Origin of the sequence: Paraburkholderia sp. UCT70 (assembly GCF_050434085.1) — a bacterium.
Lineage (GTDB): Bacteria > Pseudomonadota > Gammaproteobacteria > Burkholderiales > Burkholderiaceae > Paraburkholderia > Paraburkholderia tuberum.
Map to the genome: position 1 here is coordinate 2,003,855 of NZ_JBNPVZ010000002.1, position 113,398 is coordinate 2,117,252.

A 113,398-nucleotide genomic window follows, 5' to 3' on the forward strand; every position below is an offset into this window, starting at 1 on the left:
ACGTCCCGCCCCCCCGCTTACGGGGTTAACAACTCGCTGGCGACCCCAACCACAAAGTCGCCAGGAGACCAATGAGAGCAATCAAGGCTGGCAACCGGGCGCAAATGAGCGCAAAGCGATCAGGCGGTTCAATTTCGTCGGGCGTAGCGTGACCGAATAGCCGCGACGGGCAACACAGGTCGCGACGGTAGAAAAAAGTTGGTGTGACTGGCCGGTCATGACGCGCCAGAAGGCCGAGTTCGCCCCAACGTGTCGGCCCTGATTGCCACGACGTCTCGATTGCAAAGCTACTGAACCAACCGGGGCATCATGATCGTCCCATAGTTGGGCCCGATGCCGTCCGTTTGGTTGTTTTTGCAGTAGTTGGGATCGTTGCCCATCTGAACGGTGATGACTGCGTTGGAGCCGTTGCCCGTCTCGTTCAGGATGTGCAGGCACCCGAATGCGACTATCGGCGGAGTACTCCCTTGTCCCCCCGTGACGTTACTCACTACAGCTACCGTCACCCAGGCACAACTCCCCGCCGAACCCGCCGGGATCTGACTACACGTTGCAACACTGTGGAACGCATTGCTATTTAGGCCCGTTTCAAGATCGATCGGTTCGCCGATAGACATCGGACTCGCGTTTCCGCTCGTCATCAACCCGACTATGTTGCTGGAACCAAGCTGGCTGTTCGCCGATGAGAGGGAAGTCCACTGCCCTGCGTTGCAATTGGCGGCCTGGTACGACGCTCTGATCGCAAAGATGTACGGTTGCCCGATCGTTTGCGGAATTGGCGTGCCGTTGTTCGCCGCTTGGGGGTCGGTTGTACTGGTAGCAAGATCGGGTGAATTGGTCGCCGAATTCCAGTAGGTGTCGTAGAGGCATCGCGACATCACGATCGGGAACAGTGCCCCAACTTCAGCGGTTCCCGGACTAGCCACGACCGCAGTCGCTGTCGCACTCGTTTTCAGCGATGCGATGTTCAGCACTTGTGCCAGATACACCGGAACGACCCCGTTAGAGTCGGTCCCGTCCTTGTGGACCGTCACCTGGACCGCAGGCACGATGTTTCCGCTTGCTACCGGCACGGTTGCCTGGGATACACCAGCCGCAACATCGGTGACATTCGCATAGCCGGTAGTGACATCCGACGGATGCAGTTGCACGGCGGCCCCTTGGACGTTGTTATTCGGTCCGAACGAAACAGCCTCGGTCTGCGAGTCGTTCCAATCCGGATTGGCGGCGTTCGCGTTGTTGCAGCCAGGGTTGTTGGCTTGGGCATATAGGCACTGTGCCCCTGCAAGCGCAGCAGCGTCGGCGGCAGTCTGTGCCTGAGTGCGGGCGAGCATCAGGTTGCCAATGTCAATCGCGAGCGCCGCGAAGCTCAGGAGCATAAGCAGCAGCAGCGCGACCATGATTGCCACCGCGCCCTTTTGCTTCTTCATCGATTTTGCGCGGCGCTGAGTACGCATGGTAAGGATGTTACGCATGATGTTCTTCTTATTCGTTGTTCATCGTGGCCGTGGAGCTCAAGGTGATCGGCCCGGTCAACGCTCGCCGGGATGCAGAAGCCCGTGAAGCTCCTGCCAGGCCGTCGCAGTGTCCGACACGACGGCTGCGAACGGGCGGAGCCGCACCCAGCATCCGGCGGAACTGCTCGGTGATGACTGGCTCGAGCAAGGCGACTGGAGGATCGAGGTCGACACGTCGGGCAAAACCGTCACGCCATGACGAGCCTGTGCGATTTGCCGACTATCAAGCACTTGCTGCGCCCCATCAAAAGACAATGAACTGGCGGTATCGATCAGATACGCTTGGTCGATCTCAGCCTGGCGCGCGCTTTCCCCGCGTAATCATTGGCCTTGTAATACCGACCGCCCCAGGAGCAGTAACTCGTTGAACTGGGTTACCAGTTCAAAACACAAGGCAAACAACAGGGTATAAAAGGGCCCGGGAAATCTGTGCATCCACCCCAGAATCGGCACTGAAAAACGCGTTCTAACGGCGTCCCGAGTCATGATCCAGGTGATGGTCGCTCCAATCGTCGCCCCCGCAAGTATGTCGGTCGGATAGTGCCAGCCGAGATAAACGCGCGGCAGACAAATGAAGATCGCGGTGTATAAAAGTGCGAGCACGCCGACGCCGCGCCAAACCAGAAAGATCCCCGTTGCGACCGAAATCCATAGCATTGCGTGGTCACTCGGAAAGGAGCTCCAGGCTGGCAGCACGGCCGCTTCCAGACCACCCGATGGAAAACTCAAGTGCAGTTCAGGATTAAAGAGAGGCCGCATACGGAATGGTAAATAATGCGCAACGAGCCTGAATATTGCGAGCGCAAGAAGGCCGCTCGCGATCGTCGCGACGACCATTTCACGCTCCCATTCGCCACGCTGGCTGGGTTTGAACCATATCCACCACAATACGGGCATGAGCACCAAACCTTTGAATGTGTATAGGTCCGCGATGATTCTTGTCGCGTGGTTCAACATGGCGCAACTCAAAGCAATGTGCGTCAGGAAAGTTTGGATTGCTGTATCGAAACGGTCCATTCTGCAATTTCTCCAAATTTTTTAGTTATAAAGTTTCAGCAGCGGGAGCGGGCACGGGGTTGTGTCGCGATCTGAAACCTGCCGTCGTCAAAACCAGAAACCATCAAGTCTCGCGCGACGTTGGATCGCGATTGGCAGTTGATTGGGGCGTGTCGTGGCGCCGTGTCAGGTGAGCGCAGGCATGCTATCGGAAACAGGCGTGGGGATGGCTTTGCCGAACCTCGGCAAAGCGGGATGGATCCTGTGTCCGCTGGTACGCTCATCTCTGCCAGATCTGCCTTCAAAAGAGTCTCGTCTCGGCGACAGGAGATTGGAAAGCCATCCAGACGCCGCCTCATTGGGTTGTCGACCAGTGTTACCCGGTTTATTGTTTCAGATGCCTCATGCTCAATGAGATCGACGTTACTGCATCGCGGTGGAAGAGAAAGTGGCTTGACCCGGCCGCAACGCCTCGACAACTCCGGCCGCGGCTGCTCTCGCGCAGTCAGACATAGCTGAGTTGCGTTTATCGCGCAGGCTTCGATTCAAGAAGACTCCGGCGAATGGGAGCGATAGTCATTCCACCAATCGCATCTGCCCGCGGGTTTCGAGTCGTTGCTGCGCAAGAACTTTAGCCTTGCGACGTTTTCGCGAACCCTCACGCAGGCACATGGCCCGACGAGTTCGTGCTTCGTCATCCACACACGCACAGCCATCTGGGCGCGTGACCGCGATTGTGTATTCGTCGTCAAGAGAAGCGGTCAACACGGGGCCTTTACCAGGCCGCTCGAAAAAGATCTTGGGCATGGGATCGTTTCCATTTGGTTTCTACGTCGCGCAGCCGAGCGACCAGCGGTGTGTTGTTGATTGAGTCCTTCATGCAGTCACTTGATCCATTGGCTCGGTGATTTGCACCGCCGCTTGAAAACGGCCACCGTCCCAGTATCCCCCCTAACTTTCGGACAATCGGTGCGATATCGAACGTTCGCGCTCACCGGTGCCGGTTGTGATCCAGCGCTGCCTCGATTACGACGCGGGGCCGGCGGTCTGGCTACCCGCGGCCAGCGAAGACGGTTACTCGCGGCGGGTTTCAACCTGCGCTGAAAGCCTCCCTCGTCAAAAGTAACCGTCCTCCATGACGACGTTGTGGGCGCATGCTTCTCACCGTCTAGCAGACACATCGTGGATGTCCGATCACTGATCTACGATCGAACCGAACCGCGGCAAATTCAGTGCGACGAGACATAAGTTGTATCAGCGAATACTGCCGGGATCGCGAAGCTCTCGCGCATACGCTTAGCCTCTGCGGCAGGCGTCAAGCCAAACAGACGCCTGAATTCCCTGCTGAACTGGGACGGGCTCGCATAACCCACAGCGTGTCCCGCCGCCTCCGCGGTTAGCTCATTGCGCACCATTAACAGGCGAGCCTGATGAAGGCGCGTCGACTTCACATATTGCATCGGCGACACCTGCGTAATTGCCTTGAAGTGGCTGTGGAAACTCGGAATGCTCATACCCGCTTCGTCGGCCAGTTGCCTTACGTCGAGGGGCTGCGCATAGCTTGCATGAATCAGGCGGAGTGAGCGGCCTATCTGGCCGAACTGTCCTCGCATCGCCAAAGCCTCGCGCAACGAGCCTCCCTGGGCTCCGGTGAGCACCCGGAAATACAGTTCACGCAGCAGCCCGGCGCCCAACACAGCAGATTCGAGTGGCCGATGCATCGCCTCGAGGAAGCGCAGCACGGACGCTTGCATTGCGTCATCCATCGGCGTCGACATCATGCTTTGAGGTGCTGGTGCGCACTCCCCCACGCCTTCGCGGTCGATCCGCTCCGCAAGTTCGGCGGCCAATGCGAAATCGAGGTGCAGATACAGCGCGAGCAGTGGGCGCTCCTCGGTTGCGTCGGTCTCCATGCTGAACGGCACGGGCACGGACACGGCCAGGTAGTGACGCTCGTCGTACAGGTAGAGCTGGTCGCCGAAATATCCTCGCTTGCGGCCCTGGCAGACGATCACGATACCGGGGTCGTACAGAACGGGCGTGCGCGATAGCGCCCGGTTCGACCGCAAGATGCGGACGCTCGGCAGTGCCGTCAGGTTGTAGCCCTCGTCGGGCGCCAACGCGCGTAGCAGGACAATCATGCGTTTCTGGCTTCGAGAGGATAGAGCTGAATGCTGGGCCAAAGCGCGTATCGTGTTCATAGTTTTATGCAAGAAAATCAGCGGAATTCGGCTTAATTTGCCTCTCTGGTCAGATTAGTATGCACTCTCCAATCGACATTCGGGAGAAGCTCTAATGGCAACCAGCAAAACTCTGCTCATCACCGGCGTCAGCAGCGGCTTTGGCCGCGCGCTCGCACAGGAAGCGCTGGCGGTGGGTCACAAGGTCGTCGGTACGGTGAGAAGTGCCCAGGCAAAGCGTGAATTCGAGTCCGCATCCGCGGATGCCGCTTGGGGACGTGTGCTCGACGTGACCGACTTCGACGCGATCGACGGCGTCGTGGCGGAAATCGAGGCTGGCGTCGGACCAATCGATGTGCTGGTCAACAATGCCGGCTACGGCCACGAGGGCATCATGGAGGAATCGCCGCTCTCGGATATGCGCCGACAGTTCGATGTGAATGTATTTGGTGCGGTCGCCATGATGAAGGCCGTCCTGCCGTTCATGCGTGAGCGCCGCCGCGGCCACATTCTGAATATCACATCGATGGGCGGCTACATCACGATGCCGGGAATCGCTTATTACTGCGGGAGCAAGTTTGCGTTGGAGGGCATCTCCGAGGCGCTTGGCAAAGAGGTCAAGCCCTTCGGTATTGCCGTGACGGCCGTGGCGCCGGGCTCATTTCGCACTGACTGGGCAGGTCGCTCGATGACGCGGACCCCCCGCTCGATTTCGGATTACGACGATATTTTCAATCCCATCCGCCGGGCCCGCGAGGAAAAAAGCGGCAAGCAATTGGGAGATCCCAGGAAAGCGGCGCGCGCAATGCTGGCCGCCATTGCAGGGGATCATCCGCCCACGCGTCTTTTGCTCGGTAGCGACGCACTCGGGCTCGTTCGAGACAAGTTGTCGGCATTGAACGTGGAAATCGATGCATGGGAGGCTACCACCGTTTCGACGGACGGCTGATGACCGCCGAGGCTGGGAATCTGTCGAGAACCGTATCCTGCGGCGTCGGGTGCGAACGAAGCGATGCTTGCCCGATCTGAAAGTCCGTTGGCAATGCGTAGCAGCCCTTTATTCGTGACACACCGAACGACGGCTCGGGGCCGTACTGAGCCGGACGCCTGTCGGACTCAGTACGGCCAGCCAGAGACGTTCAACCAGACCGTCACTCTGACGGTCGAACGTCCGCTCGGCCCGAAACGACGGACTTACGCGCGCGATCATGTCGATCGACATCCACCTACCTGGGTGGCCGTGATCATGTTAGTGGCGTCGATGTCCACCGGAATCTCACGCTCAAGCTTGAGCAGGCGAGTCTTGCGGCGCAGGCGCGAGAGTTCTTCGCGCTCGCTCGTGGTCAGGCTGTCGAGCCGCAGCCAGTGTCGCGATCAGCTTGCGAAGCGAGGATTTGTTGAGCCAGACGCGAAAGCTCATCGAAGGCGGCTCGATGCTCGAATGGATTATGGGGCGAAGGAGATGTATGACCAACGTCCCGAGGATCAGCAACATCGCGCCTGCAACGCTGTTGTTAGTGCGCAGCAATACATCGGCGACGTAAAGTGTCAACGAGGTCAACACCATGTGGCCGGCGATGCGTATCGACCGCGGGTTCATCATTTCACCTGGAATTCGTTGCGCAGGGTCCGAAGATTCGGACGCCACCGGTGAGGACGCCCCCAGACGATCCAGGCACGTGACCCGGATCGTCGGGGCGGTGTCGGGCGAGTAGAGTCGAGATGTGACGCGGTGGCGTTAGGCTGGGTTTGTCTGTTGCCGCCTCTTTCGTCTGGCGGTGCCCGAATAACCTCACCGTTGCTCCGTTTTCACACCCCGCTCATCGAACCGGACATGCAGATTTCCCGCATCCGGCTCTCGGACAAGACATCACGCCTTCGTACACGGCAAGTTACAGCCAAGGGCCCGTCAGGCGTACGAGACCGAAGTGCCCGTAGAGGTGCTGGAGTGGATAGCTCCCGCCCCGGCGACGCCTGACCTTATGCTTGTTCCGTAACCACCGGCGCAACCGCGCAGCGGTATAGCTGTCGAGCGCCCGGTACGCGCGTCTGAACGTCCCTACCTTAAAGTAGTTCGCCCAGCCGCGTAGCATGCGATTCAACTTGCCAACCAGCTCCGTGGTATCCAGCCACGTCATAGAAGCGGCGGTCAGCGCATGAACCTTCTCAACCATGCGCCGGATACTCTTCTTCGACGGACGCATGCCCATGCGGGCCTGACCAGTCGTCGCTGAGTACATCCGCCCAAACGTGTAACCCAGGAAATCGAATTCCCCTTCCGGAACCGCACAAAGTTGTGTCTTCTCCTCGTTGACCGTCAGCTTCAGCTTGCTCATGATCTCGCGCAGTCGAGACAACGCTTCTTCAGCTTTGCCTCGCTTGCACAGGATCACCAGATCGTCCGCGTAGGTCACGATTCGACTGCCAAGACTTCGCTCGAGCCCGAGCTTCTTCCATGCCAACACAAACCGGCGCATGTAGATATTCGCCAGCAGTGGTGAGATGGGTGAGCCTTGCGGAATGCCGCGCCTGCTGTCCTTGGCCTCGGTCGTACGTGTCTTCCGGCCTCGGTGATCGGTTTCTTCAACGGAGCACTCCAACCACATCCTGATCAGATGCAGCACGCGCCGATCCACGATGCGTCGCGCGAGCGACAACATCAAATCGGCGTGGGGAATACTTCCGAAGTAGTCCGCGAGGTCGGCGTCTACGACGTCCGTTTGCCCTCTATGCAGCCGCTCTTCCACCTCGATCACCGCTTGCTGGGCATTTCGCCCCGGGCGGTAAGCGTACTGCTCTGGTGGGAGGTCAGCTTCGAAGATCGGTTCGAGCACCAGCATCGCTGCTGTCATGCACACCCGATCTCGCAAGGTCGAGATGCCCAGTGGCCTCAGCTTGCCATTGGCCTTCGGGATAAACACTCGTCTGATAGGGTCCGGCCGGTAAGTCTCCTGCCTGAGCGCAAGCGCCAGTTCGCCAAGCCATTTCTGCACCCCATACGCTTCGACCTCCGTGAAGTCTTGCCGATCGACACCCGGGGCGCCCCTGTTCGAGCGGCACTGGGCGTACGCATGCGCCAGCACATCCTCACGATAGATCTTGTCGTACAGAGCATAGAAGCGGTACCCGGCTTCTGCCTTCGCTTTCGCGTGTAACGCCATCTGCAGCTTCTGAACACTGATCGGAGTTGATAGGTTTCCCAATCTCCAGGTCCCTCACTACGTGTTGCGTTTGTCTTGAACTGAGGCCCCTTTCCTCCACCGGCATTACCCGGCTTCAGCGGTACTACGGGCCTCTCCGTCACCCCAAGGCGCCCGGCCTGTCCCTCACGGGCGTCCGGTTGGTCATCCCTGACCACGCCAGGGGGCTTCCCGTGTTGCGTGCGCTTCCCTTGTGTGCATGCTGTCGCCACTACCCCGGCGCAGCGACTGGATGTCCTGCCTGCTCATTCACCCAGCCGTATCAGCCTTCCCCGTAATGGCAGTCGGGTCGGCCTGCGCATCGACCTTTTCGAGGCTTGCTCGGCGTTCACACGTGTTACGGCCTGCACACTCGCGCTGTCACCGTAATTTGTGACACGCTACACCGAAGGCTTCAGCCATTTCGTTACCTCCATAGCTGCTCCGGTTGCTTCCGGCTGGAGCGGTTGCCGGGTGGGGCTTACACCCACTGGGAAAACGCCGCCTTTACACGGCGCACGCCATCTGCGGTCAATTACCGAAGAAAAGGTTGCAGTAACTTGCGGGTCCGACGCACGACGATGGCGAGGGCTTTGACACATGCTGGACACTGCCGGAAGCTGCGGTGCCGTTGGTCGTCGTGCCGCCAACGTCACTGTTGCCCGGCTGCTGGCTGTCCTGTGCAGCGATCTTCGCTTCAGCAGCCTGAATTTGCTCGGGATACTTCGTTTGGTCGCCGTCGCCCATGTGATAGCCGGCCTGCTCGAGACGGATCAGTTCCGCACTCACCTGCGCACGGGTGACGGGCGTGGTGCTCTGAGCGAAGCTGACGACTGGGCTGCCAAGCGCACAGCTGGCGAGGACAAGGTATGCAAGGGTTTTCATCATGGAGCTCCTTGATTGATGGCTAACTTAACAATCGGGAAACCTAATGGCACACTGCAGCCAGTTCTGCAGACAAACTGGAAGTTGTGGTTGATATGGGGTGTGGAGTCGTCCGCGACTCAGCTGGCTTAACTCGGGGGCGTATTGCGGATCATGTCAATCTCCCTCAAAGTGAGGTGGAAAACGTCGCGCATGTACGCACTGCGTTTTCCGCATCGGCCGGTTATAGAGCCGTACTCGTAACTGGCATTCGACAAGAGAAGAACGCGGGCCATTGTGCGGTGATTGACGCCCTCCTTGTATCGAATTATGTTGCATTATTGCGCCGTGTAATCGTGTCACTTGTAGTTACGTCGATAATTTGATGTTCGGCATTAAATGTTCCTTTTCGGGAGAATAAATGTTCGGTGTCGCATTACGATTATTCGTTAGAGTGATTTCTTGAGAGTACGGCGCACGCCTGGTTACGGATGCAGTTCGACGCGGCACACACGGAGCGAGCACCCAATATCGCAATTGGCGAGCCGTGCTTGATCAGGACAACCGCGAGTTACTGATACTGCGCAGCGCGAGAGATCAGCCTCATACTTACCCTCGTTCAGCAGCTTTGACGGCCTTCCACCCAACGCTCGGCACAGCGGGCACAAATCTCCGGTAGGGACCACCTGCGTGGATCACGAACTTTTGTTCGGCAAAAAACAGAACACTTGTCCATCGACTTGCTGGCGGACCGCTAGCACAATGGCGTGTAGCTGCACCTGATTCCCGGAGGCCTGTTATGGCGTCCTGTACTCGAACACCACGTGATTCCGACGCGGGCGAAACGCCCGGGGCCAGAACATCAGTGTGCGCGGGTGAAACGGCTCACACAATCGAGCGCCGCAGATTCGCTGAATTTATGAATCTTTTTGTGGGACCGGTTGCAGCACTCAGTACTGAGCAGAATCTCCTCGTCAAACGCGAGTTATTGCAATCGCTGTCCCGCCGATCGGTATATTGGATCGCGCTACTGTTGGTCGGAAGCCCGTTCTGGTTCGTGTTTGGATCGTGGATCAAAACATCGGACATTTATCCCTTGTTCCGTGTCGTCTGGATCCTGGGACTGTGGGGGATAGCCGCTCCTTTGGCAGCATACTTGCTGAAAAAGACCATGACGCTCCCGAAGCACGCCAGCGTCAACGCGGTCGAGCAGATGCACTGGGCATGGGCTGCATTGGTCATGCTGACATCTTTCTGGTGGGCGGCGGCCAGCTTTGGGCTAATCCCACCAAAATTCGTGGTACTCCATGGTTATTACTTTAGATTCGGCCGGTATGGCTTTCTGGAACTGACGATGATCAGCCAGGCATTTACGTTGCTGCTGCTCGCACCCAGTCTTCGTGCGGCTTTAGGCGCACTCGTGATTGGCACTATCCCATTCGGATTTAACATGGCACCACTGTTCTTTGTTGCCCGGCCAGGAATGTTTGACTGGTATACGGCTCAAATAATTGGCTATTGTGTCGTCGCATGGTTCATTTGCAACGATCAGCAACGCACATGTGTGAAAGAGGTTGTTCTCGAGGAGGCGCGATCTCAGGCTGTAGCGGCAACGGCGGAGAAGAACCAATTTATCGCCGCAATAAGCCATGACCTGCGTCAACCGCTCACCACGCTCGGCCTGAAGTTAGATTTCATCGAGCGGAGCATTAAATCGACCAATCTGGTTGAAGACGTCTCGATTGCGCAAAGGCAAGTGGATGCGATGGAAGGAATGATCAACGGGGCACTGGATATCTGCCGCCTCGAGTCCGGCACCTGGAATGTAGAAGTTCGGGAGGTGGCGCTGCCTTCCCTTTTACGCGGCATAGTCGTGGATATGCAGCCGCTGGCTGCGGCGAAGGGGCTGAAGTTAAGACTCCATAGTCGCCCCTATCTGGTCCGTACGGATCGACATGCGTTGGACAGGATCGTCCGGAATATGGTGCTCAATGGGCTCCGTTACACGCCTTCCGAGCAGGGAGGCAAGAAGGGACATGTTCTGGTGAGTTGCCAGAGGCGAGGCAGCCGCATAAAGATAAGCGTCTGGGACAACGGGATCGGTATCTCTGAAGATAGACAGGCGGATATCTTCAAAAGCTATGTACAGGTCGATAATCCCGAGAGGAATCGGGAAAAAGGGTTCGGCCTGGGTCTGTCCATTGTCCAGGGGCTCGCGAACCTTCTTGGTCACAAACTGGACGTGGACTCGACACCCGGACGGGGATCGCGTTTTTCGGTTACGGTCCCGTTCATCGGACTCATACCGCCGGAGTTGCGCGAGGTTCAAACGGTTGAAGACGGCGACCCGGACCTGACCAATATGGTCGTGGCGATCATCGAGGACAACAGCGACTTAAGAATCGAAATATCGATGCGCCTGATCGAGCATGGCTGCTACGTCGTGGCGGGGGAATCATCATCCGACGTCATCGAGCAGTTGCGCATTGAGGCTTTGGCAAGCGGTCCGCACTTCATCCTCTCCGACTACCGGCTGGAAAACGAGGACGGAATTGCGGCGATTACGGCGGTCCGCGCTGCTACCGACGCTTCGATCCCTGCGATCCTGTGGTCGGGAGACACCTCGTCAGCTGTGCTCAAAAAAGTAGCCGTCAGTGGCATCAAGCTTTTGTCGGGACCGGATTCTGAACAGACCTTATTGACCATACTTGCAGAACATAAGCCAAAAACATTGACCGAAGGCGGGTGAAAGAGATGGCGAGGGAACACAAAGCTGGCACAACGGAGCGTAGCTGCACTTGATTCTCGGAGGCCTGCTATGGCGTCCCGTATTCAAACACGACGTGATTCTGACGCGGGCGAGAAGCCCGGGGCCAGAACATCATTGTGCACGGGTGAAACGGATCACACAATCGAGCGCCGCGTATTCGCTGAACTTGTGAATCCTTTTCTGGGACCGGTTGCGGCACTCAGTACCGAGCAGAATCTCTATGTCAAACGCGAGTTATTGAAATCTCTGTCCCGTCGAGCGGTATGTTGGACCGTGCTGGTGTCGGTCGGAGCCTCGCTGCTGTGCTTATATGGATCGTGGATCAAAACGTCGGATAGCTACCGTTGGTTCCGTGTCGTCTGGATCCTGGGACTGTGGGGGATAGCCACTCCCATGGCAGCATACTTGCTGAAAAAGACCATGGCGCTCCCGAAGCACGCCAGCGTCGACGCGGTCGAGCAGATGCACTGGACATGGGCTGCAGTCGTCACACTGACATCGTTCTGGTGGGCGGCGGGTAGCTTTGGGCTAACCCCACCCGATTTCTCGGGCCATGCTCCCTACGTCAAATTGGCCAGTTCTGGCTTCCTTGAGTACACGCTAATCAGCCATACGTTTACCTTGCTGCTGCTCGCACCGAGTCTTCGTGCGAATTTAGGTTCATTCGTGCTCGGCGCTATCCCGTTCGGATTTAGCTTGGGACCACCTCTATTTATTTACCGGCCAGCAATGCTGGGTTTCTATACGGCTCAACTGATTGGCTATTGTTTTCTCGCGTGGTTTATTTTTTACAGTCAGAAACGCGCATATGTTAAAGAGATTATTCTCGATGAGGCGCGAGAGCGGGCTGAAGCGGCAAAGGCGGAGAAGAACCTGCTTATCGCTGCGATAAGCCATGACTTGCGCCAACCGCTCACCACGCTCGGCCTGAAGTTAAATTTCATCGAGCGGAGCATTAAATCGACCAATCTGGTCGAAGACGTCTCGATTGCGCAAAGGCAAGTGGATGCGATGGAATGGATGATTAACGGGGCACTGGATATCTGCCGCCTCGAGTCCGGCACCTGGAATGTAGAAATTCAGGAGGTGGCGCTGCCTTCCCTTTTACGCGGCATAGTCGTGGATATGCAGCCGCTGGCTGCGACGAAGGGGCTGAAGTTAAGACTCCATAGTCGCCCCTATCTGGTCCGTACGGATCGACATGCGTTGGACAGGATCGTCCGGAATATGGTGCTCAATGGGCTCCGTTACACGCCTTCCGAGCAGGGAGGCAAGAAGGGACATGTTCTGGTGAGTTGCCAGAGGCGAGGCAGCCGCATAAAGATAAGCGTCTGGGACAACGGGATCGGTATCTCTGAAGATAGACAGGCGGATATCTTCAAAAGCTATGTACAGGTCGATAATCCCGAGAGGAATCGGGAAAAAGGGTTCGGCCTGGGTCTGTCCATTGTTCAGGGGCTCGCGAACCTTCTTGCTCACAAACTGGACGTGGACTCGACACCCGGACGTGGATCGCGTTTTTCGGTTACGGTCCCGTTCATCGGACTCATACCGCCGGAGTTGCGCGAGGTTCAAACGGTTGAAGACGGCGACCCGGACCTGACCAATATGGTCGTGGCAATCATCGAGGACAACAGCGACTTAAGAATCGAAATATCGATGCGCCTGATCGAGCACGGCTGCTACGTCGTGGCGGGGGAATCATCATCCGACGTTATCGAGCAGTTGCGCATTGAGGCTTTGGCAAGCGGTCCGCACTTCATCCTCTCCGACTACCGGCTGGAAAACGAGGACGGCATTGCGGCGATTACGGCGGTCCGCGCTGCTACCGACGCCTCGATCCCTGCGATCCTGTGGTCGGGAGACACCTCGTCAGCTGTGCTCAAAAAAGTAGCCGTCAGTGGCATCAAGCTTTTGTCGAAACCGGTTTCTGAACGAACCTTATTGACCATACTCGCAAAACATAAGCCAAAAACGTCGGCCGAAGGCGGTTAAAAGTGATGGCAGGGAAACAATGAAGAGCGGTGTAGCAGATATCTTCACGACAGTCGCGTATCTGCTGCCCCCCTTCCAAGGGTAAGCTCGGCACTGACTCGAAGTGCAGCTTCAACGCGGTTTCTGACTTGAAGTTTGTCGTAAATAACACAAGAAACCTGTCTGACATGTCCCTCGGAGACGCCAAGCTCTCTTGCGATCTGTTTACCTGAGAGGCCACGTGCAATGCAACGCGCCAAATCCCACTCTCGCGGAGAAAGCCCAAGATGATGCTGATTCCGGCTAGCTGAGGGCGCTTGTGTCGAGCAGGCAAAGCGGAGCAAGACTTCTTCCGGAATCCAGAGTTCACCTCCTAAGATCCTGCTCAGTCCAATGAACATTTTTTTGTGCGCGCCTCCTTTCAACAGGATTCCTCGAGCGGCGTAGTCACGCATGCACATTCGCAAAATTTCAACTTCATGATCGTTTCCAGGAGCAAGTCCTGTGCAGATGACCACGGGAACATTGGATGGATTTCCAGCCTGAAAATGCTCAAGTGTCGCGGCGCCACGATTCTCACCATCCAGATTAAGATCCAGGAATACCAGATCCGGGGCAGGTGTCTTGTTGACTTCTTCAAGCGCGCTGGCAAGCGTAAAGACGGGCGTGATGTCGATTGGGGCGGCGCTCAGCTCCGACGCGTGTGTTTGGACATATTCGGAAAGAGCAACGCAAAGAATTTCGTGGTCATCGACCCATAGGATTTTCATGGTCGCTTCTCCTCTTTACACATCCGAGAAAAGCAATCGATCGTGCGCTACGTTTGTGCGGAGCACTGCCTGACAGCTTAGCATATCGAGCGAGGCCGCAGATCCCTGAACTGCAGAGTGTTGCGGACCCGCGGTCTCTAGCGCACAGGGTGTGCCATGTTCGCGCCGTGTGCCGCGCCCCGGGCGGCACGCGGCTTTGCGCGATCGAATCGGTTTCCGCGGCAGCCGCGGGCATGAAGGCGATCCGCGAGTGGTGGTGGCGCACCGACAGCCTCGCGGCGAAATGTCTGCGGCGTGCCGACAGTTCGATGCTCCGAACATGTGCGAAGTGCGTCGACGTATGCCCCTATCATTTCGTCCAGGCGGTGTTGAACGACCGATGTACCTTGGAAACGGTCGTTGTCCTTGCACTAGCGCGTAAGGCCGCTTCACACCCTGAGTCAGTCCGTCAAGCGTTTCGAGGGGGAAGCGCGAGGCTTCCAGGAAGGGGCGAGCCCCGCTTCCTCAGTGCGTTCAGATCGATGCTTTCGTCGTAGCGTTACCTTGTCTGAGGTTCGCAGCACGCGCGCCTGTACTGAACAGGCGGACACGGTACCGCGCCGAACGAACAGAACACGCAGCAGTCGCCCGGCTTCGGACGCAGCAGCGCATGACAGGCCGGACACTCGTAGTAGAACTGGCATGCATCCGTGGGCATGATTTCCGGCGTAGCGGTCCCGCATTGCGGGCAGCTCAGCACAGATGCAAGAACGACATTGCTCACGGTGACGATCCTCCTGTCGAAATCAACCATCACCGCGCTGACGCCGGACGCCGTCCGACGAAGCAACGCTCCACCGTCGCTGACGTACCAGATGGTCGAGCGACAAGGCTCCGGCGCCCCGGCACAACAGGACCAGCAGCATGGCTGCCCACTGAATATGCGTCGGCCACGCCTGCGGGTACACAAACAGCTCTATCACGGAGGTCATCCCGAGCAGGACCAATGCGGCGGGCCTGACGCCCAGGCCGAGTACCAGCAACACCGGCATGCTCAGTTCTATCGATACGGTAATGTGTGCTGCCACATCCGGCGGCAACAACGGCAGCCTGTATTCGTCGCGAAACAGTTCGAGCGCCGCATCCCAGTTCGCGAGCTTGGTCATGGCCGAATTCCAGAAAATCGTTGCAACCGCGAGGCGCAACGGAATGGCCAGCAGCCAGTAAGGCACGTTGTCCAGCAACTGAACTGCGCACTGAAATACGCTACGGCCGTTTGCAGGGTTGGAGAGGCGAGTCATGTCGATGATCCCTGGTCGATCCGAATACGGCTGGCAATCTGCGGCGTCTGGGCGAAGCATCCGCGTGCAAGGTAGGCGCCAATGAGTGTAAGACCATCCGCTTCCGGCGCGCGTGCCAGCGCCGCGCCGAGCGCCTCGCCCGCAAAAAGCGCCTTGCTGATGCGCCACTCTCCAGCGCTCAAGCGCAGGGTATCGACGCCTTCATCGACACGTTGCACGAGCAGATGCACAGGCTCGTCCGCGAGGTCGATTGCGCGCAGCGCCGCGTCGTCCTGCTGGAGCACGGCGCGCCAGATCGCGTCGGCGGGAGCGTCGCAGCGCAGCAACCGCGTCGCCGGATGAGGCGATAACCGCAGCAAGCCGAGCGCGCCCTCGTCGAGCCGTGCGAGATGTACCGGATCGAGCGGCGCGATGTCGGGTGCGTGCAGCACGCCATTCACCTGCCATTCGAACCGCGCGACGTCGACCACATATCGTACCGATGAGAGTTGTGGCATCCGCGCTAGGAAGGTCGGAAACTGTGCGCCGTAGTCGTCGAGCCATGCGCTGTGTGGCGGCGAAGCATGCATGAACAGGCGCACTGCGCCCTCAAAGAAGTCCCCGCCGACCAGCCGCTGCACGGCGGGAAAGGCAAGCCGCAGCGCATTGACCAGCACACCTTCCGCTGTGTTCCGATAAATGTTCAGGCGTGCTTGGGGATCGACACCATCGGCCAGCACGGTGGCGGCGGCGCTTTCATTGGCGCCTTCGAGCAGGCTGCGGCGCATGGCCTGTTGAAGATCAGCCAGCGATGGCGTGTGCATGTTCATGGCGAACCGCCTCCAGTGCTGATTCCGCGATTGCGGCTTCCTCGATGAGAACGTCGAGCGGCGGCACGTCGGTGTCCCATTCGACCAGTGTCGGCACCGGCCCGAAGCGTTGCAGCGTAGCCGCATAGAGCGCCCACACCTGCGCCGCGACGCGTGAGCCGTGATCGTCGATTCGCAAGACCTGGCCGCCCTCTAGATGCCTCACGCTGTGGCCGGCAAGATGGATTTCGCCGATGGCCGCCGGCGGCAGCGCGTCGAGATACGTGTGCGGATCCCATCCGTGATTGCACGCGCTGACGTAGATGTTGTTGACGTCGCACAGGAGCCCGCATCCCGTGCGTTGTGCGAGATGCGCGAGGAACTCCCACTCCGGTATTGTCGAATGCGCGAAGCGAAGATAAGTGGACGGGTTCTCCACGAGAAGCCGCCTTCCGAGTGCCGTCTGCATCCGATCGACGTTCCGGCACACGACGTCGAGCGATTCTTCGGTCATCGGCAACGGCAGCAGGTCGGCGAGATACGTACCGCCCGTCACGCTCCACGCAAGGTGCTCGGAGACGAGGCCGGGCTGAACACGCGCGACGACCTCGCTCACGCGTGCAAGATGTGCGGCGTCGAGCCCATCGGCGCTGCCTAGCGAGAGGCCCACACCGTGCAGGGAGACCGGATAGTCGCGGCGAATCGCATCCAGATAGCGCGTAGCGGGCCCGCCGCCCATGTAGTTTTCAGTGTGCACCTCGAACCACGCCGCGGCCGGCCGTTCGTCGAGCACGGCACGATGATGGCGAAAACGCAGTCCCACGCCGGCCCTCGAAGGAATCGGGCTGGCCGGCGCGCGCGTGCGGGCGACGGTTGCGCTCATGGCCGCAGCGCCCCTCAGCCTGCCTTCGTCTGGCCGCCCGCGATCTTGCTGCAATCGCCCGCGGGCAACAGCACGAATGACTTCGGGTCGCGCCCCTGAGTGGCCTGGCCGGCGCACGAGTGCGCCCCTTCTGCACAGTCGTTCTTCGCTACTGCGTTGATGCCGTAGCACTTTTCGAGGTGGTTCTGTGCCATTCTGGCCATGTTGTCCTTCACGACCTGCGGCGGGTTGCCCATACCCTGCGCCTGCGCGGGCAACGCCTGCATTGCAAGCGCCATGCCGACCGCGGCGGACAGCGACGAAATGGTCAAAGCGGACTTGCTCATAGTATCTTCTCCGAGGGTTGGGATCGCGAAGCTGCGATCTCCTAAGCAGATTCGGTCCGGCGCGGCCAAAGGTTACGCCGCGCACCAATTATTTTTTTGCGCAGATCGCCTCTTCCACTGACTGCAACGATGTCCGACTATCGACACCGCAGCGTCGCGCGCATGCTGCCCGAGCGGTCCACACCGGCTGGCGGGGAACCGCGCAGCGCCACGCTGGATGACGCAACGCGGCCCGACGGCACGCCCGACTGGTCCGTTTTGATGGCGCGCGCGCAGCAAGGCGATCGCGACGCCTACCGCCGGCTGCTGCAGAGCATGACACCGTATCTGCGCAACCTCGCGGACCGTCATGGGGTCCGTCCCGACGCAGTCGAGGACGTCGTGCAGGACGTCCTCGCCACCGTGCATCGCGTGCGCCATACCTATGACCCCGCGCGACCGTTCGGCCCCTGGCTGCTGACCGTCGCCATGCGCCGCATCGTCGATACGTTGCGCCACGCTGGGAGTCTTGACGCCCGCGAGGTGCCGCTCGACGATGAACATGAAACCTTGGCCGACCCCACAGCGAATCTGATGGAAGAGGCCACCGATGCGCGCATGCTGCGCGAGACGATCGAGCGTTTGCCGCCCGGGCAGCGCGACGCGATACGTATGCTCAAACTCGAGGAAATGTCTTTGAAAGAGGCGGCTGTGGCGAGTGGAATGACTGTTGCCGCGTTGAAGGTCGCTGTGCATCGCGGGCTGAAAGGCCTGCACAAGCTCCTGACGCAGGGAGACCGCAAATGAGTCCGCAAATGAGTCCGACCTCCGATCTGATCGAGTCGCTGGTTGCCGATGCGAACCCGGTGCGCCCGCTGCGCCCGCCCGCCGTGCGGGCGGTCGGCTGGCTCCTGTTCGCAGCACTCGTGCTCACTCTGGTCGGCGTGGCGCACGGCATGCGGCCTGACCTCGCCGCGAAGCTCCATCAGCCGGTGTTCGTGATGGGCGTGGCGGCAGCCGCGTTGACGGGCATTCTCGCTGCCGTCGCGTCGTTCGTTGCCAGCGTGCCGGGAAGGTCGCTGCGCTGGCTACTGTTACCGCTGCCCGCGCTGGTGGCATGGGTTTCGACGATCGGCTACGGATGCTTGACAAACTGGGTGGAGATCGGCCCGGACGGCATGTCGCTGGGGGAAACCGCGCGCTGTTTTGCGACGCTCGGCCTCACGGGCATTCCGCTCTCGCTCGCCCTGCTGATCATGCTGCGTCACGTGGCGCGGCTCGCGCCAGCTCCCGTGGTGATGACGGGCAGCCTGGCCGTTGCCGCGCTCACGGCTGTGGCACTGTCGATGTTTCATCCGCTCGACGCGACGGTCATGATCCTGGTCTGGAATTTCGGCGTCGCGGCGATGCTGTTGCTGGTCAGCGCGCGGTACTCACATCGATTGTTCGCGTGGGTCACATCGCCTGTCCGATGACAGCCTTGTCGGACCTTGTTGCATCAAGCGCACGCGGATATGGTGAACCGTTCGAAAGACAGGTTTTGAGGCAGGGGCATTTGCATGCCCGAAGAATTATGCGCGGCAATCGCTCGACGTCAGGCACGCACGATATCTCGATGCAAAGGAGGCAGCCATGTATGTCACTTACAGAATCGCCATCCTCGCCGGTGTGATCGCACTCGGGATGACATCGCGTGCAAGCTGGGTAGAGCAAACCGTTAACGCGACATTGCTATCGAACTCGATCCAGCTCGGGACGCCGTAATCTATCGGAGCGTCCGGAAGATGGACAAAAAGAGTATGGCGCCCACGCCTGATGTTTCGGTGAGCGTCGATGCCTGCTTAAGTACGCTGTTGAAGCGCTTCCCGGAAATAGCCCTTTCGGTCGTGCAGAATCTGATGGCGCTCGCGGAAGCGGATACCAGTGGCGAGGCGCCGGTGGTGACGATTCCGGCGAATTGTCTACTGGGACGCACAAGCGACGAGTCAAACCGCAAGCGCCGGAACCGGCGCCCAGCTGCCCGCATCGAACGGCTTTGCGACCGCGCAAATGAGCACGCCGTCGAGCTTTGACGGATCGTGGGACTTCAGTCCGACGGGCGTGTGGGTGATGCTGCCCGGCCTGTCCCATCCGCTTCTGCGCTGGCAACTCGGCCGGTAGGCGCGACCGCGAAGCCGTCGCGTGCGCCCAGTTGACCGCGCCGCGTCAGTCGGCGCCATCTCTGGGGAGGCCGCTGACATGTCCGGCGTCGGGGCCGGGCTCCCCGGATTGTGGACGATCGGAGCCGGCGCGCCGAAATGATCGTTTGTGGACAATCCGTCTACAAGTTAACTCTTTGCTGCGCTCGGCGAATTTCGTCCGTCACCCCAGCGACGGTCTGTAAACTGTCCCTTCTGCTGCGGACAAGAGGTTGGAGTTGTGAGATCAGGATACGGGGCGATATTCATCGCCTTAATCGCCGCGGCGCTGTTCGGCGCCGCGACACCGTTGGCCAAGGCGCTGCTCGGCTCAGTCAGCCCCTTCATGCTCGCGGGACTGTTTTATCTCGGTAGCGGCCTGGGGCTTGGCGTCGGCATCGCGTGGCGTGCCTTCCGATCGCGCGGGCTTCAGTCCGCCGCGGACCACCGTATCACCAAAGACGAGTTGCCTTGGCTGATCGGGGCGATAGCGATGGGTGGCGTCGCCGGCCCCGCATTGCTGATGCTGGGCCTGTCCACCACACCAGCGGCAACGAGTTCGTTATTGCTCAACCTTGAGGGTGTGTTGACCGCAGTGATTGCCTGGGTGGTCTTCCAGGAAAATGTCGACATTCAGGTTTTTCTCGGCATGGTGGCGATCGTTGCCGGCGGCGTGCTTCTGTCGTGGCATCCGGGACAGTCGGGCGTGCCGATGGGTGCGTTACTGATCGTCGGCGCGTGTCTGTGCTGGGCAATCGACAACAACCTGACGCGCAAGGTCTCGGCGAACGACGCGATGGTGATCGCGTGTCTCAAAGGGATGGTGGCCGGTCCCGTGAATCTCGGCATTGCGATCGCGGCGGGCGCTTCGCTTCCGTCAGCAGGAACCATGGCGGCAGCGATGCTGACCGGGCTTGGCGGTTACGGCATCAGCCTCGTGCTGTTCGTTGTTGCACTTCGCCATCTCGGTACGGCGCGTACAGGCGCGTACTTTTCCGTTGCGCCGCTTTTCGGTGTCATGCTTTCGCTGATCATATGGCCCGCGCTACCCAATCTGTCTTTCTGGATTGCCGCCGCCCTGATGGCGCTGGGTATCTGGCTACATGTGCGCGAGCGGCACGAGCATGAGCACAGTCATGAGTTTCTTCAACACACGCACCGGCATCGCCATGACGAGCACCATCAGCACGCGCATGATTTTCCTTATGCCGGTGAGGAGCCGCACACGCACCCCCACGTGCATCTGCCTATTACACATTCGCACGCGCATTTTCCCGATATCCATCATCGGCATCAGCACTAGCTGTCCTCCGACGTCGTCATTTCCCCAGGGCGGCGCAGCATCTTGTCGACTTCGCCCGCGTGCATCTCCTCGACGTGGATCATCTGACGGGCGAACTCCTCGAGTGCAACCGAGCGGTCCTCGACGAGCGCCAGCAGGTCGCGATACAACTGCAACGCAAGATTCTCGGCTTGCAACGACTCGCGGAGGATCGAAGAGATATCGAAGGTGTGCGAGTCGAGCAGAGGACCGATCGCAAGCGACGGATAGGCACCCAGAGTCGTGATCCATTCGCCGGCCTGCTGTGCGTGCAACAACGATTCATCGGCCTGCGCGCGCAACCACGACCTGATCGGGATGCGTCCGAATCCGAAAACAAGGAACGAATAGTGCGTATATCGGACGACGCCGGCCAACTCGGATTCGAGAATCCGGTTCAGCACCGCAACAACGTCTTCCTTATTGATCTCGGCCATTTGAAGTCTCCTTTCATGGCGCGGCGAGGCGTCCGGCCTCGCGACCGCGTAGGCCGGCAAGCGGCCGCAAACCGTGGCCGCACGCCTGATCGAAACGGATAGATCCCGCCGGCCCACCGCTTTTCGCATCAAGCGTTCACGACGTCGTCGAGTGTCGCACGCTCAAGTGCCCTTCCCCTTCTTCACCCGCTCGATCTGCTGCTTCGCCGCCTGATACACGACTTCCGGCGTGAAACCGAATTTCTTCTTCAGATCCGCGATCGGCGCCGACGCGCCGAACGTATGCATGACGACCTGCGCACCGAGCCGTCCTGTATACCGATCCCAGCCGAGCGACGCAGCCTGCTCGACCGCGACGCGCGCCTCGACGTCCGCGGGCAGCACCGACTCCTGATACGCGCTGTCCTCGCGCTCGAAGATGTCCCACGACGGCATCGACACGACGCGCGCCGCGATGCCCTCGCTCTTCAGCTTCTCGTACACGTCGGCGCAGATCGATAGCTCGCTGCCGGTCGCCATCAGGATCACCTCTGGCTTCTTGCCAGCGGGGGCGTCGGCGAGCACATACGCACCGCGCCTGACGCCGCTCGCGGGCGCATAGCGGCTCCGGTCGAGCGTCGGCAGCGGCTGGCGCGACAAGACGATGCACGCCGGCCGATGCGGCTGCGTCAGCGCAACGCGCCAGGCCTCGGCCGCTTCGTTCGCGTCGCCGGGACGCAGTACCGTCAGTCCGGGCACGCCGCGCAACGACGCGAGTTGCTCGATCGGCTGATGCGTCGGACCGTCTTCGCCGAGGCCGATCGAATCGTGCGTGAACACAAAGATGGCCGGCACTTCCATGATCGCGGACAGGCGGATCGGCGGCTTCATGTAGTCGCTGAAGATCAGGAACGTCGAGCCGTACGCGCGCAGATTCGATAGCGCAAGACCGTTGACCACCGCGCCCATCGCATGCTCGCGAATGCCGAAGTGCAGATTGCGGCCGGCATAGTGATCCGCCTGGAAGCTGCCGGCGCCTTCGAACTTCAAGTTGGTTTTCGTCGACGGCGACAGGTCCGCCGCGCCGCCGATCATCCACGGCACACGCGCGGCAATCGCATTGAGCACCTTGCCCGACGATTCGCGTGTCGCGATGCCCTTCGGGTCCGCGTTGAAGCTCGGGATGTCGCTGTCCCAGCCCTGCGGCAATTCGTGCGCCTCGATCTGCGCGAATTCGCGCGCGAGCTCCGCATACTGCTTTTTGTAGCTGTCGAACTTCGCCTGCCATTGTTCGCGCGCCGCCTTGCCGCGCGCGCCGATGCCCTGCGCGAAGCGCTCGTGCACGCCCTCGGGCACGTAGAAGAACTTGTCCTCGGGCCAGCCGTAGAACTTCTTGGCCAGCGCGACTTCCTCGACGCCGAGCGCTTCGCCATGCGCGGACGCGGTGTCCTGCTTGTTCGGCGCCCCCCAACCGATGACGCTGTGAACCACGATCAGCGTCGGCCGGTCGGTCACGCTCTTTGCTTCGACCAGCGCCTTTTCCAGCGCGGCGGTGTCGTTCGCATCGCCGACGTGCAGCGTGTGCCAGTTGTAGCCGTGAAAGCGGCTTGCCACGTCGTCGCTATACGCGAGGTCCGTATGGCCTTCGATCGTCACGCGGTTGCTGTCGTAAATCCAGATCAGGTTCGACAGCTTCAGATGGCCCGCGAGCGAGGCCGCTTCGTGCGAGATGCCTTCCATCATGTCGCCGTCGCCGCAAATCGCGTACACGCGGTAGTCGAACAGCGGCGCGTCCGCACGATTGAAGTGGCTCTCGTACCAGCGCGCGGCCATCGCCATGCCGACGCTATTGCCGAGCCCTTGCCCAAGCGGTCCCGTGGTGGTCTCGACGCCGGTCGTCATCCGGTACTCGGGGTGGCCCGGCGTATTGCTGTCGATCTGGCGGAAATGCTCGATGTCGTCGAGCGATACGGCCGGTGCGCCGGTCGGCTTGCCGTGTTCGTCGACGGCTTTCACGTTGGCCAGATGCAGCAGCGAATACAGCAGCATCGACGCATGCCCGGCCGACAGCACGAAGCGGTCGCGATCCGGCCACAGCGGCTGGTCAGGGTCGTAACGCAGATGGTGTTGCCACAGGTGATACGCGACCGGCGCGAGCGCCATCGGCGTGCCGGGGTGGCCGGAATTGGCTTTCTGCACGGCGTCCATCGACAGCGTGCGGATCGTGTTGATGCACAACTGATCGAGGGCGGAATCGTTTTGCATGGGACGCTCCTTGTTCGGCAATTCGGAAGACGGCCGACGCGCGCCGCGGAGCGCGCGGACGGATCGGCGCATCGTGTCGACATGGAATCGCGCGCGTCCGGGCATGTCGATAAGGACGCGAAGCCGCACGTGGAACCACCCACGTGCCAGCGTCACCGCCGAAAGCGCGCGGGAAAATCGCGGCGAAGCCCACCGATGATGCGCCTAACCGCGCAACTCTGCACGCCACGCCGGCGCAGGTCGGTTGCATCGCGAACGACGAAGTTCAGGCCGACTGCAGCCAAAACTCGATGACGGGACCATGCTTGCCGTCGATCGGATCGAGCGGCGGAAACGGCAACGCCAGCATCTCGGTGAGTTCCTGCGGCGTCAGCGCTTCGCGGCGAATGTCCCATTGCTGCCCGAACGGATAGCCCGCCACCACCTGAAAATGCCGCTCGAACGATTGCAGACAATGGCCGGTGCCGGCCGGCAGCAGCAGCACGTCGCCCGCGTGCACCGTCACCACGCGTCCGCCCGGCCCGCCGACGATCACCTGGGCGCTCGCGTCTGTCACGCCGAGCACCTCGTGCGCGGTCGCGTGAAAGTGATGGAAGTCGAAGATGCTGTTGCGCCACTGCGCGGGCCATGCATTGCGCTCGAAGAGGATTTCGAACGCGGCGGGCAGATTGCCGCTGCCGGGCGACAGCGCGCGCCGGTACAGCACGACCGGCAGCTTGCTGTTGTTCGGCACCCAGTCGTGCGGCTCCAGCATGAACGCTTCGTATTCGGTCTGCGCGGCGTCGAAGCCGTGCCTGGACTCGTTGAACATGGTTGCTCCTGGCTTGTGATGCGGTTGCCGCTAACCTGCGGACGAGCAGCCGGCTAGCCTCCGCCGATGCCCTGCAGCACCTTGCCCGTGCCGCCGCACACCGCGCAGCGAGCGCCCTCGACCTTGCCCGTTCCGTGGCAGGCGGTGCACAGGTCTTCGCCAGCGCCCGGTGTGTTGGGCGGCGCTTCGTCGCCCGGGTTCATCGATTCGGTTGGATGGTCCGGTTGCATGCGCTTTCTCCGGTTGGATGTTGACGGATTCGAGGCGCGGGCTGGCACGCAACGCGCAGCGTCATTGCTCGCCCGGCTGCTTGTGATGCGATTCGCGCCCGCCGCCGCCCGGCGGCTCGGCGTGCTCGCCGGTGCCGAGCGGCACTTCGGCGCCGTGGCGCGGCCGCTCGCTCGACCGTGGCGGATTGGTCGCTTTGTCCACGCCGGTCTGCACGACCGGTTCGATGCCGAGCGGACTCGGCTCGACGTAGTGCGTGCCGCTCGGCTTGTTGCGGGCTTTGACTTCGTCGGACATCGTGGGCGCGGCGCGGTTATCTGGCCTCGCGGACTGCTCGCCGCCTGGCGTCGCGCTCTGCTGCGGGGTGTCGGTCGATTGGGGATCTTGCATCGCGCCCTCCTCGTTTGTTCTGCCGTCGATTCGCGTCATCACGCGCCATCTCGAACGGGCATCTGGTTCATGCAGCAACATTCGAGCCCTGCCGGAGAAGTCCGCGCGCAGCGCAACAGGCACGGCCATTGCGATCTCGAAGGCGGTAGCACGGCACGTTCGCTTTGTAAAAAAGGCGCCCCCGAAGGAGAACCTCATGAGCATTACGACAATTCGCGTATCCGAAACCGAGGTGCAGGTCGAGCGCACGCTGTACACGTTCGCGCAAAAGAGCGACGCCGATGCGTTCCAGAACTGCCTCGTCGACGGTTCGGTCGACACCTGCTATCGCGATCGTCCGCCGCTGTCGGCGCGCCCCACCGTGCCCGACGAACATCCGGACGGTCCCGCGCGCGGCAGCACGATTTCGCCGTCGCTCGGCGGTCTGCCTTGATGGCTCTGCGCCTCTCACGGAAGCACTGCCAAACCGGCTGCGCCCGCTCAGCCTTCGGGCGCGGCACGATCGGCCGCGACGAGCTTGCGGCCGTACGCAATCGCGGCGCGGCGTGCTTCGTCGGCGGTCGCATAGGGGCCGATCTGCGGTGCGCCCTCGAACGGGAACAGAATCCGCCTGTCCGCTTTCCTCACAACCTTCAGTCCACCTATGTATCGGCCGTCGCCTGTTCCGTGATAGCTGGCGAAAATCTCGAAGTCGTCGTCGGCAACGTCGGCCTTGTGTCGCGCCATATGCGCTCCTCGTCCTGTGCTTTGCGTGGGCGATGTCCAATGTGAGCCGGGCGCGCGCGGTCATCGCGATGCGGCGCGCGTGCCGGGTTCCAGCAATTGACGTTCCACGCGAACGACATCCGTCGACATGCGGCACGAGCATTGCGCGTCTAAACGAAGACTATGGGGAGAGGACTGATGGATTTACCTGATATGAGCCGGCAAGCGCCCAGTGCAATCGGCACATTCGACCCGAACGCGCCAACCCACGCGCAATTTTCGTTGCAGTCGCTGCCGCTGCCGCTGCATCCGCATGCGCCGATGCCGCCCGAAGTCGACCCCGACATCGCGCCGAACACGCCGCCGCCGAAGATCGACCCCGATCCGATCCCGGACGATCCGGTCGACGTTCCGCACGAACCACCCGAAGGCGATCCACCTGCGGCGCCGCCGCCACAGCATGCATGGCGCCGGCATGCGGCGCTAGCCCGCCGGCGGGCGCATCGTCGCAATCGGAATCAGGAATTCGGACACGCCGGTCAGAATGATCTGCACGCCGATGCATAGCAGCAGGAACGCCGACACCCGCAACGCGACCTTGGTGCCCTCGACGCCGAGATAGCGCGCGAGGATCGTTGCGCGGCTGTAGATCAGATACACGCAGACGGCCACCGCGAACGTGATGGCGACCGACGCGATGCCCGACATCACGAACGCCGACAGCTTGTGCGTGCGATTCGCCGACAGCGCGATCGCGGTCGCGATCGAGCCGGGCCCAGTGGTCAGCGGCACGGTTAGAGGAAAGAACGCGCGCGATTTCGCGGTTTCGGCGTCGACGCGCTTGACTTCCGTCTGCTCGACCGCCGGCGTGTCCGGCGCATTGAGCATTTGCCAGCCGCCCACGGCAAGCGCGAGCCCGCCGCCGATGCGTAGCGCCTCCATCGAGATACCAAAGAAATGCAGGATCGGCGTGCCGATGAAGAATGCCACCAGCAGCACAACGGCGGCGTTGATCGCGATCTTGCGGGCGAGTACGGTGCGCTCGTCGAGGGTCAACGACGCGGTCCGGTCCAGAAACACAAACGCGCCGCTGAACGGATTGATGATGCTGATTAAGCCGATAAAGCCAAACATGATGTCCGAGATCAGACTTTCGACCATGTGCGTGTCCGTGTGTCTGCGTGTGCTCGCGCGAGTTCGCGCCTGGGCGCGCTGCCGGTCATGAACCCGGGCGGAATCGCGCGGTCCGGAAAATGCTGCAATGCTCGCAGATCATATCGCGGCGCGCCAGTCGGCCTGCAGAAAAGCCGCGCGACACCTTGCGCGCCACGGCGCGTCCCGCTTTGCACTGCAGCAATCCGGGCTGGAAAGATGCAATTGCAACGGTCGAAACGCTGACATTTATTTTGACCTGCTTTACGGGACCGAAGTATCCGGCATACAGTCCTCAGCGAAGCCGGAATATCAACGACACATCCCTACTGGTTCGAGGAGTTGTCCACATGCTGCTTCGTGTACTTGCCGCGTTGCCGTTCGTCGGCATCCTGGTCGGCGTTTCGTTTGTCAATCGCGTCGAGCCGATCGTGCTCGGCATGCCGTTCGTGCTGGCCTGGATCGTCATGTGGGTGGTGTTGAGCGCGATCATCATGGCGATCATCTACAACCTCGATCCGTCCAACCGACACGTCGTCGCCGATGGCGAGGAGGTTCGCCCATGAGCGCACTCGTCATCATCGCCGCCGTTACGCTATTCGCGCTGTTCCTCGGCGTGCGCGCAAGGCGCGGCCACGACATGAGCCTCGAGCAGTGGAGCGTGGGCGGCCGCAGCTTCGGCACCGCGTTCGTGTTCCTGCTGATGGCCGGCGAAATCTATACGACCTTCACGTTCCTCGGCGGCAGCGGCTTCGCGTACGGCAAGGGGGCGCCGGTCTACTACATCCTCGCGTACGGCACGCTCGCGTACATCCTGTCGTACTGGATGCTGCCGCCGATCTGGCGCTACGCGAAGACGCACCGCCTGGTCTCGCAGCCGCACTTCTTGACGCGCAAATACGAGAGCCCGGCGCTCGGCACGCTGGTCGCGCTGGTCGGGGTGGCCGCGCTGATCCCGTACCTGGTGCTGCAATTGAAGGGCCTCGGCATCATCGTCGCGACCGCGTCGTACGGTGCGATCTCGTCGACGGCGGCGATCTGGATCGGCGCGATCGTCGTGACCTCTTACGTGATCGTGTCGGGCGTGCGCGGCTCCGCCTGGAACTCGGTGGCCAAGGATCTGCTGATTCTCGCGATCGTGCTGTTCCTCGGCATCTATCTGCCGCTGCATTACTACGGCGGCTTCGGCGAGATGTTCCGCACGATCGACGCCGCCCGTCCCGGCTTCCTGACTTTCCCGGCGCGCGGTTCGAGCGTCGTGTGGTTCCAGTCGACGGTGCTGCTGACCGCGCTCGGCTTCTTCATGTGGCCGCACACGTTCGGTTCGATCTTCACGGCGAGGGACGAGCGAATTTTCCGCCGCAATGCCGCGATTCTGCCGCTCTATCAGCTGATCCTGCTGTTCGTGTTCTTCGTCGGCTTCGCGGCGACGCTGCGCGTGCCGGGCCTGAAGGGCGCCGACATCGACCTGTCGTTGTTCCGCCTGTCGCTGCAGACGTTCGATCCGTGGTTCGTCGGCGTGATCGGCGCGGCCGGTATCCTGACCGCGCTGGTGCCGGGCTCGATGATCCTGACTTCGGCGTCGACGCTGCTCGCCAACGACGTGTATCGCGGCATGGTGAACCGCAACGCGTCGGATGCGTCGGTCGCGGTGATCGCGCGCTTCCTCGTACCGGTCGTGGCGCTGGTCGCGGTCGCCTTCACGCTGAACGGCGGCGAAACCATCGTCGCGCTTCTGCTGATGGGCTACAGCTTCGTCACGCAATTGTTCCCGGCCGTGCTCTGCAGCCTGTTCCCGCACAACCGCGCGACCAGGCAAGGCGCGTTCTGCGGCATCGTCGCGGGTGTCGCGGTGGTCACGCTGACCACGACGCTGCACTGGAGCGTCGGTCAACTGATGCCGTTCCTGCCCGATGCGCTAAAGGACGTCAACATCGGCTTCCTTGCGCTCGCGGTGAACGTGATCGTGTTCGTGATCGTCAGCGCGGTGACGCAGCCGAGCGCAGCCGAGCAGGAGAAGCACGCGTCGGCGCATTGAAAGAGCTGGCCGCGGGCGTGATTCGAGGCTTGCTGTTTCGACCGCCCGCATTTGCGTACGCTGGCGCCTGACGCATCTGAAGGGGCTGTTCGTTTCGGCGACAGCCCCTTATTCTTTCTGTTCACGGCTCGACCGCGCTCTCGACGATCCACGGAACCCCGAATGTCCTACGTTCTCTACTACTCGCCCGGCGCGGCCAGCATGCCCGTGCACTGGATGCTGCTCGAAATGGGCGTGCCGTTCGAAGCGCGCCTCGTCGATATCGACGCGGGCCAGCAGCGCGATCCCGAGTATCTGCGTCTGAATCCGGCCGGGCGCGTGCCCACGCTGGTCGTCGATGGCGTGCCGCGGCATGAATCGGCCGCGCTGCTGATGCTGCTCGCCGAGCGCCACGCCGAGGCCGACCTCGCGCCCGCGCCCGGCTCGGCCGGACGCGCGGAATGGCTGGAATGGATGATCTACCTCGCGAATACGCTGCTGCCCGCGATGCGCGACTGGTTCTACGCCGGCAGCGACGGCGACCCCGCGGGCGCCGAGGCGGTGCGCGCGCTCGCGCAACGCCGCATCGAAGAAGCGTGTGCGCGGCTCGACAGGCATTTCGCCGACGGCCACGCATACCTCGCGGGCGGCAAGCTCAGCACCGCCGATCTGCTCGCACTCGTGCTGATGCGCTGGACCCGCAACATGCCCCACCCCGCGACGGTGGGCTGGCCGCATCTCGCGAGCTATATCCGCAGGTTGCGCGCACGGCCGGCGTTCATCGAACTCAACGAGCGCGAAAAGCTGACGGAGTGGCGCAACGAAGGCCAGTGACGTTCAGGCGGTTCACAACGTCGCTTCCCTGCCCGTCTGCGCCGCGAACGCGAAGCCGTTCTTGCCGTCGCGCTTGACCTGATACATCGCGGCATCGGCGGCGGCGACCAGACGGCGGTGATCGTCGACGTCGTCGGGATAACTCGCGATGCCCACGCTCGCGCGCACGCCGCCGATTCCCATCTGTTCGTCGGTGTCGACCACGCAGGCCATCAGCCGGCGCGCGATCTCGGCGAGCTCGTCATCGCCCGCAAAGGTGCGCACCAACACCGCGAACTCGTCGCCGCCGATGCGCGCGACCAGATCGCCTTTGCGCACCGAGGCGCGAAACCGGGCGGATACCGCGGCGAGGAATTCGTCGCCGGTGCGATGCCCGAACGAATCGTTGACCTGCTTGAAGCCATCGAGATCGATATACAGCACCGCGAGGCGCTGCTCGTGGACCGCGATCCGCGCGGTCCTTGCGGCGGCGTCGAGCGCGGCCAGCAGCTTGCGGCGGTTCGACAGGCCGGTCAGCGAATCGTGCAGCGACGCCAGCTCGAACTCGTGCGACTGCCCCGCGAGCTGCCGGGTGCGCTTCGCGTACATGCCGAGCGCCGTGATCAGCATGCAGAACAGCAGCGCGGCGAGCGCGATCAACGTGCGCGCGACGTGCGCGACGCGCAGCCGCACGTCGGCGCTCGACGCGTCGCGTTGCGCGCGCCAGTAGGCCGACACGCTGCCGAGCGCCGCCGCGACGGCTTCGGGCGTTGGCTGCGCCGTGGACATCGCCGGAATGGGCGGCGCCGGCGACGGACTCGCGTTGACGAGCGCCGCAAGCGACGCGAAACGCCCCGCGAGTTCGGCGCGCGCCGCGTCATAGGCCGGCACGAACGACGCGTCGTGACTCGCCGGGGTGTCGGCCATACGCTGCCACGCGGCCAACTGCTCGCGCGCGCTGTCGACGCGCCCGGCGGCTTCGAGCACGAGGCCCGCGTACTCCTGCTTCAACTGATCGGAAAACACCGTGCGGATCTGCATCGCCACATACAGCAGGCCGAACAGCAGACACAACAGCGCGGCCACGCCGACGCTCGCAGGCCCCGGCCGGAAGCGCCACACCGGCACGCGCGCGCGTGCGGCGCCGCGCAGCCCTGCTCGCCCCGCTGGTCCGACGACCGCGTGCTCAGGGATGGGAGTAGGTATCTTGTTGCTGTCGGCCGTTGTCATGTTGACGATAGCTCACGCGTCGAAAGAACTGTCCGATCCGCGCAAACAGACCGCCCTTGTGCTGCGACGACGCGCGCCGCTCCTGCTGTGCGAGCCGCGTTTCTTTCGCGTCGTGACCGGCCGCGGGCTTCGCGGTGGAATTGGCGGCATTGGCGACGTGCCGCGTGTAGCCCGGCGGTGGCGTGGGAACGATGGGCGCTGTGGGTGGGTTGGCCGACATATCCGCCGACATATCCGCCGAGGTATCGACCGGCGTATCGGCCAGCGTGGCGGTGAGATTCGGGTCAGGCGTACTCGGGTGGATCTGCCCGGACCACACGGCCGGGTTGGTGTCCTCGAAGCCGCCGTTCGCGCCGGCCGCTTCGAGCGCGACCTCTGGCGTGGCGGGCGGCCTGGCTGAGGGCATGGCGAAGGGCGCGGCGGCCTCCTCCGGCGCGTGCGCGACGGCCACCGTCGGCACCCGGGCCGATGCCGATGAGCCGAGCGCCTGGCGCGCGCCCGCAATGGCATCCGCGTACGTCTGCTGATCCTGGTTGAACCAGACGCCGTAGGCGACGGTGCCCATCACACCGAAGGTCAGCGCGCCGGCCGCCGCGAGGCACAGGGCAAGGCGGCCGAAGCGCGGGGGCGGCACGCCCGATTCGTCCGGGCCGTCGGGTTCGAAGGAGGACCGGCCGTCCGTTGTGGAATGACGCAAGTCGATATCGTCGGGATCGGTAGCCATCGCAATACGCTCCGGGTATGCCACTTTCTGCTGACAAGCTGGCGCGCTGACGAGCCGGCGCGTAAACCGAGCTCGCGGGCTGCCGCTGCACGCAATGCTCAATGAATGTAATCCTGTCGCAGACGGCCGACAACACAGCAGCGTTGCGTTTCCGCCTCGCTTTGGTGGTGCCGCCAGATGCCCGGTGAGTTGGCAAAAAAGCGTGCAAAGCCGGTAAAAACTCCAACCCGGCAAAGAGCCCGACAGCCAGCCGTGCGCCTGCCGTAGGCCGCTACGCCCGATGCGACGCGGATTCTGCGAAACGCGCCAACGCGGTCGCCGTTTCGCATGCAACAACCGGGCCTGGCGGCGAACGCGCGCGCGACGCCGAAACCGCCGCTTGAAACCGCGTTGGACTGCGCGCGCCGCGCGCCTCGAGCAGCATTCCGCGAACTGCTACCGTGCGAATTCCCGAAGCCGTCCGCGCCGGATGGTAGGGTCACGTGCGCGCATGGCGCGAACGCCGCGCCGTGCCCGGCCCAACGGTGCCCGGCCCAACGTCATCGGTCAGCATAAAAATCATGTCGAACAGGTATCAGCACCAACCACTCACGCCGTTGAGCCGCGCGCTTGCGCGCTTTTCTCTGTCGGAAACCGCCAAGTACACGAAGCTGACGCTCGGCCTGTGGATCGGTTTCGGCATCCCATACCTGCTCGGCTTTCCCGACGCGGCCGTGCCGCTCGCGGGTTCGACGATGCTGACGCTGGCGCTCGGTAGCTCGATTTCGGCGGCTCGAAGCTACTTCTACAAGCGGGTGTTTTCGAACGTGGTGGCGATGCCGCTCGGCACGCTGCTGATCTGGCTGACCGCGCCGCACCTGTGGATGGGCGCGGCGCTGCTGCCGGTCGTGATCTTCAGCATCGTCGCGCTGCGGCCGTCGCTGTTCCAGATGACCAGCATCACGGTGCCGATCACGCTCGTGCTCTACACCGGCGAACATCTTCCGCTGCTCGAACAGCGCCTGATTGGCGTGGTACTCGGCATGTTGCTCGGCTTCGTCATCCAGCAGATCGCGTTTCCGCCCGATCACGGCTACTGGGCGAACACGCTCGTCAACGACGGCAATGAACAGGCCACCGATGTCGTCGCGCAACTGGCCGCGGGCCAGCTCGACAAAGCGCAGATCAAGCCGGCGGCCTCGAGGCTGCGCACGCTGAGCACGAACCTGAAGCAGGCGCACCTGCTGCTGAAGACCGACCTCGAGCAGGCGTGGGTGTCGCCACATCTGAAGCGCAACGCGGCACGGCTGCCGGTGTTCGCGAGCTATCAGGAGACCTTCGATTCGCTGGTCAATTTTCTTGAAACGATGGACACGTTTCACGATCAGTTCGCCGCGCTCGACGCCGCGTGGCGCGAAATGTTTCTCGCGCGGCTCGCGCGGCTCGTCAACGCGCACCGGCAACTGGCCGAGGCGGCGGACCTGCGCGTCGAGCGTCCGCCGCTCGACGCGCCGCCGCTGCATATGGAGGACCTGCGTCAGCTGACCGAGGACCTGCCCGCGTCGGACGTGTTTACGAGCGTGTACCTCGGGCATCTGACCGGCTATGGGATTCTGCTGTGCCGGTTGAGCGAGCTGCATACCGCGTAAGCGACGTTCCGCACGGAACTACCAGGACCGCAACACGATGCACGATGGACAACTTCCAGTCGCGCACTACCTGTGTTGACAGTTTTCCACGATGTTCCAGGGTGCAGGAATTCGTCGTGCGGTGCCTTCCCGTGCCGGCCAAGCCTTGTTGAGTTCGGAGCAAAATCCGAACTGCCCTTGCTGAGCAAGGGCTTGGCGGCAATTGGATCATTGCACGGTAATGGTCGCCTTCATGTTCGGATGGATGCCGCAAAAGATCTTGTACACGCCCGGTTTATCGAATTTGAACTGATAGGTGTCGTCCTGATCGAGCGCGCCCGAGCGGAACAGGCCCGCGTCGTTGACCACGGTGTGCGGCTCGCCGTCGAGATTCTTCCATGTGACCGTCGTGCCCGCCTTGATGGTCAGTTCCATCGGCGAGAACATGAAGTTCTTGATGACGATCGCGTTAGGCGTCGACGCGACGGTCTGTTTCTGCACCTGCATCGGCATCGTCGTTTGCGCAAAACCGAGCCCCGCCGACACCGCCAGAATCGCGACACTGCCGAGCAGAATCGCGAGCGCGCGGCCCATCATATTGGTTAGCATCATTGATCTCCTCGAGCGTAAAAGTAGCGCGTGTCGTCAGGCGAGCGTTGTGTCGTCGAGCGTCGCCTTCAGCGGATGACGCGCGATGCTGACGCTCGTCACGCCGAGCATCTTCGGCAGCTGGTCGCTCGCGACCTTCAGCGGCCCAGGGCCATCGCCCTGGCCGGCGGTCGGCTGCGGATAGGCGGTCGAGCGCGCGGTATGGAACGTCACGTTGCCCTCGACCTTCGTCACGATCTGATGAATGTGGCCGTTCAACACCGTCACGGAACCGAAGCGCTTCAGATAGCTCATCGCCTGTCCCGCGTCGCCCGTGCCCCAGCCCCACGGCTCGTAGATGGTCCACATCGGCATGTGCGCGAACACCACGACCGGGGTGCTCGAAGAGCGGCCTTTCAGATCGTTTTCGAGCCATTCGAGCTGCTCGTCGCCGAGACCGCCGAGGCCGTTCGGCTTGAAATGCATCACGTTGACGAGCCCGACGAAATGCACGCCCTGGTGATCGAAGCTGTAATAGCCACGGTTATCCGAAGCCTTGCCGAAGCGGCTGAAGTACTCCGTGCCGGGGCCGTCGGTGACGTCATGCTCGCCGGGGACCGTGTGCAGCTCGGTGATCTTCAGTCCCGACATCAGCTGCGCGGCCAGATCGAATTCCGCGGGCTTCGACAGATGCGTGATGTCGCCGGTGTGAATCGCGAGCGGCGGACGCGCCGGCATCGCGTTGATGTAATCGATCGTCTGTTTCAGCGTGCCCGCGACGTCGGGATTCGCCTCCTTGTTGAAGCCGATATGCGTGTCGCTGATCTGCAGGAAAAGCGGCGTGCCAGCCGCTGGCGTCGCGGTGTTCGCGTCGGCCGCGAGCGCAAGTTCGACCGGCGTCAGCACGCCGCCCGACAACATGAACACGGTGCCGAGGCCGCCGAACGCAAGACACTTCAGCGCGCCGCGACGCGCCGGATCGAATGAATGATGTGACGACATGATGACCTCACGATAGGGATTCGCCGAACCGAACCCGGTTCGTGAGGCATGACTGGCTTGTGGCGGGTTTTATTCCCGTGTCGTGCGGCGTTTGTGGGAGGCGGCACCTGTATGCGAATAGAAAGCGGCAAGTAGTCGCCGTGGCGGATTGCGCACCGGATTGCGCACTGGATTGCGCATCAGGTCAGCCGCCGACCGCCGCGATGATCCGCGCGCGCATCGCGTCGTCGGGTAGCGGTCCCGATCCCGCGCGCACGTTGTCCGCCATGTATTGCGGCCGCCCGGTGCCCGGAATCACGACCGTCACCGCCGGCTGCGCGAGCACGAATTTCAACAGAATCTGCGCCCAGCTCGTGCAGCCGATTTCGCCGGCCCATGCGGGCAACGGCATTTTCATCACGCGCGCGAGCAAACCGCCGCCGCCGAACGGTTGATTGATCACGACGCCGATGCCGAGATCGGCTGCGAGCGGCAGGATGCGCTGCTCGGCCGCACGATCGTCGGCGGCGTAGTTGATCTGCACGAAGTCGGGCTTCTCGCTGCGCATCACCGCCGCGACTTCGTCGAACGCGCTCGATGTGTAATGCGTGATGCCGAGATAGCGAATCCGGCCGCGCGCTTTCCAGTCGCGCAAGGTCGCGAGCTGCGTGCGCCAGTCGAGCAGATTGTGGATCTGCATCAGATCGACATGCGGCTGCTGAAAACGCCGCAGCGATTCCACCATCTGCGCGATGCCGGCCTCGCGTCCCTCGGTCCAGACCTTGGTGGCGACGAACGCCTTGCGATGCGCGTCGAGCTGCGTGAGCAGCGCGCCCGCGACCGCTTCCGACGAACCGTACATCGGCGAAGAATCGATCACCGAGCCGCCCGCTTCGAACAGGATGCGCAGCACCTCGGCGAGTTGGGCGCGGGCGGCGGCATCGTCGCCGACGTCGAAGGTGCGCCACGTGCCGCAGCCGATCACCGGCAGCGCTTCGCCGGTGGACGGGATCGCGCGGCGGCTCATGCGGGGTAAGGTGGTGCCGGATTGCGCGTGCGCCTCAGTTTGCGCGGACGTGACGCGCGACAGCGCAAGCGCTGCCGGCAGCCCGAGCGCCGTGCGCAGAAAGCGGCGGCGGTGATCGTGGTTCGACGAATGTGCCATAGCGTGTATGGTGCCCTCGTGCATGAAAGTTCGACCGTCATCGCAACTGCTATAACACACCGCGGCGCGCGAGTTCGATCGACAAGCTCGCCGCGTCGACGAACCGAAAGCCCTAAAAACCGGCCGCGAGCGCGCCGTCCACGCTGGCCTGGCTGTCGTCGATGAATAGCGTGTCCGTTGCGGCCGCGCCGAGGCGTTCGACGCAGCGCAGATAGGTTTGCGAGGCGGGCTTCGCCGCGCCGAACGCCGCCGAAATGACCACGGTCCACAGCTTTAGATCGGGATAAGCCGGTTTTGACAAACCTTGACGGTGATCATTTCGGGCATTTCATTTCTATTGCATATTCCTGCTGGCGCCGAATGAATAAAAAAGGCGGCATGAGCCACCTTCGCCGTTAGTGATCGACGCTGCCTAGCGCGCTTTCTGCCGCAACGGCCTGAAGAACTTTCGAATCTCGGCCGCGAGCAACGCGGGCTTTTCCATCGCCGCGAAGTGCCCGCCCGCTGGCATTTCGCTCCACTGCGCGACGTTGAAGGTTCGTTCGAGCCAGCTTCGCGGCGGATGATTGATCTCCTTCGGAAACAGCGCGAAGCCGACTGGTGTGTCAATGCGCTCGCCGTCGGAGAAACGCATCGGCTGCAGGCGGTTTTCCCAATACATCTGCATCGCCGGGCCGATGCACTGCGTGAACCAGTACAGCGAGATATTGGTCAGCAGATCGTCTTTCGAGAACACGCTTTCCACCTCGCCGCCGCAATCGCTCCACGCCCGAAACTTCTCGCCGATCCATGCGGCGAGTCCCACCGGCGAATCGTTCAGCGACGCGGCGACCGTCAGGGGTTTGGTGCCGTGCTGATGCGCGTAACCGCCTTCGAGTGCGGCCCAGTCGTTCTTCTCGCGCAGATAGTCCTGCTCGGCCGGCGTCAGCTCCCGCTGCGCCGCGCCGATCGCGGGCTCATAGGAACTCGGCAGGAAGTTCAGATGGATGCCGTCGACCACCCGCGGATGATGCGCGGCCAACGCGATCGACACGCCCGCGCCAAGATCGCCGCCCTGCGCGCCGAAGCGCCCGTAGCCGAGCCCGCGCATCAGTAACACCCACAGGTCCGCGACCTGGAACGCGGACATGCCGGCCTGCGCGGGCGCAGGCGAAAACGCGAAGCCCGGCAGCGACGGCGCGACGACGTCGAAGGCGTCGGCGGGATCGGCGCCGAACGCGACCGGATCGCACAACTGATCGAGCAGCGCGTGAAACTCGAAGAAGGAACCGGGCCAGCCGTGCGTGATCACCAGCGGATAAGCCTGAAAGCCGGGCGCGACACTGGCGGCGCGCCGATGCGCGAAGTGCACGGTCTGGCCGTTCACGTCGGCAAGAAATTGCGGCAGCTGGTTCAACCTGCGTTCGGCCGCGCGCCAGTCGAATTGTCCGGCCCAATAGGTCGCGAGTTCGCGCAGCCAGGCCGGGTCGGTGCCCTGCTGCCAGGCGGGCGCGGGCGTCGTGGGCGCCCAGCGGGTGGCGTGGATGCGGCGGCGCAAATCGTCGATGTCCTGATCGGCGATCGCAATCTCAAACGGGTCGATCTGCATAGGGGTCGTCCTGGGTCGTTGGCGGCTCACCGTCATCGTACGCGCGCCCGACGAAAGCTCGATAATGGGCGTCCCTTCCCTACGATTCATTCACCGAGCCACAGGAGATTGACGCGATGTCCGCTTACGAATCCAAGCTGCCGCGAGTGCTGCTGACGAACGACGACGGTATCGACGCGCCCGGCCTCGCCGTGCTCGAAGCCGTGGCCGCCGAGCTCGCGCACGAAGTCTGGGTGGTCGCGCCCGAGCACGACCAGAGCGGTACGTCGCATTCCATCAGCCTGCATTCGCCGCTGCGCGTGAGCCGCCAGGGCGAACGCCGTTTCGGCGTGACCGGCACGCCCGGCGATTGCGTCGTGATGGGCGTGCGTCATCTGATGCGCGAGGCGCCGCCGTCGCTGGTGCTGTCCGGCGTCAATCGCGGCGGCAACCTCGGCATCGAAACGATGTTCTCGGGCACGGTCGGCGCGGCGATGACGGGTCTGCTGCTCGGGCTGCCGTCGTTCGCGCTGAGCCAGGCGTTCAGCGATCGCGAGCGCGTGCGCTGGGACACCGCGCGCACGCTCGCACCCGGCGTGATCCGTCAGTTGCTCGCGATCGAGCATGCGGCGCCGACCTGCCTGAACATCAACTTCCCCGACGTCGATGCCGCCGACGCAGGTCCGCTGACGCCGACGCGCCAGGGCGTCGGGCTCGTCAGGGACATCGAGGTGCTGCCGGAAGTCGACCCGCGCGGCATCGCGTATCACTGGTTGCGCTTCGATCGTGGCCCGCGCGAGAACGATGCCGACAGCGAAACGGCAACCGTCGCGGCGGGGCGCGTATCGGTCACGCCGCTTGCGTTCGATCGCACCGACGAAGCCACCTTCGCGCGGCTCGCCGCGTCGTTGATCTAACGGTTGCCGGGGACGCGGCGCGAGGCCCGCTTCAGTGTGCCCCAGGTCCCGACGGCTCGGGTCTGCCGAACGCGGGCATCGTACCGTTCTCACGCGCGCGCACGAGTTCGGCCTCTACTTCGGCGCGGGTTTTGGGGCCGTTGCTGGTGACCGCCTGAGTTGCGGACTGGCTGGTCAGCCCCGCGCGCGGCATCGACCATGGCGACTCGACGCCTTGCGTTGCATATTGCGGCAACGGCCGCGCCTCTGGCACGACGCTGGCCGCTTTCTTCCCAGACCGCTCAGTAGTAGAACTTTTCCGGTGGCTGCCGCCCCGCGCATGACTACCCGATGTCGTCGCAACACTTTGCGGTGAGCGAGGTTTCGTCGTGGTACCCGACGCAACTCGGCTATGGTGTGCGTGCCCGGTCTTTGCCGTGGGTGGCGCCTGGGTCCGGTTCGACGTCACCGCAGGCTGCGGCGGCAAACTCGTCTGCTGCGGCTGCGGCTGCGGCTGCGGGTGCGGCTGCTGCTGTTGCTGCGCCTTGTTCGACTCCCGCGCGAACTGTAGCGCCGCGATGGCCAGAGCGTCGCCCGCCTGCGCTCCAATCGACGCGGCCGGCGGAGCCCGCAAGGCGGCCACGTCGTCGCGCAGCGCATGGCGGCGCGTTGCCGGCGCGACCGTCGCCGCGCCGGGCCGGCCTTCGCTCTGCCCCGCCGCCGCCCCCGTCGCGCTGACACCCCGTTCGCCGTCGGCGACGAGACTCACGTCCCGACCGGACGACCAGTCGTTGTCCAGCTGCGACACATAGGCCCCAATCGTCACCGCGCCGAAGACGAGGCCCATCAACACGATCATTCTCGGTTCGCTATACAAGGCACGCTCCCCATTCCAACCGATCGACCGACCCATTAGTCAAAGTGTGGGCGATACGAATGACAGTGTTTTCCTTTTTAGACCTAACAACCGACGAATCGGCGGATCTGGTCGGGGATGTGTCCGAAATCGACGGGTACTCTTCCGTTCAAACGCGCGCCTTGATCGGAGTCCCAAGCGATTCTTCCGGCGCCGCCTTCGACCCTGTTTTCAGCGACGCAAGCGCAGCTCAAACGAGCGGCCCTTCCTCGGGCTTGCGGCGCATCGCGACGGCGATCGAACTGCCGACGATCAACGCGATACCGAGCATCGATATTCCGCCGATCGTCTCGCCCCACACCAGGTAGCCGAACAGCGCGGCCCACACGATGCTCGTGTAGTTGTACGGCGCGAGCGCGCCGGCATCGGCATCGCGGAACGCCATCGTCATCAGCAACTGGCCCGCCGTCGCAAGCGCGCCGAGCAGCGCCATGATCGCGAGCGCATCGAACGACGGTGTGCGCCACGCGAAGACCAGCGACGCGCCCATGACGGCCGTGCCGACCAGCGTGAAGTACAGCACGGTCGTGCCCGAATCGTCGCTGGCTTTGATGCGCTTGATCTGGATGATCGACAGCGCGCCGCACAACGCACTCGCGATCAGCAGCGCAGGCCCGAGCCAGCTCGCATGCGAGCCGTCAGGGCGCACCACGAGCAGCATGCCGGCGAAACCGACCGCCGCGGCCAGCGCGTCGCGCGGCTTGAGCGTTTCGTGCAACAGCAGCGGCGCCAGCACGATCACGAGCAAGGTCTCCGAATAGACGATCGCGAACGCCTCGCAGAGCGGCATATACGGCAGCCCCGCAAAGAACAGGCCCGATGCGCCGAGCAGCGTCAGCGCGCGCAGGGTCTGCCCGCGCACGTCCAGTTGCCGCAAGCGCGTGGCGAGCGGCTTGCCGCGCAGGCACATCGCGACGGCCGGGAACAGACCGAACAGTGCCGTCGGATTCGCTGGTGACGTCGAGCTGGTAGAGGTGGTTGTGCCGGGCGGCGGGGTGGGATCGAAGCCGCGTCGCCGCGCCGGCCACCCCGAAAAAACAACGCGGCGCACCGAAAAAATCCGTTGCGCCGCGTTCGCTTTATGCAAGGCTTTTAGCAAGCCAAGGTGTTAATCCCTCAAACTAAAAACCCGCTTTGATGCCACTTCAACTCGCATAAATTTCCGGATTATCCGCAAGCGGCAGGAATTTACCGGTCTTGCCATCGAGCGCAAGCATTTCGGCGCTTTCGATATTGAAGATCCAGCCATGCAGCCGCAGCGTCTTGTTCACGAGTCCGACCGCCACCGACGGATGCGTGCGGATGTTGCTGAGCTGCGCGATCACGTTGTCCTTGACCAGCGCCTCGAGACGCTCCGCATCCGAGCCGTAGTGGCGCGACGCGTTGATTGCTTTCGCCGCATCCGCGTGACGCAGCCAGCTCGCGACCGCCGGCATGTGCTCCAGATTCGTGCAGCTCGAGATCGCCGTCATCGCGCCGCAGTTCGAATGGCCGCAGATCACGATGTCGGTCACGCCGAGCACGGCAATCGCATATTCGACGGTTGCCGATACGCCGCCCGGCTCCGGGCCGTACGACGGCACGATGTTGCCCGCGTTGCGGATCACGAAGAGCGACCCCGGTTCGGTCTGGGTCAGCAGTTCCGGCACCACGCGGCTGTCCGAACAGGTCACGAAGAGCGTGCTGGGATTCTGCGCCGTCGACAACCGCTTGAAGAGCGCGCTTTGCTGTGGAAAGACCTCGCGTTGAAAGCGGATCAGACCTTCGATGATTTCCTGCACGATATTCTCCAGAGAATCGAAGAGACGGATTTAAAGTTGCCGCGACTATACCGCAGCCTTTCAATCGTCGCGCGAATCACCGTGCTAATCGTCGGACGCTCCTGCGGCGAATTGCCTGCGAAATAATGGCGTGCTTGCACGCGCCATAAAAAAGACCCGGCTGCCGGCAGCCGGGTCCAACTCTCTCGCTCACACGCGTTAAGCGGTGTGTGCATCGATACTGTAGCCGCGCCGGCGTCGCGGATCTAGTCGCCGCGATGGAAGAGTCCTTTCCACCGCGGCACGAATCGCTTGACCCGATACAAGCAAGCGGGTCGCTCAATCGAAGTCGCGCGTCTCGAGCTCCACGGACCGTCCCCCGTTGCGTTCGAGCACCCGCCGCGTAGCATTTTCAATGCGGGCGCGGTTTGCCTCGAACGCTCCCACCAGATCGTGAGCAGACGGGGCGCCGTTGCCGAGGCTGCCATTGCCGAAATGGTCATTGAGCGCATCGAGCGACACGCTGCACCATACGTCCTTCCCGTCCACATTGGCCTCGTAGGCGACGCGCGCAGCAGCCACCACCTCCCGGCGTCCGGTGAATTCGATCCTCATGATTGTCCTCCGTGTGTCAAAGGGAAATCCGAATACGCAACGGTCGTGCCCAATCCGGCCGGCTCGCCGGCTGCCCGGGCGCGAGCACGCATTCTCCGCAAGGTGCATACTCCTGACCGGCCGCCACGCGCGGCCGCGCCGATGCGTCGCAGCAAGGCCTCCTCCGGGCCGTCGACGCATTCAACATATCGATACTACGCCCTTCATGTCCCGCAATACTCAATCTTCGCGCCCGCTCGTGATCGCCGCCGTGATGGCCTCGATGGCGATGGTCGCGATCGAAGCGACCATCGTGTCGACCGCGATGCCGCAGATCGTCTCGCAACTCGGCGACCTGCATTTATACAGTTGGGTGTTCTCGTCGTTCCTGCTCACGCAGACCGCGATGACCGTGGTGTTCGGCAAGCTCGCCGACCTCTATGGGCGCAAGCCCGTGATCCTCGCGGGCATCGCGATCTTTCTCGTCGGCTCGGTGCTCGCCGGCTTCGCGTGGTCGATGCCGGCGATGATCGTGTTCCGCCTGATCCAGGGGATCGGCGCGGGCGCGATCCAGCCGGTCACGCTGACCGTCGTCGCCGATCTGTACCCGGCGCGTGAACGCGGCAAGGTGCAGGGTTATCTCGCGAGCGTGTGGGCGATTTCGGCGGTCGTGGGTCCGATGGTCGGCGGCTTCATCATTCACAACCTGTCGTGGGCGTGGATCTTCTGGATGAACGTGCCGATCGGGCTCGCGTCGGCGGCGGGCTTCATCGCTTTCCTGCGCGAATCGGAACGGCACGCGCGGCCGTCCATCGACTTCGCCGGCGCCGCGCTGTTCATGGCCGCGATCGCAGCGCTGATGATGACGCTGACCTACGCCGGCGACGACGCGTTGGCGCCAGCATCGTTCGCAGGCGGCGTCTTCGTGCTGTGCGTTCTGCTGTTCGTGCGGCAGGAGCGTCGCGCGGCCGAACCGATGATCTCGTTCGCGCTATGGAGCCGCCGCCCGATCGCCGCATGCAACAGCGCGACGGTGCTGGCCGGCATGATCCTGATGGGCGCGACCACGTTCCTGCCGATGTACGTGCAGGGCGTGCTGCATCGTTCGCCCGTGGTGGCCGGCCTCGCGCTGACGATGATGATGGTCGGCTGGCCCACCGGCGCGACGTTCGCGGCGAAGTCGTTTCACCGGCTCGGTTTGCGGCGCATCCTGATCTGCGGCAGCGCGTTCGTGCCGCTCGGCGCGGTGCTACTGCTGTTGCTGTCGCCGGGCGCGTCGCCGCTCGTCGCCGGGTTCGCGTCGCTGATCATGGGCTTTGGCATGGGGACGTCGAGCGTCAGTTCGCTCGTGCTGATCCAGGAGATCGTCAGGATGGACGAACGCGGCAGTGCGACCGCGTCGAACCTGTTTTCGCGCAATCTCGGCAGCACGCTCGGCGCGACGCTGTTCGGCGCGGTGCTGAACTTCGGGCTCAGTCATTCGCAGGGCGTCGCGACGGTCACGTCGGATCAGCTGAAGGCGCTGCTGCAGAACCGCGCCGCCGATCTCGGCGACAGCGATCTGGTCCGGCTCGTGCTGCACCAGTCGCTGCATCTGACCTTCGTGTCGATGTTCGTGATCGCGCTATTCGTGGTCGTGCTGCTCGCGCTGGTGCCAACGATCCGATTCGGCGACGACAAGCCGGCACCAGTCAAGGCCTTGTCGCCGCTCGAGGACTGAGTCGCGCGGCGTCGCGAACCACTTGCGTTCGCGAGCGCTATGAGCCGCCCGCCGGCAGCGTCGCCGCGAAGAAATCACGCACCCGGGCCGCGGTTCGCGCATGAATCGCGGCGCGATCGACACCCGGCCCGTCCTTGCAGATCGGCGCCAGACGCTCCATCGCCTCGGGCTCGCACACATGCATGAACGTATAGTGCGAGGCGCCCGGCACCATCGTCACCGTCGCTTGCGGCATGAGGCCCGCGATGCGGTGAATGTTGGTGTTGACCGGCGCGGTCGTGTCCGCCTCGCCCGCCAGCAGCGCGACCGGAATCGTCACTTCCTTGAACGACGAACTGTTGAATGCCTCGCCGAGCGCGGGCGCGATCGCGAACGCGGCTTTGACGCGCGGATCGCGATACGAGTCGCCCGAGCGCGCGCGCGATGCGTTCGTTTCCGCCGATAGCCCCTCGACCGTCAGCGCCGGCGCGCCCGGCGCGTGCGCGAGATTGGCGGCTTCGGGCGGCGAGCAGATCGCATCGGCTTCGGACGACATGCAGAAGCGCTCCAGCGCCGCGCGATCGGTCCGTGCGCCCGCGACTTCGAGCACCGTATAGCCGCCGAGCGAAAAGCCCAGCGCGCCGATCCGCGTCGTGTCGACGCGCGGACCGAAACGCGGGTCCGCGAGCACCCCGTCGAGCACTTCGCTCAAATCGGTCGCGCGCTCCCACCAGAGGATGAAGCCGTCGCGCGTGCGCGGCTCCAGCGCGTTGTTACCCGGATGATTGACGCCCGCGACGATATAACCCTGCGCGGCCAGCGACGCCGCGAGCCAGTCGAGACTGTCCGCGCTGCCGCCGGTGCCGTGCGATAGCAGCAGCAACGGGTATTTGGGCTGCGCGGCGGACAGCGGCGCATCGTCGGCGGCCGCGTGGCCGACGAACATCGGATGGCCCGGCGCGCCGATATCGTGAGGCGTCTCGGGTTGCGCCGCATCGGCCGGGTACCAGATGCGCGTGATCAGCGCCTGCGTTTGCGCGCCGCGCCAGTTGCGGGCCACGGCGGGGTGAAATACGCGGCTCGTTTCGCCGACATGCCAGCCGGCGGAGGCGGTTTGCGCGATGGCGTTCGCCGGCAACGAAGCCCACATCGCGCCAGACAGCACCCCTGACAACGCCACGGACAACGACACCACCACCGCGCTCGACAGCGCGGCCCAGCCTCGACGCAACATGGTTAGCCCTCGCAAATGGGAATCATCAGATCGGTGACGCAGGGATCTAGCGCGCCGCGATCGGGCGTGCTTCGATACAGTTCCAACCCCGGCCGCTGATCGCGCCGGTAGCCGCTGCGCGGCAGCCAGCCGCTGTACAGCGCCCTGAAAGTGGGCGAGATCAGCGCATAAGGGCCGACGAGGCGGTGCACCGCATACAGCCCGCCTTCGAGCCGCAGCGGCTCGATGCCCGGCGGGCGCCCGGCAACACGCGGGCGTTGCGCGGCTTCGTCGAGCCGCTCCATCGCAGCGCTCAACGCCGCCTGCGAGCCCGCGACAATTGCCGCGTGATAGCAAAACCCGCCAGCCATCGACGGATCGCGCGCGCAAATGCCGACGCGCTGTTGCAACAGCGGGTTCTCGTCGCAGCGCAGCGTCGTCATCAGCGTGTGGAAGGTCTGGCCGATCGTCGCGACCGGGCCGTCATGGCGAAGGCATAGCACGTCGAGCGGCGCGAGCTCGGTGACTTCGACGGACGGCAGCGCGGGCGGGCTTTGCCTTTCGGTGCTTTCGTCACGGTTACCGTCGATGCCATCGTGAATGCGGGCGCCATCGCCATCGCCGTCGCCTCGCCGCGCGATGCGCGCTTGCGCCGTTCGCCGTGTCCGCGCCGAAGCTGTCGAAACCGCCGGATTCGCCACCAGATGCCGCTGCCGGGTCCTGAATTCGCTCGGCGACACACCGGTGAAATCGCGAAACGCGCGCGCGAATGCTTGGGGACTGTCGTAGCCGGCGTCGTGCGCGACCGCGGTGACCTGCGCGGCGTCGGTCAATCGCTGGGCCGCCTCGGCGAGCCGCAGACGCTTGACGGTGTCGCCAACGCTCTCGCCCATCAACGCGCGATAAATCCGGTGGAAGTGATACGGCGACATATGCGCGACGGCCGCGAGGCTGTCGAGCGTGTGTCGCGCGCCGGGCTCGACCAGAATGGCCTCGACCATGCGAGCGATCCGTCGACGGTAATCACGTTCGGTGCTGGGCTTCATCATGGCGCCACGATAGCGGTCTGCGCGCCGCGAGGCGGTGCAGAACTTGCGGATTTTCGCGTTTTCGCGCTTCGCGTTTTGCCAGCAGACGGGCGGCCAGGCTCGCGCGCTGCGTCACATTATGATCGACAACCCAAGCGGCTTCCTGACGCCAGAAAGGCTTTCACGGCGCCGTCAACTGCCCTTCGCATACAGCGTCGAATCGGCGAATCCTTCGGCGGCCAGCACCTGGCCGACCAGAATCAGCGCGGTGCGCTCGATCGCGCTGCCCTGCACCTTCGCGACGATATCGTCGAGCGTGCCAGTGATCTTTTCCTCGTCGGGCCAACTCGCGCGATAGATCACCGCGATCGGACACGCGCCGCCGTAATGCGGCCGCAACTCATCGACAATGCGGGCGAGATGCCGCACGCCGAGGTGAATCGCCAGCGTCGCGCGATGCCGCGCGAGATCGCCCAACTGCTCGCCTTCGGGCATCGACGTTTTGCTAGCGTAGCGCGTAAGGATCAGCGTCTGCGACACGTCGGGCAGCGTCAACTCGCAGCCGAGCGCCGCCGCGCATGCGGCCGTCGCGGTCACGCCGGGCACGATTTCGTAAGGAATGGCCAACTCGCGCAAACGGCGGATCTGCTCGCCGATCGCACCGTACAGCGACGGATCGCCCGAATGCACGCGCGCGACATGCTGGCCCTTCGCGTGCGCCGCCGCGAGCAGCGCGACGATCTGGTCGAGATCGAGCTCCGCGGTGTTGATCACCTGTTCCGCGCTATGACCTTCGAGCACCGCGGCCGGCACCAGCGACCCCGCATACAGGATCACCGGACAACTGCGCACGAGACGCTGCCCTTTGACCGTGATCAGTTCCGGGTCGCCCGGACCCGCGCCGATAAAAAACACTGTCATTCAGTACTCCAATTATTTGCTCGCTTACCCGAATCCGCATTCGCCTGCGCGGGCAACGCATCGAGAAGATCGGCAACGCTGGCGAACTCGCGATCGACCTCGGGCAACACCGGCCGTCGCAGCATGATCACCGGCAAGCCACGTTCGCGCGCGACCTCGAGCTTCGCCTCGGTCGCGCCGCCGCCGCTGTTCTTGCTGACGACGACGTCGAACGCCTGCAGCGCGAACAGCGCGCGTTCGCCGTCGAGCGTGAACGGTCCGCGCGCCGAGAGGACGCGCGAGCGCGCCGTGTCCGGATGCGAATCGAGCACGCGCACGGTCCAGAATTGATGCGGCGGAATCTCGTCGAGATGCGCGAGCGGTTCGCGACCGAGCGTGAAAAGCGGCCGCCTGAACGGCGCGAGCGTGTCGATCAGTTCGTTCCAGTCATCGACCATGCGCCAGTCGTCGCCGGCTTGCGGCTGCCACGCTGGACGCCGCAGCGCCCAGCACGGCACCTTCGCCGCGCGGCACGCGTCTACGGCATTCGCGCTGATCCGCGCCGCGTACGGATGCGTCGCGTCGATCACGAGGCCGATCGCTTCGCTCGCGAGGTAACGCGACAGACCCGCGCTGCCGCCGAAACCGCCGACGCGCACCGCGCACTTCAAGTCGTCGGGGACCTTGCCGAGTCCCGCGAGACTGTACACATGCGCGGGACCGAGTTGCCGCGCGATCTTCAGCGCGTCGCCGGTGCCGCCGAGCAGCAGGATGCGCGTCATCGCGCGACTCCGACGATGTTGCCCTGCCGGTCGATCGCGAAGATTTCGACGCTGACCTGCGGCGGCACGATATCGCGAGCAACGGCCAAAGCGTGCTGACAGACGATATCGCCGAGCGGCACCTGCCGCGCGAGAGCGAGCGCGAGCGCCTGCTGGCTCGTGTTGGCCGCGCGCATCGCCGCTTGCAGCGTGGCGTCGGCGCCATGCGCGGCAGCCCAGCCGGCGAGTTGTTCGAGATCGATGCTGGAGTTGCGGCTATGCAGATCGAGATGGCCGGCCGCAAGCTTGCTGAGCTTGCCGAAGCCGCCGCAAATGCTCAGTCGCTCGACCGGCGCGCGCTTCACATGCTTGAGCACCGCGCCGACAAAATCGCCCATTTCGATCAGCGCGATATCGGGCAGGCCGTAGTGCGCGCGCATCGCGTCCTCGCTCGCGTTGCCGGTGCAGGCGGCCACGTGCGTGTAGCCGTTTGCGCGCGCGACGTCGATGCCCTGATGGATCGACGCGATGTACGCCGAGCACGAAAACGGCCGCACGATGCCTGTGGTGCCGAGTATCGACAGCCCACCGACAATCCCGAGTCGCGGGTTCATCGTTTTCAGCGCGAGCGCTTCGCCGCCTTCGACGCCGATCGTCACTTCGAAGCCGCCGCGATACGCGTGGCGCGCGGCGAGTTCGACGAGGTGCCGCGTGATCATCTGGCGCGGGACCGGATTGATCGCCGGTTCGCCGACCGGCAGCGTGAGCCCCGCGCGCGTGACCGTGCCGACGCCCGGCCCCGCGCGAAAGATCACACCGGGCTCGGGCACGAGGCGTACGCGCGCGAACACGAGCGCGCCGTGGGTCACGTCGGGATCGTCGCCGGCATCCTTGATCGTGCCGGCTTCGGCGATCCGCTCGCCGTCCGTCGCGGCAAGGCGGCAGAACGTGAGCCGCATCGGCACATGCTGGCCCTTCGGCAACACGATCTCCGCGACCTCGCTGACCTCGCCCGCCAGCAGTAGACGAGCGGCCGCGAGCGACGTCGCGGTCGCGCAACTGCCGGTCGTATAGCCGCTGCGCAGCGGCGCCGGCTGTTCGGGGGTCTCGTCGCGCATCACGAATCGGCCGATGGTTTGGCGGGTTTGGTCACGTCGAGCAGTGTGATCGGCAACGCCTGGCGCCACGTATCGAAGCCGCCGAGCGGTTGCGCGTGAGCGAGCCCGATGCGCGTCAGCGTACCGCCATGCCGCTCGCGCCATGCGGCGAGCACCGCCTCGCCTTGCAGCGTCACCGCGTTCGCGACGAGCCGGCCGCCGTCGCGCAGTTGTGTCCAACAGGTGTCGAGCACGTCAGGCTCCGTCACCCCACCGCCGATGAACACCGCGTGCGGCGCCGGCAGTCCCCGCAACGCGTCAGGCGCGCGGCCGGCCACGAGTTGCAGCCCGGGCACGCCCAAAGCATCGCGATTCTGTTCGATGAAGCGCTGCCGCGCTTCGTTCGCTTCGATCGCGATCGCGCGACACGTGGGATGCGCGCGCATCCATTCGATTCCGATCGAACCGCTGCCCGCGCCGACGTCCCACAGCAACTCGCCGAGCGCGGGCGCGAGGCGCGCGAGCGTGATGACGCGCACGTCGCGCTTGGTCAACTGGCCGTCGTGGATAAAGGCGTCGTCGGGCAAACCGCAGGTCAGCGGCAGACGCGGCGCATGCGCCGACGCGCGGCACTCGAGCGCGATCAGATTGAGCGCGGCCATCTCGCCGGCTGGCCATTGATCCGCGCGGCCATCGACACGCCGTTCGCGTGCACCACCCAGATGTTCGAGCACGGTCATGGCAGTCGCGCCGAAACCGCGCGCATCGAGCGAGGCCGCCAGTTCCGCGGGCGTGCGCCCGTCCGCGCTCAGCACGAACAGGCGCGCGCCGTCACGCAGATGCGCATTCAGCGCGGCAAGCGGTCGGCCGACCAGCGAGACGGTCGCGACATCCTGCAACGGCCAGCCGAGCCGCGCGGCCGCGAGCGACAACGACGACGGCGCCGGCAGCACGCGCAACTCGCCGGCCGGCAACTGCCGCGCGAGCGTCGCGCCGACGCCGAACAGCATCGGGTCGCCGCTCGCGAGCACGCACACCGCGTGCGGACGCTCGGCGAGCAACGGCGCGAGATCGAACGGACGCGGCCACGCGGCACGGCGCGCGGCGAGCCGCGCGGGCAGCATCGCCAGATGGCGCTCGCCGCCGTACACGACCGACGCGCCCAGCAACGCACGCCGCGCGGGCCGCCCCAAACCGGCGAAGCCGTCGTCGCCAATGCCCACTACGGTCAGCCATGCCGGCATGCATCCATCCTCATCAGTTGCGTCGATTCTTTAGCGATTGCACCGGCTCACGCATGCGGCTTTGTGCAGGCTCGGAGCGCGGGTTGCGAAAGTCCGCATGATACCGCCGCCATGCGGCCCGCGGCTTCGCGGCGGAGCGCCATGCTGCCGCGATCACCGGCATCGCGCGATGGCCGGCAAACAGGCGCTGCGGCCACAGCGTAAAGATATAATGGCCGCTTTCATTGCCCACGGTCGGCGCGAAGCGCTTTTCGGCCGCACAGTTCACGCCGGCCCTCGTCGGGCAGCATGCAGCGAGGCCGCAGCCATGCCGTCGCGCGACGCTAACCCCGGTGCCCCTTTGAATCGAGCTTCGCCTCCCACCGTTTCGTCCCACGCGGTCACGACACCGCGGCCTTCGGCATGTCCGGGGTTGCTGCGCATCGTCCCCGCGCGCGACGGCGGCATCTGCCGCATCAAACTGCCCGGCGGCGTGCTGAGCGCGGCGCAGGCACGCGCGATCGCCGATGCCAGCACGCGGCACGCGAACGGCGTCGCCGAGCTGACCAATCGCGCGAATCTGCAACTGCGCGGCGTTCGTGACGGACACGAAGCGGCGTTGAGCGCGGCGCTGATCGGCGCGGGGCTTGGACCGGCCGGCGCGCTCAGTTCCGCCGACGATGTCCGCAACGTGATGATCAGCCCCGCCGCCGGCCGCGATCCGCACGCGCTGATCGACACGACGCCGCTGTGCGGAGAACTGCTGACGCTGCTGCAAGGCGATGCGCGTTTCGTAGCGTTGTCGCCGAAATTCGCGCTGCTGCTCGACGGCGGCGAACAGCTTGCGCGGGTCGATCATCCGCATGACGTGTGGCTCGCGGCGTCGGCTGACGGAGAAGGCGTGCGCTTCGTGTTCGGCCTCGCGGGGTGCCCGGCTCCGGCAGGCGAGAACTCGAACCCGCGCGGCCATCGCGATTCCAACGGCACGGGCGCGCTCGCGGCGGTGCCGCCGTCGCGCGTGCCCGCGCTCCTGCGCGCGTTGCTGCACACGTTCCTCGACCTCGCCGCAGCCGACGCGACCCGCATGCGCGACCTGCTCGCCACGCATTCCGCCGACGCGCTCCTGCGGCACGCGCAGCGCTACGTCGATTTCCCGCTCGTGCGCGACGCATCGCTGAGCCACTGGCAACGACACATCGCCGCCGACCCATCGCTGCGGCTCGGCGCGCACGCGCAGCGCGGCGACGGCAGGTCGCATGTCGGCGGCCAACCACCGCTCGGCCGGATCGATGCGGCCACGCTGCGCGCCCTGGCTGCGCTCGCGCAAAAACACGGCAACGGCAGGTTGCACGCGACGCCATGGCAAAGCGTGCTGCTGCCCGACATCGCGACGACGACGGTGCCCGCCGTGCTCGCGAAGCTGATCGCACTCGGTCTCGCGTGCGACCCCGCGCAGGCCATCACGCACGTGATCGCCTGCGCCGGTTCGGCCGGCTGCGCGAAGGGCCTCGCCGACACCAAGACCGACGCGCTGCAACTCGCCGAGCGCTTACCCGCCGGCGTCGACGTGCATCTGACGGGCTGTCCGCGCTCCTGCGCGGCCGCCCATCGCGCGCCCTACACGCTGCTCGCCGCCGCGCCCGGCCTCTACGACCTTTATCGACGCGACGGCCGCCCCGGCTTCGGCCAATGCGTCGCGCCCCAACTGACGATCGACGAGGCCGCCGCGCTGCTCGCGCGCCTCGCCCGGAGTACTCCACATGCTTGATTACATTCGCGACGGTCAGGAGATCTATCGCCAATCGTTCGCGACGATCCGCGCGGAGGCCGACCTCGCGCGCATCCCCGCCGACCTCGAAAAGCTCGCGGTGCGCGTGATCCACGCGTGCGGCATGGTCGACGTGATCGACGACCTCGCGTTCTCCGACGGCGCCGGCAGCGCGGGCCGCCGCGCGCTCGCGCAAGGCGCGCCGATCCTGTGCGATGCGGGCATGGTCGCGCAAGGCATCACGCGCGCGCGGCTGGCCGCGAACAACGAAGTGATCTGCACCCTCACGCACCCGGACGTGCCCGCGCTCGCGCGTGAAATCGGCAACACGCGCTCGGCCGCCGCGCTCGAATTGTGGCGCCCGCATCTGGCGGGCAGCGTCGTCGTGATCGGCAATGCACCGACCGCGCTGTTTCATCTGCTCGACATGCTCGATGCCGGCGCGCAGAAGCCGGCGCTGATTCTCGGCTTTCCGGTCGGCTTCGTCGGCGCGGCGGAATCGAAAGCGGCACTCGCGCAAAACAGCCGCGGCGTCCCCTATGTGGTCGTGCACGGACGGCGCGGCGGCAGCGCGATGGCCGCCGCCGCGGTCAACGCGCTTGCGACGGAGGTCGAATAAATGGCGAGCCAGCTAACGAGTCGCGGACGGCTGTACGGCATCGGCGTCGGTCCCGGTGACCCGGAATTGCTGACGTTGAAGGCGCTGCGGCTGCTCAAAGCGGCGCCGGTGGTCGCGTATTTCGTCGCGAAGGGCAAGAAGGGCAACGCGTTCGGCATCATCGAGGCGTATCTGCACGACGCGCAGCAGCATCTGCCGCTCGTCTATCCGGTCACCACCGAAGCACTCGAACCGCCGCTGTCGTACGAAGCGATCATCGCGGACTTCTATGACACCGCCGCCGAAATCGTCGCGGGCCATCTCGACGCGGGCCGCGACGTCGCGGTGATCTGCGAAGGCGATCCGTTCTTCTATGGCTCGTACATGTATCTGCATGACCGGCTCGCGGCGCGCTACGACAGTGAGGTGGTGCCCGGCGTGTGCTCGATGCTTGGCGGCGCGGCGGTGCTCGGCGCGCCGCTCGTGTATCGCAACCAGAGCTTGTCGGTGCTGTCGGGCGTGCTACCCGAAGATGAATTGCGCCGCCGTCTGACCGACGCCGACGCGGCGGTCATCATGAAACTCGGCCGCAATTTCGACAAGGTACGGCGCGTGCTCGACGAACTCGGACTCGCGCAGCGCGCGCTGTACGTCGAACGCGCGACGATGCGAAATCAGCGCATCGTGCCGCTTGCCGAAGTCGATCCGATGGCGTCGCCGTATTTCTCACTGCTGGTCGTGCCGGGGCAAAAATGGCAAGGATGAACGCGCCCGCCATCGTGATTCTCGGCACGGGCGCGCTTGCGACCGCGCGGCGGATTCAGGCGTCGTATGTCGAGCGTGGCGCGCATGCCGCGGCCGGCGTTGCCACGGACTGCCAGGTCCATGCGCTGCAGGGGCGCGTCGACGCCGACGTATCGTACAGCGAACTCGGCGCGCATCTGCGCGAGCTGTATGCGCGCGGCACGCCGATCGTCGCGCTGTGCGCGGCCGGCATCGTGATTCGCTGCCTCGCGCCGCTGCTGTCGAACAAAGGCGCCGAGCCGCCGGTCCTCGCGGTCGCCGAGGACGGCAGCGCGGTCGTGCCGCTGCTCGGCGGCCTCGCGGGCGTCAACGTGATGGCGCGCGACATCGCCGCGGCGTTGGCCGTGCAGCCCGCGATCACGACGAGCGGCGAGCTGCGCTTCGGCACCTGCGTGCTCAATCCGCCCGATGGCTATGCGCTCGCCGACCTGGGTCAGGGCAAGCGCTTCGTGTCGGATCTGCTCGCGGGCGAAAGCACGCGCATCGAAGGCGACGCGCCGTGGCTCGACGACGCGCAACTGCCGCGCTCGGCGTCGGCGCGTCTCGCGATTCGCGTGACGCCGCGCGCGTGGGATGGGCGTGAAGACGAACTCGTGATTCATCCGCGCAGTGTGGTGGCGGCTGTCGCCAGCGACGACGCCGATGCCGCCGACGCGATCGTCGCACGCGTGCGCGCGGCACTGAACGCTCAGGGTCTCGCGATGCTTTCGCTTGCGGCCTTGCTCGCGCCATCGACGAGCATGGCCGACCCGGCGCTCGCGCAAGCGGCAAGGCTTCTCGAGGTGCCGCTGCGCTTCGCCGATGCCAGCGCCGAACAGGGCGAATCGAGTGCCGCAAGGTTGCTGCATACCGCGCTGCGCGTCCCCCACGAAACGCTGCACGACGACGCACACCCCGGCGTCGCGCTCGCCCTCTCCCCGCTCGCCATCGACCCCGCGACGCTCGGCCGTGCCCGCGGCCGTCTGACCGTGATCGGCCTCGGCCCCGGCCGGGCCGAGCTGATGGTCCCGGCCGCGCGCACCGCGTTGAACGAAGCGACCGACATCCTCGGCTACGACACCTACGTGAAAATGGCCGGCCCGCTGCGCGCCGGTCAGCGCGTGCACGGCACCGACAATCGTGAGGAAATGCAGCGCGCGCGGCACGCGTTCGAGCTCGCGAGCGAAGGCCGCTCGGTGGTGATGGTGTCGTCGGGCGACCCCGGCGTGTTCGCGATGGCGGCCGCCGTGCTCGAAGCGCTCGAAGCTTCCCGGAACGACGCATGGGCGGCCGTCGAACTATCGATCGTGCCGGGCGTGTCGGCCGCGCTCGCGACCGCCGCGCAGGCCGGCGCGCCGCTCGGCCACGACTTCTGCATGCTGTCGCTGTCGGACAACCTGAAGCCGTGGACGATCATCGAAACCCGCCTGCGCCATGCGGCGCAAGCCGATCTCGTGATGGCGTTCTACAACCCGATTTCGCGCGCGCGTCCGTGGCAACTCGACAAGGCACTCGACATCGTGCGGGAGTATCGCGTGCCATCGACCCAGGTGGTGCTGGGTCGCGATATCGGCCGGCCCGGCGGCACGCTGCGCACGCTGACGCTCGGCGAGCTTCGCTCGGCCGATGTGGATATGCGCACGATGGTGATCGTCGGGTCGTCGCTGACGAGAAGATTCGCTCACGGTCATCACGGCGCGCAGTGGGTGTACACGCCGCGGTGGTACGAGTAAGCGGACCGTACCGGGTGGTACCGGCCCGCCCCGCTCACGCCACCTTCAGATCCTGCACCGCCCGCTGCCTCACGCCCAGGTCGTCCCACAACTCCGGATGGCACGTGAACACCAGAATCTGATGCCGCGTCGCCGCGTCGATCAACGCACGTTTGAGCGCGTCGCGGCGCGCGGCATCGGTGTGTACCGCGGCGTCGTCGAGCATCAGCAGAGTCGGCCGGCCTGAGGCCTGCAAGAGATCCGCGTACGCGAGCCGCGTCAGGATGCCGAGCTGTTCGCGCGTGCCGAAGCTGAGCGCATCGAGCAGTTCCGCGCGGCCGTCGCGATCGAGCATCGCCGGAATCAGATCGTCGCCGAGCGCGAGGCTCGACTGCGGAAAAAGCCGCTTCAGGTAGTGACCGACCCGCTCGGTCAACGGCGCACGCAGTTGGGCGAGCGCGGCGTCGCGTTCGTCGACCAGCACTTCGTCGAGCAGACTCAGCGCGCTCGCGCGCAGGCGCAGTTCGTCCTTGCGACGCGTGGCCTGCTCAACCTGGGCTTCGAGCGCGGCAAGCCGTTCGCCGAGGCCCGATGCGCCCATCGTTTCGAGCTGGCTACGCAGCTCCGCGATCCGCAGTTGACGCTCGTGCTGCTCGTTGCGCGCGAGGTCCGCCGATGCGCGATAGCGCTTCGCCTCCGCCACGGGGTCGTCCAGACGCGCCGCATCGAGTTCGCGCTCGCGCTCGCCGCGCTGGTTCTTCAGCGCATCGACCTTGACGCGTTGCTCGACGATATGCGCCTGCCATTGCGCCCGGTTGCGCCGAAACGCTTCGTCGTGCAGCTGCGCTTCTTTACGCTGCAACTGCGCCGTGAGCGAATCGGCCTTCGCAACGCCGCTGGATTGCGCGCCCGCCGCCTGCGCGAGCACCTTGCGCGCGGTCTCCAACGCGTCGCGCGCGATGTCGGCGTTGCGGCGCGCGTCGTCGAGCGGTGCCGCCGCGGACACGTCGGGCAGACTGGCAAGGCGCTCGCTCGACGCCTGCAAGCGCGCCGCCGTCGATGCCAGCGCCGCGCGCAACGCATCGATGCCTTGCGGCGCGTGCACCTCGAGAATCCTCGCCTGGCTCTTCTGTTGCGCGACCAGCGTTTTCCATTGCTCGTGACGCGCCTGCGCATCGCCCACCGACGCGACGCCGAGCGACCGCAGCAACTGCGCGTGCTTCGCCTCGAGCGACGCCAGCTCCGACAACCGCGCGGACAGATCGGACACGCCCGGAATCACGCGCAATTCGCCGAGCTTCCCGAGACCGATGCGTTTTTCATCGTCGACATGCAGCACGCCCGTGCCGCTGATCGTCTGATCGCCGACGCTCAATTCGCCATTCAAGCTGTACTCGATGCGCGTCATCGCCGCTTCGGTCCGCGCACGCAACACGGTCAATTCGCCGTCGAGCGCGACGAGGCGCTTGAACTGCGCGTCGTCGAGTTCGAGCGCCGCCGCGTCGCGCGCGGCCTGCAACACCGCCGCGTTCGCCTTGTCCGCCTCGCCGATCGACGCTTCGAGCCGCTGGCCCTCCGCCCGATAGAAATCGACCTGGCTGCGCAGATCGGCGGCGGTGACGGCCGCGTTCGCGAGTTCGAGCGCGCGGTTCGCCTCGGCCGATGCCTGCTCGAATTGCGCCACACGGCTTTGCGCCTGCGCATGCGCGGTTTGCGCGGCCGCGACCTCGGCGCGCGCCGCGTCGAGCTGCTCGCGTTCGCGCGCGATGGCCGCCTCCAGTTCGAGCGCGCCCTGCTCCTGCTGCACCGACAACGCGAGTTCGGCCTCGCCAATCTTCAGCGACTGCGCGAGCCCTTCGAGACCGCGTTCGAGTTGTTCGACCGCCGCGGCACGTTGCTGCGCGAGCGCGGCCTTCTGCTCGTGAAGCTCCCACGGACGCCTGCGCTCGGCGTCGTCGAATGCCCGCTGTTGGGCGGCGAGGCGCGCGATGTTGTCGTCGAACTGCTGGCGCTGCTGTTGCAGCTCGTCGCGGCTCGCGATCAGCGAGGCGAGCTTCTGCTCCGCCTCGGCGAGCGGCCCGGTCGACTTCTGCGTGCGTGCGGTCAGCAGTTGCCGCAGCTCGCGCTGCACGGCCGCGATCAGCGCGTCCTCGCCGCCCGCTTCGCGGCCGCCCGACAGTTGCGTGAGCGCGTCGCGCAGATACTGCGCCGCGTGCCCGGTCGAATCGCGCATCTCCTGCGTGCCGCCTTGCTGCACCCACAACAGACCCGGCACGCCGGCGTTCTCGGCTTTCATCGGACCGCGCGCCGCGCGCGAGAAGCCGAGCAGCGCGGCGAGCTTGTCTTCGGCTTCGTCCTCGCCATACACGGCCTGGCCGATCCTCAGCTCGCAACGCTGACGCGACACGAACTGCTTCGACAGACGGCACGCCACACCATCGAGCTCGAAGCTGACCTCGACCGACGGCTGCCCGCTCGCAAGCCCCCACGGCAACAGGTCTTTCAGATGCGACGCCTTGTAGCGTTCGAGGAACACCGTGCGCACCGCCTCGGCAATCGTGCTTTTGCCGGCCTCGTTCGGGCCGATGAACAGATTGAGACCGGGCTGCAGATCGTCGATCACGATCTGCCCGCCGAACTGCCTGAATTCCTGAATCGCGATACGTTGCAGCTTCATGCGGGGGCTCCTTCACGCGGCACTTCAGGTTGCTGCCGCTCGCGCATCTGCGCGGGTGGTGCGGCCTGCGAATCGCGTTGCCGCTGTTCGCGCTGAAAACGCGCCAGCAGCAGCAACGCCTCGGCCGCGCGCCGCGCCTCTTGCGGATCGGCCTGCGCGTCTTCCTGCAGGCCGCGCAGCCGCGCGACCACCTTCGCGAGATAGCCGCTTTGCGCGCCGAGTTCGGCGAGATCGTCGGCGGTCGGCAGCACGTGCAGACTGCCCAGATCGGCACGCAACGCGCGCACGCGCGCGCGCGCCTGTTCGACCGCGACATGCAGCGCCTCGGCATCGGCGAGCGCCGCGGTGCCGCCGACCTCGATGCGCAGCACGTCATTCGCGCCGAGTTCGGCGAGGCGGGTTTTCAATGCATCGACATCGGTCGGCACCGAAATCGTCTCGTCCCAGCGATGCCACCGGTATTGCCCGACCCGCACCGCGTCGACCTGCGGCACCGCGCCGGGATCGCTGACGGTAACGTCGAGCACGAAGCCCGGCTCGTTCGCGCGGAAACGGTCCTGCTCGTGCGTGCCCGCGTACCACGTGCGTTCGTCGACGCGCAGATGGCCGTGCCAGTCGCCGAGCGCCAGATAGTCGAGCCGCGCACTGGCGGCGCGCGTCGGCGCGATCGGATTCGACGAATCGATGCCGTCTTGCAGAATGCCGCCGACGCTGCCATGCGCGAGCCCCACGCGGTGATAGCCGGGCGGAGTATCGGTGGAATCGAAGAACGCGGTGGTGTCGTCGTAGGTGATGCGCTGCGTGAGCGGCGCGCACAGCAGCGCGCAACGGCACGCGTCGAGCAGCACGACGCCGGCTTCGAGCACGAGGCGCACGTTCGGCGGCACGCAATCGAGCCGCTGCGCGCGGGTCCACACGCTTTCGACGAGCGCCGCGTCGTGATTGCCCGGCAGCATGATCCACGCTCCGGAAAACGCTTGCAGCGCGGCGAACAAACGTCGGATCACGGTGTCCGACACCGTCTGCAGATCGAACACGTCGCCCGCGACGAGCACCGCGTCGACGTTGCGCGCGGCCGCTTCTTCGGCGATGCGGCGCACCGTGTCGAAGCGCGCCTGGGCGAGATGCGTGGCCTCGTCCGGTTCGAACTGACCGAATTGCGTGCCGATCTGCCAGTCCGCGGTGTGCAGAAACCTGATCACTGTGCCTCCATTGCGATTGCGTTGCGTCCTCTTGCGCTGATTTCGCCGAGGAGCCCAATCGCGAATGTTACCTTGCCGAAGCGCCGGCGCGTATTGCGCGCGCGTATCCAGGCTGGACGCGCGCGCGGGCCGTACCGCATCATTGCAACCGAACCGGCCGAGCCCGCCGACTTTCCAGCCCCCGCCCGACACGATCAACCGCGCCCGATGGACAAGACCACCGAACTGAAGAAGGCCAAGCGCACGCCTTTACTGCTGCTGCTCGCGGCCGCCTGCGTTTTCGTCGTCGCCGCATTCCTGCCGCGCGGCCTGTGGGTCGACGGCATCAAGGCCGTCGCCGAGGCCGCGATGGTCGGCGCGCTCGCCGACTGGTTCGCGGTCGCGGCGCTGTTTCGCCGCGTGCCGATTCCGCTCGTGTCCGCGCACACCGCGATCATCCCGCGCAACAAGCACAAGATCGCCGACAACCTCGCGCACTTCGTGCAGGACAAGTTTCTCGACGTGCCGTCGCTGGTCGGTCTGATCCGCCGGCATGATCCGGCGCAGACCATCACCGCCTGGCTCAGCGAATCGGCCAACTCCGCGCGCCTCGGCGACTACGTGGTGCGGCTCACCGGCGGCATCCTCGACGTCGCCGACGACGCGCGCATTCAGAACTTCATCCGGGACGGGTTGCGCGACGTGCTCGCGAAAGTCGATCTGTCGCAATCGCTCGGCGCGATTCTCGACACGCTGACGCGCGACGGCCGCCATCAGGAACTGCTCGACACCGCGATCGATCAAGTGATCGCGGTGCTGCGCGAGGCGCCAGCGCGCGAATTCATTGCCGCGCGCATCGTCGATTGGGTGAAAAGCGAGTATCCGACGATGGAGAAGTTTCTGCCGTCGGTATGGCTCGGCGACAAGGGGGCGGAGGCGATCGCGAGCGCCGCGAACCGTATGCTCGAACAGATCGCGCAGAACCCCACGCACGAGCTGCGCGACAAGTTCGACCAGGCGGTGCAGAAGCTGATCGTGCAGCTGAAGACCGATCCCGTGTTCCTGCAGCAAGGCGAAGCACTGAAGCGCTATCTGGTCGAAGGCGAGGCTTTCGGCAGCTACGTGAAGGACATGTGGGGCGAGCTGCGCGCGTGGCTCAAGCGCGATCTGCAAAGCGCCGATTCGGCACTGCATGCGCGTGTCGCCGCGATGGGCGCGTGGGTCGGCCGCGAACTCGCGCGCGATCCAGCGCTGCGGCAATCGCTGAACGATCACCTCGAGGAAGCGGCGCGCGCGATGGCGCCGGATTTCGCGCGGTTCCTCACGCGCCATATCAGCGATACGGTGAAGAACTGGCCCGCGCACGAGATGTCGCACCAGGTCGAGATGAATATCGGCAAGGATCTGCAGTACATCCGCATCAATGGGACGATCGTCGGCGGATTTATCGGCTTGTTGCTGTATGTGAGTTCGCTGTGGCTGGAGATGCTGCGGGTGCATGTCGGCTGACAACTCGAGCGCATTGAGCGACTCAACGCGCAGCCACGCGTGAGCCCCCTCCCACCAAACCGCCTACAATTCGGGCATATGTCTTGCGGACGACCAGTGCTCCGCTCGGTCGTCAACGCGTCCCAACCGGAATTGTGTTCACATGAAAATATCGCTACCGCCGCCGCATGGGCGGCCCAACCGCGTTTACCCACCGGGCACGCCGGGGCTGCATGGCCTCGTGTCGCTGATCACCGGCGTGGTGGTCGTGTGCGGGCTGTACTTCGGGCGGGAGATACTGATTCCGATCACGTTGTCGGTGCTGCTGAGCTTCCTGCTCGCGCCGCTCGTGCAGATGCTGCGGCGTCTGCACATGGGCCAGTTGCCGTCGATCTTCATCGCGGTGCTGTTCGCTCTCGCCTCGCTGCTCGCGGTCGGCGCGCTGATCGGCGCGCAGCTCGTGCAGCTCGCGGACGCGCTGCCGCAGTACCAGGAAGCGATCGAGCAGAAGATCGAAACCGTGCAGGAAAAGACCGTGGGCCGCGCCGACGCCCTGATGAGCAGCGCTGCCAGCGCGCTGCAGCGCGTGGCGCCATCGCGCCCCGCGCCGCCGCGCCCGACCGGCCGCGCCGCGCGCAACGCGCCGCAGGTGCCGCAACAGGTCGAGGTGCACGAGCCCGCGCCGACGCCGGTGCAACTCGCGCAGCGCGCGCTGACGCCGGCCATCGCGCCGATCGAGACGACCTTCATCGTGCTCGTCGTGACCATCTTCATCCTGTTGCAGCGCGAGGATTTGCGCGACCGTCTGATCAGCCTGTTCGGTTCGCGCGACCTGCACCGCACGACAACCGCGATCAACGACGCCGCCGGGCGCCTGTCACGCTATTTCGTCGCGCAGCTCGGCGTGAATCTGAGCGCGGGCGGCATCATCGCGGTCGGGCTCGCGATCATCGGCGTACCAGGGGCGCTGCTGTTCGGCGTGATCGCTGCGCTGCTGCGCTTCGTGCCGTACATCGGCATCTGGATCGCGGCGATCCTCGCATTCTTTCTCGCAGCCGCGATCCAGCCGCAATGGACGATGGCGGTCCTCACGCTGATCCTGTTCATCGTCGTCGACGTGGTCGCCGGGCAGATCGCCGAACCGCTCCTGTACGGTCATCGCTCGGGCCTGTCGCCGCTCGCGGTGGTGGTCGCGGCGATTTTCTGGAGCTGGCTGTGGGGGCCGATCGGCCTCGTGCTGTCGACGCCGCTCACGCTGTGCGTCGTCACGCTCGGGCGCTACGCGGACCGGCTCAACTTCCTGACCGTGCTGCTCGGCGATCAGCCCGCGCTGACGTCCGCGCAGAACTTCTATCAGCGCCTGCTCGCCGACGATCCGCACGAGGCGATCGTGCAGGCCGAACGGCTGCTGCGCGAGATGTCGCTGATCGACTACTACGACAAGGTCGCGCTCGAAGGTCTGCGGCTCGCGCGCAACGACGCGCAGCGCGGCGTGCTGATGCCCGACCAGTTGCAGCGGATCAACGACGCGCTCGTCGACATCGTCGAGAACCTCGACATCGCCGAAGGGCTGCGCGATTCGCTGTCGCCTGCCGAACCGGCGGACGCGGGTAACGCGCTGCTTGCCGGGGCGCCGGACCTGGCGCCGCGGGGCGCGGGTGCCACGGAGCGATACCGCAGCGATCTGCTCAGGCGCTCGCAACAGCCGGACGGAGCGGGCAAAGCAGCGGTGTTGTGCGTGCCCGGCCGCGGCGCGTTCGACGAAGTGACGACCGCGATCGCTGTGCAACTGCTGAACCGCCAGGGCTTCGCGCCGCTGATGGCGACGCACTCGGGCTATCGCAGCGCACGCGCCGACGAGCCGAGCTTCAAGGACACGTCGATCATCTGCATCGTCTCGCTCGACGCGCCCGAGTCGCCGCCGTACCTGCGGAACATGCTGCGGCGCACGCGCGAATGGCGGCCACGCGCGACGCTGGTGGTCGGCGTCGGCGTCGGCGACGCGCCGGACGGCAGCGTCGAACTCGATGCGGGCGGGGAGCTGCATGCGTCGCCGACGTTCCGCGCGATGATCGAGGCATGTCACGCGGCGACGGCTGGGCAGCCCATGCGGCAGCCGTCGCAGACGGCCAGCGCCGGCTGAGGCTGGGTAGGCTGACGCCGTGACCGGAGTGGTGAAAATCTGCGTCGTGATCGCCATTTGCCGGTCACTGCGCTCGACGCTGATAACCGCTCTTCAATGCGTCCACTACAAGCTCGACTGCCCGGGATGATTTGCGGCGGCCAGGGTAATAGACGTGATGTCCGACGAACGTGGGAAACCAGTCTTCCAGCACCCAATTCAGGCGCCCGGCCCGGACATGCACCTCAGCCAGGTCTTTGGGCACGTACGCGAGCCCAAACCCGCCAAGCGCTGCGTCCATCATCTGGTAGACACTATTGAAGGTGAGCTGCCCTTCGACCCGCACCTGCAGTTCTCGCCGCCCCTTCCGTAGCTCCCACGGGAGCAGTGAATCTCGCGTTGGCAATCGGAGATTGATGCAGTTGTGCAGCGTTAGATCCTGCGGCGTCTTCGCCGGTGCGGTCGATTGCAGGTAGCCTGGAGAGCCCGCGATTGCCATCGTCATGTCAGGCGCGATTCGCACCGCGATCATGTCTTTGGCCACCTGGTCGCCTAGCCGCACGCCGATGTCGTACCGATCAGCGACGATGTCGGCTAACCCGTAGTCATTGAGCAATTCAATCTTCAGATCCGGATACTGGCGCAGCAACGGTTGCAGACGCGGCCAAACGTACGAGTTTGCCGCGTAGTCGGTGGTCGTGATCCGGACAGTTCCGCCTGGGCGGCTCGTCATCGCGCGCAAAGAATCGACCTCCGCTTCGATTTCCTGAAAACGCGGTGCAATCGCGGCCAGTAGCCGTTCGCCTGCCTCCGTCAACGAGACACTCCGGGTAGTGCGCATCAGTAACTGAAGGCCCATCCGCTTTTCAAGGCCGGCAACCGTCCGGCTCAAGGCCGACTGCGAGACTCCCAGTTGCGCGGCCGCCCGCGTGAAGTTGCGCTCACGCGCGACGTTCATGAAGCCGACCAGATCGTTGAAATCCTCTTTCAATTAATGCTCCACAGCATAAGGGCATCCCGATATTGCGATCTAGTCGCATCAATTGCCAGGAGTTAGATTAACAGCAATGGCATATCGCCCCGACGATACCGACGAGGAACAGTCATGGAATTGAAACGTGCGGGCTCCCAGCCCTCGAAGAAAGGCCCTGAAGAATGGTTTACGGGCACGGTGCGGCTCGACCCGCTGAACGCTCCGCCTCCGCCGGCACGCGTTTCGTGCGCGAGCGTCACTTTTGAGCCCGGAGCGCGGACTAACTGGCATACCCACCCGCTCGGCCAGACTTTGATCGTTACGGCCGGCTGTGGCTGGACCCAGTGCGAAGGCGAGCCGCGCGTCGAAATCCGGGCTGGTGACGTGATCTGGTGCCCGCCTGGCCACACGCATTGGCATGGCGCAACTTCGACGACCGCGATGACACATATCGCCATTCAGGAAGCGCTCGACGGCAAGAATGTCGAATGGCTGGAGAAGGTCACGGACGAGCAGTACCTCGGCAGCGGCGAGCAGGTGTAATGCGGTTCATCAGGCCGCAGGCGTGCACTTTGGTGCGCCGCGAATCCAGAATGCGGCTGCTGGCGCGCGTCGTTACGGCGACAGGCGTGGCGCTTATCTTCGCTGCCTGTACCTCAATGGAAAGGACTGGAAACATGCAAGATCCATTGTCACAAGTCGATCTCACTCCCGTTTCTCCGGCATTCGCGCGTTATACGAACCAGACCGTGCTCGGCGGCCTCTGGAAGAGGCCGCAACTGTCACCGCGAGACCGGAGCATCGTGACGCTGTCGGTGCTCATCGCCCGCAACCAGACCATCGAGATGCCGTTCTATTTCCGGTTGGCGCTGGATAGCGGTGTGAAGCCTGCCGAGATTTCGGAAATGTTCACGCACCTCGCCTTCTATTCCGGCTGGGGAAATGCGACCGCAGCGGCTGTCGTCGCGAAGCGTATCTTCGATGAACGTGGCATCGGTATCGATCAGGTCCCTCGGGCCGATGTCGAGCCGCTACCACTGAACGAAGTCGCAGAGCAACAGCGTGCGCAGGCGGTCGAGCAAAGCTTCGGGTCGGTCGCTCCCGGCGTTGTTCAGTACACGACCGATGTGCTGTTCCGCGACCTTTGGCTGCGTCCAGGACTCGCTCCACGCGACCGGAGCCTGGTCACCGTGAGCGCCCTGGTTGCCAGCGGTCAGGTCGCGCAGATTCCGTACCACCTCGGCCGTGCCATGGACAACGGTCTGACGAAGGACGAGGCGTCCGAAATGCTGACGCAGCTCGCCTTTTACGCAGGCTGGCCGAACGTCTTTTCGGCGATGCCCGTGTTCAAGGATGTATTCGCGAAGCGAGCGGCATAAACGTCGATGCAGGATCGTCCACCGGTTGGGAAGCCACGTTTTTCCAACCGAGGTGGAAGCTCGAACAAACATCGGTGAGGGAAGTCATGAGCGAAAACATCAACGGCAAGGTCGTCGTCATCACGGGCGCCAGCAGCGGTCTGGGCGCGGAAACCGCGCGCCACCTTGCCAGACAGGGTGCCAAAGTTGTCCTCGGCGCGCGTCGCCTTGATCGGCTAGAGGCGCTTGCAAGCGAATTGGGACTCGATGCCAAGGCGATCGTGCAGACCGACGTCACCGACCGCAATCAGGTCAAGGCGCTGGTTGATCGTGCCGTGGAACTGCACGGCCGCGTCGATGTGATGCTGAACAACGCCGGCCTCATGCCGAGTTCGATGCTCGACAAGCTCAAGATCGACGAGTGGGACCGAATGATCGACGTCAATATCAAGGGCGTGTTGTACGGCATCGCGGCCGCGCTGCCACACATGCAGTCGCAGAAAGCCGGCCAGATCATCAATGTCTCGTCCGTCGCTGGCCACAAGGTCGGTCCCGGAGGCGCGGTGTACGCCGGCACGAAGTGGGCAGTGCGTGCAATCTCGGAAGGACTCCGCCAGGAGGTCAAACCCTGGAACATCCGCACGACCATCGTTTCGCCGGGCGCAGTCGCGACCGAACTGATCGACACGATTACTGATCAGGACGTCGCCGCGGGCATGGCCAGGACGTACGAGAAGGCGATCCCAGCCAGCTCTTTTGCGCGCGTGGTGGCCTTCGCCATTAGCCAGCCCGATGACGTCGACATCAACGAAGTGCTTTTCCGTCCCACTACCCAGGCATATTGAGCGCTGGGACGACCGGCCGTGTATTTCTCGCCCGCCCGGCCTTTCAATCATTGGAGAAAGATGCCATGCCGCATGTCATCGTTAAAGCCTGGCCGGGAAAGACGGAGGAACAGAAGCGACGTCTGGCAGAGGCAATCACCCGCGATGTGATGGATATTCTGGGTTATGGAGAAGAGTCGGTCTCGGTCGGATTTGAGGAGATTCCGTCTGAGCGATGGAAAGAAGAAGTTTATCGTCCAGACATCGAGGCACGCTCTGGAACGCTGTACAAGAAACCCGGATACCGGATGTAAAGGCAGCCATCATGATGTGCAAGTCACCTGCGGCGGAAGCTGTCGCGACCGCTCGGCGAATATCTGCCTCGCGCGGCGATAACGGAAGCCGCCGGGTGCTATTTCCGTTCTCGGCAGTGGCGAGCGTCACGACCCTATAGCGTGAATCCCGCCGGCGTGATCAGAACGAAGAAGACTCCGAGCGGAGCAAGATGGGAAAGCTCACGATGACGCAAGACGGTCCAGACCGCCGTAGCCCGGCACCGAAAAATGCGACAACGAGAAACCAGATCGAAAGCGTATGCAGCATGGAGCAACTCTCAAATATTGACCGAGCGCGCAAGCTCGGTGCTTGGGTCAGGTTCGCCCACTCTGAAGAAAACGTAGAAGTCTTCGCGACTCTTTAGTTCTTGCCTGCGAACCCATGGTTAAGCGAACTCCGCCGTAACTGGGCAGGCGGCTCAAGACGAGCAATGCGTTCAGAGTGCAACCGATGCGTAAGAGTGCAACTCGTCGACGATAGAGCGTTGCGACGGACGCCAGCCTAACTCGCGCTTCGCCTTTTCCCCGGATACGACCTGATCGCAGGCGATCGCGTCGGCGAATGTCCAGAGCGACTGGCGTGCATCGTCGAGCGGCCATGACGCTACTCGGCCCTCGGCTCCGGCGGCGTTACTCGCCGCGCGAGCAATCTCGATAAGTGGTGTTGGCGTGCCGTGGACGCCGTTGAAAACTGAGCTCACTGGAGCCCGTTCCAGCGAGAGAGCGTAGAGATCGGCGAGGTCCTCGGCATGCACGGTAGACCAGCGGTTTCGTCCGTCACCGACGTAGCGCGCGACACCGTGCTCCTTGGCGCCACCGTACATCATCATTGCGGTTCCACCCCAGTTACCGTAAACCCAGGCTGGCCGAATCACGCTCGGGTGAATACCTTCGGTCGCAGCCGCGAGGACCTGGCCCTCAAGCTGCTCGCGCCAGCGCACGAGCTCGAGCGGGTGCAGCGGGCTGTCTTCGGTTGCAGGTGTGTCGCCGGTCGGCCCATAAATCAGACAGCCGCTCGTGTAGACGAACCGCTTGCCGGTGCCGCGCAGGGCTTCGATGATCGAGCGGGTCGCGGCCATGTCATAAGTTGCGGTATTCCGGTCGCCCGGCGAGGCAGCATGAATGACGGCATCCACTGTACGGGCTGCGGAGGCGATGCTCGCCGAGTCGGCGAGGTCGCCTCGTATGACGTCGAAGCCCTCGCCAACGAGTTTCCCCGCACTGGTGTCCGAACGGGCCAGCCCTGCGACGTCATGCCCACCCGCTCTCAATCGACGGGCTACAGCCCCGCCGATCAACCCTGTTGCTCCCGTCACCAGCACTCGCATTTCCGTAACCTCTTTCAAATTGCGTTGAGGCAGAGAATAGCGGACAAGTATTTTCGACGGAAATCGCAAGTTCTGATGTGTCGATATCGCTCGCAGCGATGATGTCATGCCGAGGCGGCAACCTCGGCTATGAGGTTCTGCATCCAACGGGTGGGTGCGTGAGTGTCGGCGCGTCGATGCCACAGCATCGCGAGCGTCCAGCGGGGCAGTCCGATCGGCGGCTGATGTACGGCGATGCCGAGCCCGCTCGCCGCGAAGCGTCGGGCCACACGAGAAGCCACCGTCGCGACAAGATCGGTCTCGGCGATGACGAAGGGGGCAACCAGGAATTGCGGCAGGCTCAGTGCCACGCGCCTTTCGAGCCCCAGCTTCGCGAGTTCGCGATCAACCAGACTCGCTCGGTCGCCTTCGGGAGATACCAGCAGATGCGACGCAGCCGCGAAGTCCTCAACGCTGGCACCGTCCGCAAACGCGGGGTGCCCTGGACGAGCTATGCACGAAAAATCTTCCTGTAGCAAGGGGCGCGTGAGGATGCGCGCCGACACTTCGACGGGGAAGCCGATCGCGAGACTCGCCTCGCCACTGTCGAGCAGTTCCACCGCTTCATCCCGGCCGAACGTACCGCGCACACGCACGTCAACGTGAGGCGCCTCGATGCTCAGGCGTGCCAGCAGCAGCGGCAGCAGAACGAAAGCGGAATAGTCATTCATTGCAATCGTGAACACCTGATCGGCTGTCGCCGGATCGAATTCGTCGGGCCGCAACGTCCCCCGTATCAGTCGTAACGCATCGGATATCGGAACGGCAAGATCGCACGCACGTGGAGTCGGCTGCATGCCCGACGGCGCGCGAACGAACAGTTCATCGTCGAACAGTTCCCGCAAGCGGGTGAGCGCTCCGCTCATCGCCGATTGACTGAGGCCAATGCGCAGTCCCGCGCGCGTTACATGATGCTCAGCATAAAGCGCGTCGAACGCCTTCAGTAGATTGAGATCAAAGCCGCCAATATCCATGTTTTCGATGATACCTGAATGGCATCATCGTCGACGGCAACCATAGTCGAACCATCGGAAACCACCTCTGCGTCGACGGCGCACTCGCTCTAGTCACTCACAGGATTGCCCGCGCTAAACGCGGCCCGAACTTCGCTCACCGTCTGTTCAGCCGCTTGCAGATGCGGAAAATGGCCGAGTTCAGGAAAAATTGAAAGCTTCACACCGTTACGGTTCGCGTACTCAACGCCCATTTCCTTCTTGATATAGAAATCCTGCTCGCCCCACACCACCTTCACGGGGACCTTCAGCTTTGCCATGTTGGCTTCGAAGTAGTCCTGGTCGCGGGTGAAGTACGAGTAGTAGTGGAAGAAGGCGTCGGCCGACGTGACATCACCGCCCCACCCTTTCGCCATATCGTCCTTGAACTCCTCGGACAACGCGTAGCGCTCCTTCGCCGACATGCCGCGGAAGAACGTGTTTGCCAGGATTTCGTCGCGGTTCTGGTTCATCGCGGCATGCACGGCGTCAGACGATGGCTTTGACTTCAGGCCCTGCAGGCTTTCGTACATGTACTGCGGGCGGTTGAACGGGGCAAAATCGCCAACAATGATTTGCCTGGCGATATTCGGCTGCTCCAATGCTGCCAGCAGCGCAGGCAAGGCCCCGATATCGGTCGCATAAATCAACAGCTTCGAACTGTCGATGCCAGAAGTGCGGATATAGTCTTCCAGCACATGCGCATAATCCTTCGGTGCGTAGGAAAAGCAATCGGCGCCTGGACGCGAGGACTGTCCGTAGCCCGGCCAGTCAAACGCATGCACCTCGTAGTCGCTGGACAGGGACTCGGCAATGGGCTTCCACGCGTACATCGTCTCCGGGAAGCCGTGCAGGAACAGTACCGTACCCTTTGGATGCGCGGGCCGATAGACCATATGACGCAGCTTGATGTCAGGATTGACCTGCACCTCGCCGACTTCGACCTTCGGCGCCGACGAGGATGACGTGGGCACAATGCTGCATGCTGAAATGCCCGCAGTTACCGCGGAGAAGACCGTCGTCTTCGTTACAGGTTTGAACATGATCGTGGTTCCCGTTTAGTGCGAAATTGCGTCGGGTAAATTGCACTTCATTGCTGGGGGGAAGGCGAATTCAAAAGCTTACTCAACGGCTTCAGTGGGCCAATTGGGAGCAGTGAGAATGTCATCAGGTGCGCTTTCCCTAAAGGCTCTAAACATTAAACCCGCTGTTGCGCTTCACTCTTGAAACCGCCAGGCAAAACGCAAACATGCTGATTCTGGTTTCGCATCGACCTGAAATCACCCCTTGTCAGTTTGCGCCAGCCACTGGCCCAGGCTCACGCGGCCGATCCGCGCGTCGCCGAGCGGTACGAGCGACTGTTCCTCGACGCGGCCGCCGTAATAGCGCGCACCCTGATCCGTCACAACAGGGCGCGGGTCGCCGACAGACTTCAAATAACGTCTGATGATGGCGGCAAACGGTTCACGGTCCGGGCCCGCGATATCGACTGTGCCGTTCAGTGGCGTGGCGAGAGCGACCTGCGCGAGGATCGCTGCGACGTCGTCCGCGGCTATCGGCTGGAACAGTCCGTCCCCAACGCGCACCGTCCCGCCCACTGTGCCGGAATCAGCAATCGCGCCGATGAATTCCATGAACTGGGTCGCGCGCACGATCGTATAGGGCACGCCCGCCGCTTCAATCGCCTCTTCCTGCGCGACCTTGGCAACGAAATACGCATTTTCCGGCGTGCGGTCGCAGCCGACGATGGAAAGCGCGACGTGATGGCGTACCCCTGCAGCCACTTCGGCCTTGCCGAGATTGCGCGTCGAGGTGCGGAAAAAGTCGAGCACCGCCTGAGGCTCCCAGGAAGGGGCGTTCGCCACATCCACTACGACGTCCGCGCCGGCTAGCGCGTTGCTCAGACCTTCCCCCGTCACGGCGTTCACACCGGTACGCGGCGACGCAGCAAGTGCCTCATGACCCGCCTCGCCGAGCAGCGTGACGAGGCGCGAGCCGATCAGGCCGGAACCACCGATTACGACGATCTTCATGGCACATTCTCCAGATGAGAGTCAGTTGACACGGGCAGGCGGCTCGCGGCCGTTGCATCGCGGGAAAGAACTCGCCGCCGTCGCATCGTGTGAGGCTATTGTGAGAACATCATGAACTATCGAAAAGTGCCATGAATTGTCGATCGGACCAGGACATCCTGATTCCGGTCTGCTTGCCGGCAAGACCGTGATGACCGTATCGCCTACCGCATTCACCGTCGATATCGATCGGCAGCTCCAGTTGCCGATCTACCTGCAGATCTGCGCGCGCTTCAGAACCGCGATCGCCGCAGGGCATCTGCGTCCAGGCGATCGCGTGCCCGCGCTGCGCAGCCTCGCTACGCAACTGAACACGGCGCGCGGCACGGTTGAACTGGCGTATACGGTCCTCGTCGACGAAGGCTACCTCCAGAGGCGCGGTGCGGCTGGCACGTTCGTGTCGCCCTCGCTGCCAGCTTCAGTGACGGGCTCGCGTACGCAAAGCACAAAGAGTTCGAACGGCACGCAGAGCGTTAAAGCGGCTACCGCAGCTCAGACGCCAGGCGAATCCCACGGCGCTCGACCGGCGCCGCGCCAGCTTGCCATTGCCGCCGCCATGAGCGGCGAGCCCCGGCCGCTGCAACCCGGGCTGCCCGCGCTTGACGCGTTTCCGCTCAAGGTTTGGAATCGTCTCGTTTCGCATCGCGCGCGCAGCGGCGAGCGCGCGATGCTCGCGTACCCGGATCCTGTCGGCTACCGGCCGCTTCGCGAACACATCGCCACGTATCTTGGGCTGTCGCGCGGGGTGACCTGCCTGCCGGACCAGGTGTTCGTGACGGGCGGCTACCGTGCGACGCTCGAGCTCGTGTTGCGCAGTCTCGCCCGCACGAACGACAGCGTGTGGTACGAAGATCCGGGCTATCTGCTCGCGCGCGGTTTTCTCGCCGAAACCGGCGTGCAGCTCGTCGCAGTGCCGGTGGACGAAGATGGGATCGACGTCGAACACGGCACACGGCTGGATGCGCAGGCGCGCTTCGCGCTGGTCACGCCGTCGCACCAGAGCCCGCTCGGGCACACGTTATCGCTCCCCCGACGCATGGCGTTGCTGGGCTGGGCAGAGCAAGCGTCCAGCTGGATCGTCGAAGACGATTACGACAGCGAGTTCCGCTATCTGGGCCGGCCATTGCCGGCATTGAAGAGCCTCGATCGTCGCGATCACGTGATCTACTGCGGCACATTCAGCAAGGTGATGTTTCCCGGCTTGCGGCTCGCGTATGCGGTGGTGCCGGAGCGGGCCGTCGAGCGCGTCGGGCGGGTGGCGCGCAGCATGAACGCCGGATCGCCAACCCTGTTGCAGGCCGCTTTGGCCGACTTCATCGAGCGGGGGCATTTTGCGCGACATCTGAAGCGCATGCGTGCGTTATACGCCGAGCGGCGCGTGCTGATCGTGCGCGCGTTGGAGCAGGCGTTCGGCGAACGGCTGATCGTCGAACTGCCGCCAGGGGGAATCCAGTTCGCGGCACAGTTCGTCGAGGGCCCTGATGGCCCGGTCGACGACGTCGCGGTTGCGGCGCGCGCCCGCGAAGCGGGGCTCGCCGTTCTGCCGCTCTCGGTCTGGTACGCGAATGGTCGCACGCGTAGCACCCCGCGTGGCGTTGTGATGGGCTTCGCAAACATCGCCAATGCAGGTGAAGCGGGCCACCTCGCGCGGAGCTTGAGCGCCTGTCTGGACGGCTAACGAGCGGCGAAGGTCCAGGTCTCTACCACTCCTCACGCTTGCGCGCGGCGCTGTACCCAAAATGAGGACAGCCGCGCGCGAACGCTGACGCATACTGCACCGATAACGCAAGCAAACTGGAGACACGCATGACCCGCCCGTTCAAGCCCTATCCGTTCGCCCCGCGCCGCTATCCGGCCGTGGTGCCGCCGCTCATCGACGGACGCGATCCACAAGCGCGCGCCGTCGCGATCGTCGGCGGCGGTCCGGTCGGCATGACGCTCGCGCTTGCGCTCGCGCGCCAGGGCGTGCGCTCGGTGCTGATCGAGGCGGACGACAGCGTGTGCACCGGCAGCCGCGCGATCTGCATCTCGCGACGCAGCCTCGAAATCTTCAAGCGGCTCGGCGTCGTCGACGGTTTTCTGCAAAAGGGGCTGGCGTGGACCGGCGGGCGCAGTTTCTATCGCGACACCGAGGTGTTCCGCTTCGCGATGCATCAGGACGACGAGCAGTCGCTGCCGCCGATGATCAATATCGCGCAGTATCAGATCGAGCAGTTGCTGCTCGACGAGATCGAACGGCACGCCGATCTGATCGACGTGTGCTGGCAAACGCGTGTGACGGGCCTCGAGCAACGGCCGCAGGGCGGCGCGACCTTGACCTTGCGCAGCGCCGATCCTGCCGATCCGCAAGGCAAAAGCTGGCAGATGGACGCTGCGTGGGTCGTCGCCTGCGACGGCGGACGCAGCACGATCCGCGACCTGCTCGGGCTGAAGCTCACAGGCACGACCTACGAAGGCCGCTACGTGATCGTCGATATCGAACTCGACAGCACGCGCGCGACCGAACGGCTCGCGTACTTCGATCCGCCGTCGAATCCGGGCTCGACGGTGCTCGTGCACAAGCAGCCTGACAACGTGTGGCGCATCGACTATCAGTTACGCGACGACGAAGACCCCGACGCCGCCGTGCTGCCCGAGAACGTGATACCGCGCGTGCAAAACTTGCTCGACTCGATGGACGAAGCCGGCGCCTGGTCGCCGATCTGGATCACGATCTACAAGGCCAATGCGCTGACGCTCGAACGCTATCGGCATGGCAGCGTGCTATTCGCGGGCGACGCCGCGCATCTGGTGCCGATCTTCGGCGTGCGCGGCGCGAACTCCGGCATCGACGACGCCGACAATCTCGGCTGGAAGCTCGGTTGCGTGATCAATGGGAGCGCGTCGCCAGCGCTGCTCGATAGCTATAGCGACGAACGTGTGTACGCGGCGCGCGAGAACCTGAGCTACGGCATGAAAAGTACCGAGTTCATGGCGCCGCCGACCTTCGCGTTCGACTTGCTGCGCACGGCCGTGCTCGGGCTCGCCGAGCGGCATGCGGCGGTGCGGCCGCTGATCAATCCGCGCCAGACGCATGCAATCGCGTATCGGCAATCGCCGCTGAACTTCGCAGGCGACGGAGCCGATGCGTTCGATCGCGGCCCCGCGCCGGGTACCGTGCTGCCCGAGGGCAGGCTGCTCAAACAATCGCAAGATGGCGCACGGCTCGGCATCCATCTAACCGATCTGCTCGGACCGTGCTTCACGGCGCTGCGCTTCGACGCAGACCTCGCGAACGATGGTGACGCGTGGCGGCAACTGCAAAGCACGCTAGCCAACCAAGGCGTTCCGTTCAACGTGATCGATATCGTCACGGCCGAAGCGCAATCGGCAAACAGCCCTCGAGCGATCGACCCAACCGGCCGCCTGCACGACATGCTCGACGCACAACCCGGCACCGTCTATCTGATCCGCCCCGACGGCCACGTGCTCGCGCGCTGGCGCAACGGCAGCGTGGCGGCCGTTCTGCGCGCGCTCGATGCCACGCTGACACAGCAGAATTAACGCGCAAGGACCTTCGACATCATGACCGATTCCGATCTCGACCTCGTCTATACGACGCTGTGCAACACGCTGACCCACGAAGGCGAGGCGCAGGCGTCGCTGTATCTCGCGCGTCTCGCGCTCTTGTGCCTGACCGAACTCGACGACTCGCGGCGCGCGTTGTCGTTGATCGAAGCGGCGAAGCTGCCGGTTGCCGCCACGGCCTAGCGCGGGCAAAAAAGCCGCCTCCCTGGAGGCGGTTCGCTAGAGGCGGTAACGGCAATGCCGCAGCAGTGCGAGGGAATTACAGCCATCGCAACAAAACGGGCGCCGGCAGACCGGCCTCACTGCCTCGGATACAAGCCCAACGTACTCGCATGCAGCCGCGCGAGTCCGAGCAACGCATCCGTATAGGGCGTCGGCACCCGCGTCAGTTGCCCGAGTTCGCGCACCGCGCCGACCAGCGCATCGAGTTCGACCGCCTTGCCGGCCTGCACGTCCTGCAACATCGACGTCTTCATCGCGCCGAGTTTCAGCGTGACCGCGTGACGGTCGTCGGGCGCCTGGTCGATCGGGATGCCGAAGCGCGCGCCGATTTCCTTCGCCTCCAGCATGATGTGTGTGACGAAACCGCGTACGAGTTCGTCGCCGAGGATCCGGTCGGTCGTTGCGCCGGTGATCGCGCTGACCGGGTTCATCGTCATGTTGCCCCATAGCTTGAACCACACGTCGCGCTGGATCTGCGCCGAAGCCGTTGCATGGAAGCCCGCCGCCTGCAACAGCGCGGCGAGCAGCCCGACACGCTCGCTCGGCTTGCCCGACGCCTCGCCGACGATCAGTCCGTTGCCCTGGTGATGCCGGATCACGCCGGGCGCGTCGATCAGGCAACTGGCATGCACGACGCAGCCGACCGTCTGCGCGGCCGGGATCGCGGCGGTGATCGCGCCGTCGGGATCGATCGTCTTCAGGCGCTGGCCGGCGAGTTCGCCGCCCAGGCCGTCGCAGAACCACCAAGGCACGCCGTTCATCGCCGTTAGCACGATCGTCTCGGGGCCGAGCAGCGGTTTGATATGCGCGGCCACGGTCGCCATCGCCGGGCCCTTCACCGCGATCACGACGAGTTCCTGCACGCCGAGATCGGCCGGCTTGTCGCTCGCCTTTACCTGCTCGGCGTAGATCACGCCGCCTTCGATCAGCCGCAGACCATGCTGGCGCACCGCGTCGAGCGTCGCGCCGCGCGCGATCACGCTGACCCGATGACCCGCCTGCGCGAGCTTCACTCCCATCCAGCCGCCGATCGAGCCGGCGCCGTAGATCGCTACTTTCATCGCCTGAATCCTTGCCTGTTGCTGTGATTATTGCAGCGTTGATTGTCGCGCTCTTTTACGCGTGGCTTCAATCATTGCCGGAAACTCGCATCGATCCGGTCGACCCGCCGCACCAGCGCATCGAACACGTCCTGCCCGGCGCCGTGGCGCGGATCGAACTGCAGCGCGTCGCGCGAGCAGCGAATCGCGACCTCCTCCGGCACCGGCCGAGCGCGGCCCATCGAAAACGTCGCCACCTGGACTTCGCACGCGCGATTCAGCGTCCACAGAATCGCGAAGGTCTGCGGCAACGTCCGACCCCACGATAGCAGACCGTGGTTGCGCAGGATTACCGCCTGTCTGTCGCCGATATGCGCGAGCAGCCGCGGCCCCTCTTCCGCATGAATCGTGATGCCTTCAAAGTCGTGATACGCGATCCGGTCGTGCAACTGCGCGCTATAGAAGTTGGTCTGCTGCAGGCCCTCTTCGAGGCAGGCGACCGCGACGCCCGCCGTCGTATGCGTATGCATCACACAGTGCGCGTCGGGCAAGCCCTCGTGAATCGCCGCATGCACCACGAAGCCAGCCGGATTCACCGGATACGGCGAGCCGTCGAGCACGCGCCCCTGCGCGTCGATCTTCACCAGATTGCTCGCGGTCACTTCGCTGTAGTGCAGCCCGAACGGATTGATCAGGAACTGGCGCTCCGGGCCGCTGACGCTTTCGGGCACGCGCAGCGTGATGTGGTTGTAGATCATCTCGGTCCAACCGAGCAGATCGAAAATCCGGTAGCACGCGGCAAGTTGCACGCGCGCCTGCCATTCGTCCGGATGCATCTTGGCCGATCTGGGCGGGCTCGCCGGTTGCGCTTCGAGGGTCGTGGCCATCGTCGGTGTCTCCAGGATTGTCGTTGTGACGGCGCGCCCGTGCGCGCCGCCCATCATATTCACGCGTGCCGCAACAGCGGCCCGAGCGCCGGAGCGCTTCAGGCGCCCGACACCACCGCCGCGATCGACGAGGCGACATAGTCCGCGTTGCGCGCGTTCAGCCCGGCGACGCACATGCGGCCCGAGCGCAGCACATACACCGCGTATTCGTTGCGCAGATGCTCGACCTGGCTTTCGGACAGGCCCGTATACGTGAACATGCCGCGCTGCGCGACATAGCGCGCGCGCATCACTTCATCGACGCGTCCGTCGAGCCCCGCGTGGATCACCTTGCGCATCGCCAGAATGCGCTCGCGCATCGCGCCGAGCTCGGCTTCCCACGACGCGCGCAGCGTCGCATCGGCGAGCACGTTGGCGACGAGGCGCGCGCCGTGCGTCGGCGGATTACTGTAGTTCGCGCGCACCGCCGACATCAGTTGGCCCGCCACGCGCGCCGCTTCGTCGGCGCTCTTGCAGACCACGCTCAACGCGCCGACGCGCTCGCCGTAAAGCGAGAAATTCTTCGAGAACGAGTTCGCGACGATCAGCGGCACGTTCGCGTCGGCGAGCAGGCGCACCGGCGCGGCGTCTTCTTCGAGGCCCGCGCCGAAACCCTGGTAGGCCATGTCGACGAATGCGATCAGCTTGCGGCGCTGCAAAACCGGCACCAGTTCCGCCCATTGCGACGGGCTCAGATCGACGCCCGTCGGGTTATGACAGCACGCGTGCAGCAGCACGATGCTCTTTTCCGGCAGCGCGTCGATCGCGGCGAGCATTTCGGCAAAGCGCAGGCCGCCCGTTTGCGCGTCGTAGTACGGATAGGTGTTGACCGTGAGGCCCGCGCCTTCGAACACCACGCGATGGTTTTCCCAGCTCGGATCGCTGATCCACATCTGCGAGCCGGGGAAATAGCGCTTCAGGAAATCGGCGCCGACCTTCAGCGCGCCCGAGCCGCCGAGCGTTTGCAGCGTCGCGATCCGGCCTTCGGCGCGCGCCGCGCTGTTGGCGCCGAACACGAGCGCCTGCGCGGTGTCGCGATAGAGCGGCAGACCCGCCATCGGCAGATACGAGCGCGGGCCGATCGCGTCGAGCAGCGCGGTTTCGGCGCGGCGCACCGCGTCGATCACCGGCAGCTTGCCGGCGTCGTCGAAATAGATGCCGATGCTGAGGTTGACCTTGTTCGGCCGGGGGTCCAGCTGAAAGTCTTCGTTCAGGCTCAGAATCGGGTCGCCCGGATAGGCGGGAATATGGTCGAACATGACGGGTCCTTGAAGACGGCCTCTGCAGGCCTGTTGTAGCGGGTCGTCCGCGCGCCGCGGGACGACAGGGCAAACCTTGAGTCTAAGCGGGTTTGCCGGGCCAAGTCGACCCGCACGAGTGTCGGTCGTCGGCGTGCCGCACACAATCAATCGATTTTTCACGATTCGTAAGTTTTTCTTTAGAATCGATCGTATGCCTCTTACCCGCGTCACGATCCGTCAATTCGAAGCGTTCCTCGCCATCGTCGATCTGCACAGCATCGGCGCGGCGGCGCAGCGGCTCGGGCTGACCTCGTCGGCGGTCAGCCAGTTGCTTGCCGAACTCGAAACGGAGCTCGGCTTCCGGCTGTTCGATCGCACGACGCGGCGCGTCGCGCTGTCCAGCGCGGGACAGGACTTTCTGGCGTCGGCCGAATCGGTGCTGCGCCACGTGCGCGCAGCCGCCCAATCCGCCGACGATATCCGCAACCGCGCGGCCGGCATCGTGCGGGTCGGCGCGCCGCTCGTCATCGCGTCGACGGCGCTGCCCGCGGCGATCGCCGACTACGCGCGCGACAAGCCGAAGGTGGTCGTGCGCGTCTGCGATACCGTGGTCGAGCAACTGGTGGAGCGCGTCGAGAGCGGCGACATCGATCTCGCGATCGGCCCGGACCGGCAAAGCGGGCCGCGCGTGCGCTCCGAGCCCGCGTTCGCGAGTCCGTGGGTCATGTGGTGCTCGGCCGCGCATCCGCTCGCCGCGCGCCGCCGCGTGCAGTGGCAGCATCTGCGCGACGTGCCGATCGTCGCGACCGGCCGCGACCACGAGCGCGCGGTCGACCAGATGCTCGCCAATCTGCCGGTCGAGGCGCGCATCATTCCCGTCGGTGTCGTCGACAACGTGACCACCGCGTTCGGCCTCGCCGCGCGAGGGCTGGCGGTCACGCTCGCGCCAGCCTATGTCGCACCGCTCGCGCGGACCTTCGGGCTCGTGATGAAGCGCATCGTCGATCCTGAAACGATTCGCGAGGTGTGCGTGTATCGGTCGACCGAGCGTGCGCTGTCGCCGTCGGCCGACGGCTTCGCGGATTTCGTGATGCCGTGGTTGAAACGCTGGGATCGGGAGACGCAGGCCGAGGCGCGGGGTAAGCGGAGTTGAAGCGGACTCGAAGCGCGATGCGAGGCGCGCTTCGGCGCGAGATTCGACAGATGTGCAGCTAGGGCTGCATACACAACGCGAACAGTTGCCGCTGATTTGAAATCCCGAGCCGCGCGTACGCGCGCTTCTGGTACGTGACGACGCTCGCTGGCTTCACGCCCATCTGCCCGGCGATCTCGGCCGCGCTCGCGCCATCGAGCGTGCCACGCAACACGTCGAGCTCGCGCGGCGTCAGCGTCGGACATGCGCGCCGCACGCGCGCGAGCATCGCCGCACCGGCGCCCTGCTGATGTTGCCCGTTCAGCGCGTATTGGCCCTTCGCCGCATGCGCGAACAGCGGCGCGACGCTTTCGATCCGCTCCAGTTCGCCCGGCGCGAACACGCCGTACGCGCGGTCGCGATAGAGGTTGATCGACAGCCACACGCTATCCGCCGGCTGCACGAGCAACGACAGCCGGTCCGATACGTTCGGCTGCGCGTAGCAGGCCGCGCGGTACGCTTCGTTTTCGATTTCGTCGCCGCGCTGCTGATGCAGCACCAGCGCATCGCGCGAAGCGGTGCGCCGGCTGTGGTCCGATTGACCGATGATCGCGCGATTGCCGTCGAGCGCATAGAAATGCGCGGCGTAGCGTTCGGCGACGTCGCGCAGAAAATGCCCGCCGCGATGGTCGGCCGCCGACACCGTACGGGGCCGCGCGTCGAACTCGTACGCGAAGATCGTGCACTGCGAGACGGGCAGCGACAACGATTCGCCAACCGTCAGCAGAATGCTCGCGGCGAGCGCGTCGGCATCCGGGTGGGAGATCGTCATGACGAGATCGGTGGCGAGCGCGGTGCTGATCTGACCGCTGCGCTGCGGTGATGCGAGGCGCCAGGAACGCATGATGGGGATTCGTGCTTGCGCTGCGTGAATTGGGTTGCGGCGAGCGTAGCACAGCGGGCACGCGGCGCTGGCCTACCGGTGTGATCGCCGGCCTGGCGATGCTTTATCGCCGGGTAAACGACCCCCGCTGCAACGCCACCGTCCTCGGCAATTCGATCGTAAAGGTCGTGCCGGACTCGTCCGTGGATACGACGCTGACGTCGCCGCCATGCATGCGCGCGATCTGCTGCACGATATGCAGACCGAGCCCGAGCCCTTCGCGCGAGCGCGCGCCGTTGCCATTCGACACGAACGCCTTGAACAGATGCGGAAACACCTCCGCCGGAATCGTGCCGCGATTGGACACCTTCAGGCGCACGCAATCCTCGGCGTCGCCATCGACCTCCACGCCGATATTGCCCTCCGGCGCACCATGATGCAGCGCGTTGCTGACGAGATTCGACACCGCCTGCCACACGAGATCGGTATCCCACGCGCCGGCCGTATTGCCGGTGCAGGTGAACAGGATCTGCTTGCCGCTCTCCCGCGATGCGAATTCGTCGATGACCGAGCGGCACAACGTCGCGAGTTCGATCGAGCGCGGCTGCAACGGCAGACGTCCGCCTTGCAGGCGCGCGAGGTTCAGCAGCTGATCGACCATCCGCGCCATGCGCAGGGAGCTGTTCTTCACGCGCGCGGCGACGGTTGCGGCCTGCTCGTCGGCGGCCGTGCGCATCAGGTATTCCGCCGACGCCAGCACCGCGCCGAGCGGCGTGCGCAGATCGTGACTGAGCACCGCCATCAGCATCTCGTTCGCTTCGAGCATCTGGCGCGTCGTCACCAGTTGCGCGGCGAGCTGGCGCTTCTGCTGCTCCAGCTGCACGAATACGTCGACCTTCGACTGCAGGATGCGCGGATCGAACGGCTTGTACAGGAAGTCGACCGCGCCCGCCTCATAGCCACGGAACGTGCGCGACGCGTCCTGCGCGGTCGCGGTCAGGAAGATGATCGGCACCTGCGACGTGCGCGGGCTGCCGCGCATCAGCGCCGCCAGCTCGAAGCCGTTCATGCCGGGCATATTGACGTCGAGAATCGCCAGCGCGACTTCGTGCTTGAGCAGCAGATCGAGCGCGGCGGTGCCGCAGTCGGCGACCAGCACCGCGACCTCGGGCCGCGCGAGCAACGCTTCCAGCGCGGTGATGTTGTGGACGATGTCGTCGACGATCAGGATGTTCACAGGTGAGTTCGTCATGGCACCGGATCAGAGGGAAGGCGGCAGCGCGGCAAGGCGCTTCGCCAGGGCTGCGGGATTGTAGATCGCGTCGGCCGCGCCGCGCTCGATCGCGGCGCGCGGCATCTCCGGTGCACCGGCGCTGCCGGGGTCCTGCACCCACGCGGCGCCGCCGAGCGCGCGCACGCGTTCGAGCCCGTGCGCGCCGTCGTCGTTGGCGCCGGACAGCAGGATCGCGAGCAGCCGCTCGCCGTACACCGCGGCGGCCGATTCGAACAGGACGTCGATCGACGGCCGCGAGAAGCGCACCGCCGCGGCGGTCGACAGCGCGACCGTGCGGTCCACTTCGACGAGCATGTGATAACCGGGCGGCGCGACGTACACGCGGCCCGGCAGGATCAGCTCCCCCGCATCGGGTTCGAGCACCGGCAGCGCGCAGCGATGCGCGATCGCCGGCACCAGATAGCTCGGCGAATCGGGCGGCAGATGCGCGACGATCATCACGGCCGCCGCAAAGCGCGCGGGCAGCGCGGCGAGCAGCACGTTGAGCACCTCGATGCCGCCCGCCGACCCGCCGATCACGACCAGCTGATAGCCGCGCCGCGCGTGCGCCCGCGCGGCGCTGCTGGCGTCGGCGGTCTGGGTGGGCGGGGGTTGACTGGTCGAGCCTGGCATCGCGACCTCGCTAACGCTTCTGATAAATGCGTTCGGCCGCGCGAAACTCGTCGAACGCCGGGTAGTGATGTGAAAACCGCAGGGTTTCCTTGCTGCCCAGGCCGAGAAAGCCGCGCCGCACCAGTGCGTTCTCGAACAGCCCCAACGCGCGATCCTGCAAGCCGCGATCGAAATAGATCAGCACGTTGCGGCACGACACCAGATGCGCTTCGAGGAACACCTCGTCGGTGGACAGGCTGTGATCGGCGAACACCACACGCTCTTTCAGCGAGCCGGCAAAGCGCGCGCTGCCATACGCTGCATGATAGTAATCCGACAGCGAACGCGTGCCGCCCGCCGCCAGATAGTTCTGCGTGAAACCCTGGATGCGTTCGAGCGCGTAGATGCCCGCCTCCGCGCGCGCGAGCGCGTCGGGGTTGATGTCGGTCGCGTAGAACAGCGTGCGCTCGGTGAGACCCTCCTCGTCGAACAGGATCTTCAGCGACCACAGCTCCTCGCCGGTGCTGCATCCGGCGACCCACACCTTGATCGACGGGTAGGTGCGCAAACGCGGCAGCACGTGCTCGCGCAGCGCGAGGAAATACGACGGATCGCGAAACATGTCGCTGACCTGCACGGTCAGGTAGCGGAACAGCCGCGAAAACTCGTTGCCGTCGCGCATGATGCGGTCCTGCAATTGCGACAGCGTCTCCACGTTGAATTCATCGAGCGCCTGCGTGAGGCGGCGGCGCAGCGACGACATCGCGTAGTGGCGAAAGTCATGCTGATACTTCAGATAGATCGCCTCGAGCAGCAGCCGCAGCTCGATGTCGAAATCGCTGATGCGGTGCGGCACCTCAGATGCGGACGGTTTCATCGCGTTTCTCGCTTCCGTGCCAACGCTCGCGCCGTCAGCGCTGCCGCAGCCACACGCGGCACAGCGCGACGAGCTTGTCGACGTCGATCGGTTTCGACACGTAGTCGTCGGCACCCGCTTCGAGGCAGCGCGTGCGATCGTTCGCCATCGCCTTCGCGGTCAGCGCGATGATCGGCAGATGCGCGAAGCGCGGATTGCGGCGAATCTCGCCCATCGCGGTCAGGCCGTCCATCTCGGGCATCATGATGTCCATCAGCACTAGATGTACTTCCGGCCCGTTCTCCAGTTGGTCGAGCGCCTCGCGGCCGTTGCGCGCGATCAGCAGTTTCGCGCCGAGTGGCTCCAGCACGTGCGACAGCGCGAAGATGTTGCGCACGTCGTCTTCGGCGAGCAGGATCGTGCGGCCCTCGAACGCATTGTCGCGTTGCCGCACGGTGCGCAGCATGCGCTGCTGCTCCGGCGCGAGCGACGACTCGACGCTATGCAGAAACAGCGTGACTTCATCGAGCAGACGCTCCGGCGATTTCGCGCCCTTGATGATGATCGACTTCGAGTAGCGGCGCAGCCGGTGCTCCTCTTCGTCGGGCAACATGCGGCCCGTGTAGACGATCACTGGCAGCGATGCATGCGCGCTGTTCGCGGCGAGGCGTTCGAGCAGATCGTAGCCGGTGCCGTCCGGCAGCGCGAGATCGGTGACGACGCAGTCGAACGTCAGCGCCGACAGTTGCTCGAACGCTTCGGCGAGCGTCGCGACCACGACGATCCCGGTGTTCTCGCTTTGCAGCAGCGCGCGGATGCTTTCGCGCATCGGCGCGTCGTCCTCGATCACCAGCACGCGCTTCAGGCGCTGTTGCAGCCGCGCTTCGAGGCGGCGGATCGCGGCCTCCATCGTCGAGCGCGCGGTCGGCTTCAGCGTGTAGCCGATCGCGCCGAGGTGCAGCGCCTTGTCGGCGTGATCGGTGGCCGACACGATATGGATCGGAATGTGGCGAGTCAGCGGATCGTTCTTCAGCCATTCGAGCACCGTGAGGCCCGAGCGGTCCGGCAGACCGACGTCGAGCAGCACCGCGGCCGGCCGCATGTCGCGCACCAGCGCGAGGCCGCTCGCGGCATCGCTCGCGTGCACGAAGTCGAAGTCGAGTTCGTGCACGAGATCGCGCAGAATCGCGGCGAACGGCGGATCGTCTTCGACCGCGACGATCAGACGGCCCGCGCGGGTGCGATTGTCGCGATCGTCGGCTATCGACGCGGCGGCGGGCTGGGCGTCGCCGGGCAGCAAGGCTTCGCGCGACGCGGTGGGCGGCGCCCGGCTTGCCAGATCATTCGGTGGCGGGATCACCGCGGCGGGTGCGGTGTCGAGCGGCGTGCGCAGCAACGGCGCTTCCGCCGTCGCCTGCGCGCCCATGCCCGCGTTCAGCGCATTCAGCGCGTTCAGCGTGGCGACGCTCGTCATCGCGCTGTCCGCGCTCACGCGCGCCTCGCGCGCATCGAGCGGCAGCCACAGCGAAAACACGCTGCCCTTGCCGACTTCGCTCGCCACCGTGATGCGCCCGCCCAGCAGCCGTGAGAACTCGCGCGAAATCGACAGCCCGAGGCCGCTGCCCCCATATTGACGGCTCGTCGAGCCATCGGCCTGCTGGAACGCCTCGAAGATCATGTCGATCTTGTCGGCCGGAATACCGATGCCCGAATCGCGCACGTCGAAGCGCAGCACGTTGTCCTCGACCCTGGCGACCTCGAGCGTGACCTCGCCGCGCTCGGTGAACTTCACCGCGTTCGACAGCAGGTTGCGCAGGATCTGCATGAGCCGCAGGCCATCGGTGACGAACGTATCAGGCGTGCCCGGCAACTTGTCGAAGGCGAGACGCAAGTGCTTGGTCGCCGCGATCGGACGAACCATTTCTTCGAGCGATTGCAGCGTCGCCTCGATCGACACCGTTTCGTGCTCGACCGTCAATTGACCCGCCTCGACCTTCGACAGGTCGAGAATGTCGTTGATCAGCACGAGCAGATCGCTGTTCGACGCGTGGATCGTCTCCGCGTAGCGCACCTGCTCGTCGGTCAGATTGCCACTGCGATTCTGCTGCAGCAGCTTCGCGAGAATCAGCGAGCTGTTCAGCGGCGTGCGCAATTCGTGCGACATGTTCGCGAGGAACTCGGACTTGTAGCGGCTCGACTGTTCGAGGCGCTCCGCATTGGCCGCCAGATCGTTCTGCACGCGCAGCAGATCCGATTTTTGCCGCTCCAGCCGCTGCGCATATTCCTCGAGCCGCACGTTGGTCTGTTCGAGCTCGGCCTGCTGCGCTTCGAGGCGCCGTTGCGATTCCAACAGCGCGCGGCCGCGTTCCTCGAGCCCTTCGTTGGAGACCCGCAACTCCTCCTGCTGGACCTGCAACTCCTCGTTCAGCTGCTGCGTCTCGGCGAGCGCATCCTGCAGGCGTTCGCGATACAGCGCCGCCTCGAGAAAATTGCCCATGCTGTGGCGGATCAGCTCCATGAACTCTTCGTCGCGCGGCGTCACCTCGCGCAGGAAGCCCATTTCGACGACGCCGTTGACCTGGCCGTCGTTGTCGATCGGCAGGATCAGCAGATTGAGCGGCGCACCGCTGCCCGTCGCCGACACGACCCGCACGTAATCGGCCGGCACGTCGCGCAATACCAGCGTGCGGCGCGAGCGCGCGGCCTGGCCGACCAGCGTTTCACCCTCCTCGAAACTCAGAGCGGCCGTCTGCTCGCTGTCACGGCTATAGCCGTACGCGGCGATGCGGCGCAGCGTGCCGCTCTGCCTGTCGCGCACGTACACCGCGGCGACGACCGCATCGAGATATTGGGCGAGAAACTCGAGCATCGCGCGGCCGACGAGCGGCGCGCTCGTCTGCCCTACGATCTTGTCCGCGAGCAGCCGCTGGCCCGAGCGCAACCAGACCTGCTGCTCGAGCAGCGCGGTCTGTTCGGCCTGACGGCGCAGCACGTCGTCATAGGTCTCGGACAGGTCCAGCAGTTCGCGACGACCCCGCCATGCGAGCAGGCCGCTGACGACGAGGCTGAACACCAGGAACACGCCGACCAGTGTCGCCGTCACGTTGCGCGTCGCTTCGGCGCGCTGCTGGCGCAAGCGCAATTCGACGTCGAGAAAATCGCCGAATTCGCGGCGCATTTCGTCGAATTCGAGCTTGCCGCGCCCCGCTGCGATCGCGCTCTCATAGTCCTGGTTGCGGCGGCGCGCGTCGATGATCTGTTCGGCGAAGCGGCTCCAACGCTCCTGCAAGGCCTCGATCTGCTTGAGCCGCTCGATTTGCGGCGGGTTGTCGGCGACCTGCTTTTTCAACGCTTCGAGCTGTGACTTGAATTTCGGGCCGCCGTTTTCATACGGCGCGAGGAAACTCTCGTTACCGGTGATCAGAAAGCCGCGCATCGACGATTCGCGATCCACCGCGAGCCGCAGCATTTCGTTGGCGTCGCCGATCACGCGCCCGGAGTGCTCGACCCAGTTCATCGTCGACACGAGATACGCGATCAAGCCGACGAACAGCGCCATCGTGACGAGGCCGGCGCCCAAAGGCAGCGCGATATTGCGGCGAAGGATGCGGCGGAAACGGAGTTGATCGACGGCCTGCGATGCGGTCATTTGTTCTGTAAGTGGCATGGCGAATCGGGTCGATGCGGAATGTTTTTCGGGTCTGCGCACGGTGTTGAGTGCCGCAATGCGACCGCTGTCATCATACAAGGACGACCCGCACGCGCGCGACGCGGAATGCAAAAACAACCTGGCCGGCTAACACCGGCCAGGCTCCTGCATCGACGCGCATCGACGCGCCGCGTTTCAGCTATGCTCAGCACCGTTCAGAGGCTAACGCGGCAGCGCATCAGCGCAACCGGCTCGGCCCGCTCAGGCCGGCACCGATTCCGCCTGCGCCGCGCGCGACCACACGCGATGCTGTCCGGCGGCCTTGATGAACGCCTTCAACACATCGGCGGACTGCGAGTCCTCGCCGGTCGCCACGCCGTCCGGCTGCGCGGGCAACTGCGCGGCCGCGAGCACGTCGCGCCCCGCGCCGAGCGCCGCGATCGCCTTCAGATGCTTGAACGCTTCGAGCACGAAGTGCCGCGCATCGCCCGATTGCGACAGTGCCTTCGCCCCCTTCTCGCCGCCGACGACGATCACCGCGTCGAACATCACCGATGGCAGCCCGGCGATCGTCGCGTCGGGCGCGAGGCCATCTATCTCGGCGAGCGTCGGCGCGATCAGCATCGGCGTTGCGCCTTCACCCGTGAGCGCCTGCTGCAACTGTTTGATCGCCGCGCCATCGGAGCCGGGTGCGGCGAGCAGCGCGATCTTGCGGGTCTTGATGCCGGGCTTCACGCGATTGAGCAGACTCAACGCCGGCGACGTCTTCGGCCCGACGAGTTTCGCCGTGCCCTTTTTCGGCGCCGGCAAGCCGAGTCCTTCAGCGACCTTCGCGGCGAGATCGGCGTCGAAGTTCGCGAGAATCTCGTTGACCTGGCGCGCGCGAATCTCGGGCTTCGTCACCTTGCCGAGCTCGAACTGATAGGCCGCCGCGATATGGTCTTTTTCCGGCTGCGACATGCTGTTGTAGAACAACGCGGCCTGCGAGAAATGATCGGCGAACGAGTCGCTGCGCACGCGAATCTTCGTGCCCTCGGCGCGTTCCTGATAGCTGTCGAAGCCGCCATCTTCAGCGGCCGGATCGGTTTCCTTCGGCCAGCCGTCGTTCAGCGAGTTCGGCTCGTACGACGCCTGGCCGACATGGATCGCCTGCCGATGCATCGCATCGCGTTGATTGTTGACGGATGGGCAGACCGGCCGGTTGATCGGAATCTCGTGAAAGTTCGGGCCACCGAGGCGGCTGATCTGAGTGTCCGTGTACGAGAACAAACGCCCCTGCAGCAACGGATCGTTGGTGAAATCGATGCCCGGCACGATATGCCCCGGATGGAACGCGGCCTGTTCGGTCTCGGCGAAGAAGTTGTCCGGATTGCGATTGAGCGTCATCTTGCCGATGATTTTCACCGCCACCAGCTCTTCCGGAATCAGCTTGGTCGGATCGAGCAGGTCGAAATCGAACTTGTGCTCGTCGGCTTCCTCGACGATCTGCACCCCCAGTTCGTACTCCGGATAATCGCCGCGCTCGATCGCTTCCCATAGGTCGCGCCGGTGAAAGTCCGGGTCCTTGCCCGCGAGCTTCTGCGCTTCGTCCCACAGCAGCGAATACGAGCCGAGCACGGGACGCCAGTGGAACTTGACGAAACGAGCTTTGCCCTGCGCATTGACGAAGCGGAACGTGTGAACGCCGAAACCTTCCATCGTCCGTAAGCTGCGCGGAATCGCGCGGTCCGACATCGTCCACAGCACCATGTGCGCCGATTCGGGCACGAGCGAGACGAAGTCCCAGAACGTGTCGTGCGCGGACCCGCCGGTCGGCATTTCGTTCGGTGCTTCCGGTTTCACCGCGTGCACGAAGTCAGGAAACTTGATCGCGTCCTGGATGAAGAACACCGGCATGTTGTTGCCGACCAGATCGAAATTGCCTTCCTGCGTGTAGAACTTCGTCGCGAAGCCGCGCACGTCGCGCACGGTGTCGGCAGAGCCGCGCGGACCTTGCACGGTCGAGAAACGCACATAGACCGGCGTTTCGGCGGCCGGGTCCTGCAAAAACGCGGCCTTGGTGTACTCGCGCATCGATTCGTAGACCTTGAAGACACCATGCGCGGCCGAGCCACGCGCGTGCACGATCCGTTCGGGAATGCGCTCGTGGTCGAAGTGCGTGATCTTTTCACGCATGATGAAATCTTCGAGCAGCGATGGACCGCGCGGTCCCGCACGCAACGTGTTCTGGTTGTCGGCGATCTTGACGCCCTGATTGGTCCTCAGGGCCTCGCCTTGCGGCTTCACGCGATTGCGTTCGAGATCGTTCGATTTCGCGTCGTTCGACTGCGCTGCCCCGTTTGCCTGGGCCGCGGCCTTCTGGGTATTCGCTTTACCTGCCATGGGGATCGACTCCTTGTGTTCGGGCGCGCGGCGACGCAGGCGTCGCGGCGCGCGATCACAGAGTCAGCAAGGGCTATACCCACCAAGTCACGGCGCAGTGGCTGCGCGGCGGCGTTGCGTCAGAACCGGTAGTTGATCGACACGTCGGCGACGCCGGTCGCGCGGCTGCGGGTAATCGGACTGTTGCCCGCGCTGCCGACGAGCTGCTCGAACGCGCCGTCGGCGGTCGCGAACCAGTGCTTGCTGAACAGCCAGATCGCGCTGACGCCGAAACCCACCGACTTGAAGCCCGCGCTCGCGTGGTACTGCGGATACTGCGAGTGCGCGGCCTGCTCCTGATTGACGCCGAACCAGCTGTTCATGTACTTGGAGTCCGCGAGCACCACGTTCGGGCCGGCGAACCAGAAGAACTGCCTGGTGCTGCCGGGCATCGGCATATAGGCGCCGAGATCGCCGATCCAGCCGTTCGATCCGCCGAAATAGCGGCGTATATCGGCGCGCAGGACGAGCGGAAAATCCTTCGACACGACGTACTCGCCCGAAAGCTTCAGACCGGGCGCCGGGTTGATGTTGCCGAGCCCGTTGAGTTCCTGCGGATCGTCCTGGCCGCGTCGCCCGAGGTCGTAGACCGCGGCGAGACTCATGCGCCAGTTCTCGCCCTGCGCGAAATTCACGCCGAAGCCTTCGCCGCTCGACAGAAAGAACAGATCCTTGTAGCGCACGTCGATGCTCGGGCCGGTCACCAGGTGATAGCGGTCCGATCCTTCGAAGCGCGGCTGGAACGATGTGGCCACGCCGAAGCGCAGTTGCCAGTCGGGAATGTTCGGCTGCCACATCTTTCTGCAGCGGAATGCCCACCGAATATTGCCATTCGCCGAGCGGCGACGGCGTCTGCGCGAAGACCACACCCGGCACGCAGGCCATCGCGCCCAAGGTCGCGGCGACGAGCGAGCTCGCCGCGATGCCGGTTTGTTTATGGCGAGGCATGGCGCCCCGCTTCTTTCTACGGCTGTTGACCACCGGAAGCCTCCAATTTCGCTCGTCGCGATGAGGTTAGGTTTTCGCCCGGGGTCCAGCGCGGACCCAAAAACGCGGACGACCGCCGCGCTGTTACTTACGGCGTGTAATTTTTCCAATCGATGAAGCGGGCAGCGCGATGCGCACGAGGCGCGGCGAGCCCGCATGCCCCCCGCGCTCGTGTGGCCACTGCACACAGTCCTTGCACGCCGCGGTGACGTGGACAATGGCCAACGGAACATTGCTCCGCAAGATATGCGCCAACTCTGTGGAAGATTGATGACGAGCGCGACCCAAGGCGTAACCCGAAGACGGTCCGGCGCTGCGGCGGCGCCGCTGGCGCCGCCGTTCAGAGGGGGTTATTGGCCTGCTTCGACGAGCACCGGCTTGTCGCGATACAGGTTGGGGAACAGGCGTTTCAGGTTGGCGATTTTCGGCATGTCATTGAACACGATGTAGGCCGAATCGGGATGCAAGGTCAGATAGTTCTGGTGATACGACTCGGCCGGATAGAAGCCCTTGTAGGGCTCCGTCTTCGTGACGATCGGCGCGGGGAACACGTGCGACTTGTCGAGCTGCGCAATGTAGCCTTGCGCGACGTGCCGTTGCGCGTCGTTCAGCGGAAAGATCGCGGAGCGGTATTGCGTGCCGCTGTCGGGCCCCTGACGATTCAGCTCGGTCGGGTCCTGAACCACCGAGAAATACACCTGCAGCAACTGGCCGTAGGTGACCTTGCCAGGATCGAACGTGACCTGCACCGATTCGGCGTGCCCCGTCTCGCCGCCGCTGACGGTCTCGTACTGCGCGGTGTCGCGTGAGCCGCCCGAGTAGCCGGACACCGCCCGCGTGACACCGCGCACATGCTGGAACACCCCCTGGACGCCCCAGAAGCAGCCACCCGCGAACACCGCGGTTTCCTCGTGCGCGGTGCTGGCCGGGATCGGTTCGTCGAGCGCGGGCGGCGCGATCACGACGGCGCTCTCCGCCGCGAACGCGACGCGCTGCGCGAGCGGCAACGCGAGCGCGGCCGCGCCTAGCAGCAACGACAACACGGCCGCGCGTGAGCGTTTCGAGATGCCGCCGAACGATGTAAGGAATTGCGGTCTGTTGCGAGTCATGATGGTCGCTCCGGAAAAGTGCCGGCGCCCGCCCGCTTTGGCACAGTGCTGCCACGGCCGCATGCGGGTGCGCCGAAGCTTGGTCGCGCGGGCGCGGCGTTTATGACAGCATGCGCGCTTTCGCGGCCGGCGGCGCGGCCGCGCGGCTCACAGCGGAAATTTCGTGGTCGACAGGATTTCCTTCAGCACCATGAATGAGCGGATCTGCCGTACGCCCGGCAGATACAGCAACTGCTCGGCGTGCAGTCGATTGAAGCTGTCGCTGTCGCGCGTGCGGATCACCATGAAATAGTCGAACTCGCCGGTCACCACGTGGCACTCCATGCAGCCGGCCACTTTCTGCGCGGCCTTCTCAAACTCGGCGAACGACTCGGGCGTCGAGCGATCCAGTACCACGCCGATGATCACGAGCATGCCCGCGCCGGCCGCCTTTGGATCGAGCAGCGCGACCACGCCGCGAATCAGCCCCGATTCCTTCAAGCGTTCGACGCGCCGCAAACACGCCGGCGCGCTCAGCTTCACTTTCGCGGCGAGCGCCACGTTCGAAATCGACGCGTCGGTTTGCAACTGCCGCAGGATCGCGCGATCGATGCGATCGAGCGGGTGGCGAATCGCGCCGATGCCCGAAGGTGTCGCTCCAGCACGAACTTTCGTTGCGCTCATGACCATATGTTCGAAGTTTTGTTAGAAATCGGATGTTCTTTGATTTCGAAAAATACGTCTGAGCGACTTTTTTCGCAAGCTCATTTCTAGCGGTTTTTCCTAACATGAGCTCATGGAAATCACCCCACCACGGAGCCGCGATGAACCTGCAACGATTCCCCCGCTACCCGCTCACCTTCGGACCGACGCCAATTCAACCGCTCAAGCGTCTGAGCGAGCATCTCGGCGGCAAGGTCGAGCTGTATGCCAAGCGCGAGGACTGCAATAGCGGCCTCGCGTTCGGCGGCAACAAGACCCGCAAGCTCGAATATCTGATCCCCGACGCGCTCGCGCAGGGCTGCGACACGCTCGTGTCGATCGGCGGCATCCAGTCCAACCAGACGCGCCAGGTCGCGGCGGTTGCCGCGCATCTCGGCCTGAAGTGCGTGCTCGTGCAGGAGAACTGGGTCAACTACTCGGATGCGGTGTACGACCGCGTCGGCAACATCCAGATGTCGCGCATGATGGGCGCCGACGTGCGGCTCGTGCCGGACGGCTTCGACATCGGCTTTCGCAAGAGCTGGGAAGACGCGCTCGACAGCGTGCGCGCAGCCGGCGGCAAGCCGTACGCGATTCCGGCCGGCTGCTCGGACCATCCGCTCGGCGGCCTCGGCTTCGTCGGCTTTGCCGAAGAGGTGCGTCAGCAGGAAGCCGAACTAGGCTTCAAGTTCGACTACATCGTCGTGTGCTCGGTGACGGGTAGCACGCAGGCTGGCATGGTCGTCGGTTTCGCCGCCGACGGCCGTGCCGATCGGGTGATCGGCATCGACGCATCGGCGAAACCGGCGCAGACACGCGAGCAGATCACGCGCATCGCGAAGCGGACCGCCGAGAGCGTCGAGCTGGGCCGCGACATCACCGCGAAGGACATCGTGCTCGACGAGCGCTACGGCGGCCCGGAATACGGTCTGCCGAACGACGGCACGCTCGAGGCGATCCGTCTGTGCGCGCGGCTCGAAGGCATGCTGACCGATCCGGTGTACGAAGGTAAGTCGATGCACGGCATGATCGACAAGGTGCGTAACGGCGAATTTCCGGCCGGCTCGCGCGTACTTTATGCGCACCTGGGCGGCGTGCCGGCGTTGAGCGCGTACAGCTTTATCTTCCGCAACGGTTGATGCGGTCTAGGGGATTTAGCCGACGGGCGTCCGCGGTTCGGTCGCGAGCTTCTTCCTCAGATGCCTGCGCAGAAACTCGACGAATGCCCGGATCGTGACCGAGCTTTGCCGATGCTGCGGATACACGGCATAGACGCCCGTCGCCGACGGCAGGAACGCTTCGAGCACGGGCACGAGTTGTCCGCTTGCGAGCGCATCGGCGACGATGAAATCCGGCAGCCGAACGATTCCAAGCCCCGCGACGGCCGCATCGCGAATCAGATCGCCGTTATTGGCGCGTAACGGCCCGCGCACCTCGATGCTCTTCACCACGCCCTCGACGCTGAAGTCCCAGCTCACCACGCCGCCGTGGCCGTACAGCAGACATTCGTGGTTCGCGAGATCGCCAGGCACGGCCGGGCTGCCACGCCGGCGCAGATAACCGGGGCTGCAGCACGCGACCATCTTCACATCGATCAGCTTTTGCGCGATCAGCGACGAATCCGCCAGCGTGCCGATACGGATCGCCATATCGAAGCCTTCCCCGACCACATCGACGGCGCGGTCGCTCAGTTCCATGTCGAAGCGCACGTCGCGATGCTCGCGCAGAAACGCCGCGACGAGCGGCGACAGATGCATCATGCCGAACGACATCGGCGCGCTCACGCGTAGCAGCCCGCGCGGCCCGGCGCGGCGCAGCGACATGGCCTGCTCGGCGTCCTCGACCTCGCCGAGGATGCGCTTCGCGCGCTCGTAGAACTCCTGACCCAGATCGGTCACCGCCAGCTTGCGCGTGTTGCGGATCAGCAGTTGCACACCGAGCGCTTCCTCGAGCGCCATCACACGGCGGCTCACGAACTGTTTCGACAGCGACAGCCGGTTCGCCGCGGCGGTGAAATTGTGGGCGTCGACGGTTGCGACGAAGATGCGCATGTCATCGAGTTGCATCGTATTGTCCACTCCAGTGCGACAGTGTTTCCGGTTTTACCATGATTATAACCATCTGGATTGACCTACACTGTCGTTCATGGATCGCAGCCAAACATCTGGCCCGGATCACACGACAAAACTGAAGGAGAAAACAGCATGCTCGAAATCAGACACGCCAACCAACGTGGCCGCGCGGAACACGGCTGGCTCAGCTCGCGTCATACGTTTTCGTTCGCGCACTATCACGATCCGAAGCAGAACGGCTTCTCCGACCTGCTCGTGATCAACGACGACCGTGTGGCGTCGGCGCAGGGCTTCGGCAAGCATCCGCATCGCGACATGGAGATCTTTTCGTACGTGCTCGAAGGCGCGCTCGAACACAAGGACACGATGGGCACGGGCTCGGTGATCGTGCCGGGCGACATCCAGTTGATGAGCGCGGGTACCGGTGTGGCGCACAGCGAATACAACCATTCGAAGAGCGAGCCGGTGCACTTTCTGCAGATCTGGATCGCGCCGGCCCAGCAAGGCACGAAGCCGCGCTATCAGCAACAGCACTTTGGCGCGGCCGACAAGCGCGGTGTGCTGCGGCTCGTGCTGTCGCCGGACGGTGCGAACGGTTCGCTGCAGTTGCAACAGGATGCGCGCGTGTATGCCGGGCTGTTCAACGGCGAGGAAACCGCGCGGCTCGAACTCGCGAAGGACCGCTATGCATATGTTCAGGTGGCGCGTGGCAGCGTCACGGTGAATGGCGTCGAGCTTGGCGAGGGTGACGGCGCGCGGGTGCGGGGTGAAGAAGCGCTGACGTTCACGCAGGGCCGCGATGCGGAAGTGCTCGTGTTCGACCTGCGTAATATCGAAACCTCGGCGTTGTGGGCATAAGCGCTCCGCTTGCGCCGCGATTGACTCAAACCTGAACGCGGCTCGCTGGACGACGATTTCCAGCGAGCTTCATCCCTCTACCCTATCGGGAAAAATCATGCGCTACACACTGTTTGAAAACCAGAAAGACGTCGTCGTTCTCGTCGCTCGAATCCTGCTGATGGTGCTGTTCGTGATGTTCGGCTGGTCGAAGCTGACCGGCTTTGCCGGCACCGTCGCTTATATGACGTCGACCGGCGCGCCCGTGCCGGCGTTGTCGGCTGTTATCGCGGTGGTGATGGAGCTTGTGGTGGGCGTCGCGCTGTTAGTGGGATTTTTCACGCGACCGCTGGCGCTGCTGCTTGCGGTGTATACGCTCGGCACCGCAATCATCGGCCATCACTACTGGAACATGACGGGCGCGATGCAGTACGACAATATGATTCATTTCTACAAGAACATCGGCATCATAGGCGGGTTGCTGCTGTTGTGCGTGACCGGCGCCGGCAAGTATTCGTTCGACCGGCGGTGATACCGATTCCCGTGCTTTAATCGGCATAGGGGGCAGCCTGAGGCTGCGCCCCTGCCACACCACCCGGCATGCGGGTCCGCACCGGGCGGTTCGGGAAGTTGAGGTTAGGAGAGTCGGGGCACACCCAGCTGATCGAAGTAAGTGATGGTCAGCACGCTGTTGAGGAGCTTGCCGCTGTTGCACCACCAGCGGCGACTGTTCGCCGCCACCTGTTGTGCCACAGAGCATGACGCGCCCAGCGCGCGCAGTTCCCGGTAGATGGTTGAGCCACGGCGCCAATGCTTAAGCTGGATGGCGCGTAGTCGGTGGCGCAGCCACTCATCCAGCTCACGCCAGACTCTGGGGGTTTGCGCCAACCGGAAGTATGCCCTCCAGCCCTGCACATAAGTCCGCAACCGTGCCACCACGTCCTTCATGCTGCGCCCGCCAGATCGGCGGGTCAGTTCACGAATGCGGTGCCTGAACGCCAGCAGCGGTTTGGCCGCCACCTTGCGCTTGACCACACCGCCTGGAGCCACCCATAAGCTGTAACCCAGGAACTTGCGACCGAACACACTCGCGACCGCACTTTTGGTCTCGTTGACCTTCAGGCGCAATCGCCCATACAGACGTCGCAGCAGCACCATTACCCGTTCGCCCGCGCGGCGGCTACGAACATACACGTTCGCATCGTCGGCGTAGCGCGCAAAGCAGTGGCCCCGCCGCTCCAGTTCCTTGTCCACCTCATCCAGCAACACGTTGGCCAGCAGCGGCGATAGCGGCCCGCCTTGCGGCGTGCCCTGGGCTCGCTGCTGAACCACTCCATCATCCATGATGCCGCTGTTCAGATACGCCCTGATCAGCCGGATTACACCAGCGTCTCCAATGCGTTTCTGTAGGCGGTCGATCAGGATGTCGTGGTTGACCCGGTCGAAGAACTTCTCCAGGTCAACGTCCACCACGATTCGCCGGCCTGACTGCACGTACGACTGCGCGGCAAGCACCGCATCGTGTGCACGCCGTCCGGGCCGGAAGCCGTAGCTATGCTCGCTGAAGGTGGGATCCAGAACCGGCTGCAGCACCTGCAGCAGAGCCTGCTGGATCAACCGGTCCGTTACCGTCGGGATACCAAGCTCGCGCTCGCCTCCGTCCGGCTTCGGAATCGTCACCCGCCGTACCGGGCTGGGCCGGTACGTCCCCTTCAGCAGTTGTTCACGAATCGCTGGCCACGCCGTCACCAGATGGCGCGCAGTCTGGTCAACGCCCAGACCATCCACCCCAGCGGCTCCTTTGTTGGCCCGCACCCGTTTGAACGCCCGCTTCAGGTTCTCTCTCGTCAACGCCGCTTCCAGCAACGCTGACCCTGTGCTCCCGGGTTCATGCCGCGGGCAGCCGGCTTCGTCGCTCACAGGTACATGCGCAGCTTCACCACGCGCTGCTCCCGCTCGCCCCGTTTGCACGGGCATCTGACGCATTGCCTGCCGCATCGGCATATCCCTGAACACTCCTTCCCGTTCGGTCCTTCGTCACCAGCTTCAGCCTTGCCGACCTGTCCTGTGACTACTACGACCTCGGCTGACTTCTCGCTCCGGTTCGACACCGTTGCCCTTTCAGGCATGAGGCGAGATCTCCCCAGGTAAGAACGCACTCCTTCACCGCACAACCGCCGGATTTACGGCACCAATCCTTGACCACAAGAGCTTCGCAGATTCGTGCCCGCTCGCCCTGATCGGTGCCGCCTCATATCCGGTTCTTGTCCATCGGCTCACGGCTTTGCTCCACGCTTCCTCCCCACGCTCGGTCACCCTTACGCAGTTGCGCTTCACTTCATTCGCTGTGGTCAGCTTATGGGAGGACTTGCACCTCCAGGAGTGCGCCCATGCTGGGCGCACACGAAAAAGGCCCGCACGAATGCGGGCCTCGTTGCATGCGCAAACTGAAACGGCGGCCCGCGGGCCGCCGTTTGCCTCTCTGATCTACCGGATCAAACCGCTGCTTCGGCTTCCGCTTCCGCTTCGCTGACCGCCGCGACTTCTTCGCTGTTGCGGATCAGGTGATCGAATGCGGACAGCGATGCCTTCGCGCCCTCGCCCACCGCGATCACGATCTGCTTGAACGGCACCGTGGTCACGTCGCCGGCGGCGAACACGCCTGGCACCGACGTCGCGCCGCGCGCATCGACGACGATCTCGCCATGCTTCGACAACTCGACCGTGCCCTTCAGCCATTCGGTGTTCGGCACGAGACCGATCTGCACGAACACGCCTTCGAGTTCGACCGTCTTCACTTCGCCCGAAGCGAGGTTCTTGTAGACCAGACCGTTGACCTTATTGCCGTCGCCGGTGATTTCCGTGGTCTGCGCCTGCGTGACGACCGTCACGTTCGGCAGGCTGCGCAGCTTGCGTTGCAGCACCTCGTCGGCACGCAGCGTCGCGCCGAATTCGAGCAGCGTCACTTCGCGCACGAGACCCGCGAGGTCGATCGCCGCTTCGACGCCCGAGTTGCCGCCGCCGATCACCGCGACGCGCTTGCCCTTGAACAAGGGGCCATCGCAGTGCGGGCAGTACGCGACGCCATGATTGCGATACTCGCGCTCGCCCGGTACGTTGATTTCGCGCCAGCGCGCACCGGTCGCCAGGATGATCGTCTTCGCCTTCAGCACCGCGCCGTTGGCCAGACGTACTTCGATGATGCGCCCCGGAATCAGCGCTTCGGCGCGCTGCACGTCCATGATGTCGACGTCATAGGCCTTCACGTGCTGTTCGAGCGCGGTCGCGAACTTCGGTCCTTCGGTTTCGGTCACGGAGACGAAGTTCTCGATCGCCAGCGTATCGAGCACCTGGCCACCGAAGCGCTCGGCCACGACACCGGTCGCAATGCCCTTGCGCGCCGAGTAGATCGCCGCCGCCGCGCCCGCCGGGCCGCCGCCGACGATCAGGGTGTCGAACACCGGCTTATTCTCCAGTTGCTTCGCGGCGCGCGCACCGGCGTTGGTGTCGAGCTTCGCGAGGATTTCCTTCACGCCGCTACGGCCCTGGCCGAAGGTTTCGCCGTTCAGGAACATCGTCGGTACCGCCATGATCTGGCGCGCGTCGACTTCGTTCTGGAACAGCGCGCCGTCGATCGCGACGTGACGGATGCGCGGATTGATCAACGCCATCACGTTAAGCGCCTGCACGACTTCCGGGCAGTTCTGGCACGACAGCGAGAAATACGTTTCGAATTGATAGTCGCCGTCGAGGCTGCGGATCTGTTCGATCACCGCATCGTCGAGTTTGACCGGGTGGCCGCCGACCTGCAGCAGTGCGAGGACGAGCGACGTGAATTCATGCCCCATCGGAATGCCGGCGAAACGGATGCCGGTTTCCTTGCCCGCTTCACCAATCGAGAACGACGGCTTGCGTTCGTCGTCGCCGCGACGCTCGATCAACGTGACGCGCTCCGACAAGGTCGCGATGTCGTTCAGCAGGGCCAGCAGCTCCTGGGACTTCGCGCTGTCGTCGATCGACGCGACGAGCTCGATAGGCCTGCTAACTTTTTCGAGGTACGACTTCAGTTGAGTCTTGAGGTTGGCGTCAAGCATGGCGTTGCGATTCCGTGACGAGGGGTGTGGGTGTCCCGGCGCCGCACGCATCCGGATAGGACGTGTTGGACCCGGGGACGCGCGAAGCGCCGTATCAGGCGATTCGCGCGGTGAAGCGCCGGGAAGATCCCGGCAGATGCAGACTGCGGGTGCAGCGTGAGCTGCGCGGACCTTAGATCTTGCCGATCAGGTCGAGCGACGGGGTCAGCGTTTCCGCGCCCGGCGTCCACTTGGCGGGGCACACTTCGCCCGGGTGCTTTGCGATGTACTGAGCAGCCTGAACCTTGCGCAGCAGTTCGCCAGCGTCACGGCCGATGCCGTTGTCGTGGATTTCGCACAGCTTGATCTCGCCTTCCGGGTTGATCACGAATGTGCCACGCAGCGCGAGGCCTTCTTCTTCGATCAGCACGTCGAAGTTGCGCGAGATAGCGAGCGTCGGGTCAGCCAGCATCGGGTACTTGATCTTGCGGATCGTATCCGACGTGTCGTGCCAGGCCTTGTGCGTGAAGTGAGTATCGGTCGACACGCTGTAGATTTCCACGCCCAGCTTCTTGAAATCTTCATAACGATCGGCCAGGTCACCGAGTTCGGTCGGGCACACGAACGTGAAGTCGGCCGGGTAGAACACGAAAACCGACCACTTGCCCTTCAGGCTTTCTTCAGTGACGGTCTGGAAATCGCCGTTGTGAAAAGCCTGTGCTTTGAACGGTTTGACTTGACTGTTGATGATCGGCATTTGCTGAATCCTCTCTTTGAGGGGTTGGAAAGTGGAGTCAGTATGTCAGACTGCGCTTAATAGGTAAAGTGGATTGTGTTAATGAGTTCGATAGCCTTGCACTATTCATTTCGTCGGTCGAGACTATCGGACGATTTGCCGGGCGTTTCAGCCCTTCAGAAGCCGCCACAGCGTGGTTCGGCCGATGCCGAGCGCGCGGCTCGCGGCGGCGCGATTGCCGCCGGATTGTTCGAGGGCGCGCAGCGCGTCCTCACGGCTGGGGGTGGCGCGGGGCGCCGCACTCCCGGGCGCAGGGCCCTGAGGCGCCTGTGTGATCTGCTCGACCTCAACTGCCCTCATCCGGAAGAACTCGGGAAACACGGCCTGCCAGTCTGGCAACGCGTCGGCAGTCAGGTTCCCGGACATCTCGTTGGTCGGGTCACCGATATAAATCGCCGCGCGGGCCAGGAGATTTTCCAGTTCACGGACGTTACCGGGCCACGCGTAATCCGCAAAAAGCGGGGCGAGAAACACGAGCACCCGCTCGAGCCCCGCCGCCGACAAGCCGTACTGCAGCGCGCTGCGCTCCAACAGGTGCCGCGCCAGCGGCGCGATATCGGCACGGCGTTCGCGCAGCGGCGGCAATTTTATCTGAAGCAGATTTAATCTGAAATACAGGTCCGCGCGAAACGCGCCCTCCTCGACGAGCGCGTGGAGATCGCGGTGCGTCGCAGCGATCACCCTCACGTCGACCGGCGTCGCGCGGCCCGCGCCGAGCTTCATCACCTCGCGCTCCTGCAGCACGCGCAATAGCCGGCTTTGCAGCGCGGCCGGCATTTCGCCGATCTCATCGAGAAAAATAGTGCCGGTGTGCGCGATTTCAAACAACCCTGGCTTGCCGCCGCGCCGCGCGCCCGTGAACGCCCCTTCCTCGTGCCCGAAAAGTTCGCTTTCGATCAGTCCCTCGGGCAGCGCCGCGCAGTTGAACGCGACGAACGGATTGCCGCGCCGCCGGCTCGCGTTGTGGATGCCCTGTGCGACCAGTTCCTTGCCGGTGCCGCTTTCGCCGCTCAGGAGCACGGTCGCGTCGTGCGCGGCGCCGGCGCGCGCGAGCCGGCGCACGCGATCGAGCGCCGCCGAAGCGCCGATCAGATCGTCGAGCCGGTGCCGCGCGACCAGATGCCTCGGCCGCTGGCTCGTGCGCAGCGAACGGTCGATCCGCTGCGCAACGAGCGCGTCCTGCGCCGTCACGACGAAACCGGCGCGCGCGCCCTGCTCGACGATCGGCACACAGCCGACGATCAGCGCGCGGCCGCCGATCTGTTCGATGCGTTCGTCGACCGGCTGGTCGGCGGCGCGCGTCTCGCGCAGCAGCGGCGCGAGCGCGCGCGCCACTCGTGCGGGGGTGTCCTCGTCGTCGTTTGGGACCGCCTGCGCGGCGCCTAGACCGAGCAGTTCGAGCATTGCCGGGTTGACGGCTTCGAGCTGGGCGGCTTCGTCGAACGCGGCGACGCCGTCGCGCAGATGCGCGACGATCGTGTTCAGGCGCACCCGCTTCGATTCCTTCTGGCGGCTCACCCGCGCCAGTTCGACCGAGCGCTCGAACGCTTCCTCGACCGCGGCAAGCGAATACAGGAACACGCTTTCCATGCCGGCCTGCTGCGCCAGATCGCAGGCCATGCCAGCGCCGACCACCACGCGGCAGCCCTGCGCGGCGAGTTCATCGACTGCGAGCCGCACTTCGTCGATCGATCGATACGCGCGCTGCCGCAGATCGACGTTCAAGAGCGGGCTCAGGTCGGCCAGCTCCTGCGCGATTGCTTCGTGCAGCACGAGCCCGATGCGCGCCTGCGGCCATGTGGCCGTCGCGCGCGTGATCGCGCTCAACACGTCGAAGCCATTCACCTTGACCATTACCACCGGCACGCTGAGGTTCTCGCGCAGGTACGCGCCGTTCGAGCCGGCGGACAGTACGACGTCGACCGAACCTGCGTCCACGTAAGCCTGCAACGCGGCGACGGCCGCGCCGTAGCCCTCCCGCACCGTGAAGAACTTCGCCCGGCCCGCGTAGCGCGGCGTCACCGTCTCGCAAAGCGACTGCAGTCGGCTAATACTGACGAGTGCGACACCGGGCCGCCCGGCATCGACGGCGGGGCTCGGATTCGCGACAAACGGGGTGAACGTGGACACGCGGCTCTCCTTGATTGAAACGTTCCTCGAAACGTTTCATGAAACGTTCCACCCATTGTGCCATGAACGTCCAGGCAGAAGTTCATATCGCGCAAACCCTTGTTCCAGCGGCACGACCGGCGAACTGCCGTTCAATGGCACGCTTCCTGCAGAATGTCGGCCGCGTTCCATTACCGATTTTCCCTTCTGGAGACCTGCATCATGACCACCACTTCCGCCACCCGCCGCGCCGCGTTCCGCGCCAAGGTCAATCAGCGTCAGGGCCTGCTCGTGCCCGGCGCGTTCAACGCGATGAGCGCGCGCGTGATCGAGGACGCCGGCTTCGAGGCGGTCTACATCACCGGCGCGGGCGTCACCAACATGTCGCTCGGTCTACCCGACCTCGGCTTCATCGGCCTTGCCGAAGTCGCCGAGCACACCGCGCGCATCCGCGACGCGGTCGCGCTGCCGCTGATCGTCGATGCCGACACCGGCTTCGGCAACGCGCTGAACGTGCGCCAGACCGTGCGCGTGCTGGAGCGCAGCGGCGCCGACGTGATCCAGTTCGAAGATCAGGTGATGCCGAAAAAATGCGGCCACTTCTCGGGCAAGGAAGTTGTCGCGGCGAGCGAGATGGTCGGCAAGATCCGCGCGGCTGTCGACGCGCGCGAAGACGCGAACCTGCAGATCATGGCGCGTACCGACGCGGCCGCGGTCCACGGCATCGAGGACGCGATCGAGCGGGGTCATCGCTTCATCGAGGCGGGCGCCGACATCCTGTTCATCGAGGCGACCGAATCGCTCACCGACATCGAGCGTCTGCCGGGACTGTTCAATGTGCCGCAGCTGATCAACATCGTGATCGGCGGCAAGACGCCGGTGCAGTCACGCGACGCGCTCGCGAAGCTCGGCTACGGCATCGTGCTGTACGCGAATGCGGCGCTGCAGGGCGCGGTGCTCGGCATGCAGCGCGCGCTCGGCAGGCTGCAAAGCAACGGCCGCCTCGACGAGGACGCGACGATCGTCGCGCCGTTCAGCGAGCGCCAGCGGCTCGTCAACAAGCCGCTGTATGACCGGCTGGACAAGGAGTACGCGGGGAAGGACTGACGCTCGGGCGGCGGCGCGGCGGTGCGACGCGCTGCATGCGGGCGCGATATGGAACCCTTTATTGCGTTAGGATTCAGGGCTGGCAATCAGGGATGACAAGCGGGACTGACAATCAGTCAAGCTGATGTTCCCGCCAGCCCGCCGCGACAGTTCGCGGCCCCGGCCTCCTCCCACCGGCCCGCTCTCCCGGCTGCCGGCAGAATCACAAAAGCGCAAACGAAAGGTAGTCGCAAGCACCATGAAGTCAAACTCTTCACGCGCCCCGCGCGGGCTCGTCAATTGTCTTTCAGCGCGCACGCGCGCAGCACGGGAGCTCGCCCGATGAGCTGCAGCGGCACCCGCACCGCGCACGTCGGCTGGCTGCCGTACATCGTCGCGGCTACCTTTTTCATGGAGTACCTCGACACCACGGTGATCGCCACCGCGCTGCCGCAGATGGCGCGTTCGTTCGGCGTCGGCCCGAACAGCCTGAGTCTCGGCATGACCGCCTACATGCTAGCGCTCGCGATCTTCATCCCGGCGAGCGGCTGGGTCGCCGACCGCTGCGGCGCGCGCACCGTGTTCGTCAGCGCGATCGGCGTGTTCACGGTCGCGTCGGTGCTGTGCGGATTGTCGCAGAACGTGCCCGAGTTCACGGCCGCGCGGCTGCTGCAAGGCATCGGCGGCGCGATGATGGTGCCGGTCGGCCGTCTCATCGTGGTCCGCAGCACCGAGAAAGCTCGCATGATGCAGGCGATCTCGACGATCACATGGCCGGCCATCGCGGCGCCGGTGGTCGGCCCGCCGATCGGCGGCTTCATCACGACCTACGCGTCGTGGCGCTGGATCTTCCTGCTGAACGTGCCGTTCGCCCTCGCGGCGATTGCGGTCGCGCTCGCCATCGTGCCGAACCTGCGCGGCACTGAACGCAAGCCGCTCGACGTCGTCGGCCTGCTGCTGAGCGGCGTCGCGCTGACCGCGATTCTGTACGGCGCGGAACTCGCGAGCCAGCCGGCCACCAATCCGTGGCTCGCGGTCTCGATCGTGGCGGGCGGTCTGCTGGTCGGCGCGCTCGCGTTCCAGCATGCGAAGCGTCATCCGTATCCGCTCGTCGACGTGTCGACGCTGAAGGTGCCGACGTTTTCCGTGACGGTCATCACCGGCTCGTTCACGCGCATTGGCATCGGCGCGGTGCCCTATCTGATGCCGCTGCTGTTCCAGGTCGGTTTCGGGCTGTCGGCGTTCCGCTCGGGGCTGCTGCTGCTCGCGAGCGCGCTCGGCAATCTCGGCATGAAGGCGCTGACCACGCGCATCCTGCAGCGCTATGGCTTCCGGATGGTGTCGATCGTCGATGTGGCGGTGGCCGGCATTTTCATCATCGCGTGCGGACTGCTGACGCCAGACGTGCCGCTCTTGTTCGTGCTGATCGTCGTGTTCGTGTACGGCGTCGCGCGCTCGATGCAGTTCTCGACGCTCGCGACGCTCGCCTATGCCGACATCCCGCAGCTGCAGATGAGCGCGGCGAGTACGCTGTGGAGCGCGGCCGCGCAGATGACGATCGGTCTCGGCATCGCATTCGGCGCGGTGTCGCTGCGCGTCGCGGCGCTGTTCAACGGCGAGACGACCGGCCACGTGTTCACGCTCGACGATTTCCGCCTCGCGTTCCTGTTCGCGGGCGTGCTGACGCTGCTGTCCGTGCTTGGATATATGGGGCTCGCCCGCAATGCTGGGCAGAGTATCGGTGGGGGTTCGCGCGGCGGCGAAACTCCGACGAAGAGCTAGGGGACGCGCAAGCGCTGCGCGATCAAAAGGAGACGTGCCGTGCAAGCAGGCGAACTGACGATTTCCAGCCGCATCGACGATCTCGACCTCGACCTCGTCTACACATTCCTGTCGCAGAAAACGCCGTGGGCGCGAGGCATGCCACGCGCGACCTTCGAGCGCGCCGTCGCCGGGTCGCTGTGCTTCGGCGGGTTTGTCGACGGCAAGCAGATGGCGTTCGCGCGCCTCGTCACCGACGAGGCGACCTTCGCCTACCTATGCGACGTGTTCGTGCTGCCCGCGTATCGCGGCCAGGGCTATGCGTCGGCGTTGATGAAACATATCTTTGCGAGCCCTTCGCTCGTCAGTCTGCGTAGAGTCGTGCTGGTCACGACCGACGCGCATCACGTCTATGCGCCGCATGGGTTCACGTCGCTCGAGAACCCCGAGCGGTATATGGAGCTGCATCGACCGGGTGTTTACAAGACGGACGCATGAACACACATCCAAATGCCACTATCGCGGGTGTGCCACGATTGGCTTGCACGGCCGCCGCCCTTAGCCTTCTTCTCTGCCGGCAATCCATGCAATTGTCATGGCCCAACCGCCACATTTCGTTCATCGGTTGCTGGATTGCCATCATCGTCGATCAGGGAAAATAGCACTTTTGCATTTTCACCCGGGTTGGCACGTAGCGTGCCGAGATCGAAAGAGGCGCTGGAAAACGGGGCGATCATATCGGCTTGGGCTTGTTGCGACGAATTCGCCAGCTTGACCTCGACGGCACCCATCGTTGCGTAATAGGGTGTCGGGTTGTCAACCTTCAGCGCAAGTTTGTCCGATGCCTGGACAAGCGAGAACACAAGATGTCGGGGGAGCTCGCTCACGGAATATGGGAGCTTTTCTGGTCGCACGAACACCTTGACCTGGGTGCGCATCGTAACAGTCACCGTCTGAGCGTCGGGTAGCCGGTCTTTGGGTGTTGCCGGAATCTCGTACAGATTGAGCCAGAACAGGGACTCGCGATCTGCGGGCAGCGGTGCCCCCGAATTGATGAGGCGCAGACTCGTTTGATCGCCTGGACCCATGCGAAAAACAGGCGGCAGCATGATGATCGGGGCCTTCGACTCCTGCGGCACCGAATTGATGTCGCCGTCATCCACCCATGCCTGAACGAGTACCGGGTACTTGTTGACATTGAACACCTGAAGGGACTGTTCGGTGGCACCCGCCGCGAACACCACCCGCGACACTTCGGGTGTCACACCCGCAGCAGCCTGAGCGCTCCATATAGCCAGGGGCAGTGCGCCCCACGCAAGCGCGAAGCGCACCAACCGGCGGGACCCGCGCACGGCCAGACGTGTCCAGCCTGCACGAGGAATGCGTACCTGTCCACGCGCAGTCGGGGCACCGCGCCGGTCCGCAAACGTTGTGCGAATCGACGGTCTTTCGGCATCCTGCGCGCGGGACGCTGACACGTGGATCTTCATAGGGGCTCACAAAGATTGATGCTGATCTAACGACTTTACTATTCGGCTGCGGCCGCAAACTTCATTAGAGCGCTGCTACCGGCGCCCTAATAATGACCATTTGTGACGGTAGAACCGATTACTGCACCCGCACGATAACCTGAGCCGTCGCGTTAAACTTCCCTGTCGTCACGGGCGTCGCTCGTGGCGCAAAGGCCTTGAAGGTCGCATTGATCGTGCGCGTATAGGAGGTCATGCCGCCAGATGCCGGGCCATTTGCAGATGCATCATTCAAAACAGGATCCCAGCCATCTTTGGTACCGCCGGCGGTGACGTACTCGTTGGTGAGGAAATTCAAGGCAGCACCTCCCGGCCTCGACAATGCCACACCCACGCCGGTTGCAGCACCGGGATCGGTTCCGTAGCCATCGGAGAGCAGATAGCTCACGCCACTTCCCGTGGTCGTCAGGCCCATGCTGGTAGCGCTCTGTGCATTGGCCGGTGGAGCAAGAATGCCCAGCGCGGTCTGGTTGGCCGCCGTTCCGCTCGCGAAAGCCGCCAGGTTCGCAGGTTTCGTGGTCTGGCACTGCATCTGGATTGTGATGGGCAACTGCCTAGAACCACCCTGATTCAGTTCGCCAATCGCAATCGACGGGAAATTCACCACCGGTGTTGCATTGGTCACTGCACAGGTGGCGGATCGTCTGACCGTTACATTGCCATAGGGGTTGATCGAACCGGGCCAATTGCCATACCAGCCGTCGTAGTGATTGAGGGAGTCGGCGCCAACCGACAGGTTACCCTTGATGATAGTGCCACTGGCGCCGCCAACAAATGCAGAATAGGCGACGGGCTGGGACCACGCCCAAGCCCCAGTGCGAGTATTGTCATAAACCGGGCAGGTGCTGCACTGGAAAAACTCCATTTTGTACTGACTGAAGTTCTTTGCCTTGACGAGAAACCAGCCCTGACTGTCGACATCGAGGTTAGTAAGGGGCGTAGCCTTCCAGTACCGCGACACGTATTCACCTGTTGTCATGTTCGTTACTCGGGACACGACCCCCGTGTAATAGGTTTCATACGTTTCCGGGATACCTGACTGGGCACTGACATTGGTATAGCCAGCATATGTGTTATCGCCGTTCGTCGCATAGTATTCAAACATGGTGCCGGCCGAATCAGGGGAGCAGCGGAACAGAACCTGCTCCGGACTGTAGCCCCCAACGCCTTTATCACCGAGGTTGACCATGGGCGCCACGCCGCTTGCGAGCAGCGTGCCGTCTGGCACAAAGGGAGGGGTGTTGATCTGAATGGTCATTGGATAGGCGCCTTTCCCCCCCCCATCGGTTGACCCCGTCCAGCTACTGGCAACGGTACCCGGGTCCGTGTAGCGCTGATTATTTGTGGTGGCATTAAGACCCGTAATCTTGAAGCACCCCTTCGCGGTTGACTGGGCCCAGGCGTGGGTGGGCACGGCGATGCTGGACACGACGACCAGCGTCGCCAGCAGGCCGTTTCGACTCACCCGGGGCGAACGCCAGGCGAAGTTTAAAAAACGATTCATGAATAAGAACTCCTGATAGTCGTCGATTCCGCCGTGGGCCCGAATCGACGGGTGCGCCAGCCTTGCCGGCGCACAACATTACCTGGCTGCGGCCTGAATTTCAGCCGATTCAAGGGGGGTGCATCTTGCGCTCATCCGAATGATGGGTGCGGAATCCTGCCCGGTGGTGTCGTACGCAATAGCGCATTGATCTTCGCGACGCTCTCCCCACTTCACGGTCAGCGTGCCGCGATCCTCCGGCACCCGAGCGTAGACCTGTCCACCCTGACCCACCATACCGATGGCAGCGCCGGTGCTGTCCAGCACATCCGCGCCCAGAGGCAGCGGCTCGCCTTCCGGCCGGGTCGCTCCGATCAACAATGCGTGACCGGTCAGTGTGGAGAATTTGAGCAGCACGGCAGATCCGGCATACGGTGCAACCCGAATCTGGTTACCTGTCAATTCAGCGTTCTGGTTAATCCCCTTGGTGTCAAGCGCCACATCGTTGTAGCGGTACGGTGTCAGCGACGGAACGATCGCGTACCCGAAACTGTCCACGCGCGCACCCGACCCGTTGCGCACAGTGGCACCCTCTGCACCCTTGGCTTCAACAAGGCCGAACGTATCGCTCAGGTACGGGCCGAGTGTGACTCCACCACCATGCGCGACTGCTGCGCCGCGTGCGGTGGCGCCGGCCTGCCAGAAGCCATTACCCTGCGAATAGTTCGCGCCCATCGTGACCATCGACAGGTTCTTCTGCACGTTGCCGCTGACGCTCTTCGAGCCGTTTTGCGTCTCGGCCGATGCCGTCAGGCCATAGCTGAGTGTCTGCGCCGCATCGGCGATACCGCTAACGGACGTCTGGAACGAGGTGCCCTGGCCGGTGCCGGTTGCAACGCTGCCGGAGAGACTTGCGGAGCGCGGGCCGGAGCCGAGCGGGATCGAAACCGTCGCCATGAACGTATTGGACGACTGGCCGCTCGATCCCGACTGGGCACTGCCGGACACCAGGTTCGGCAAGCCAGTACCGTAGAGCATGCCGGTCTGCTGGCGAATGAACGACAGGTTATAGTTGATCGACCTGTAGTGATTGTTATAGCTGAGCTGGAGCTGCGTATCGCGCGGCCTCGAGCCATAGTAGCTACTTATCGCAGCTGACAGAGAAAGGGAGCCGTACTGGTTGAGGCTCTGGTTGACGTTAACCGTAAACTGATCGCGCTGCTGATACGTGCCTGAAGACCAGGTCTCGCCATTCTGATAGGCCACCCGTGCGCTCAGCGCGTCCAGAAAGTCCCGATAACCTTTGGTCGAATAGCGGTAGCCGGCCAGCGAGAACGTAGTCATGGTCTGCTGGAGGGTATGGCTGTAGTTGATGGAACTCCGCCACCCGTTCACGCGGTTACCCTGCGCATCGAGTGCATTGGACCACGCAGCGTTCAGGCCGAACGCACCAAATGACGTTCCAAATACCACACCAGCCAGCACGGACTGGTAATCCGTGGAAAGACGTGCGCCACCGTTGGCGGTGATCATATTGGTCAGACCGCGCTCATACGTAATGTCGGCGAACTTTGCGTTCGAGCCTTCCACCTGGCGCACCTGACCCAGCGTGAAGCTGTAGTGTGACGCGCCAGGTCGCAGCGAGTTCGGCACTGCGGAAAACGGCACCGTGAACGTGGAGACCTGCCCGTTCGCTTCGAACACCCGCACGGTCAGGTCACCCTGATAGCTCGTAGGGTTCAGGTCGTTGATCGAAAACGGACCCGGCGCGACTGTGGTCTGGTAAATGACGTTGCCGTTCTGACTTACCTCGACCCGTGCGTTGGTGTTGGCGACACCGTTCACGACCGGCGCGTAACCGCGCATCGAGTCCGGCAGCATGCGGTCATCGGTCTCGATATGAAACCCGGTGTAACCCACAGAACTGAGCAGGTTGCCACCCGTGAAGTTTTGCCCGACGGTGAGGTGGCTGTTCCAGGCCGGCAACGGTCGCTCGGCGTATGTGCGAATATTGTTCCACTGTCCGGCGCTACCCGCAGGGCTGTTGTTAAACGTGTAGGCGGACTGCTGGTGAAAACGCCATAGCCCGATGTTCAAACCGGCGTTGATACCCGCATAGAGCGAGTTTGTCTTGTAGCCAAAGGCCGACGACGTGTAGTAGTTCGTGTCGTAGTTGAGAGAGGCCATGGTCTGGCCTGCCTCGAGGCTGGCCAGGTCGACTAAACCGCGCGGCACATGCTTCATCTGCGCGTGCGGAACGCTGATGTTAAGACGCAGGCGTGACAGGTCGAAGGCCGTGGATGCGCCCGGCACGCGCTGCGCAAGCGGACCGCACAGCGCAGGCAAGGCTTCTGCGGGTGGCGTGTGCACCGCTGGCATAGCCTCATCCGGGACACTGTCCGTTGACGCGGAAGACGCACCGGACACTTCGCTGGAGGTGGCGCTCTCTACCAGCATCCCGGTCGAGGTCAGAAAATCGTCGCTCAGACACGGATAAACCTCGCCGCCATCTGTGCTGCGGAACTCAACCGGCTGACGGGAAATAAAGACGTCATTCACGTAGATGTCGACCCGATAATTTCCGGGGTCTACGCTGCTGACTTTATTAAAGCGTTCGATATCCGCGACACCGAGTGATGAACCCATCAGCAGCTCGCTGTCGAACGTATAGGCGGGTGCTGCACTAGCGGAAGCCTCGACGGCTGTCGGAATGGGCGCGGCCAGAGCCTGGCATGCGGGAATCGCAAAACCTAGGGTCGCTACGATTATCGAAATCTGGGAAGGTCTGTTTGACCTTACGCCGGTGGAAGCAACCCGACTGTTGACGGACTGCACTGTTTTTCGAGGCTGACGCACCATCTCACTTGATCCCTTGTTCTACGACTACCGGATGTTCCGATTCGTGAACCGCACCGTAGTCGTCGACGTATTTGATTTTCAGACTGGGAGTTGCCCCTTCAAGCGGACATTCACCCTTAATGCTCCATCCCGCCTCGGAATGAGGCGCGAGCATGTCAGCCGCGAAGGTTGCGGTATGCGTGCCGCAGGTCACACTGCCGTCAAGAAGCGAAATGTAGTAGCCGGACGGGTTGTTAGCGGTGACGCGCTCACTCTTGCCTTGTTTGCCAATACGGAATGTGAGTTGCTGCTGCGCTTTTTGCGCGCTGCCTTCAATCCCGGCCGGACGATAGAAAAGCTTGAGCCGGTTGCGCAACATCACCAGCATCTGGTTCTGGTCGGCATAGGCCGCGTTTTTCGATGGGATCTGCAGGGTATTGAAGTAAAAGACCGACTCGCGGTCTTGCGGCAGATCCTTGCCGGTAAACACCAGGCGTACTGTCTGCCCCGCCTTGGGCTCGATGCGGAATATGGGTGGGGTAACCAGAAACGGCGCGTCGGCTGTGTCGGGGGTAGACTGGGCATTCCCCGAGTCAACCCACACCTGCATGACGCTTGGTCCATCGTCCTGATTGGAAAACTGCAGACTCTGCTCTCTGGCGTTTCCATCGAAGATGACACGGGTACTGGGCATGATGACACTGGCGCAGGCGCTGCCAATCTGGGCAGCACACGTGGCGACCAGCATTACCTTGTAAACATTTTCACGAACCCAGCCCATGATTTCTCCGTTTCCGCAAGCTGTTGATTAGATGTACTGAAAATCCTTCGGGCTTGCTCAGATATGCAAGCCCGAAGGCAAGGGGGTGATTACTGGTAGCTAACTGCGTACTGCACGCTGCCCAGCACCGAACCCGGCGTTGCGCCGCCTTGTTCGGAGATGTACTGAACAGCGAAGTCGTGCGACGCGGCCGATGCGCCAACTTCCAGATTCAGACCCGGTGCTGCATAACCGTTGACGCCGCTCAGGTTGAACGGCGCAGCGGGTGCTGCCGGATCGAGCAGTTGCAGGGCAACGTTAGTCGCGCTGCCGGTGTTGCCCAGATTGCCGCTCGTGGTGACCTGGTTGCCCATGAACACCGTATCGATCGCCTGAGCAACCGTCGTCGGAGCCATACATCCCGTCACGCCAATCGTGAAGCTGGTCTGCTTGGCGGTGGAGCCCGCGCCAGCCAACTCTGACGATGCGACAGTAGGCAGCAGCACGGTCGGGCTAGCAGCATTGCCGTTGATCGAAACTGCGCACGTCTGATCCGTCACTTCGCCCTGGAAGTTAATGGTGTTGCCGCTGGCAGCAAACGCGAAGGCAGGAACAGCCGCAATGGCGAGGGCAAGAAGATGTTTTTTCAAGGTATAACTCGTTTTGGAAAGTTGATAAATGTCGCTGCATCTCAAGCAGCAAACGAATTCTGATTCTTTCAACTTAATTTCACTCTAGGACGTGTCCGAAAATTTCGTTGGTAGGCTTGGACATCGGGACAATTCGAAGGAAAAGCGGAGGGCAATCGCACAAATTGTTAAATCGTTATGAACTGTGCCAGCCGAGAATCTGAGAGCGATAGACGTCGTTGGTAGATGCACTCACCGGTTCAGGGCGATGCGCCTTAGGATGGCGAGGTTCTGAGCGGCCCTATCCACACGGACCCGGCATTGAATTTCACCGAACGCCATATCGAGACGCCAGTGCATGTCATTCTCTATACCCAGGTGGGAACGAACACCGCGGACAATACGGGTATGGATCGGGCGGCAAGCTGCTGACGTAATAGCGCGGCGCCGTTGTGACCGTGTCGCGGATGTCGCGAGTCGATTCGACCATCATTACGATCGAGCGCAGCCCCGGCCACAGATCGGACTCATGTTGCAAGCGCGCGAGAATGCCGCTGGCAACACAGCGGCGCGTCTCCATCTCCGGGGCAAAATCCAGAGTAATCGCGTGCACCACTTTGTTTAAATGCCTTCCGGTCAATCTTTAAATAACAATCTTTAATGCTTCGTTCAATCGCCCTATGGCGGGAATGGCAAAGATCTTCGATTGGGATCAATCGCATTCAGACGACGCCCTCGATCTAGGGGGCACGCTACGAAAGGGGCGTCAAAGTACGCCAAGCCAAAATGGCAACCCCGTGGATCTTGGCGCTCAGGCGGTGCGCCGCGAAGTTTTTCCTTGGCCGACAGTCTCCGGGGACTGCCGGGCTCGTCGCGTGTCGTTTCCGTGCAGGTGCATCGAGATCGTCGAGACTGACGCGTGGCGCTGGCGATGCCAACCCTGCCCTTGCAGCATGACTCGGGATGGTCTCACCGTGCGTTCTCGACGACAGCTCCGTTCTGCAAGGGGAATCCTGCATTTCCGAAGGAACCCGTCTGAAGTGCCGTGCATCCTGATTCTTGCGACCGGTCCGCTTTCCCTCCTTAAACCCCTTCTACTGTGGGCGTGCCCTCGTCTGCACGCGGATACGCGTATGGCACAGCACGATCTCGTTATCGTTAGAACGATTGTCCTTCCCGATGTGCCGCTGAACGCGCGGACGATTCATGATCTATTCCCTCCTGAATCCACGCCCAAGGCCCGCGTTGCGGCGCTTGCCCCTTACGAGAAGCGCCATGCAGAAGGTCCATTTACCGCCTATCTTGCCTGGGGTGAACATCAACCTCGTTGGCTTTGCGGACCGGGTTGAAGTGGAGCGGAATCAAATTTGCCAGACCCAGCCTCAGCCGTACGCGCGCTCGCGCATCCACTTCGTCATGATCCACTTATCGCCGGCAAGCACCGGCGCGCCGCCGTGCAGGGTCGACGGATCGAGCTGGCGCTGGCCGTTCATGTAGCGGAAATACACCGCGCCGCGGGCGCGCGCCGCGACCGACAGGCTCGCTGACGGAAACACCGTCTCGCCGCCGTCGGCAACGTCGTTCAGATACATGATCAGCGTCGCGACGCGTTGGCCGCTCTGCGCGGTGTGCACCGCGCTTCCCGGCTGATCGGGTGTGAAGAAGTCGCGGTGAGGGCTGTATTTGCCGCTCCTGTCGTAATGGAGCACCTGCAGGCCTTCGCCATTTTCGAGCGGCCAGTTCGTCAGACTCTCGATGCGCCGTTCGATCCGCGCGATCAACGCATCCTCACCGCGCCGATACCAGACGCCTTCGCTGGTGCGGTCGCGGATCACGTCTTCGTGGCCGGTGAGCGGATTGACCGTCGTCGAGCGTTTCAACCGATGCCGCGAGCGTCCGATCAGCTCGGCGCATTCCGCGACCGACAGCACGTCGGCGAACACGACCAGCAGCGGACGCTCACAGCGCAGCAGCACGCGTACATCGCGGTCGTGGCACGGATCAGGTTGCCACGGGCGACAGGCGCGGCGTCGTATCGATAAGGCTGGGTGGCTGGATCGGCGACTATGGCTTGCGCCGCGGGGTCGGTCGCGCGCCGATCGACCGCATGGTGGACCGCGACGCGGGCGTCGCCGCCGGCAAAACCGGCGTGCAGCCGCGCGCGACATTGCTGCTCAGCCATTCTTGCCAGACTGCATCGACGACTCGCATAGCGCTTCCTGTGCGGCCGCCCAGCAGGAGTGCGGGCACGCTGGTGCTTCGATCATCGCAGACGCGATGCGCGCGCCGCCCGCACGCGCCTAGTCGCGCTTCAACTGCCCGCGATAGTGCAGCAGCCCTCGGCGCGCCTGCTCCCGGAGCATCCGCTGCACGAACGGCGACCAGCCGAACAGCGTGCCGCGCACGCCCATCGCCTGGCGCATCCACAGCCACAGATCGAAGCGATCGCGATGCTCGACGATGAGCCCATCGCGGAACACGAAACGCGCCTCGATCCGGTTCACGACGTCGCGCCCCGTCTGGACGAAACGGTAGCGCGCCACCCACTGCGCGCTGCCGGTATGGTCGTCCGCCTCGATGTCGCTGAAGGTCAGCGTGAAGTCTTGCGCATGCTTGACGAGCATGCGCCACATGTCGCGCGCTTCGTCGCCGACCAGCTCGCCGAAAGCGGGGTCGCTGAAGACGACGTCGTCGGCATAACCGGCGACCATGGTCTCGGCGTCGCGTTGCTGGAAGGCGGTGTAGAAACGTTCGATCAGCTCGATGTTGGGATGGCTCATTGATGTCGTATGGTGTATTGCGGGAGCGCGTCATGCACGCGCAGCG

At 64.0% G+C, this 113,398-nt stretch carries 104 protein-coding genes and 3 pseudogenes (1 of these 107 only partly in view); 39 read left to right on the top strand and 68 right to left on the bottom strand.

The window, feature by feature from the left end; all coding sequences use genetic code 11:
• Positions 1 to 75 carry the 3' portion of a hypothetical protein gene (locus tag OKW41_RS11525; protein ID WP_429572552.1) on the top strand. It extends 213 nt beyond the left edge of the window, so 75 of the gene's 288 nt are visible here — the last part of the coding sequence; its start codon lies beyond the left edge, outside the window; its stop codon occupies positions 73 to 75.
• A 212-nt stretch (positions 76 to 287) separates the two neighbouring features.
• Here the strand turns inward: OKW41_RS11525 and OKW41_RS11530 are convergent, their stop codons facing one another.
• Positions 288 to 1,475, bottom strand: a complete 1,188-nt coding sequence (locus tag OKW41_RS11530; RefSeq protein WP_429572553.1) for a pilus assembly protein TadG-related protein — start codon at positions 1,473 to 1,475, stop codon at positions 288 to 290.
• Positions 1,476 to 1,587: 112 nt separating this feature from the next.
• Between OKW41_RS11530 and OKW41_RS11535 the strand changes: the two are divergent.
• Positions 1,588 to 1,716 (top strand): annotated as a pseudogene (locus tag OKW41_RS11535) (DUF3079 domain-containing protein); the annotation flags it as partial.
• A gap of 122 nt (positions 1,717 to 1,838) precedes the next feature.
• Here the strand turns inward: OKW41_RS11535 and OKW41_RS11540 are convergent.
• From OKW41_RS11540 to OKW41_RS11550, 3 genes are all read right to left on the bottom strand, one after another.
• On the bottom strand, positions 1,839 to 2,534 hold the full coding sequence (locus tag OKW41_RS11540) for a phosphatase PAP2 family protein (protein WP_429572554.1): 696 nt from the start codon (positions 2,532 to 2,534) through the stop codon (positions 1,839 to 1,841).
• A gap of 555 nt (positions 2,535 to 3,089) precedes the next feature.
• Positions 3,090 to 3,320: a hypothetical protein gene (locus OKW41_RS11545; RefSeq protein WP_429572555.1), complete on the bottom strand. Its 231-nt coding sequence runs from the start codon at positions 3,318 to 3,320 to the stop codon at positions 3,090 to 3,092.
• 422 nt (positions 3,321 to 3,742) lie between these two features.
• On the bottom strand, positions 3,743 to 4,654 hold the full coding sequence (locus OKW41_RS11550) for an AraC family transcriptional regulator (RefSeq protein WP_429573389.1): 912 nt from the start codon (positions 4,652 to 4,654) through the stop codon (positions 3,743 to 3,745).
• A gap of 154 nt (positions 4,655 to 4,808) precedes the next feature.
• On the opposite strand from OKW41_RS11550, the gene OKW41_RS11555 reads away from it, so the two are divergent.
• Positions 4,809 to 5,642 carry an oxidoreductase gene (locus OKW41_RS11555; RefSeq protein WP_429572556.1) on the top strand — a complete coding sequence of 278 codons (834 nt, stop codon included), beginning with the start codon at positions 4,809 to 4,811 and terminating at the stop codon, positions 5,640 to 5,642.
• A 943-nt stretch (positions 5,643 to 6,585) separates the two neighbouring features.
• On the opposite strand, the gene ltrA (OKW41_RS11560) is transcribed toward OKW41_RS11555, so the two are convergent.
• Positions 6,586 to 7,854, bottom strand: a complete 1,269-nt coding sequence (gene ltrA / locus OKW41_RS11560) for a group II intron reverse transcriptase/maturase (RefSeq protein WP_429571360.1) — start codon at positions 7,852 to 7,854, stop codon at positions 6,586 to 6,588.
• Between the two features lie 549 nt (positions 7,855 to 8,403).
• Positions 8,404 to 8,760 (bottom strand): DUF4148 domain-containing protein, encoded by a 357-nt coding sequence (locus OKW41_RS11565; RefSeq protein WP_429443597.1) that lies wholly within the window; start codon positions 8,758 to 8,760, stop codon positions 8,404 to 8,406.
• Positions 8,761 to 9,655: 895 nt separating this feature from the next.
• Between OKW41_RS11565 and OKW41_RS11570 the strand changes: the two genes are divergently transcribed.
• The gene (locus OKW41_RS11570; protein WP_429572557.1) at positions 9,656 to 11,485 is read left to right on the top strand and encodes an ATP-binding response regulator; all 1,830 of its coding nucleotides are present in this window, start codon (positions 9,656 to 9,658) and stop codon (positions 11,483 to 11,485) included.
• A 69-nt stretch (positions 11,486 to 11,554) separates the two neighbouring features.
• Positions 11,555 to 13,501, top strand: a complete 1,947-nt coding sequence (locus OKW41_RS11575) for an ATP-binding response regulator (RefSeq protein WP_429572558.1) — start codon at positions 11,555 to 11,557, stop codon at positions 13,499 to 13,501.
• Between the two features lie 44 nt (positions 13,502 to 13,545).
• Here OKW41_RS11575 and OKW41_RS11580 read toward each other — a convergent pair whose 3' ends face one another.
• From OKW41_RS11580 to bufA1, 6 genes are all read right to left on the bottom strand, one after another.
• Positions 13,546 to 14,250 (bottom strand): LuxR C-terminal-related transcriptional regulator, encoded by a 705-nt coding sequence (locus tag OKW41_RS11580; protein WP_429572559.1) that lies wholly within the window; start codon positions 14,248 to 14,250, stop codon positions 13,546 to 13,548.
• Between the two features lie 538 nt (positions 14,251 to 14,788).
• Positions 14,789 to 15,043, bottom strand: a complete 255-nt coding sequence (locus OKW41_RS11585) for a GDCCVxC domain-containing (seleno)protein (protein WP_429572560.1) — start codon at positions 15,041 to 15,043, stop codon at positions 14,789 to 14,791.
• Positions 15,036 to 15,530 carry a DoxX family protein gene (locus tag OKW41_RS11590; protein ID WP_429443601.1) on the bottom strand — a complete coding sequence of 165 codons (495 nt, stop codon included), beginning with the start codon at positions 15,528 to 15,530 and terminating at the stop codon, positions 15,036 to 15,038. The genes OKW41_RS11585 and OKW41_RS11590 overlap by 8 nt, the downstream gene beginning before the upstream one ends.
• The gene (locus tag OKW41_RS11595; RefSeq protein ID WP_429572561.1) at positions 15,527 to 16,339 is read right to left on the bottom strand and encodes an HvfC/BufC family peptide modification chaperone; all 813 of its coding nucleotides are present in this window, start codon (positions 16,337 to 16,339) and stop codon (positions 15,527 to 15,529) included. The genes OKW41_RS11590 and OKW41_RS11595 overlap by 4 nt, the downstream gene beginning before the upstream one ends.
• Positions 16,311 to 17,201 (bottom strand): MNIO family bufferin maturase, encoded by an 891-nt coding sequence (bufB, locus tag OKW41_RS11600; protein ID WP_429572562.1) that lies wholly within the window; start codon positions 17,199 to 17,201, stop codon positions 16,311 to 16,313. Before bufB ends, OKW41_RS11595 begins: the two co-directional genes overlap by 29 nt.
• Positions 17,202 to 17,215: 14 nt before the next feature.
• The gene (gene bufA1 / locus OKW41_RS11605) at positions 17,216 to 17,527 is read right to left on the bottom strand and encodes a BufA1 family periplasmic bufferin-type metallophore (RefSeq protein WP_429443604.1); all 312 of its coding nucleotides are present in this window, start codon (positions 17,525 to 17,527) and stop codon (positions 17,216 to 17,218) included.
• 162 nt (positions 17,528 to 17,689) lie between these two features.
• On the opposite strand from bufA1, the gene OKW41_RS11610 reads away from it, so the two are divergent.
• The 5 genes from OKW41_RS11610 (at position 17,690) to OKW41_RS11630 (ending at position 20,986) form a co-directional block, all read left to right on the top strand.
• Positions 17,690 to 18,313, top strand: coding sequence for a sigma-70 family RNA polymerase sigma factor (locus tag OKW41_RS11610; protein WP_429443605.1), 624 nt, complete (start codon positions 17,690 to 17,692; stop codon positions 18,311 to 18,313).
• Between the two features lie 8 nt (positions 18,314 to 18,321).
• Positions 18,322 to 18,981 carry an NrsF family protein gene (locus tag OKW41_RS11615; protein ID WP_429572563.1) on the top strand — a complete coding sequence of 220 codons (660 nt, stop codon included), beginning with the start codon at positions 18,322 to 18,324 and terminating at the stop codon, positions 18,979 to 18,981.
• Positions 18,982 to 19,138: 157 nt separating this feature from the next.
• Positions 19,139 to 19,270 carry a hypothetical protein gene (locus OKW41_RS11620; protein ID WP_429443607.1) on the top strand — a complete coding sequence of 44 codons (132 nt, stop codon included), beginning with the start codon at positions 19,139 to 19,141 and terminating at the stop codon, positions 19,268 to 19,270.
• Positions 19,271 to 19,290: 20 nt separating this feature from the next.
• The gene (locus OKW41_RS11625) at positions 19,291 to 19,578 is read left to right on the top strand and encodes a hypothetical protein (RefSeq protein ID WP_429446997.1); all 288 of its coding nucleotides are present in this window, start codon (positions 19,291 to 19,293) and stop codon (positions 19,576 to 19,578) included.
• 346 nt (positions 19,579 to 19,924) lie between these two features.
• The gene (locus tag OKW41_RS11630; protein ID WP_429572564.1) at positions 19,925 to 20,986 is read left to right on the top strand and encodes a DMT family transporter; all 1,062 of its coding nucleotides are present in this window, start codon (positions 19,925 to 19,927) and stop codon (positions 20,984 to 20,986) included.
• Here OKW41_RS11630 and OKW41_RS11635 read toward each other — a convergent pair.
• From OKW41_RS11635 to OKW41_RS11655, 5 genes are all read right to left on the bottom strand, one after another.
• A complete protein-coding gene (locus tag OKW41_RS11635; RefSeq protein ID WP_018425186.1) occupies positions 20,983 to 21,441 on the bottom strand; it encodes a ferritin-like domain-containing protein in 459 nt (152 codons plus the stop codon). The two genes, OKW41_RS11630 and OKW41_RS11635, sit on opposite strands and share 4 nt — an antisense overlap.
• Before the next feature lie 162 nt (positions 21,442 to 21,603).
• On the bottom strand, positions 21,604 to 23,685 hold the full coding sequence (gene tkt, locus OKW41_RS11640; RefSeq protein ID WP_429572565.1) for a transketolase: 2,082 nt from the start codon (positions 23,683 to 23,685) through the stop codon (positions 21,604 to 21,606).
• A 265-nt stretch (positions 23,686 to 23,950) separates the two neighbouring features.
• On the bottom strand, positions 23,951 to 24,496 hold the full coding sequence (locus OKW41_RS11645) for a cupin (protein WP_429443610.1): 546 nt from the start codon (positions 24,494 to 24,496) through the stop codon (positions 23,951 to 23,953).
• Positions 24,497 to 24,549: 53 nt separating this feature from the next.
• Positions 24,550 to 24,726 carry a hypothetical protein gene (locus OKW41_RS11650; RefSeq protein ID WP_429443611.1) on the bottom strand — a complete coding sequence of 59 codons (177 nt, stop codon included), beginning with the start codon at positions 24,724 to 24,726 and terminating at the stop codon, positions 24,550 to 24,552.
• Positions 24,727 to 24,787: 61 nt separating this feature from the next.
• Complete coding sequence (locus OKW41_RS11655; RefSeq protein WP_429443612.1) at positions 24,788 to 25,114, bottom strand: hypothetical protein; 327 nt, start codon at positions 25,112 to 25,114, stop codon at positions 24,788 to 24,790.
• Positions 25,115 to 25,310: 196 nt separating this feature from the next.
• On the opposite strand from OKW41_RS11655, the gene OKW41_RS11660 reads away from it, so the two are divergent.
• The gene (locus OKW41_RS11660; protein WP_429572566.1) at positions 25,311 to 25,547 is read left to right on the top strand and encodes a hypothetical protein; all 237 of its coding nucleotides are present in this window, start codon (positions 25,311 to 25,313) and stop codon (positions 25,545 to 25,547) included.
• A gap of 47 nt (positions 25,548 to 25,594) precedes the next feature.
• On the opposite strand, the gene OKW41_RS11665 is transcribed toward OKW41_RS11660, so the two are convergent.
• Positions 25,595 to 25,840: a DUF6723 family protein gene (locus OKW41_RS11665; RefSeq protein WP_090809892.1), complete on the bottom strand. Its 246-nt coding sequence runs from the start codon at positions 25,838 to 25,840 to the stop codon at positions 25,595 to 25,597.
• A gap of 177 nt (positions 25,841 to 26,017) precedes the next feature.
• Here OKW41_RS11665 and OKW41_RS11670 point away from each other — a divergent pair, with 177 nt between their 5' ends.
• Positions 26,018 to 26,386 (top strand): hypothetical protein, encoded by a 369-nt coding sequence (locus OKW41_RS11670; RefSeq protein ID WP_429572567.1) that lies wholly within the window; start codon positions 26,018 to 26,020, stop codon positions 26,384 to 26,386.
• Here the strand turns inward: OKW41_RS11670 and OKW41_RS11675 are convergent.
• Entirely contained in the window at positions 26,303 to 26,980 is a 678-nt protein-coding gene (locus tag OKW41_RS11675; protein ID WP_187619258.1) for a MarC family protein, read from the bottom strand. The two genes, OKW41_RS11670 and OKW41_RS11675, sit on opposite strands and share 84 nt — an antisense overlap.
• A gap of 341 nt (positions 26,981 to 27,321) precedes the next feature.
• Between OKW41_RS11675 and OKW41_RS11680 the strand changes: the two genes are divergently transcribed.
• The 3 genes from OKW41_RS11680 (at position 27,322) to OKW41_RS11690 (ending at position 29,822) form a co-directional block, all read left to right on the top strand.
• Entirely contained in the window at positions 27,322 to 27,537 is a 216-nt protein-coding gene (locus OKW41_RS11680) for a DUF3311 domain-containing protein (RefSeq protein ID WP_187628102.1), read from the top strand.
• On the top strand, positions 27,534 to 29,009 hold the full coding sequence (locus OKW41_RS11685; RefSeq protein WP_429572568.1) for a sodium:solute symporter family protein: 1,476 nt from the start codon (positions 27,534 to 27,536) through the stop codon (positions 29,007 to 29,009). Before OKW41_RS11680 ends, OKW41_RS11685 begins: the two co-directional genes overlap by 4 nt.
• A 162-nt stretch (positions 29,010 to 29,171) precedes the next feature.
• Positions 29,172 to 29,822, top strand: coding sequence for a glutathione S-transferase family protein (locus tag OKW41_RS11690; RefSeq protein ID WP_429572569.1), 651 nt, complete (start codon positions 29,172 to 29,174; stop codon positions 29,820 to 29,822).
• Positions 29,823 to 29,834: 12 nt separating this feature from the next.
• On the opposite strand, the gene OKW41_RS11695 is transcribed toward OKW41_RS11690, so the two are convergent.
• Together OKW41_RS11695 and OKW41_RS11700 are read right to left on the bottom strand one after the other, a co-directional pair.
• Positions 29,835 to 31,031, bottom strand: coding sequence for a diguanylate cyclase domain-containing protein (locus OKW41_RS11695; protein WP_429443617.1), 1,197 nt, complete (start codon positions 31,029 to 31,031; stop codon positions 29,835 to 29,837).
• Positions 30,988 to 31,755, bottom strand: a complete 768-nt coding sequence (locus OKW41_RS11700; protein ID WP_429572570.1) for a hypothetical protein — start codon at positions 31,753 to 31,755, stop codon at positions 30,988 to 30,990. The genes OKW41_RS11695 and OKW41_RS11700 overlap by 44 nt, the downstream gene beginning before the upstream one ends.
• Before the next feature lie 560 nt (positions 31,756 to 32,315).
• Here OKW41_RS11700 and OKW41_RS11705 point away from each other — a divergent pair.
• Positions 32,316 to 33,383, top strand: coding sequence for an FUSC family protein (locus OKW41_RS11705; RefSeq protein ID WP_429443619.1), 1,068 nt, complete (start codon positions 32,316 to 32,318; stop codon positions 33,381 to 33,383).
• A gap of 207 nt (positions 33,384 to 33,590) precedes the next feature.
• On the opposite strand, the gene OKW41_RS11710 is transcribed toward OKW41_RS11705, so the two are convergent.
• From OKW41_RS11710 to OKW41_RS11730, 5 genes are all read right to left on the bottom strand, one after another.
• Positions 33,591 to 33,971: a cupredoxin domain-containing protein gene (locus tag OKW41_RS11710; RefSeq protein WP_429573390.1), complete on the bottom strand. Its 381-nt coding sequence runs from the start codon at positions 33,969 to 33,971 to the stop codon at positions 33,591 to 33,593.
• A gap of 36 nt (positions 33,972 to 34,007) precedes the next feature.
• Positions 34,008 to 34,952, bottom strand: a complete 945-nt coding sequence (locus tag OKW41_RS11715) for a metallophosphoesterase family protein (protein ID WP_429572571.1) — start codon at positions 34,950 to 34,952, stop codon at positions 34,008 to 34,010.
• Between the two features lie 184 nt (positions 34,953 to 35,136).
• Positions 35,137 to 36,096: an aldo/keto reductase gene (locus OKW41_RS11720; protein ID WP_429572572.1), complete on the bottom strand. Its 960-nt coding sequence runs from the start codon at positions 36,094 to 36,096 to the stop codon at positions 35,137 to 35,139.
• Positions 36,097 to 36,208: 112 nt separating this feature from the next.
• Complete coding sequence (locus OKW41_RS11725; protein WP_429572573.1) at positions 36,209 to 36,397, bottom strand: HAD-IA family hydrolase; 189 nt, start codon at positions 36,395 to 36,397, stop codon at positions 36,209 to 36,211.
• Positions 36,398 to 36,508: 111 nt separating this feature from the next.
• Entirely contained in the window at positions 36,509 to 37,684 is a 1,176-nt protein-coding gene (locus tag OKW41_RS11730; protein WP_429572574.1) for an epoxide hydrolase family protein, read from the bottom strand.
• Between the two features lie 116 nt (positions 37,685 to 37,800).
• On the opposite strand from OKW41_RS11730, the gene surE reads away from it, so the two are divergent.
• Positions 37,801 to 38,580: a 5'/3'-nucleotidase SurE gene (gene surE / locus OKW41_RS11735; RefSeq protein WP_090809866.1), complete on the top strand. Its 780-nt coding sequence runs from the start codon at positions 37,801 to 37,803 to the stop codon at positions 38,578 to 38,580.
• Positions 38,581 to 38,611: 31 nt separating this feature from the next.
• Here the strand turns inward: surE and OKW41_RS11740 are convergent, their stop codons facing one another.
• From OKW41_RS11740 to OKW41_RS11755, 4 genes are all read right to left on the bottom strand, one after another.
• The gene (locus OKW41_RS11740) at positions 38,612 to 39,436 is read right to left on the bottom strand and encodes a DUF4148 domain-containing protein (protein ID WP_429572575.1); all 825 of its coding nucleotides are present in this window, start codon (positions 39,434 to 39,436) and stop codon (positions 38,612 to 38,614) included.
• A 229-nt stretch (positions 39,437 to 39,665) separates the two neighbouring features.
• Positions 39,666 to 40,526: a DMT family transporter gene (locus OKW41_RS11745; RefSeq protein WP_429572576.1), complete on the bottom strand. Its 861-nt coding sequence runs from the start codon at positions 40,524 to 40,526 to the stop codon at positions 39,666 to 39,668.
• Between the two features lie 94 nt (positions 40,527 to 40,620).
• A complete protein-coding gene (locus OKW41_RS11750; RefSeq protein WP_184035393.1) occupies positions 40,621 to 41,256 on the bottom strand; it encodes a carbonic anhydrase in 636 nt (211 codons plus the stop codon).
• 318 nt (positions 41,257 to 41,574) lie between these two features.
• A complete protein-coding gene (locus OKW41_RS11755) occupies positions 41,575 to 41,850 on the bottom strand; it encodes a DUF1488 domain-containing protein (RefSeq protein WP_008923225.1) in 276 nt (91 codons plus the stop codon).
• Between OKW41_RS11755 and OKW41_RS11760 the strand changes: the two genes are divergently transcribed.
• On the top strand, positions 41,849 to 43,549 hold the full coding sequence (locus OKW41_RS11760; RefSeq protein ID WP_429572577.1) for an MDR family MFS transporter: 1,701 nt from the start codon (positions 41,849 to 41,851) through the stop codon (positions 43,547 to 43,549). The two genes, OKW41_RS11755 and OKW41_RS11760, sit on opposite strands and share 2 nt — an antisense overlap.
• Positions 43,550 to 43,586: 37 nt before the next feature.
• On the opposite strand, the gene OKW41_RS11765 is transcribed toward OKW41_RS11760, so the two are convergent.
• From OKW41_RS11765 to OKW41_RS11795, 7 genes are all read right to left on the bottom strand, one after another.
• On the bottom strand, positions 43,587 to 44,762 hold the full coding sequence (locus OKW41_RS11765) for an alpha/beta hydrolase family protein (RefSeq protein ID WP_429572578.1): 1,176 nt from the start codon (positions 44,760 to 44,762) through the stop codon (positions 43,587 to 43,589).
• A 2-nt stretch (positions 44,763 to 44,764) separates the two neighbouring features.
• Entirely contained in the window at positions 44,765 to 45,790 is a 1,026-nt protein-coding gene (locus tag OKW41_RS11770) for an AraC family transcriptional regulator (protein ID WP_429572579.1), read from the bottom strand.
• Between the two features lie 171 nt (positions 45,791 to 45,961).
• Complete coding sequence (gene cobM, locus OKW41_RS11775) at positions 45,962 to 46,690, bottom strand: precorrin-4 C(11)-methyltransferase (protein WP_429572580.1); 729 nt, start codon at positions 46,688 to 46,690, stop codon at positions 45,962 to 45,964.
• Positions 46,687 to 47,451, bottom strand: a complete 765-nt coding sequence (locus tag OKW41_RS11780) for a cobalt-precorrin-6A reductase (protein ID WP_429572581.1) — start codon at positions 47,449 to 47,451, stop codon at positions 46,687 to 46,689. Before OKW41_RS11780 ends, cobM begins: the two co-directional genes overlap by 4 nt.
• Positions 47,448 to 48,548 carry a cobalt-precorrin-5B (C(1))-methyltransferase gene (locus tag OKW41_RS11785; protein ID WP_429572582.1) on the bottom strand — a complete coding sequence of 367 codons (1,101 nt, stop codon included), beginning with the start codon at positions 48,546 to 48,548 and terminating at the stop codon, positions 47,448 to 47,450. The genes OKW41_RS11780 and OKW41_RS11785 overlap by 4 nt, the downstream gene beginning before the upstream one ends.
• Positions 48,548 to 49,771, bottom strand: a complete 1,224-nt coding sequence (gene cbiE / locus OKW41_RS11790; protein WP_429572583.1) for a precorrin-6y C5,15-methyltransferase (decarboxylating) subunit CbiE — start codon at positions 49,769 to 49,771, stop codon at positions 48,548 to 48,550. The genes OKW41_RS11785 and cbiE overlap by 1 nt, the downstream gene beginning before the upstream one ends.
• A 13-nt stretch (positions 49,772 to 49,784) precedes the next feature.
• A complete protein-coding gene (locus OKW41_RS11795) occupies positions 49,785 to 50,039 on the bottom strand; it encodes a hypothetical protein (protein ID WP_429572584.1) in 255 nt (84 codons plus the stop codon).
• A gap of 39 nt (positions 50,040 to 50,078) precedes the next feature.
• On the opposite strand from OKW41_RS11795, the gene cobG reads away from it, so the two are divergent.
• Genes cobG through cobJ form a run of 4 tightly spaced genes read left to right on the top strand, consistent with a single transcriptional unit; the run spans position 50,079 to position 54,632 of the window.
• Entirely contained in the window at positions 50,079 to 51,518 is a 1,440-nt protein-coding gene (gene cobG / locus OKW41_RS11800) for a precorrin-3B synthase (RefSeq protein ID WP_429572585.1), read from the top strand.
• Complete coding sequence (locus OKW41_RS11805) at positions 51,511 to 52,137, top strand: precorrin-8X methylmutase (RefSeq protein WP_090809844.1); 627 nt, start codon at positions 51,511 to 51,513, stop codon at positions 52,135 to 52,137. Before cobG ends, OKW41_RS11805 begins: the two co-directional genes overlap by 8 nt.
• The gene (locus OKW41_RS11810; protein ID WP_429572586.1) at positions 52,138 to 52,881 is read left to right on the top strand and encodes a precorrin-2 C(20)-methyltransferase; all 744 of its coding nucleotides are present in this window, start codon (positions 52,138 to 52,140) and stop codon (positions 52,879 to 52,881) included.
• A complete protein-coding gene (gene cobJ / locus OKW41_RS11815; protein ID WP_429573391.1) occupies positions 52,878 to 54,632 on the top strand; it encodes a precorrin-3B C(17)-methyltransferase in 1,755 nt (584 codons plus the stop codon). Before OKW41_RS11810 ends, cobJ begins: the two co-directional genes overlap by 4 nt.
• A gap of 34 nt (positions 54,633 to 54,666) precedes the next feature.
• Here cobJ and OKW41_RS11820 read toward each other — a convergent pair whose 3' ends face one another.
• Positions 54,667 to 57,288, bottom strand: a complete 2,622-nt coding sequence (locus OKW41_RS11820) for an AAA family ATPase (protein ID WP_429572587.1) — start codon at positions 57,286 to 57,288, stop codon at positions 54,667 to 54,669.
• Entirely contained in the window at positions 57,285 to 58,490 is a 1,206-nt protein-coding gene (locus OKW41_RS11825; protein ID WP_429572588.1) for a metallophosphoesterase family protein, read from the bottom strand. The genes OKW41_RS11820 and OKW41_RS11825 overlap by 4 nt, the downstream gene beginning before the upstream one ends.
• Before the next feature lie 207 nt (positions 58,491 to 58,697).
• Here OKW41_RS11825 and OKW41_RS11830 point away from each other — a divergent pair, with 207 nt between their 5' ends.
• On the top strand, positions 58,698 to 59,978 hold the full coding sequence (locus OKW41_RS11830) for a DUF445 domain-containing protein (protein WP_429573392.1): 1,281 nt from the start codon (positions 58,698 to 58,700) through the stop codon (positions 59,976 to 59,978).
• Positions 59,979 to 60,120: 142 nt separating this feature from the next.
• The gene (locus OKW41_RS11835) at positions 60,121 to 62,100 is read left to right on the top strand and encodes an AI-2E family transporter (RefSeq protein WP_429572589.1); all 1,980 of its coding nucleotides are present in this window, start codon (positions 60,121 to 60,123) and stop codon (positions 62,098 to 62,100) included.
• 64 nt (positions 62,101 to 62,164) lie between these two features.
• Here OKW41_RS11835 and OKW41_RS11840 read toward each other — a convergent pair whose 3' ends face one another.
• Complete coding sequence (locus OKW41_RS11840; RefSeq protein WP_429443639.1) at positions 62,165 to 63,070, bottom strand: LysR family transcriptional regulator; 906 nt, start codon at positions 63,068 to 63,070, stop codon at positions 62,165 to 62,167.
• Between the two features lie 114 nt (positions 63,071 to 63,184).
• Between OKW41_RS11840 and OKW41_RS11845 the strand changes: the two genes are divergently transcribed.
• From OKW41_RS11845 to OKW41_RS11860, 4 genes are all read left to right on the top strand, one after another.
• The gene (locus OKW41_RS11845; protein ID WP_184009769.1) at positions 63,185 to 63,595 is read left to right on the top strand and encodes a (R)-mandelonitrile lyase; all 411 of its coding nucleotides are present in this window, start codon (positions 63,185 to 63,187) and stop codon (positions 63,593 to 63,595) included.
• Between the two features lie 116 nt (positions 63,596 to 63,711).
• Entirely contained in the window at positions 63,712 to 64,431 is a 720-nt protein-coding gene (locus OKW41_RS11850; protein WP_429573393.1) for a carboxymuconolactone decarboxylase family protein, read from the top strand.
• A gap of 86 nt (positions 64,432 to 64,517) precedes the next feature.
• The gene (locus tag OKW41_RS11855; protein ID WP_429572590.1) at positions 64,518 to 65,255 is read left to right on the top strand and encodes an SDR family oxidoreductase; all 738 of its coding nucleotides are present in this window, start codon (positions 64,518 to 64,520) and stop codon (positions 65,253 to 65,255) included.
• A gap of 65 nt (positions 65,256 to 65,320) precedes the next feature.
• A complete protein-coding gene (locus tag OKW41_RS11860; protein ID WP_429572591.1) occupies positions 65,321 to 65,548 on the top strand; it encodes a tautomerase family protein in 228 nt (75 codons plus the stop codon).
• A gap of 458 nt (positions 65,549 to 66,006) precedes the next feature.
• Here the strand turns inward: OKW41_RS11860 and OKW41_RS11865 are convergent, their stop codons facing one another.
• The 4 genes from OKW41_RS11865 to OKW41_RS11880 form a co-directional block, all read right to left on the bottom strand.
• A complete protein-coding gene (locus tag OKW41_RS11865; RefSeq protein ID WP_429572592.1) occupies positions 66,007 to 67,005 on the bottom strand; it encodes an NAD-dependent epimerase/dehydratase family protein in 999 nt (332 codons plus the stop codon).
• Entirely contained in the window at positions 67,002 to 67,910 is a 909-nt protein-coding gene (locus OKW41_RS11870) for a LysR family transcriptional regulator (RefSeq protein WP_429572593.1), read from the bottom strand. The genes OKW41_RS11865 and OKW41_RS11870 overlap by 4 nt, the downstream gene beginning before the upstream one ends.
• Before the next feature lie 89 nt (positions 67,911 to 67,999).
• Positions 68,000 to 68,971 carry an alpha/beta fold hydrolase gene (locus OKW41_RS11875; RefSeq protein WP_429572594.1) on the bottom strand — a complete coding sequence of 324 codons (972 nt, stop codon included), beginning with the start codon at positions 68,969 to 68,971 and terminating at the stop codon, positions 68,000 to 68,002.
• Between the two features lie 237 nt (positions 68,972 to 69,208).
• Positions 69,209 to 69,961 carry an SDR family oxidoreductase gene (locus OKW41_RS11880; protein WP_429572595.1) on the bottom strand — a complete coding sequence of 251 codons (753 nt, stop codon included), beginning with the start codon at positions 69,959 to 69,961 and terminating at the stop codon, positions 69,209 to 69,211.
• Between the two features lie 190 nt (positions 69,962 to 70,151).
• On the opposite strand from OKW41_RS11880, the gene OKW41_RS11885 reads away from it, so the two are divergent.
• The 3 genes from OKW41_RS11885 (at position 70,152) to OKW41_RS11895 (ending at position 73,750) form a co-directional block, all read left to right on the top strand.
• Positions 70,152 to 71,678 (top strand): PLP-dependent aminotransferase family protein, encoded by a 1,527-nt coding sequence (locus OKW41_RS11885; RefSeq protein WP_429573394.1) that lies wholly within the window; start codon positions 70,152 to 70,154, stop codon positions 71,676 to 71,678.
• A 128-nt stretch (positions 71,679 to 71,806) separates the two neighbouring features.
• Complete coding sequence (locus OKW41_RS11890; RefSeq protein ID WP_429572596.1) at positions 71,807 to 73,543, top strand: FAD-dependent oxidoreductase; 1,737 nt, start codon at positions 71,807 to 71,809, stop codon at positions 73,541 to 73,543.
• A gap of 21 nt (positions 73,544 to 73,564) precedes the next feature.
• Positions 73,565 to 73,750: a hypothetical protein gene (locus OKW41_RS11895; protein WP_184009777.1), complete on the top strand. Its 186-nt coding sequence runs from the start codon at positions 73,565 to 73,567 to the stop codon at positions 73,748 to 73,750.
• A 116-nt stretch (positions 73,751 to 73,866) separates the two neighbouring features.
• Here the strand turns inward: OKW41_RS11895 and OKW41_RS11900 are convergent, their stop codons facing one another.
• The 3 genes from OKW41_RS11900 to OKW41_RS11910 all read right to left on the bottom strand — a co-directional run bounded on the left by OKW41_RS11900 (position 73,867) and on the right by OKW41_RS11910 (position 77,014).
• The gene (locus OKW41_RS11900) at positions 73,867 to 74,850 is read right to left on the bottom strand and encodes a 2-dehydropantoate 2-reductase (RefSeq protein ID WP_429572597.1); all 984 of its coding nucleotides are present in this window, start codon (positions 74,848 to 74,850) and stop codon (positions 73,867 to 73,869) included.
• A 71-nt stretch (positions 74,851 to 74,921) separates the two neighbouring features.
• Positions 74,922 to 75,716 carry a class II aldolase/adducin family protein gene (locus OKW41_RS11905; RefSeq protein ID WP_429572598.1) on the bottom strand — a complete coding sequence of 265 codons (795 nt, stop codon included), beginning with the start codon at positions 75,714 to 75,716 and terminating at the stop codon, positions 74,922 to 74,924.
• 98 nt (positions 75,717 to 75,814) lie between these two features.
• Positions 75,815 to 77,014, bottom strand: coding sequence for an aromatic amino acid transaminase (locus OKW41_RS11910; RefSeq protein ID WP_429443650.1), 1,200 nt, complete (start codon positions 77,012 to 77,014; stop codon positions 75,815 to 75,817).
• A 193-nt stretch (positions 77,015 to 77,207) separates the two neighbouring features.
• Here OKW41_RS11910 and OKW41_RS11915 point away from each other — a divergent pair, with 193 nt between their 5' ends.
• Complete coding sequence (locus tag OKW41_RS11915) at positions 77,208 to 78,149, top strand: LysR family transcriptional regulator (protein ID WP_429572599.1); 942 nt, start codon at positions 77,208 to 77,210, stop codon at positions 78,147 to 78,149.
• A 58-nt stretch (positions 78,150 to 78,207) separates the two neighbouring features.
• Here OKW41_RS11915 and OKW41_RS11920 read toward each other — a convergent pair whose 3' ends face one another.
• The 9 genes and pseudogenes from OKW41_RS11920 to OKW41_RS11960 form a co-directional block, all read right to left on the bottom strand.
• A complete protein-coding gene (locus OKW41_RS11920) occupies positions 78,208 to 79,032 on the bottom strand; it encodes a helix-turn-helix transcriptional regulator (protein WP_429572600.1) in 825 nt (274 codons plus the stop codon).
• A 103-nt stretch (positions 79,033 to 79,135) separates the two neighbouring features.
• Positions 79,136 to 80,263 carry a hybrid sensor histidine kinase/response regulator gene (locus OKW41_RS11925; RefSeq protein ID WP_429572601.1) on the bottom strand — a complete coding sequence of 376 codons (1,128 nt, stop codon included), beginning with the start codon at positions 80,261 to 80,263 and terminating at the stop codon, positions 79,136 to 79,138.
• A gap of 9 nt (positions 80,264 to 80,272) precedes the next feature.
• The gene (locus tag OKW41_RS11930; RefSeq protein WP_429572602.1) at positions 80,273 to 80,917 is read right to left on the bottom strand and encodes a chemotaxis protein CheB; all 645 of its coding nucleotides are present in this window, start codon (positions 80,915 to 80,917) and stop codon (positions 80,273 to 80,275) included.
• A gap of 10 nt (positions 80,918 to 80,927) precedes the next feature.
• Positions 80,928 to 81,773, bottom strand: a complete 846-nt coding sequence (locus OKW41_RS11935) for a CheR family methyltransferase (RefSeq protein WP_429572603.1) — start codon at positions 81,771 to 81,773, stop codon at positions 80,928 to 80,930.
• A gap of 34 nt (positions 81,774 to 81,807) precedes the next feature.
• Entirely contained in the window at positions 81,808 to 85,401 is a 3,594-nt protein-coding gene (locus OKW41_RS11940; RefSeq protein WP_429573395.1) for a response regulator, read from the bottom strand.
• Positions 85,402 to 85,662: 261 nt separating this feature from the next.
• Complete coding sequence (gene katE, locus OKW41_RS11945) at positions 85,663 to 87,783, bottom strand: catalase HPII (RefSeq protein ID WP_429572604.1); 2,121 nt, start codon at positions 87,781 to 87,783, stop codon at positions 85,663 to 85,665.
• Positions 87,784 to 87,902: 119 nt separating this feature from the next.
• A pseudogene (locus OKW41_RS11950) lies at positions 87,903 to 88,803 on the bottom strand (MipA/OmpV family protein).
• Positions 88,804 to 89,159: 356 nt separating this feature from the next.
• The gene (msrA, locus tag OKW41_RS11955) at positions 89,160 to 89,918 is read right to left on the bottom strand and encodes a peptide-methionine (S)-S-oxide reductase MsrA (protein WP_429443658.1); all 759 of its coding nucleotides are present in this window, start codon (positions 89,916 to 89,918) and stop codon (positions 89,160 to 89,162) included.
• A 147-nt stretch (positions 89,919 to 90,065) separates the two neighbouring features.
• Positions 90,066 to 90,581: an Lrp/AsnC family transcriptional regulator gene (locus OKW41_RS11960; protein ID WP_429443659.1), complete on the bottom strand. Its 516-nt coding sequence runs from the start codon at positions 90,579 to 90,581 to the stop codon at positions 90,066 to 90,068.
• Between the two features lie 140 nt (positions 90,582 to 90,721).
• On the opposite strand from OKW41_RS11960, the gene OKW41_RS11965 reads away from it, so the two are divergent.
• Entirely contained in the window at positions 90,722 to 91,738 is a 1,017-nt protein-coding gene (locus OKW41_RS11965; RefSeq protein WP_429572605.1) for a 1-aminocyclopropane-1-carboxylate deaminase, read from the top strand.
• Between the two features lie 15 nt (positions 91,739 to 91,753).
• Here OKW41_RS11965 and OKW41_RS11970 read toward each other — a convergent pair whose 3' ends face one another.
• On the bottom strand, positions 91,754 to 92,665 hold the full coding sequence (locus OKW41_RS11970) for a LysR family transcriptional regulator (protein ID WP_429572606.1): 912 nt from the start codon (positions 92,663 to 92,665) through the stop codon (positions 91,754 to 91,756).
• Positions 92,666 to 92,803: 138 nt separating this feature from the next.
• Here OKW41_RS11970 and OKW41_RS11975 point away from each other — a divergent pair, with 138 nt between their 5' ends.
• Together OKW41_RS11975 and OKW41_RS11980 are read left to right on the top strand one after the other, a co-directional pair.
• Positions 92,804 to 93,529, top strand: coding sequence for a pirin family protein (locus OKW41_RS11975; RefSeq protein ID WP_429572607.1), 726 nt, complete (start codon positions 92,804 to 92,806; stop codon positions 93,527 to 93,529).
• 97 nt (positions 93,530 to 93,626) lie between these two features.
• Entirely contained in the window at positions 93,627 to 94,040 is a 414-nt protein-coding gene (locus tag OKW41_RS11980) for a DoxX family protein (RefSeq protein ID WP_429572608.1), read from the top strand.
• A 104-nt stretch (positions 94,041 to 94,144) separates the two neighbouring features.
• Here the strand turns inward: OKW41_RS11980 and ltrA (OKW41_RS11985) are convergent, their stop codons facing one another.
• From ltrA (OKW41_RS11985) to prpR, 4 genes are all read right to left on the bottom strand, one after another.
• A complete protein-coding gene (gene ltrA, locus OKW41_RS11985) occupies positions 94,145 to 95,512 on the bottom strand; it encodes a group II intron reverse transcriptase/maturase (RefSeq protein ID WP_187620135.1) in 1,368 nt (455 codons plus the stop codon).
• Positions 95,513 to 96,003: 491 nt separating this feature from the next.
• A complete protein-coding gene (ahpF, locus tag OKW41_RS11990; protein WP_429572609.1) occupies positions 96,004 to 97,602 on the bottom strand; it encodes an alkyl hydroperoxide reductase subunit F in 1,599 nt (532 codons plus the stop codon).
• A 172-nt stretch (positions 97,603 to 97,774) separates the two neighbouring features.
• The gene (ahpC, locus tag OKW41_RS11995) at positions 97,775 to 98,338 is read right to left on the bottom strand and encodes an alkyl hydroperoxide reductase subunit C (protein WP_429443665.1); all 564 of its coding nucleotides are present in this window, start codon (positions 98,336 to 98,338) and stop codon (positions 97,775 to 97,777) included.
• 147 nt (positions 98,339 to 98,485) lie between these two features.
• A complete protein-coding gene (gene prpR / locus OKW41_RS12000; RefSeq protein WP_429572610.1) occupies positions 98,486 to 100,507 on the bottom strand; it encodes a propionate catabolism operon regulatory protein PrpR in 2,022 nt (673 codons plus the stop codon).
• Positions 100,508 to 100,708: 201 nt separating this feature from the next.
• Between prpR and OKW41_RS12005 the strand changes: the two genes are divergently transcribed.
• The 3 genes from OKW41_RS12005 to OKW41_RS12015 all read left to right on the top strand — a co-directional run bounded on the left by OKW41_RS12005 (position 100,709) and on the right by OKW41_RS12015 (position 103,831).
• Positions 100,709 to 101,593, top strand: coding sequence for an isocitrate lyase/PEP mutase family protein (locus OKW41_RS12005; protein WP_429572611.1), 885 nt, complete (start codon positions 100,709 to 100,711; stop codon positions 101,591 to 101,593).
• Positions 101,594 to 101,914: 321 nt separating this feature from the next.
• Positions 101,915 to 103,354, top strand: a complete 1,440-nt coding sequence (locus tag OKW41_RS12010) for an MFS transporter (RefSeq protein ID WP_429572612.1) — start codon at positions 101,915 to 101,917, stop codon at positions 103,352 to 103,354.
• Between the two features lie 39 nt (positions 103,355 to 103,393).
• A complete protein-coding gene (locus tag OKW41_RS12015) occupies positions 103,394 to 103,831 on the top strand; it encodes a GNAT family N-acetyltransferase (protein WP_429572613.1) in 438 nt (145 codons plus the stop codon).
• A gap of 95 nt (positions 103,832 to 103,926) precedes the next feature.
• Here OKW41_RS12015 and OKW41_RS12020 read toward each other — a convergent pair whose 3' ends face one another.
• The 5 genes from OKW41_RS12020 to OKW41_RS12040 form a co-directional block, all read right to left on the bottom strand.
• Positions 103,927 to 104,823: a fimbrial biogenesis chaperone gene (locus tag OKW41_RS12020; RefSeq protein WP_429572614.1), complete on the bottom strand. Its 897-nt coding sequence runs from the start codon at positions 104,821 to 104,823 to the stop codon at positions 103,927 to 103,929.
• Positions 104,824 to 104,941: 118 nt separating this feature from the next.
• Positions 104,942 to 106,366, bottom strand: a complete 1,425-nt coding sequence (locus OKW41_RS12025) for a fimbrial protein (RefSeq protein ID WP_429443671.1) — start codon at positions 106,364 to 106,366, stop codon at positions 104,942 to 104,944.
• 78 nt (positions 106,367 to 106,444) lie between these two features.
• Positions 106,445 to 108,991: a fimbria/pilus outer membrane usher protein gene (locus OKW41_RS12030; protein WP_429572615.1), complete on the bottom strand. Its 2,547-nt coding sequence runs from the start codon at positions 108,989 to 108,991 to the stop codon at positions 106,445 to 106,447.
• 214 nt (positions 108,992 to 109,205) lie between these two features.
• Positions 109,206 to 109,964, bottom strand: a complete 759-nt coding sequence (locus tag OKW41_RS12035) for a fimbrial biogenesis chaperone (RefSeq protein WP_429572616.1) — start codon at positions 109,962 to 109,964, stop codon at positions 109,206 to 109,208.
• A gap of 89 nt (positions 109,965 to 110,053) precedes the next feature.
• Entirely contained in the window at positions 110,054 to 110,593 is a 540-nt protein-coding gene (locus tag OKW41_RS12040) for a fimbrial protein (RefSeq protein WP_429446824.1), read from the bottom strand.
• Between the two features lie 1,112 nt (positions 110,594 to 111,705).
• On the opposite strand from OKW41_RS12040, the gene OKW41_RS12045 reads away from it, so the two are divergent.
• Entirely contained in the window at positions 111,706 to 111,921 is a 216-nt protein-coding gene (locus tag OKW41_RS12045; RefSeq protein ID WP_429572617.1) for a hypothetical protein, read from the top strand.
• A gap of 33 nt (positions 111,922 to 111,954) precedes the next feature.
• Here the strand turns inward: OKW41_RS12045 and OKW41_RS12050 are convergent.
• Positions 111,955 to 112,783 (bottom strand): annotated as a pseudogene (locus tag OKW41_RS12050) (2OG-Fe(II) oxygenase).
• Between the two features lie 89 nt (positions 112,784 to 112,872).
• The gene (locus OKW41_RS12055; protein WP_429572618.1) at positions 112,873 to 113,352 is read right to left on the bottom strand and encodes a nuclear transport factor 2 family protein; all 480 of its coding nucleotides are present in this window, start codon (positions 113,350 to 113,352) and stop codon (positions 112,873 to 112,875) included.
• Positions 113,353 to 113,398 lie beyond the last annotated feature (46 nt).

Excerpts from the sequence above, each read along its gene's own strand:
- OKW41_RS11625 (WP_429446997.1), top strand. The coding sequence starts at position 19,291 with ATGGACAAAAAGAGTATGGCGCCCACGCCTGATGTTTCGGTGAGCGTC.
- OKW41_RS11975 (WP_429572607.1), top strand. The coding sequence starts at position 92,804 with ATGCTCGAAATCAGACACGCCAACCAACGTGGCCGCGCGGAACACGGC.
- OKW41_RS11760 (WP_429572577.1), top strand. The coding sequence starts at position 41,849 with ATGATTGTCCTCCGTGTGTCAAAGGGAAATCCGAATACGCAACGGTCG.
- OKW41_RS12020 (WP_429572614.1), bottom strand. The coding sequence starts at position 104,823 with ATGAAGATCCACGTGTCAGCGTCCCGCGCGCAGGATGCCGAAAGACCG.
- OKW41_RS11540 (WP_429572554.1), bottom strand. The coding sequence starts at position 2,534 with ATGGACCGTTTCGATACAGCAATCCAAACTTTCCTGACGCACATTGCT.
- OKW41_RS11835 (WP_429572589.1), top strand. The coding sequence starts at position 60,121 with ATGAAAATATCGCTACCGCCGCCGCATGGGCGGCCCAACCGCGTTTAC.
- OKW41_RS12030 (WP_429572615.1), bottom strand. The coding sequence starts at position 108,991 with ATGGGTTCATCACTCGGTGTCGCGGATATCGAACGCTTTAATAAAGTC.
- OKW41_RS12045 (WP_429572617.1), top strand. The coding sequence starts at position 111,706 with ATGGCACAGCACGATCTCGTTATCGTTAGAACGATTGTCCTTCCCGAT.
- bufB (WP_429572562.1), bottom strand. The coding sequence starts at position 17,201 with ATGAGCGCAACCGTCGCCCGCACGCGCGCGCCGGCCAGCCCGATTCCT.
- OKW41_RS12025 (WP_429443671.1), bottom strand. The coding sequence starts at position 106,366 with ATGAATCGTTTTTTAAACTTCGCCTGGCGTTCGCCCCGGGTGAGTCGA.
- OKW41_RS11700 (WP_429572570.1), bottom strand. The coding sequence starts at position 31,755 with ATGGCTACCGATCCCGACGATATCGACTTGCGTCATTCCACAACGGAC.
- cobG (WP_429572585.1), top strand. The coding sequence starts at position 50,079 with ATGCCGTCGCGCGACGCTAACCCCGGTGCCCCTTTGAATCGAGCTTCG.
- cobM (WP_429572580.1), bottom strand. The coding sequence starts at position 46,690 with ATGACAGTGTTTTTTATCGGCGCGGGTCCGGGCGACCCGGAACTGATC.
- OKW41_RS12010 (WP_429572612.1), top strand. The coding sequence starts at position 101,915 with ATGAGCTGCAGCGGCACCCGCACCGCGCACGTCGGCTGGCTGCCGTAC.
- OKW41_RS11755 (WP_008923225.1), bottom strand. The coding sequence starts at position 41,850 with ATGAGGATCGAATTCACCGGACGCCGGGAGGTGGTGGCTGCTGCGCGC.
- katE (WP_429572604.1), bottom strand. The coding sequence starts at position 87,783 with ATGGCAGGTAAAGCGAATACCCAGAAGGCCGCGGCCCAGGCAAACGGG.
- OKW41_RS11695 (WP_429443617.1), bottom strand. The coding sequence starts at position 31,031 with ATGACAACGGCCGACAGCAACAAGATACCTACTCCCATCCCTGAGCAC.
- OKW41_RS11650 (WP_429443611.1), bottom strand. The coding sequence starts at position 24,726 with ATGCAACCGGACCATCCAACCGAATCGATGAACCCGGGCGACGAAGCG.
- OKW41_RS11585 (WP_429572560.1), bottom strand. The coding sequence starts at position 15,043 with ATGGTTGATTTCGACAGGAGGATCGTCACCGTGAGCAATGTCGTTCTT.
- OKW41_RS11960 (WP_429443659.1), bottom strand. The coding sequence starts at position 90,581 with ATGAGCGCAACGAAAGTTCGTGCTGGAGCGACACCTTCGGGCATCGGC.
- OKW41_RS11660 (WP_429572566.1), top strand. The coding sequence starts at position 25,311 with ATGAGCATTACGACAATTCGCGTATCCGAAACCGAGGTGCAGGTCGAG.
- OKW41_RS11615 (WP_429572563.1), top strand. The coding sequence starts at position 18,322 with ATGAGTCCGACCTCCGATCTGATCGAGTCGCTGGTTGCCGATGCGAAC.
- OKW41_RS11925 (WP_429572601.1), bottom strand. The coding sequence starts at position 80,263 with ATGACGAACTCACCTGTGAACATCCTGATCGTCGACGACATCGTCCAC.
- ahpC (WP_429443665.1), bottom strand. The coding sequence starts at position 98,338 with ATGCCGATCATCAACAGTCAAGTCAAACCGTTCAAAGCACAGGCTTTT.
- OKW41_RS11570 (WP_429572557.1), top strand. The coding sequence starts at position 9,656 with ATGAATCTTTTTGTGGGACCGGTTGCAGCACTCAGTACTGAGCAGAAT.
- OKW41_RS11565 (WP_429443597.1), bottom strand. The coding sequence starts at position 8,760 with ATGATGAAAACCCTTGCATACCTTGTCCTCGCCAGCTGTGCGCTTGGC.
- OKW41_RS11680 (WP_187628102.1), top strand. The coding sequence starts at position 27,322 with ATGCTGCTTCGTGTACTTGCCGCGTTGCCGTTCGTCGGCATCCTGGTC.
- OKW41_RS11935 (WP_429572603.1), bottom strand. The coding sequence starts at position 81,773 with ATGAAACCGTCCGCATCTGAGGTGCCGCACCGCATCAGCGATTTCGAC.
- OKW41_RS11805 (WP_090809844.1), top strand. The coding sequence starts at position 51,511 with ATGCTTGATTACATTCGCGACGGTCAGGAGATCTATCGCCAATCGTTC.
- OKW41_RS11675 (WP_187619258.1), bottom strand. The coding sequence starts at position 26,980 with ATGGTCGAAAGTCTGATCTCGGACATCATGTTTGGCTTTATCGGCTTA.
- OKW41_RS11970 (WP_429572606.1), bottom strand. The coding sequence starts at position 92,665 with ATGCAACTCGATGACATGCGCATCTTCGTCGCAACCGTCGACGCCCAC.
- OKW41_RS11860 (WP_429572591.1), top strand. The coding sequence starts at position 65,321 with ATGCCGCATGTCATCGTTAAAGCCTGGCCGGGAAAGACGGAGGAACAG.
- OKW41_RS11780 (WP_429572581.1), bottom strand. The coding sequence starts at position 47,451 with ATGACGCGCATCCTGCTGCTCGGCGGCACCGGCGACGCGCTGAAGATC.
- OKW41_RS12005 (WP_429572611.1), top strand. The coding sequence starts at position 100,709 with ATGACCACCACTTCCGCCACCCGCCGCGCCGCGTTCCGCGCCAAGGTC.
- OKW41_RS11845 (WP_184009769.1), top strand. The coding sequence starts at position 63,185 with ATGGAATTGAAACGTGCGGGCTCCCAGCCCTCGAAGAAAGGCCCTGAA.
- OKW41_RS11655 (WP_429443612.1), bottom strand. The coding sequence starts at position 25,114 with ATGCAAGATCCCCAATCGACCGACACCCCGCAGCAGAGCGCGACGCCA.
- OKW41_RS11765 (WP_429572578.1), bottom strand. The coding sequence starts at position 44,762 with ATGTTGCGTCGAGGCTGGGCCGCGCTGTCGAGCGCGGTGGTGGTGTCG.
- OKW41_RS11930 (WP_429572602.1), bottom strand. The coding sequence starts at position 80,917 with ATGCCAGGCTCGACCAGTCAACCCCCGCCCACCCAGACCGCCGACGCC.
- OKW41_RS11690 (WP_429572569.1), top strand. The coding sequence starts at position 29,172 with ATGTCCTACGTTCTCTACTACTCGCCCGGCGCGGCCAGCATGCCCGTG.
- OKW41_RS11880 (WP_429572595.1), bottom strand. The coding sequence starts at position 69,961 with ATGAAGATCGTCGTAATCGGTGGTTCCGGCCTGATCGGCTCGCGCCTC.
- OKW41_RS12035 (WP_429572616.1), bottom strand. The coding sequence starts at position 109,964 with ATGGGCTGGGTTCGTGAAAATGTTTACAAGGTAATGCTGGTCGCCACG.
- surE (WP_090809866.1), top strand. The coding sequence starts at position 37,801 with ATGTCCGCTTACGAATCCAAGCTGCCGCGAGTGCTGCTGACGAACGAC.
- OKW41_RS11830 (WP_429573392.1), top strand. The coding sequence starts at position 58,698 with ATGGACAAGACCACCGAACTGAAGAAGGCCAAGCGCACGCCTTTACTG.
- OKW41_RS11965 (WP_429572605.1), top strand. The coding sequence starts at position 90,722 with ATGAACCTGCAACGATTCCCCCGCTACCCGCTCACCTTCGGACCGACG.
- OKW41_RS11770 (WP_429572579.1), bottom strand. The coding sequence starts at position 45,790 with ATGATGAAGCCCAGCACCGAACGTGATTACCGTCGACGGATCGCTCGC.
- OKW41_RS11810 (WP_429572586.1), top strand. The coding sequence starts at position 52,138 with ATGGCGAGCCAGCTAACGAGTCGCGGACGGCTGTACGGCATCGGCGTC.
- OKW41_RS11550 (WP_429573389.1), bottom strand. The coding sequence starts at position 4,654 with ATGATTGTCCTGCTACGCGCGTTGGCGCCCGACGAGGGCTACAACCTG.
- OKW41_RS11920 (WP_429572600.1), bottom strand. The coding sequence starts at position 79,032 with ATGCGTTCCTGGCGCCTCGCATCACCGCAGCGCAGCGGTCAGATCAGC.
- OKW41_RS11555 (WP_429572556.1), top strand. The coding sequence starts at position 4,809 with ATGGCAACCAGCAAAACTCTGCTCATCACCGGCGTCAGCAGCGGCTTT.
- OKW41_RS11915 (WP_429572599.1), top strand. The coding sequence starts at position 77,208 with ATGCCTCTTACCCGCGTCACGATCCGTCAATTCGAAGCGTTCCTCGCC.
- ltrA (WP_429571360.1), bottom strand. The coding sequence starts at position 7,854 with ATGGCGTTACACGCGAAAGCGAAGGCAGAAGCCGGGTACCGCTTCTAT.
- OKW41_RS11875 (WP_429572594.1), bottom strand. The coding sequence starts at position 68,971 with ATGTTCAAACCTGTAACGAAGACGACGGTCTTCTCCGCGGTAACTGCG.
- OKW41_RS11855 (WP_429572590.1), top strand. The coding sequence starts at position 64,518 with ATGAGCGAAAACATCAACGGCAAGGTCGTCGTCATCACGGGCGCCAGC.
- OKW41_RS11545 (WP_429572555.1), bottom strand. The coding sequence starts at position 3,320 with ATGCCCAAGATCTTTTTCGAGCGGCCTGGTAAAGGCCCCGTGTTGACC.
- OKW41_RS11910 (WP_429443650.1), bottom strand. The coding sequence starts at position 77,014 with ATGTTCGACCATATTCCCGCCTATCCGGGCGACCCGATTCTGAGCCTG.
- OKW41_RS11850 (WP_429573393.1), top strand. The coding sequence starts at position 63,712 with ATGGAAAGGACTGGAAACATGCAAGATCCATTGTCACAAGTCGATCTC.
- OKW41_RS11590 (WP_429443601.1), bottom strand. The coding sequence starts at position 15,530 with ATGACTCGCCTCTCCAACCCTGCAAACGGCCGTAGCGTATTTCAGTGC.
- ltrA (WP_187620135.1), bottom strand. The coding sequence starts at position 95,512 with ATGCCGATGCGGCAGGCAATGCGTCAGATGCCCGTGCAAACGGGGCGA.
- cbiE (WP_429572583.1), bottom strand. The coding sequence starts at position 49,771 with ATGCCGGCATGGCTGACCGTAGTGGGCATTGGCGACGACGGCTTCGCC.
- OKW41_RS11885 (WP_429573394.1), top strand. The coding sequence starts at position 70,152 with ATGACCGTATCGCCTACCGCATTCACCGTCGATATCGATCGGCAGCTC.
- OKW41_RS11820 (WP_429572587.1), bottom strand. The coding sequence starts at position 57,288 with ATGAAGCTGCAACGTATCGCGATTCAGGAATTCAGGCAGTTCGGCGGG.
- OKW41_RS11715 (WP_429572571.1), bottom strand. The coding sequence starts at position 34,952 with ATGTCGTCACATCATTCATTCGATCCGGCGCGTCGCGGCGCGCTGAAG.
- OKW41_RS11530 (WP_429572553.1), bottom strand. The coding sequence starts at position 1,475 with ATGCGTAACATCCTTACCATGCGTACTCAGCGCCGCGCAAAATCGATG.
- OKW41_RS11645 (WP_429443610.1), bottom strand. The coding sequence starts at position 24,496 with ATGTTCAACGAGTCCAGGCACGGCTTCGACGCCGCGCAGACCGAATAC.
- OKW41_RS11940 (WP_429573395.1), bottom strand. The coding sequence starts at position 85,401 with ATGACCGCATCGCAGGCCGTCGATCAACTCCGTTTCCGCCGCATCCTT.
- OKW41_RS11865 (WP_429572592.1), bottom strand. The coding sequence starts at position 67,005 with ATGACATCATCGCTGCGAGCGATATCGACACATCAGAACTTGCGATTT.
- OKW41_RS12055 (WP_429572618.1), bottom strand. The coding sequence starts at position 113,352 with ATGAGCCATCCCAACATCGAGCTGATCGAACGTTTCTACACCGCCTTC.
- OKW41_RS11710 (WP_429573390.1), bottom strand. The coding sequence starts at position 33,971 with ATGCTAACCAATATGATGGGCCGCGCGCTCGCGATTCTGCTCGGCAGT.
- OKW41_RS11870 (WP_429572593.1), bottom strand. The coding sequence starts at position 67,910 with ATGGATATTGGCGGCTTTGATCTCAATCTACTGAAGGCGTTCGACGCG.
- OKW41_RS11685 (WP_429572568.1), top strand. The coding sequence starts at position 27,534 with ATGAGCGCACTCGTCATCATCGCCGCCGTTACGCTATTCGCGCTGTTC.
- bufA1 (WP_429443604.1), bottom strand. The coding sequence starts at position 17,527 with ATGAGCAAGTCCGCTTTGACCATTTCGTCGCTGTCCGCCGCGGTCGGC.
- OKW41_RS11900 (WP_429572597.1), bottom strand. The coding sequence starts at position 74,850 with ATGAAAGTAGCGATCTACGGCGCCGGCTCGATCGGCGGCTGGATGGGA.
- OKW41_RS11705 (WP_429443619.1), top strand. The coding sequence starts at position 32,316 with ATGTCGAACAGGTATCAGCACCAACCACTCACGCCGTTGAGCCGCGCG.
- OKW41_RS11610 (WP_429443605.1), top strand. The coding sequence starts at position 17,690 with ATGCTGCCCGAGCGGTCCACACCGGCTGGCGGGGAACCGCGCAGCGCC.
- OKW41_RS11785 (WP_429572582.1), bottom strand. The coding sequence starts at position 48,548 with ATGCGCGACGAGACCCCCGAACAGCCGGCGCCGCTGCGCAGCGGCTAT.
- OKW41_RS11595 (WP_429572561.1), bottom strand. The coding sequence starts at position 16,339 with ATGAACATGCACACGCCATCGCTGGCTGATCTTCAACAGGCCATGCGC.
- OKW41_RS11730 (WP_429572574.1), bottom strand. The coding sequence starts at position 37,684 with ATGCAGATCGACCCGTTTGAGATTGCGATCGCCGATCAGGACATCGAC.
- OKW41_RS11580 (WP_429572559.1), bottom strand. The coding sequence starts at position 14,250 with ATGAAAATCCTATGGGTCGATGACCACGAAATTCTTTGCGTTGCTCTT.
- OKW41_RS11620 (WP_429443607.1), top strand. The coding sequence starts at position 19,139 with ATGTATGTCACTTACAGAATCGCCATCCTCGCCGGTGTGATCGCACTC.
- OKW41_RS11670 (WP_429572567.1), top strand. The coding sequence starts at position 26,018 with ATGGATTTACCTGATATGAGCCGGCAAGCGCCCAGTGCAATCGGCACA.
- OKW41_RS11895 (WP_184009777.1), top strand. The coding sequence starts at position 73,565 with ATGACCGATTCCGATCTCGACCTCGTCTATACGACGCTGTGCAACACG.
- OKW41_RS11635 (WP_018425186.1), bottom strand. The coding sequence starts at position 21,441 with ATGGCCGAGATCAATAAGGAAGACGTTGTTGCGGTGCTGAACCGGATT.
- cobJ (WP_429573391.1), top strand. The coding sequence starts at position 52,878 with ATGAACGCGCCCGCCATCGTGATTCTCGGCACGGGCGCGCTTGCGACC.
- OKW41_RS11890 (WP_429572596.1), top strand. The coding sequence starts at position 71,807 with ATGACCCGCCCGTTCAAGCCCTATCCGTTCGCCCCGCGCCGCTATCCG.
- tkt (WP_429572565.1), bottom strand. The coding sequence starts at position 23,685 with ATGCAAAACGATTCCGCCCTCGATCAGTTGTGCATCAACACGATCCGC.
- OKW41_RS11665 (WP_090809892.1), bottom strand. The coding sequence starts at position 25,840 with ATGGCGCGACACAAGGCCGACGTTGCCGACGACGACTTCGAGATTTTC.
- OKW41_RS11980 (WP_429572608.1), top strand. The coding sequence starts at position 93,627 with ATGCGCTACACACTGTTTGAAAACCAGAAAGACGTCGTCGTTCTCGTC.
- OKW41_RS11905 (WP_429572598.1), bottom strand. The coding sequence starts at position 75,716 with ATGGCCACGACCCTCGAAGCGCAACCGGCGAGCCCGCCCAGATCGGCC.
- OKW41_RS11575 (WP_429572558.1), top strand. The coding sequence starts at position 11,555 with ATGGCGTCCCGTATTCAAACACGACGTGATTCTGACGCGGGCGAGAAG.
- msrA (WP_429443658.1), bottom strand. The coding sequence starts at position 89,918 with ATGACTCGCAACAGACCGCAATTCCTTACATCGTTCGGCGGCATCTCG.
- ahpF (WP_429572609.1), bottom strand. The coding sequence starts at position 97,602 with ATGCTTGACGCCAACCTCAAGACTCAACTGAAGTCGTACCTCGAAAAA.
- OKW41_RS11720 (WP_429572572.1), bottom strand. The coding sequence starts at position 36,096 with ATGGCACATTCGTCGAACCACGATCACCGCCGCCGCTTTCTGCGCACG.